Consider the following 115,343-nt stretch of genomic DNA (forward strand, 5'->3'; position numbering starts at 1 on the left):
TACTAATAATGTAAATAGAATTGCAGATGATATTATTAGTGATGTAAATAAGAAAAGATTCTAGGAGTCTTTTCTTATTACCCAAATATCTTTGAAAGGCTTAGTTTTATAATTTCATATTAATTTTTCAAGCAAGATTTTGCAATTTACAAAACTATGTTAATTGCTTGAATTTATTATAAGTCAATTTTTATTTTGTGGTTTATTTGCATGGATTTTTATTGAGAGAAGATTTAATCTCTATTTGTAGTATTATACTTTTAGGCTTTCTATTTTTTGATTGTAATTTCCGCTAAATACATAGCTACCAGCCACAACAATATCCACTCCTGCTTTTTTTAGTTCCTCTACATTTTGATTATTTACGCCACCATCTACTTCGATTAAACATTGCGGATTTATTCTTTCTATTAAATCTTTTAATTCTTTTATTTTATCAATTGTATTTGGTATAAATCTTTGTCCTCCAAATCCTGGATTTACGCTCATTACAAGCACCATATCAATATATTCTATTAGATATTTTATGCTATCTATGTTTGTGTGTGGATTTAGAACTATTGCAGGGGAGATTCCATAGTTTCGTATTTTTTGCACTAGAGAGTTTGCGTGTTTTTCTTCTTCTATGTGGAATGATATGTATTTTGGTTTATATTTTGCAAATAAATCAACAAAAAAGCTATTATTTTGCACCATCAAATGTATATCTAGTGGTTTTGTGGCTACTTTTGCTACTGATTCTATTACTATAGGACCTATTGTAAGGTTTGGGACAAAGTGTCCATCCATAACATCTATATGTACTAAATCACAATTTTTGCAAATAATCTCTATATCTCTTTGTAGATTTCCAAAATCAGCCGATAGAATACTTGGTGCCACTAGCATAGCTTGTCCTTATGGTGTTTATGCGGATTTTAGCAAAAAATATAGAATTTACAAAATACCCTAAATTCGCTATAATGGTGTTATTTTATAAAATTTTGGTGCTGTTATGGAAAATAACTTTAAATATGATATTGAAATTATATTTGATACAATAAAACTTGCTAGTGTTGAAATTTTTGATTTATTAAAAAATAGCATGGGAGAATACACTAGCACACAGAATTCTACTGGCGATATGCAACTTAAAGTCGATGTTCTATCTGATGAAGTAATAATTAAGCATTTTAAGAATTTAAGCATTGTTAAGCAAATATGTAGCGAAGAGCAAGAAAGTATTATTAGTATAAGTCAAAATGGAAAATATAGCATAGCTTATGATCCTTTAGATGGCTCTTCTTTAATGGGTGCCAATTTAAGTGTTGGAAGTATTTTTGGTGTTTATGATGGAGATTTTCTGCCAGAAAATATAGTAGCAAGTGCATATGTGGTGTATGGTATGGTTATTGGAATAGGGTTTGCTTCTAATGCTTGTGATGGCGTTAGCTACCATGTATATAATGGCAAAGAATTTGTGTATAAAAAAACACTGAGTTTAAATAATAGTGGCAAAATAAACGCAACAGGTGGCACTCAAAAAAATTGGAGCACATCGCATAAAGAAAAGATCGAATCTTTGTTTAATCGTGGATATAGATTAAGGTATAGTGGAGGAATGGTACCTGATTTACATCATATATTAGTTAAAGGCGGAGGATTATTTTCATATCCTGCTACAAGCGATGCTCCAAATGGTAAGCTTAGAATGCTATTTGAGGTTTTTCCATTTGCATATATATTTGATAAAGCAGGTGGGGATTCTACTAATGGCAAAGATTCTATTTTGTCATTAAAGCCAAGGAATCTGCATGATACAACACCTTGCTTTTTTGGTAGCAAAGAGGAGATAGAATTTGTTAGAGAAAAATAAAATTGACATTTATTTAAGAGATCTAAAAGATTGTCAAAGTAGTCATGCAACTACTAGTTGCGACTTTTGTCAGCTTGCAAATAATTGTCAAAAAAAGAAAGACTTCGAAAGTCTGGTAGTGCAGAATCTGAATGAGCAAAGTAGTGTAATTGTAGAATGTCAAAAGTCAAATGGAGTTAGTAGTTGCTTTGTGTGTAAAATGGTTTTGGAATGCAATACTAGAAATAATTATGTAAATTCTGTTTATTTAAGCATGAATCGAGGCAATGGAGGTAGTTTTGAATTCTAAGTTTTATGTTACAACACCTATTTATTATGTCAATGATAAGCCTCATATAGGACATGCTTATACTACTATCATTAGCGATACACTAGCTAGGTATCATAGTCTATGTGGAGATGAAGTATTTTTCTTAACTGGGACAGATGAGCATGGGCAAAAAATTGAGCAATCGGCTAAGAAAAACAATGAAAATCCTAGTGAATATGTAGATAAGGTGGCTTCTAAATTTAAAGATATGTGGGATAGTTTTAATATAAGCTATGATAAGTTTATAAGAACTAGCGAAGTTGAGCATAAAAATAGTGTTAAAAACGCATTTATAAAAATGTTTAACAAGGGTGATATTTATAAAGGAGAATATGAAGGTAATTATTGTATTTCTTGTGAATCTTTTGTTATGAATGCTATCTTATGCCCTGATTGTGGTAAGGAATTAGTAAAATTAAAAGAAGAGAGCTATTTCTTTAAGCTTAGTGCGTATGAAGATAGACTTTTAAAGTTCTATGATGAGAATCCTAATTTTATCTTGCCAACTTATCGTAAAAAAGAAGTTATCAATTTTATAAAAAATGGTTTAGAAGATTTATCAATTACTAGAACTAGCTTTAAGTGGGGTGTAGAGATTCCTAATGAAGTGGCTCAAATGAGTGATAAAGAGCATGTTGTCTATGTGTGGCTAGATGCATTGATGAACTATTTAAGTGCACTTGGATATGAAAATAACTTGGAATCTAAAATGGAATTTTTCCCACCTGATATACAACTTGTAGGTAAGGATATTCTAAAGTTCCATGCAATTTATTGGCCTGCATTTTTGATGAGTCTTGATTTGCCTCTACCAAAGCATATAGCAGCACATGGCTGGTGGACTAAAGATGGTGCTAAGATGAGTAAAAGTATAGGTAATGTGGTGAATCCTAGCGAAGTGGTTAGCGAATTTGGATTAGATGTATTTAGATATTTCTTGCTTAGAGAAGTGCCATTTGGGCAAGATGGAGACTTTTCTCAAAGGGCAATTGTTGAGAGGAGTAATGCAGATTTAAGTAATGTGCTTGGTAATCTGCTAAATAGACTTTTGGGAATGGGTGAGAAATATTTTGATAATAATTTAGATTCTTTATCTTTTGCCAGTGCTTATGAGGTAGAGTTAAAAGAGGTAGAAGATTCAATTAATATAGCTAGAGAATATATTTTTAAAGTTGAATTACATAATTATTTAGAAAGCATTTGGAGAATCTTTGATCTAGCAAATTTGACAATCACAAAAAAAGAGCCGTGGAAACTCATAAAAGAGAACAAGTATAATGAGGTAGCAGAATTGTTGGTTTTTATATCAAATACATTAATTAAAGGTGCTTACATGCTATATCCTTGTATGCCTGCTTCTGCTAAGAAAATTTTGTCAGTTTTTTCATTAGGTGATGATGGATTTGGTAGATTTGTTGTTAATAAAGAGATTCTAACTTCTGTAAAATTAAATCATATACCACCACTATTCCCAAGACTAGAGGTAAAAGAAGAAATAAAACAAGAGATAAAGTCAGAAGCAAAATTAGAGCCATTAAGTATAGAAAATGTCATAGATAGAGATTATTTTATGAATATTGATATTAAAGTTGGCACTATAATAGAGGTTGAAGTATTGCCAAAAAGTGAGAAGCTACTAAAACTTAGAGTTGATTTAGGAGAAACAAGACCAAGACAGATTATTGCTGGAATCAAGCTTTACTATGAGCCACAAGAATTAATCGGTATGCAAGTATGTGTGCTAGCAAATCTAAAACCAGCTAAGCTAATGGGAGAGATTAGTGAAGGAATGATACTAGCAGTTAAAGATGATAGCGGATTATCTGTGATTACTCCGCATAAAGTGGCACAAAATGGAAGCAAGATAAGCTAAGGATAGGTTATGAAAAAGGGAAATATACAAATTGGCGTTAATGAAGTTGTTGAAATTACTTTTGGAACATTATTAAATAAGCCCAGTATATCCTTTTTTAACCGAATCTGTGATGATGTAGAGCAAGTAACAAGAGGCGATTTGTTTGTAGCGTTTAATGCAAATGATATAAATTTAGCAATAGAGCGTGGTGCATTTGGTATCTTATTTAGTGAGGATATTGCCATTACTGATAATGAGGTAGCATGGATTTGTGTAGCAAATATAGAACAAGCTATAACCAAATTATTGCGACATTATTTGATTGTTAAGAGTAAGATTTTATTTTTATTAAGTAGTGATGAGTATGATATTGCTAGTTGTATTTTAAATCAAAATAAGAAAATTGCATACTTCAATGGTGGTTTTGTGCAATTATTACAATTTGTGATAGAGACAGAGAGTGCGTATGTGATGTATAGGTATAATGGGGACTTTTTATTAAATGAAATAGAACAAGAAGCAAAAATTCTAGATGATACAAAAATAGATGATGATAAGTTGCCATTTTCTATTAATTCATTCTCGCTTTTTGGCATTAAGATATTTTATAAGTCATTAGACTATTCGTTGCAGATTCCAAAGCTTTTTATACAACCACTATCAAGGATTATAAAGTTGGCTGATGAATATTGCTTTTCTGTGAAGCTTGATAATTTAAATGGAATCTCTAGTTTTAGGCCATTGTATTTAGATGAAAGAGGTTATATCTCTCAACCGGGCACTACTAATAAGGTAGTCCTATCATGCGAAGATGTAAAGCTTTATGAGCAATATTTGGCTTATTTTGCCATGTATGCTAAATGGGCTAAACTTATATTGTTTGTGCCAAAAATATATCATGAGTTATATACTCCATATGCTGATGTGATATGCTATGAAGATAATGACAGGCTTTTTGATGAGTTAATACATCAAAAATATAACTTTGCACTTATTTTAGGAATTAGTTCAGATATGCTTGAGAAGCGTTTTACAAAAGAAGATAAAGAAATTAGTTTATTTGATTTATAAGGAATATTTATGAAAATTGCAATACCAGTATATGACGATAGTCTAAGAATCTTTACAAACACGGGGCATACACCATTTTTTGCCATTTTTGAGCAAGTTGGTTCTGGAATGTTTAAAAAGATTGATTTCGTTGAATTAAGGCATAACCCTAGAGGTAATGTAGAGGCTAGTGAAGGTTGTTCTCATAATGATTCAGATATGAGCGAAGAAGAGCAAATAGCGCATAAACTAGAACATAATATCTTAGGTGAGATAATTAAAGATTGTCAAGTTGTGCTTGTAAAGAAGGCTTGTAAAAACACAGCAAAAGTATTTAATGAATATGGCATTAAAATATGTAAAATAGAAACTAATTGTTTGAATGCAAAAGATTCGTTTGTGTATATAAAATAATTTATTTTTGAAGGAGAATGTGGTTGTTAAAAGGTAATACAAAAAATAATATTTGTTGTGGGGGGGGGGGGTAATTATTTATTAGTATTAATGGCACCCTTGTATAAAGTGAGGGTAGCATGAAGATAAATACTCACAATTATGCACCATATGAAGGTAGGTTTGTAAATTTAAGAGAAGCAGAAATAGAAGATTCTAGCTTCATTCTTTCTCTACGGACAGACGTTAAAAAATCTAGATATCTACACAAAACACAAAATAGCCTAGATAATCAAGCACAATATATGCAAAGATATAAAACATTGAACAATGAATGGTATTTTATAGTTATTTCTAAAGAACAAAAGAGGCTTGGGACAATTAGTATATATCCACATGAAATACTTATTCCGCATTGGAATAATCAAAAAAATATAGATTCTGACAATCTAAAAGCAATAGGAATTGGACGATGGATTATGAGTGATGAGGCTTCATATGTGGAAGTTTTAGAGAGTGTATGTATTGCAAAGAGAATATTATTTATGGACTTTTTGGTGGATTTTGAGCCGTTTATTGCGCATAAAGATAATTTAAAAGTATTGCAATTTCACAAAAGATGGGGTGCTAGGATAGTTGGGAGTAGTGGAGATTTACAGCTTTTAGAGCTACATAGAGATGATTATTTGAAGAATAAAGTTAAGTTTGAAAATATGTTAAAAGAAGGAGAATAAATGAAAGATGAGCAATTAGAGAAAATAATTTTTGAGATTTTAAAGAATCTAGCAGACGAATTAGATGTAAGAGAGTTAGAAAATCCAACATTAGACACCAAGTTATATGGTGTTGGAGGCAACTTAGATTCTTTGGCTCTAGTTAGTTTTATATCTGATTTAGAAGATAGAATGAGTGATGAATTTGGTTTTAATGTTATATTAGCAAATGACAAAACAATGAGTGCTAAGCATTCCCCGTTTAGAAATGTAAAAGCACTAAAAGAGTATATATTGGGAATGCAATAATGCGTGTTGTTGTAATTACTGGCACAAGAAAGGGTATTGGTAGAAATCTATCAGAGTATTATCTTAATTGTGGTTATATAGTATGTGGTTGCTCTAGGAGCAAGAGTGATTTGGTGCATGAGAATTATAGGCATTTTTGTTTGGATATTAGCGATGAGAGTGCTGTTATAGATATGATTTTAGCCATAAAATTAGAGTTTGGCAAAATTGATATTTTACTAAATAATGCAGGTATTGCCTCCATGAATCATGTTATAACAACACCATACAAAAGTGTCAAAAATATTTTTGAGACAAATTTTTTTGGCAGTTTTTTATTTATTAGAGAAGTTTCAAAAGTTATGATAAATTTATATAGAAAGCAATATAAAAATAGCAATTTATCTCCATTTAGAATAGTAAATTTTGCAACAATAGCAGTTCCATTACAATTAGAAGGTGAAGCAATATATGCAGCTAGTAAGGCTGCAATTATTAATTTTACTAAGGTTTGTGCAAAAGAGCTTGCAAGTTTTGGCATTACTATTAATGCAATAGGACCAACACCAATAAAGACGGATTTGATAAAAAATGTACCAAAAGACAAAATAGAACTTCTATTAAATGCTCAATCCATAAAAAGATTCGGAACTTTTGATGATATTTGTAGAGTAATCGATTTTTTTATAGATTCTAAGAATGACTTTATAACAGGTCAAGTTATATACTTAGGCGGGATTAATGATTGATTTTAAAAGTCCATATTTAAATAAAATATCACAACATAAAAAAGATTCCATTGCTTTAATTTTTAACGATACTTGTATTAGCTATGGAGAGCTATTATCTTTAGTTGCTAATAATATTAAGCTATTAGAGTCTTATAGTGATAATGTTGTGGCTATTATTGGGGATTTTGACATACAAACTATAAGCTTTTTTTTAGCTTGCATAGAAACCAAAAAAGTTATTGTGCCTCTTTTTAGTGGTTTAAACAAATCGGATGTAGATAGCAAACTATATGAGAGCAATGCTAGTTTGATTTATAAAAATGGCAATTTAAAATCAATATCGTCAAATTGCAAAAATCATAAAAGTATAGATATGTTATTGAAATTAGGACATGGTGGATTAGTGTTGTTCTCTAGTGGTTCAACTGGTAAACCAAAGGCAATTTTGCATAATTTAGATAATTTGCTAGATAGTTATTTAGATAAGAAAAACAAAAATATTAATATTTTATTGTTTTTGATGTTTGATCACATAGGAGGATTGAATACATTGTTTAACGCTCTAGCAATAGGGGCTTCAGGGATAGCTATACAAGATAGAAAAAATATTGAAAAAATAGTAGAGTCGATTTGCAAATATCAAATTTCCATGCTTCCCGCTTCTCCTAGTTTTTTGAATTTGCTTTTATTAAGTGGGGTTCTCTTAAAGTTTGATGTGTCTTCTTTAAAAATTATTACTTATGGCACTGAAAAGATGCCAACAGCTTTGTTGGATAGGCTTAAAAAATCTATGCCAAGAGTTAGGTTTCATCAGACATTTGGGACTAGTGAAGTTGGAATCTTACAAACAAAAAGCTATCAAAATGCAATCAAGCTAGAAGGTGTTGATTATAAAATTTTAAATAACAGGTTGTATTTGAAATCAAAAACACAAGCTTTAGGGTATCTAAATGTCGATGATCATAGTTTTGATGAAGATGGATATTTTGATAGTGGAGATATGGTAGAGACGGAAGTAATTAATGGAGAAGAGTATATAAGGATTCTAGGTAGGGCAAAAGAAGTTATAAATGTAGGTGGAGAAAAGGTATTACCACAAGAAATTGAAGGGGTGATTATGCAAATAGATGAAATACAGGATTGTTTAGTATATGGTGAATCTAATGCAATAACTGGTCAGAGAGTTAGTGTAAAGGTCGTATTAGAAAGTGGCAAAAATCTAAGTAATATAGAGTTAAAACAAAAAATAAGAAATTTTTGTAAAGATAAACTTGACAGATATAAAATCCCAACAAAAGTCGAAATAGTAAGCAATCTTAATATAACCAACAGATATAAAAAGGAAAGACTGTAAAGAAAAATACATGAATTCGTGGATTCTAAATTTTAATATATTTTGGAACACCTTTTGCTTTTTACTACTTTGAATATTTTTATAAAGGGTAGTAAATGCAAGGCGGATATTATAGTTCTGTTGGCGGAATGGTAACGCAGATAAATCGTCTAGATGTTATTTCAAATAACATTGCAAATGCTAATACAACTGGATTTAAAAGAGATGATGTTGTAGTTGGTGATTTTTTGCGACTTTATGAACAAAGTAAAGATTTTTTGCCAATAGATGATCAAACTAAAGATGCAGCCAAGTTTTACAATAGATCCTTAAATCGTGTTCCTCAAATCGTAGAAGAATTTACAGATAGAAGTCTTGGCGGAATGATTAAAACTGATAATACATTTGATTTTGCTCTATCTAGAGAGAATGCGTATTTTATGATTGAAACTCCAAATGGAATTAGATTTACAAGAGATGGATCTTTTGTTTTAAATGAGGAGGGCAGGTTGGTAAATAAGGAAGGATTCCCAGTTTTACCAAGAGAATACCTAGATGCTCCACAATATATAGAATTTATCGATGGCTATCAAGTTGAAGTTGATACTAACGGGAATATCTATACTAGATCATTAAACAATGAAGAAATAAATGAAGCTATAATGATTTCAAATTTAGCGGTTGCTTCATTTGAGAATCCAAAATACTTAAAAAAAGTTGGTGATAACTTATATGAGTATCCACAAGCTAAATTAAATCAGCTTGAAATGCTAGAGCAAAGTGGAGCAGTAAGGCAAGGATTCCTAGAAAAAAGCAATATAAATGTTGTTTATGAGATGACAGGGTTGATTGAGACAAATAGGTTGGTTGAAGCTTATTCAAAAGTTCTAAAAACACATATGGATGAGCTAAATACTGAAGCAATTACAAAATTAGCAGCTAAAGCATAATAAAAGGATTTAATATGATGAGAGCACTTTATACAGCAACAACAGGTATGTTAGGACAACAATTACAAATAGATGTAACTTCAAATAATATCTCAAATGTAAATACTCATGGATACAGAAAAGAAAGGGCAGAGTTTTCAGATTTGTTTCATCAAGTTTTACAATACGCTGGATCTAGCACTAGCGAGACTACTACATCTCCAACTGGAATTGAAGTTGGTCTTGGTGTGCGTCCTACTTCTGTGCAAAAATTATTTGGTCAAGGTAATTTTAAAGAAACAGAGAATAACTATGATATAGCAATTGAAGGGAATGGATTCTTTCAAATAGAGCTTCCAGATGGAACTATTGCCTATACTAGAGATGGTGCTTTCAAAAGAGATAATGAAGGAAATGTTGTTAATTCGCAAGGGTACTTGTTGGTTCCTAATATAACAGTGCCTGATGATGCTACGCAATTTAGTGTTGGGACAGATGGAACTGTAACGGTTGTGCAAGGCAATGAAACAACCGAACTGGGTCAAATAGAAACAGTGAATTTCATTAATCCTGCTGGTTTGCATGCACTTGGGGATAATTTATATTTAAATACAAATGCTTCTGGTGATCCTATTGTTGGAACTCCTGGGCTAAATGGATTTGGAACTCTAAGACAAGGGTTTATAGAGACAAGCAATGTAAAATTGGTTGAAGAAATGACTGACTTGATTGTTGGACAAAGGGCTTATGAGGCAAACTCAAAATCGATTCAAACAGCAGATTCAATGTTACAAGTTGTAAATCAATTGAAGCGTAATTAATAACTATCGAATCTTTTTAAGATTCGCATTCTTTGCAGATTCCAAGTAGGGCAATCGAGCTATCTTGAATCTTATAGCCTGTTTCTTTTTCGCAACTTTGCTTTAGATTGTCTATTGCTTCTTCTAAGTGTATATCTTTTATCATTCCGCACCTTTCACATACCAAATGTATATGTGGCCTTTTTGTTAGCTCATATCTTGGTTTTTGGTTTGGTAGTTTTACTTCGTCAATTATTTTTACTTCTTGCATTGATGTTAGATTCTTATAAATTGTAGCTAAAGACATTGATGGGTGATTTTTTTTGATATTTTCATATATCTCATCTATACTTATATGTCCTTTGGTATTTATTTCTTGTAGAATTGCCATTCTTTGTGGAGTAACTTTTAAATTTCCGTTTTTTAAAATTTGTTCAAACATTCTATGCCCCTTAAACAAATAATTAATAGTGTTTTAAATTTTTGTAATTGCGATTATATATTATAGGATTGTTAGTTGTCAATAAAAATTATTCTTTAGATTTTAAAAATTTAGATGTAAAATTTTTACTTTTATTATTTGTTTTAAATATATTTTTTGCTAGAATCACCGCTATTATTTTTTTATTTTTAAGGTGTGAAAGTTTGTTTAGTGCTATACAAGATGGTTTTCAAAACGCTATAAATAAGATTAGATTCCATGATGATGAAAAGGCATTAAAAAAGGCTTTAGATGAGCTTAAAAAGGCATTGTTAAAGTCAGATGTGCATTATAAAGTTTTAAAAGAATTGCTAAGTGATGTTGAGCAAAAAACTAAAAGTGCTGGAATTGGCAAGAAGTCTTTTTTAGATTCTTTACAATCATCTTTAACAAATATACTAAATGCACCGGGCAATTATGGATTTATCTTTGCTTCTAAACCACCAACTATCATACTTATGTCAGGTCTTCAAGGAAGCGGTAAGACAACTACAACGATAAAATTAGCCAATTATTTAAAGCTAAAAGGAAAGAAGGTTTTAGTTGCCGCTTGTGATTTGCAAAGACTAGCAGCAGTTGAGCAGCTAAGGCAGTTAAGCTCTCAAGCTGAAGTTGATTTTTTTTATATCGAAAATACAACTGCAGTTGATATTGCAAAAGAGGCTAAAAAGAAAGCAGAACAAGGTTTGTATGACGTCTTGCTTGTAGATACTGCCGGTAGATTGGCTATTGATGAAGCATTGATGAATGAGTTAGAAGATATAAAAAATAGTATAAATCCTAATGAAATATTTTATGTAGTGGATAGTTTAAGTGGTCAAGATGGTGTAAAGAGTGCTGGTTTATTCCATGAGAAAATCAAACTAGATGGAGTAATTTTAAGCAAGTTTGATGGAGATAGCAAGGGTGGCATTGCACTATCAATCGCTCATCAATTAGGAATCCCTCTTAGATTTATAGGTGTTGGGGAGAAGATTCCTGATTTAGAAGTCTTTATCCCAGATAGGATTGTAAGTAGGCTAATGGGAGCAGGTGATATTCAGTCTCTTGCTGAAAAAACTGCATCTATTATAAGCGAGAAAGAAGCAAAGAATCTTAGTAAAAAAATAAAAAAAGGAAAATTTACCTTTAATGATTTTCTAGCACAGCTTGAGAATCTAAAAAAATTAGGCTCTATGCAATCTATATTATCTATGGTTCCGGGATTGTCAAATATGTCTAGTGCTTTAAAAGATGTTGATTTAGATAATTCTAAAGAGATAAATCAAATAAAGGCTATGATCTTCTCTATGACGCCTAAGGAGAGGGAGAATCCAGAACTACTAAATGGAAGTAGAAAAAAAAGAATTGCAGCTGGAGCGGGCATTGATGTTAGTGATGTAAATAGATTTCTAAAGCAGTTTGAAAACGCTGCTAAGATGGCAAAAAAATTCTCAAAAGGTGGTATGGGAGATTTTATGAATCTTATGAAAGAAGCTAGAATGGGGCAGCTTAGACGATAAAGTTTGTCCAAAGTAGAATTTTTCTATTTTTGACAGATTTTATTCTGTATTTTAATTTTAGGAGTTTTTATGGCAACAGTTATTCGTTTAACTAAAATGGGACGCAAGAAAAAGCCTTTTTATAGAATTGTAGTTACAGATAGTAGAAAAAAAAGAGATGGTGGTTGGATAGAATCTATTGGTTATTACAATCCTCTAACAGAGCCTTCTACTGTTAAGTTTGATGCTGATAGATTGAAATATTGGGTTAGTGTTGGCGCTAAAATGAGTGAAAGAGTTAAAACAATTACAAAATAAACATGATAGACAAATTTATTTTATCTTATGTTCAAAAGATAGTCTTAGAACCAGAAAAAGTAAAAATTGTAAAGCGTGTCATAGAAGATAATTTTTACGAAATTGAGATTCTAGCCTCTAGCGTTGATGCTGGGCGCTTGATCGGTAAAGATGGTAAAATGATAGGTGCTATGAAGACATTTATCTCTGGGCTAAAGGCTAAAGATGGTAGCTCATATAGAATAGTAGTAAAGCCAGTATAAGTGAAAAAACTAGATGATAAAATAGTTGTAGCCAAGATTGGCAAGGTTTTTGGCGTTAGGGGAGAGTTGCTATTGCATGTGCTTAGTGATTTTCCGCAGTCAATTAAAAGTGGTTCTACATATTTCTATGAAAGAGGAGAACTAGTTATCAAGTCATTTGATAGGTCAAAATCCATAGTTAGCTTTGAAAAAATAGATAATAGAGAAGAAGCTAGACTTCTTACAAACTGCCATTTATATACCACAAAGGATGATACGGCTAATACTTGCTTGTTGGGTAAAGATGAGTATTTTTGGTTTGATATTGTCGGCTCTAGTGTTTATGAGAATAATATACTTTTAGGTATTGTAGATGATATAGATAGGTTTGGTGGTGGTGATTTTTTGTGTGTTAAGACCGATATAAATCTAGTAACACAAGGAATGCCAAAACAATTTCTAATACCATATACTGATAGATATATTTTAAATGTAAAAAATACGAAACCAAAAAGTATATTTGTTCAATTTTGTAAAGATATTTTGGAAAATAGCTAGATGAAGTTTTCGTTTGTTAGCTTATTTCCGAATTTAATTGAGCACTACTTTTGCGATTCAATATTAAAAAGAGCAATAGATTCCAAACTTATTGAAGTTGATTTTTATAATCCTAGAGATTTTAGTGATAATCGGTATTTGAAGGTAGATTCATATCAGGTTGGTGGTGGAGCTGGTTTATTATTAGATGTGTATTCTTTGGGTAATGCACTTGAATTTTTGACACAAAGATATCCTAGAGCACATATTATATTTTTAACCCCATGTGCGAAATTATTTCATCAAAATGATTCAAAAAGATTAAGTAGATTAGAACATATAATATTTGTCTGTGGCAGATATGAGGGGTTTGATGAAAGGATTTTAGAGTTTTATGCTAATGAAGTTTTTAGTATTGGTGATTTTATCCTAACTGGTGGCGAACTTGGTGCATTATGTCTTTGTGATAGTATTGCAAGACATATTGATGGTGTATTGGGAAATTCTGATTCTTTGCTTGGAGAGAGCTATGAAGATAATTTGCTTGAAGCACCAAATTTTGCCAAACCTTATAAATTTAAAAATTTAAGTATCCCTTCAGAATATTCAAAGGGAAACCATGTTAGAATCCGAACCTTAAAAATGAAAGCGTCAGAGGCTAAGACAAAATATCATAGACCAGATTTATACTGGCAACATAAACATAAGGGCAGATAATGAGAAATAAATACATAGAGCATTTTGAAAATGCACAAATTAAAGACAAGAACATTCCACAATTTAAAGCTGGTGATACTCTAAGAGTTAGTATTAGGATTTCAGAGGGGGATAAAACTAGGATTCAAAACTTTGAAGGTATATGTATATCTCTAAGAGGCACAGGTGTTGGCAAGACTTTTACTATTAGAAAAATTGGTGCTAATGGTGTTGGCGTTGAGAGAATCTTGCCTATTTACTCTGATAGTATCGAGGAGATTAAGGTATTAAAAATAGGTCGTGTAAGAAGAGCGAAATTATATTATCTACGCACTAGAAGTGGAAAATCAGCAAGAATTAAAGAGATTAGAAAATAATCCTTTTGATTCTGTAGCTAATCCTTTGTGATTTTTCGCACACTATATTTCTTTAGTAAAATTAAATACTTTTACAATCTTTAAGCAATTTTTCATTACAATAGCAGGTTTTATTTTGTCATAGAGGTATTTTTATAATGATGAGTTTGTTTAAAGTGTTAATAGCATCTTTGTTTTCCATTTTATTCTTTTCTTCTTTGGCTTATTCTTCTCCGTTTGGCAATAAATTAATTGTTCCTATTGTTGAGATGGATAAGGATTCTGAACATTATGCTTATGTGCCCGCATTTGATTTGCGTGTTGGTGAGAGTGGAGAGATTATTAGATGGTTTGATAAAGATCACTCGGGGATTGTCGCAAAAGCTGCGATTGTAGAGGTTAAGGATAATTTAGCCAAGATTGCTTTTGAGCCTTTTGAAGGCTTGGAACAAAAGGCGTTTCCAACGCCAACACTTTTGCCTCAAAAGAATGATGAAGTAATATTTCGTGCATTCAATGATAGAGCATTTTTGATAGCACCATCACAAGACATATATGAGAAAATAAAGGACGCTTACCCAGATGTTACTTGGATGCACCCTGATTTGTTTGCTGCATATCTAATGGATGTAGGTCATACTGCACCTGTTAAATCTGACTTTAGAAAGGTATGCACACAATATGCAACAGGTATTGTATATATTGTTAATTTGAATGAGGGTCAAGCCCTAGATTGTCAGACATTTTCGGTTGTCAAGAAGGATTATATTACAGGAAGAGCACCGATAGAAGATAGAATGTTGCCATTTTTCTCTCGCATAGGAAATAATAATCAAGAGTGGTTTGAGTATTTTATTAATGATGTTAAAACACAAGATTATTACTTGTATTTTGATTCTTTGTTAAAAGGTGAGATTAAAGATGAAGATGCTACTTTCTTTGGTCGTATAAATAGATATTTTTCAAATACAATAAAGAATATTTTTTAGAGTTTGATATGCGTGATTCTCACTTTGAATACTTTAAAACAATAGTTGGCGATAATGATTGCTTTAATGATGAAGCACATATTCAAGCATATTGCTATGATGCAACAAGAGAGAGGGCATATCCTAAGTATGTTGTTTTTCCACATAATGAAGATGAAGTATCTAAGATATTAAGATATTGTAATGATAATCTAATCTCAGTTGTGCCTAGAGGTGCTGGAAGCGGTTTTACTGGAGGAGCATTACCAGTCAATGGTGGAGTTGTATTAGCATTAGAAAAACATATGAATAAGATTCTAGAAATAGATATGGAAAATATGGTTGCTAGGGTAGAGCCGGGTGTCATAAATGCTCATTTACAAAAGGAAGTTGAATCTCTTGGATTATTTTATCCACCAGACCCAGCAAGTGAGCAATATTCTACAATAGGTGGTAATGTCAGCGAAAATGCTGGTGGTATGAGAGCTGCAAAGTATGGAATCACAAAAGATTTTGTAATGGCTTTAAGGGCAGTATTGCCAAATGGAGATATTATAAGAGCCGGTAAAAAAACAATCAAAGATGTAGCAGGATACAATATTGCTGGTATTTTAATAGCAAGTGAAGGGACACTTGGTGTAATTACTGAAATTACATTAAAATTACTTGCTAAGCCAAAATTTTCTCAAAGTGCAATGGGAATCTTTCCTAGTATAGATAGTGCTATGAATGCAGTTTATAAAACTATGGCAAGCGGGGTAACACCTGTTGCTATGGAATTTTTAGATAACCTTAGCATAAGGGCAGTTGAGAGCAAGTTTCACAAGGGATTGCCTGTTGATGCTGGGGCGATTTTGATTACTGAAGTTGATGGTAGTTTGCAAGAGGATATTGATTATCAAATCAAAAAAATAGAAGAAAAATTCTATGAAAATGGTGCTATTAATTTTATAAAGGCACAAAATTCTGAAGAAGCAGAGAATCTATGGTTTGCAAGAAAGAATGCTTCTCAAAGTATTACAATATATGGAAGTAAAAAATTAAATGAAGATATAACTGTGCCTAGAGCCAGTCTACCAAAGCTATTATCAAAAATACAAGAAGTATCAGATAAATATGGAGTTATTATACCTTGCTTTGGTCATACTGGCGATGGCAATGTGCATACAAATGTAATCGTTAATGGTGGCGATGAAAATGAACTTAAAAAAGGTCATCAAGCAATAGAAGAAATATTTAAAATCACAATAGAGTTAGGAGGCACACTAAGCGGAGAGCATGGAATAGGAATTTCAAAAGCACCATTTATGAAGTTAGCTTTTAATGAGTGTGAGATGAATCTATTTAGAAGTATAAAAAAGGCATTTGATCCAAACAATATTTTAAATCCGGGTAAAATGGCATTATAAAGGACAAACATGATAGATATTCAAAAAATAAAAGATATTTTACCTCATAGATACCCATTGTTATTGGTTGATAGAATCGTTGATATAAAGGTTAATGAAAGTCTTAGTGCATATAAAAATGTAACAATAAATGAAGATATATTTAATGGTCATTTTCCAGGACAAGCAGTGTATCCGGGAGTGTATATAATTGAAGGTATGGCTCAAGCTGGTGGCGTATTGGCTTTCATTAGTATGTTTGGCGAAGATTCTGCTAATAATGGGGATAAAATAGTTTATTTTATGAGTATAGATAATGCAAAGTTTAGAAAGCCAGTTGTTCCGGGAGATAGGCTTGATTATAAGCTTGAAGTCTTAAAGCATAAAGGCGATATTTGGGTTTTGCAAGGGTATTGCTATGTAGATGATAAAATGGTAGCTCAAGCAGAGTTAAAAGCTATGATTGTAGATAAAAAGGCTGAAAGATGAGCAAAATCGCTAGTAGTGCAGTAGTAGAAGAAGGTGCTATTTTAGGCGAGAATGTCGAAATAGGGCATTTTTGTTTTATAGGTAAAGATGTAAAAATAGGTGATAACTGCAAAATACACAATAATGTAACGATTGTTGGTAATACAACTTTGGGGATTGGAAATGAAGTATTCCAAAATTCTGTCTTAGGCACTAAGCCACAAGATTTAAAATATAACGATGAACCAAATGAGCTAATTTTTGGTAATTTTAATAAGATTCGTGAATTTACAATGATAAATCCAGGAACAGAAGGTGGTGGAAGTATCACTAAAATTGGAGATTCAAATTTGCTAATGGCTTATGTGCATGTAGCACATGATTGTATTATAGGCAATAATTGTATTTTGGCAAATGGTGTTACTCTTGGTGGTCATGTAATACTTGGGAATCACATAAACATAGGAGGCTTAACCCCAGTTCATCAGTTTGTAAAAATTGGGGATTATGCTATGGTGGCTGGTGCTAGTGCATTATCACAAGATATTCCTCCGTTTTGTATGGCAGAAGGAAATAGAGCTGTAATTAGAGGATTAAATCTTCATAGGTTACGCAAAAATTTTGAACACCACGAAGTTGATAAGATTAATAGTGCTTATAAGCGGTTATTTGTGGCTAATAAACCCATAAAAGAAATAGCAAGCGATATTTTAGCTGAAGATTGTGATTTAAATGTTTCAAATTTATGTAATTTTATAATTCAATCAACTAGAGGCATACCTTTTGTGAGGAAGAATAATGAGTGAACGAGTATGTAATTTTTGTAAATCAAAAGAAACAAATAAGAATCCATTAATTACAGGAAATGATGTATGTATATGTAAAAATTGCGTTATTGCATCTTATAAAATAATTTTTGGTGTGGAAGATGAGTATGACTATAAAAATAGTGAAGAAGATAGCAGTATAGATGACAATTTGATTCCACTAATACCACCAAAAGAATTAAAGGTTACACTTGATGAATATGTAATAGGACAAGAAGAAGCAAAAAAGGTATTTAGCGTAGCTGTATATAATCATTACAAAAGAATATCTCAAAATGTTGGCGATGATGATGTAGAAATTGCAAAATCAAATATCTTGCTTATAGGTCCAACTGGTAGTGGCAAGACATTAATGGCACAGACTTTAGCAAGATTTTTAAATGTCCCAATTGCAATTTGCGATGCTACAAGTCTTACAGAAGCTGGATATGTTGGAGAAGATGTAGAAAATATATTAACTAGATTGCTACAAGAAGCAGATGGTGATGTAAAAAAGGCAGAGAGAGGAATTATATTTATAGATGAGATTGATAAAATATCTCGTCTATCAGAAAATAGATCTATAACAAGAGATGTATCAGGTGAGGGAGTTCAACAAGCATTGCTAAAGATAATAGAAGGAAGTGTTGTAAATGTTCCTCCAAAAGGTGGTAGAAAGCACCCTAATCAAGAATTTACTCAAGTAAATACAAAAGATATATTATTTATTTGTGGTGGTGCATTTGATGGGCTAAAAGATATTATCCAAAGACGCACAAGTGGAAATACTCTTGGATTCCATAATGTTAAATTAGAGCAAACTTTAAAAGATGATTTGCTAAGCAAAGTTGAACCAGATGATTTGGTATCTTTTGGGCTTATACCAGAGTTAATAGGTAGATTGCATATGATAGCTACTTTGGGAGAAATCACAAAAGAAGCAATGATTTCAATACTTAAAACACCTAAAAATTCTTTAGTTAAACAATATAAAAAACTTTTTGAAATGGACGGGGTTAATTTAATTTTTGAAGATGATGCACTAGAAGGGATAGCCAATTTAGCAATAGAGCGTAAAACAGGTGCTAGAGGTCTTAGATCTATTATGGAAGAAGTTATGCTGGATATTATGTATGAGTTACCGGAGCTAAAGGGATATGATGTGATTATTACAAAAGATTCTGTACTAAAAGCTTCAAAACCAATATTGGTAAAACAAAAAAAGAATAAAAAAAGTGCTTAAGGAGAGAAAGATATGCTAATAGATAAGATAATTGGTTGGTTTTCGCATGATATTTCTATTGACTTAGGAACAGCAAACACAATAGTAATAGTAAAAGGGCAGGGTGTAATAATAAATGAGCCATCAGTAGTAGCAGTCCAAAATGATAGGTTTGGTAAAAATAAAATACTAAGCGTAGGACAAGAAGCAAAGGAAATGGTAGGCAAAACCCCCGGAAGCATAACTGCAGTTAGACCAATGAAAGATGGAGTTATCGCTGATTTTGATATGACAGAGAAAATGATACGCCACTTTATAGAAAAGGCACATAAGAGAAAAGCATTAATGAGACCACGAATTATAGTGTGTGTGCCATATGGACTAACTGGAGTTGAAAGAAAAGCAGTAAAAGAATCTGCAATGAGTGCTGGAGCAAGAGAGGTGTTTTTAATTGAAGAACCCATGGCAGCAGCTATTGGTGCTGGGCTTCCAGTAAAAGAGCCTAAAGGTAGTTTGGTGGTTGATATTGGTGGTGGAACTACTGAAATTGGTGTTATTTCTCTTGGTGGTTTGGTTATTTCAAAGTCTTTAAGAGTTGCTGGTGATAAGCTCGATTGTGCGGTAGTTGAGTATGTAAGGAGAAAATATAGTCTTCTAATAGGAGAGAGAACTGGAGAGGAGATTAAAATTGGAATTGGTTCTGCAATTAGCTTACCTGAACCTTTAAGTATGCAGGTTAAAGGTAGAGACCAAGTAAGCGGTCTTTTAAATACAATAGAGCTTACAAGCGAAGATGTAAGAGAAGCTATGAAAGAACCGCTAAAAGAAATATCAAATGCCCTAAAAGATGTGCTAGAGCAAATGCCACCTGATCTAGCAGGAGATATAGTAGAAAATGGGATTGTCTTAACTGGAGGTGGAGCTTTAATTAGAGGGCTAGATAAATATCTATCAGAGATAGTGAAATTACCTGTATATGTTGGAGAAGAGCCATTATTGTGTGTAGCAAAGGGAACGGGTAAAGCATTAGAAGAAATTGATGTATTACAGCAATTATCCTATGAGTAATGTATGAGAAAACTTGCTCTTTGGGTTCTTTTTTTATCAATTGTATTGTTTTTATCCATTAGGCTTTCTAAGGAGATTCATGCACAAGTGTTGTATTTTTCTGATTTAGTGAAAGTTGGGGTTTTAAACTTAAACAATAATGTCGTCAATACAATTACAAGGCATTTTGACCAAGCAAAACAGATTAAACATTTAAATAATGACTTAAAAGACAAGGAAAAGATAGCTTATGAGTTGGAGTTTCTAAAATCAGAATATAATGCCCTGCTATCTTCGGTTAATTCTACATTTGGTATGGAAATGCCAAATATGCAACTAGCAAGAACACTATCTTATGTGAATATAAATGACTATACAAAGGTATGGCTAGAATCTCATACTGGTAGAAATGTTGATCATTCGGTAATTTATGGGTTGGTGGTAGATGATAAAGTAGCAGGTATTGCAAGATATGAAAATGAAAGACTAATAGGCTACCTAAATGGTGATGAGAAGTGTAGTTATGGTGTTGTTGTGGGTGAGAATAAATTAGGTGGGGTTGCCAAATATGATTTAACAAAAGGATTCATTGTTGATTATATACCTTTGTTTCCTGCCATTGAAGTTGGTGATTTGGTTTATACAAGTGGTTATGATGGAATCTTTTATTCTAATATTTTTGTAGGAGAAGTTACTGGAATAGAAAAGAGACAAGGTTATCAAATCGCTACTTTAAAAGTTGCCATAGATGATGTATCGCGCTTATATTGGTTGATTGATATAGGTAATGAACATGTATTAAATAATATTCACCTAAATGACAACAACTCTACTGATTCAAATGAAACTAATTTTAAAGATTTGATAAATATAAATTAAAATATAAAATATTGTGATAGAATTAGGTTAATTTAAAGTTAAACTTAAGGGGGTTTTATGGACATAATAGAAGAATCTTTGTTTAGTAAGGCAGAAGCTAGATTAAATCAGCTAAAAAAACTGCCCGCTCTAAAAAAGGATAGAAGCATTACAAAGGCTTTAAAAGAGCATGGAATATCAAGAAGAGATTTTATGAAATGGGCTGGTGCTATGACTGCTATGCTATCTTTGCCGGCTAGTTTTGCACCATTGACTGCTAGAGCTGCTGAAGTAGCTGATAGATTACCTGTGATTTGGTTACATATGGCAGAATGTACCGGCTGTAGTGAGAGCTTGTTAAGAAGTGATGGTCCTGGCATTGATAGTCTTATATTTGATTATATTTCTTTAGAATATCACGAAACATTAATGGCTGCTTCTGGATATCAAGCAGAGCAAAACTTAGAAGACGCTATTGAAAAATACAAAGGAAGATATGTTCTAATGGTAGAAGGTGGTGTCCCAACGGCATTAGAAGGGCAGTATTTGACTATTGGCGCACATGGTATGACTGGTTTAGAGAGTGCTAGAAAAGCTAGTGAGAATGCAGCTGCTATTTTTGCTATTGGAACTTGTTCTAGCTTTGGTGGGATTCAAGCAGCAAACCCAAATCCAACTGCATCAAAGCCTCTAAGTGCCGTTACAAATAAGCCTGTAATTAATGTTCCCGGCTGTCCTCCTAGCGAGAAAAATATAGTTGGAAATGTATTGCATTTTATTTTATTTGGCACATTACCTAGCGTTGATGCGTTTAATCGTCCAAAATGGGCATATGGTTTAAGAATCCACGATTTATGTGAGAGAAGAGGGCATTTTGACGCAGGTGAGTTTGTGCAAACTTTTGGCGATGAAGGTGCTAAGAATGGGTATTGTCTATATAAAGTAGGCTGTAAAGGACCATATACATTTAATAACTGCTCTAAACTTAGATTCAACTCTCATACTAGTTGGCCTATACAAGCAGGACATGGTTGCATAGGCTGTAGTGAGCCAAACTTCTGGGATACAATGGGACCATTTGAAGAACCTATGGCAAATAGATTGTTTAATACTCCTATGTTTGGTGGTGCTGATAAAACAGCAGATAACATAGGAATCGCACTCTTAGGAGCAGCAGCTATTGGTATGGCAGCACATGCAGTATTATCAAACATTAAAAAAGATAAGGAGCAATAATGACAAAGAGAATTATTGTAGATCCAATTACTAGAATTGAGGGGCATTTAAGAATTGAGGTTATTGTAGATGAGAACAATATAATACAAGAGGCGTATTCTAGCTCTACACTATGGAGAGGATTGGAAGTAATAGTTAAAAATAGAGATCCTAGAGATGTTGGATTTATGGTGCAAAGAATCTGTGGTGTTTGCACATATTCGCATTATAAAGCCGGTATTACAGCAGTAGAAGATGCACTTGGTATTGAAGTGCCATTTAACGCACAAATGGTTAGGGCGTTAATGAATGTTTCTTTGGTATTGCATGATCATTTAGTGCATTTTTATCATTTGCATGGGCTTGATTGGTGTGATATTACTTCTGCACTAAAAGCAGATCCAAAAAAAGCTTCAGAATTAGCATTTAAATATTCCAAAAATCCTATTGCAACTGGTGCTGATGAGCTAAAAGCAGTGCAAGAGAGGGTAAAAAAGTTTGCAAGTGGAAAACAAGGCTTAGGACCTTTTGCGAATGCGTATTGGGGACATGGGACATATAAATTCACACCAGAGCAGAATCTAATAGTATTATCACATTATCTTAAAGCATTAGAGATTCAAAGAGTAGCCGCACAGCTTATGGCTATTTTTGGTGCAAAGCAACCACACCCTCAATCTTTAAGCGTTGGTGGTGTAACTTGTGTTATGGATATATTAGATCCTTCAAGACTTGGTGATTGGCTTACAAAATATAAAGAAGTAGCCGATTTTGTGAATCGTGCTTATTATGCTGATGTTGTAATGGCTGCTGAAATGTATAAAAATGAACCTAGCGTGTTAAAGGGTTGTGGAGTTAAGAATTTTATCAGTTATGAGGAGATTCCTGTAAATAAAAGCGAATTTTTATATAGCACTGGTATTGTGAGAAATGGTGATATATCAAAACTTCTGCCACTTGAAGAAGATCTAATAACTGAAGAGGCAACTCATTCATGGTATAAAGAAGATAAACCTCTTCACCCATATGATGGAGAGACAGAGCCAAATTATACTGGATTTGTAGATGCAGATACTATTGGACCTGATGGGAAGCCAATTCATACTAAAGCATTGCAATTAGATGGAAAATATAGCTGGATTAAATCTCCTAGATATAATGGTGAGCCTATGGAGGTTGGACCATTGGCTGCTATTGTTGTTGGATTAGCAGCAAAGAATCCTAGAATCACAAAAATTGCTACACAATTTTTAGAAGATACTGGATTACCTGTTGAGGCATTATTTACAACGCTTGGAAGAACGGCAGCTAGAGTGTTAGAATGTAAACTTTCTGCTGATTATGGTATTGAAGCATTTAACTCTTTGGTTGAAAATCTAAAAACCGGCGATCAAGCTACATGTGCTCCTTATAAAATAGATAACAATAAAGAGTATAAAGGTAGATATATAGGCAATGTTCCTAGAGGAATGCTTAGCCATTGGATAAGAATTAAAAATGGTGTTGTGCAAAATTATCAATGCGTAGTGCCTAGCACATGGAATGCTGGACCAAAAGATTCAAAAGAACAAATGGGACCTTATGAGGCTTCATTGGTTGGGACAAAAATACAGGATTTAACACAGCCTTTAGAGATAATAAGGACTATACATTCATTTGATCCTTGCATTGCTTGTTCTGTGCATGTGATGGATACAAAAGGGCATGAGCTTGGAGAGTATAAGATAGATCCAATAGCAATTGGTTGTAATATCTAAGGAGATTCCTATGGAGAAGAAATATAAAGCAGTCTATGAGTTCTCAAAACTCACTAGAATCCTCCATTGGGTTAGGGCTATTTGTATAGTTATACTTACAATAACTGGATTTTATATTGCATATCCGTTTATAGCACCTGATAATCACACTGGTGAGCCTACTGGATTTTTATATGCATTAATGAGGAGTTGGCACTTGATACTTGGATTTGTATTGATTGCTATTTCTATATTTAGAATCTACTTGTTTGCATTTACTAAAGAGTGTTCTTTTGAGAGAAGATCATTTTTAGATGTGGTAAATCCAATTGTGTGGTTTAAAGTTTTGAAAGCTTATTTGCTAGTTGGTGGGCATCCTCATTTAAAGGGTGCGTATAATCCTTTGCAAATGGTTACATATATAGGTGTTATGTTGCTTATTATTGGCATTAGTGTTACTGGATTAATATTATATGCACATGTGTATCATAATGGTCTTGGTGGTGCTATCATGCCATTTACTAGAGAGCTTGAAGTGCTTTTTGGTGGATTAGCAAATGTTAGGTTTATACATCATATATTAACTTGGGCGTTTATTATATTCTTACCTATCCACATATACATGGCTTCTTGGAATGCTACTAGATATCCCGGTGCTGGTATTGATACTATAATTAGTGGATATAAATTCGAAAAAGAAGAGCAACATTAATTGAAGATTCTAGTTTTAGGTATTGGAAATATACTATTTGGAGATGAAGGCATAGGCGTTCATCTATCGAATTTGTTAAAGCTTAATTATACTTTTAATGGTGAGCATGAAGTTGTGATATTAGATGGTGGCACTATGGCACAACATCTAATCCCTATCATTACTGAATATGATAATGTGCTAGTTATAGATTCAGTGGATGCAAACGACGCTAAAATAGGAGATGTTTATTTCTTTGATTTTAGCGTTATACCTGATAATATCACTTGGGCTGGTAGTGCTCATGAAGTAGAAATGCTCCAAACTTTAAAAATGATAGAGATGTTAGGCGACTTGCCTCCTACTAAGATTTTGGGTGTTAAGCCATTTATAATAGGTGAAGATCCAACCTTTAGCCTATCTCCAAAAATATTAGAATCTGCAAAAACAATGGAAGCACAAGCAGTAAAGCACCTAGAATCTCTTGGTGTGGTTGTTACAAAAACTGATAATAGAGATTTGCAAGAAATTGCACATCATTCTTATAGAGGGTATTAAGTGATAGCTTCTTTTGTCTTTAGCAAGATAGATGATTTTGGGTTTTGCGATGAGGTTTTGTATTTTTTTGTAGAAACTTTAGATAAAGCATGTGATGATTATAAGCTTGAGCATAGATTTTTAATAAATACAGATTCATTTTGCCTAGAAGTATGTGGAGATGATACAGATATTTTAGAGTTTGCAAACCATATCTCTCGTGTTATACCTCTATCTTTGCAATGGTGCTTTAGAGAGCTAAAAGTTATTTTAGAATTTAGTGCAGATTCAACAACAAAGATTCAGCACAATTTTGATGTAAGTAGATTTATAAATCCACTAGAAATCTCTAAAATAACCAATATAGATAGTGAATATTTTTGTGATTTATGGGGCGATTTTGTGTGTTTTAAACAAAGTAAAATGCAACTTTTTAACAATAATGCAAAACTAGAAATACACAACAAAGAATCTTTAAAAGAAAAATTGCAAGAAATATCACGATCTTTAATTAATGGTGATAGTGTATTTGTTAAGACTATTTTTGGCAAAAAAGAGATAATTTTATTCAAAGAAGATTCAAGCAAAGTAGATGGGGATTATATTTTTATGCCATTTTGTCTAAATTCATTACAGACAATATTTAGAGTAAAACAAGAAGAGCTTCAAGCATTAGCCACAATAGAAAAACCAATAATAACGCTAAAGCCAAAGTCTGTATTTAAGAATCTCTTAGGCGATGATACAAAATGTATTTTGCCTTTTGAGCCTTTATTAATTCTATTAGTTAAGTTTTTGCCAGATTATAGTGGGCTTTATTTAAGAGATATTGGAGATTCTAAGAAGTCTTTTGGTGTGTGCTATTTTGTGCCACAAGATTTTAAAGAAGCAGAAATTAGTGTTGGTAGTAATTCTTTAATTTTAAAGCATAATTTTTGTGATTCTTCTTTTGCTAATGAAGCTAAGAGAGTTATTGTAAAAAATAATCTACTAAAGACTTGTGCTATATATCTTGGGAGAGATAAGAGTAGTGTTTTTGTGTATTTTGATGCTTCTTTTAAAGAGCCAATTAAGTTTGCATATGAGACAAATTTGAATCTTATATTTAATGAATTAAAGATTCAAAGTGAGACTACAAGCAAACTTTATAATAACTTTAAAAAAGAAAATGAAAGTTTGTGTAATGCTATAGATGGGATTCCTAGTGTTAGTAAGTATTCATCAAATTTACTTCATTTAGTTGGTGTATGTGGTGTTTTGCTCAATTTAGGAGAGTGTGATGAAGACTTGTATGAAGTCTCACAAAGAGTGTTTACATGTGCTAGTGAGTTTATGGGGGAAAAAGGTCCTAGAATTGATTTTAAGCTAGTTAGGGATTTGGATAATAAAATACATCTTGATACTTTTAAGACAATTAGGTCTGTAATGAGCTTCAAGCTTGCTGGTGTTGAGAGGGAATTACTTTGCTTTGGGATAGTGGATTCTTTGGCTGAATTTTTTGCAAACTTCGCTAGAGATATGAATGAAAATTATCAATTAAAAGATGTGATTATTTGTGGTGAAATGTTTTTAAATAAGCAATTTTTGGATAAGTTTATACACTACTATGCGAAAAATAATGAGATTTTTCCATGTGAAGTTATGGAGTTTAAGGAGTGATTATGAATAGCGTTGAGATTCTCTCTGCGGGGGGGGGGGCTAATTTAGAGCCTTCTTTAGCTTCAACTATTAGCTCTTTGAAGCTTGAGAAGATTTGTGAGTTTATAACTTTAACTATCTCCCAAGAGACACTTAGTTTTATAAACAACAATATAGATTTAATATATTCTTGGATTACTTCTTTAGAATTTGAAGTCAAATATAAAAATACAAAATTCCCTCCGCTCATGAAACCCAGCGTTATTGATTATAAACAGCTTCCAGCAAATATTGCTTGGGAGCTTAATATTCCTCTGCCAAAATGCAGATTCATATATGCTACTGGACATGGTAGTGGTGGGACAGCAATGCTTCATTTTTTAAGAGCATTATATGATGAGAGTGGTTATTTTTTAAATGTAAGTTATAGTGAATCTTTGGCAAAAGACAGATATATTTATCATTATAAGAATCTTGTAGATAATGCTGATAAAACAAATGCCATAGCGATTTTAGATTATGGGCTTAGCAAATATGGGAGCAGACTTGATAGGGATAAGTTTTTTGCACTTTTACCAAGAGATGTGCCATTAATTATGCAAGTTAGAGATCCTATTTCTGTTATAAAGCATGGATTTCATAAAAGTGGTGGTGTTGGAACTAGGGTTACTTTAGGCTTAAATAGTGATTTTAATACACTATCTTCATATATTTCGTGGGATGGGTACACAAGAGAGTTGGTGCCAGTTTATGATAGCTTTAAGATCCAAAGTTTTATTTATCATTCTTTGCTTAAGAGTATTGCTAGTCCTTGTGTTTATTATGTTGATTTTGATGATATTGCTAAGGAAAATGTTTTAAAAACAATGGAAAATATTGCTAATGCATTTTCTTTATATGCACCAACTAAAACAGAGCATTGCAAAAAGATTTTTTGTGCAAAAATGTTTAGAGGTGCATTGCATAATCTATGGCATACATATCCGCTAACGCTTATTGCAAGAGCTAGAGATATAGGATTGGATAGCGATTTAGAAGTTCAGCTTTATATCTCAAAACCAGCTACACATTTTGGTGGGTGCTTGGATATTATTTCTTTATTTGCTTGTGAGTTTAGCGATGATATATGTGTGTATATTACAGAGGATTCTTTTGGAATTTTAAAGAGCAATGAGGTTTTATATAAGGCTACTTTTGATTATGTAGAGAGACTTTTGTCATTTTTGTGTGATAAATCAAAAGAATATGATTCACAAATCACACTTACAATACAAGATGTATTAGAATATTTTAGAGGTAACAAAGGCGCTAGGGAGAATCTAAAAGAGATTTTAGATTATGAATTAGCACATATTAAAAAGCATAGAGAGGATATTGTCAATAATTGGCAATATTATTTGGAGTTTGATAGAATCTAATAAAAACTTTTAGGGTTCTTGCTTGTTAGAGATTATTATTGGTTGTTGTTTAGTATTATGTGTGATTGTTGGTTGGCTTTTTATAAGACAAAGAGTTCTTTATAGCAGCCTAAAGGTGCAGTTAGCATTAAAAGAAGAGCTATTAAAAGAAAAGGAGCTTCAACTAAAGAATATAAAAGAAGAAGCAATGCTGCAAAAATCACAGCTAGAAGAGCATTATCAAAGACTATTAGAAAACCAACAAAAGTTTGCTAAAGAATCTTTAGAATCATTAGAAGGTAAATTTGATAAAAACCTAAAAGAAACTCAACAAAACTTTCTAAATCAAAATAAACTCCAAATAAGCGAGGATTCAAAAAAGATATTAGATTCTATCTTTACACCTATAAAGCAGAGTATTGATGATTATTCAAAGCAACTAATCAAAAATGAAGAATCTCTAAAAGTAAATATAGACCATATTTTTAAATATACACAAAACATAGGAGATAAGGCTGATAAATTAGCTAGTGTACTAAAGGGCGATAAGAAGATTCGAGGGAATTTTGGTGAGTTGCAACTAAAAAATGTCTTAGAGCAAAGTGGGCTTAAAGAGGGTGAGCAATATAAATTGCAAGAAAGCTTACGAGATGAAAATAACAATAGATATGCTCCTGATGCGATAATTTATTTAAGCAAAGATAGGAGTATTGTTGTAGATTCTAAGTTTTCTTTGCCCAGTTTTGATGAGAGTAGTGATTATGAATTACTCTCAAAAGAAATAGCAAAAAATATAAAAGCAAGAATTGATGAGCTAAGCAAAAAACCTTATGCCTATATTGCTAATGCACATGAATTTACGCTTTTATTTTTGCCATATCAGAATCTGCTTGATTTAGCATTGGATAGTGATTCATCAATCTATCAATATGCTTATTTAAAAAAGGTCTATCTAACCACACCAAATACACTCTTTATTGCATTAAAGACAATAGATGCAACATGGATTAAGATAAATAGTAATACAAATGTTCTAAAGGCTTTTAAAGAAATTGAGAATTTTTATGATAAGTTTTCTAGTATTTTAGATGATTTTGATAAGGTTAAAAAGACTATAAATACTTTAGTAAATGCAAGTGAAGATATGGATAAGAAGCTAAGCAGTGGCAAGGGGAATTTGGCAAATAGATTTGATAATCTAAAGGCTTTAGGTCTAAAGGTGCAAAAGGAAATTAAGCAAGACTACTTAAAGGAATAGTAAAATTATTTTAGTTTATAATCCAAAATCTAGTTTTAAGGTAGAGTATGTTTTCTCAACTAAAAATAATTCTAAGCAAACGCGATAGAGCTTTTATATATTTTTTGCTTTTGTTTTCTTTGCTTGTATCTTTAATAGAGCTTATTGGAATCTCTGCTATTGCTCCATTTATATCTATAGCAAGTGATTTTACTCTAATAGAAAATAAACCATATTTTGCTTATTTTTATCATGGTCTAAATTTTACATCTTATTATGATTTTGTCGTGTTTTTCGGTATTTTCTTGCTTTGTTTTTATGTCTTTAGAAGCATTATAAACTTAGCATATCAGCATTTTTTGGCCAAATTCACATTTGGTAGATATCATTTGATAGTTGGCAGATTGTTTGTAAATTATCTGGGTATGAATTATGAGGAATTTATTACTAAAAATACTAGTTATCTAACCAAGACAATCACAACCGAAGCACATAATTTTACTATTTTGTTATCTGCTACACTTTTTATGATTTCTGAAATTTTTGTTGTATTGCTAATTTATATTACGCTTTTATTCGTAAATTTTGAAATCACATTTAGTATTACTATTTTATTAGGTATTTTTGGTTTTTTGATGACAAAATTTGTATCTAAAAAAATAAAAGGTCAAGGAAAGCAAAAAGAACAATTTCAAAAAAGCTTTTTTCAGAGTATTGCAAATAGTTTTGGTAATTATAAAATAATTAAGCTAAATAGTGATGATAGTTCGATTTTAGAGAATTTTAGCAAGTCTTCTTGGGGTTATTCTCTATCAAATATTAAAAATCAAACTTTCTTTCATATCCCTAGATTGCTTTTAGAGGCTATTGGATTTTGTTTGATGATTTTTGTTGTGTTGTATTTATTTATAACAGATGGAGATAATATTGCTAGTTATTTACCATTATTATCAATGTATGTTTTAGCATTATACAGACTGCTTCCTTCAATTAATAGAATCTTAGATTCATATAATAAAATATTATTTAATTTTAGATCTTTAGAAATAATATACAATGATATAAACATACAAACCAAGAATCTTGGAAATGGTGAAATAAGCTTCAAAGATAGTATAAAGCTTAATAACATAAGCTTTGGCTATGGTGATAAAAATGTCTTAGAAAATATAAATATGCTAATAAAAAAGGGAGAAAAAATAGCATTTATAGGAGAATCTGGGAGTGGTAAAAGCACATTAGTTGATTTAATTATCAGTCTTTTAACTCCAAAGAGTGGTGAGATATATATAGATTCCACTAAGCTTAGTGATGCAAATATAAAAAGTTGGCGTAAGAAAATAGGATATATACCACAACAGGTTTATTTGTTTGATGGAAGTGTGGCTGATAATGTGGTCTTTGGCAGAATCTACAATGAAGAGAAGATTAAGTATTGTCTAAAATTGGCAAATATTTATGAGTTTTTAGAGGGTAAAGATGGATTAGATACCAAAGTTGGAGATAGTGGTGTAGCACTTAGTGGTGGGCAAAGACAAAGAATTGCAATTGCAAGGGCATTGTATGGAGAGCCTGAAGTATTAGTGTTAGATGAGGCTACAAGTGCATTGGATAATGCAACAGAGCAAAGAATAATGGAAGAGATATATCAAATCTCACAAGGAAAAACTCTCCTAATAATAGCACATAGGCTAAGTACGATAGAAAAATGCGATGTGATATATAAAATACAAAATGGGATTCCAACAAAAATAAACTATAAGGATATAGGATAATGGATTTAAGTCATTATTCAAAATTACCAAAAGTTAGTATAGTCCTTACTACCTGTAATAGAGAATATTTTTTTACTGAAGCAATTTTAAGTATATTAGACCAAGACTATCCAAACTTAGAGATAATAATTAGCGATGATAAATCAAGCGATAATACCTTTGTCTTTGCCCAAGAATATGCAATGGAGCATTCAAATATAAAGGTTGTGCAAAATACTAGAAGTAGTGGTTCAGCTGGTAATCGAAATAATGGTTTAGATTATGCAAATGGTGAGCTTGTATTATTGCTTGATGATGATGATGTGCTTTTTAAAGAGGCTATTTCAAATTTGGTAAATATATATTTGCAACATGATAAAAGATATGGAATCATTATTGCAAATTGCACTAGAAGTGATGATGGCTCATTATCTGGCAGAGGAGTAGATGAATCTGGTGAAATTAGTTTTAAGGATGTCTTAAGCGGTAGGCTTCAAGGAGAGTTTGTAACTTTATTTGAGAGGAATTTGCTTGGAAGAAGGAGATTTAGCGAAGAGAGGGGTAATATGGGCTTACTTTGGCTTAGAATGCATAAACAAAGTCAGAGCTATTATTATCATAAGCCTTTGAAATTTTATAGAATTCATGCAGATTCTCTAAGTCATACTCTAAAATATAATCCGCTTTTAATGGCAAAGAACTATGAACAAAATATTTTGTTATTCTATAAAGAAAGAAAAGAAGTATGTCCAAGGTATCTATCAGAGTTATGTGCTACTGCTGCACTTTTGTATCATCAAGGCGGAAATAGAAATATGGCTTTTAAAAAGATTCTGCAAAGCTTTACAATATACCCTAGCTTACAAGCATTAAAGGCATTGTTTTATATATGTCTTCCAAAAACATTTATCCCAAGAATAATTACAAAGCAAATAGTAGAAAAATGAAAATATTACTAACTATACGATCTTTAAATTTTGGTGGGGCGGAGAGACAATGGGTAAATCTTGCTAAAGGGCTTTATGCTAGAGATGATATTGAGTTGTTGTTATGCACATTTTATAGTGGTGGTGATTTGTATGATGAAGTCTCTCATTTGCCTTATGTGTGTGTAGATAAAAAAGGCAAGAGTGATTTTTTATTTTTATGTAGATATAGAAAAATAATCAAAGACTTTAAGCCAGATGTTATCTATGCTTTTATGCCAGATTCTAATCTTTTTAGTCTGTTTGCTTCTGCTTTTTTAAATATACCAGTTGTTTTTGGATTTAGATCTAGTGCTATTAATGTAACAAAGCTACCATTTTTTTCAAAAGCATATTTTTATGCACAGAAGTATTGCAGTAAATATGCAAAAGCGATAGTTTGTAACTCTAATGATGCAATTAGTTTCTATAAAGAGTATGGATATTTTATGGATAGGGCTTGTGTTGTGTATAATGGGATTGATACTGCATGTGTTAAAGATAGAGACAATATCCTAAAAGAAAGGCTAAACCTACCTAAAGAATCTATTATATTTGGAATTGCAGCTAGAATGAATAAAGTGAAAGATTATCCGCTTTTTGCCAAAGCTGCTAGATATTTGTGTGGCAAGAATAGTAATGTATATTTTATATCTATTGGCAAAATAGATGATGTAATTTTAAGAGAATGCTTAGATGTATTGGGAGATTTTAAAGATAGAGTATTGTTTTTAGGGGCTAAAGATAATGTATGGTACTATTATTCTATCTTTGATTTTATACTATCTACTTCATATACGGAGAGTTTTTCTAATTCTATTGCAGAAGGCATGGCATGTGGGGCTTTACCTATTGTTAGTGATGTTGGAGAGAGTGCTGTAATAGCAAATTTTGGACAAGACTATAAATTTTGCTTCAACAAGCGTGATGAAAGGGGCTTGTATAAGTGTTTAGATTCTGTAATATCATTAAGCAATGATGAAAAAATAAGACTAAGTTTTGAATCTAAAAAGCATATTATTGATAGATTTTCAATATCTAAAATGGTAGATAATACTTGTGAGGTTTTAGGTAAATGCATATAGTAATACTTATTTATTCATTTGGTGCTGGTGGTGCAGAGAGGGTTACTTCATTGCTTCTAGAAGAGCTAATAAAGGAATATAAAATTACCCTTGTATTGCTTGAAGATGTTTGTCATTATGAGATACCAAATGGTGTAGAGAAGATAATCTTAGGTAAAAATAGCAATAATGAAAATGGGGTGATAAAGCTTTTAAAATTACCATTCCTTGCTTATAAATACTCAAAAATTATTAAAGATTCTACACATTCTCTATCATTGATGACACGCCCAAATTATATAAATATACTTGCGTCATTTTTTGTGAGACAACCAAGAATCTTTATATCAGAGAGATGTTATCCATCAGAGCAATATGGCTATAATAATCTAGCCTCTAAGATTAATAGATTTTTAATTAAGGCTTTGTATAACAAAGCGCATAAAATCTCTGCTAATTCAGAGCAAAATGCAGATGACTTAGTAGAAAATTTTGGTATAGCAAGAGAGAAGGTTACATTTTTACCTAATGTATTTTGTATAGATAAGATACGAAATTTATCACAAGATGAAACAGAACTAAAGCAAATAATAAAGCGACATAAAAGCAATGGTGAAATAATTTTTGTAAGTGTAGGGCGACTTGATGTTGGGAAGAATCATATTTTACTAATTAATGCATTTAATGAAATTTTGTCTTTAGGTTATAAGGTGCATTTATTTATTATAGGATCTGGTGAGCTAGAATCCTACCTTAAAGAAGCAATAGGAGATATTAAGAATATTACATTACTTGGCAAGACAAAGAATCCTTATGCGCCTTTGAGTGTGGCTGATTTTTTTGTGTTTGGTTCAAATCATGAAGGATTTCCAAATGTGTTAGTAGAATCTATCTCTTTAGGTGTGCCTATAATCACTACAGATTGTGCTCCTAGAATAATTTTGGGAAAAAAGAGACGAGATATAGATTCTATACCTTTATTTAAGTGCGGGATAGTAACCCCTATAAATAATCTAAATAGCATGGTTGTAGCTATAAAATTGGCTCTTGATAATCCAAATATGTTTCATAAAGATGAGCTCTTAGAGTATTCTATGGAGTTTGATATATCTAAAAAAATAGGAGAATATAAGCAGTGGCTGGAGATATAGCTTTTAAACTTTCAAATCTAAATTAGTTTTTTTATTATTTTTATTTTCTACATTATTTTTATTCATTTCAGATATTATCTCCATAGAATCATCATTTATATTATTGGTATTTGTTCCAAATAAAATATCAAGCATTTTTTCTTTGTTAAATTTGCTTTCTAATAATGTTTGTAATGCTTTATTTATATTTTCATCTACATATGTTTCATTATTGTCTGATTTACCTTGTATAGGTTTTCTTTTAGTTGGTTTGTCTTCGTTGTTGGTATTGTCTTGTGTTGCTAGCTTTTTTTTGTATTCTTTTAGTGCATCAAGCCATTTTTCTTTAAACTTTTCCTTGTCTGTTAAGCTCAATAGTTCCAATGATGTGTTAATATCATGCGACATAATGCCACTTAACACATTATCGCCTTCAATCATATAAACGCTATTTTTTCTAATAAAATTTCTTAATTCACTATCATATTCTACTTGTTTTCTTATAGAGTGAGTACCAATTATATTTTCATTTAAAGACGCTATTCTGTTAAAAAGTAAGAAAAATTCACCACTTTCATTAATATTTCCATTTTCATCTAAAAATTCGTCTCTAAATGAGAAAAAATCGCCATATACATCTTCTCTATATTCTAACTCTTCTTTTGCTAATATAGCCCTTTGTTCACTTGGAATTTTAGAAAAATCATTATATATATTAGACAGAGTAGCTACTATATCTATATGACCATAATCTCTAATGTTTGAGTTTGCAGAAATTTGATAAAATTCATTTATATGATTAGCATCAATTTTAATATTATCTGGTATATTTGTTGCTTTATTAAAATTGCTATCAAAAAATCCATCTTGATCAACTTTATAACCAAATGACCTATTTGTATTATTTTGATTGATTTGAATCTGCATGTTCATATAACTAAGATCAAAGCGTACCATATCAACTCCATTGCTTATAAAGTCTTGACTTTAATTAACGCTTAAACCACCAAGCTTAAACTCTAAAAACGATTTATATTTACTAGATAGTTCCTTTACTATCATATTGTTATTCAGAAGTTGGCTAGAGTTTGTTCTATATGCTGTACCTGTTGAAGCATTGTAAATAGATGCGGAATATGTGAAATAAGCGTATTTTCCATATTTGGAATAGCCTATATTTTTCTTAACAGAATATCCAAGCCACTGATTTTTATTACCACCAACTGCACTTAGCCATTCTTTGCCTCTATATGAGCTAGGATTTGAACATGTCTGATCTATCCCGCATAATTGACCAAGCTCATATTCCTTCTGAGTTGGCATCATTATTACATGTAATTCATTATTGTATAAATTCCTGTCATATAGCCCAACCATATACCCACCTACAATTTCTTTTTCTTCATCTTTATTAAGGATTCTTACTTCATTAGAACTATCACTTAAGATTCCATTGCTTACTTTTGCTAATAAATCATTTGCAAAAGAATTATTAATAAATAAACTAGTAACAATAATACATATAAATATTTTATTCATGTATAGTCCCTTGCAATTTCAATTACACTAAATTTACGATTTCGTATCGATTTATAAATCATATCTGTAACTTTTTAAAAAATTATTAATATAAAATTGTAATAATATATACTTTAAATTTGAGTATAAAGGTAACATAGTTCATGGTAAGAATTTTATTTTGATTTCATGTTTTCTTGTTGGAGAGCTTTTTACAAGTGATAGGTTAAGTATAGATTCGTTATTTAAAAAACAAATATGTTTGAGAAGCATCACTATCTTATCTATTCTAAGCATTGGCAACTATAATTCATATTATTTATATCCAGATATTTCAATAAGTGGCGATCCAACAATTTGGAATGATACAAAAGGATTGTTTTAAATCAGACATTTATCTATACATTGAATCCTGAGATTGATTTATTAGTATCTGGTGGCGGTAGCTATATGAGAAAAGAATATACAAATGGAGAAAGTTTTAATATCATTATTCCTAATTGACATGTATTATCAATGCTGAGTTTGTAGTTAGATCTTATATTGATATAAAAAATTAAAAAGTAATAGGGCGGACATATTAAGAAACATGCGGTGCTTCTTCATTGACTACATTGATTAATATGATTGATGATAAAAGGCTAAGTGAATTAGATGTATTAAAGATTATTAGTGGCGATGAGTTAAATACTAATTCTTTTAGCTTTGCGTCTTTAAGTGAGGTCATTTTAGAAATGGGTTATGAGATTAGAGCTTATCAGATTGGTAGAAATGCATTAAATAAGCTTATAAATTTACCCATGATAGTTAAGATAGAAAATGATCCGCGATATCCACACTTTGTTGTAATTATCAACTATTATGGAGATTACATTAAGATATTAGATCCAAGCCATGGAGAGTATATCAGCTCTAAAAAGGATTTTTTAGTATATGGGATAATAATGGAGCTGGTGGTTATATATTGGTGGTTGCGCCAAAGAGTAGAGTTGATAATAAATTAGAGATTCCAACTAGTTTGGTATTTGATTTTCAATCATTTAGATTATATTAAATTGTTATATAAGATATAAATAATGGTAATCTTATGCTAAAATTCGCACGACCCTTTCATCTAGTGGCCAAGGATAATGCTCTTTCACGGCATAAACGGAAGTTCAAATCTTCCAAGGGTCGCCAATATCATATGCAGTCTTCTATATGCTCATCTAAGAAATATATATTTGTATATCCAGAATTAACTAAATCGCTACCAATTACTGATACGGTATGCCCAGAGTAGCAGTTTAGAAGTATATTTTTTCCACTATCTAAGATACTTTGTAGTTCCTCTTGTGTTGTTATATTTTTTGCACCATTTATATGACCTCTTCTAAAATCATCTGGCATTCTAATATCAACTATTTCCCATTCTTTATTGTCTATAATATCTTGTAAATCTTCTTTAAATATTGCTTTTGCTAGACTTTTGTTATTTCTTCCATAGTATTGCATTATATTTCCTTATAGTAACTAAGTGTGCTATTGCCAAATTTTTTACTTTTTATTAGTGTGAAATTCCCGATATTTTGTGGAGTTTGTATGTTTGATATATGTTCTATTATTACATATATGAATACCTTTGAATCTAAGCTTTTTATAATATTAAAAGTTTTGTCATATACATTATCCATTCCATCTCGTATGCAAAATGGAGGATCAAAGTATGCTATGCTTGGTTCTTCTGGTTTTAATTCTTTATATTTAGAAAATGTATCTCCAAATATTATTTTATACTCACAATCATTGCATATTGTTTGAAGATTTTCTTTTAGCACTTCATATGAATCTTTGTCCTTTTCAAAGAAGATTCCACATTTTGCACCACGACTTAGAGCCTCACAGCCTATGCTACCAGTGCCTGCGAAAAATTCTACAAAATTCACCCCAACAACATCTGTATATAGCGTATTAAATAGAGATTCTTTTAAAATTGCCTTACTTGATCTAGTTGTAGATAGATTTGCCATTTTTAGCTTTCTTCCTTTGAATCTACCTCCGATTATTTGTATGGTTTGTTTATTTTTCATTTTTTATATGTTCTTTTATTGTTTCTTCTATTTCTTTTGCGTATCTTCTAAGAATTTCTTCTAGTTTATCTTGCAATGTTAAATTCGTGTTGTTATTTTCTATTTTTGTGGAGTGTTGAACTATTTCTTGCCATTTTTGATTATTTATTGGTTCTATATTTTGTGTGTTTGGACCTTGTTTTTGTAGTTTTAGAAAAAAAGATTCTAATTTTTCTAGTAGTATTTCTTTTGTAAATGGCTTTTTTAGGTTTGAATTTTCATAATCACCTATCAAAAATACTGGCTTATCTGATTGTTCTATTTTCTCTGTGGATACTACAAAGTCGCATTGTTTGTAGCTTGTAATGTAGTCTTTTAAGTATATTTCCAAACTTCTATCAAGCAATAGCGAGTTGCTAATTAATGCGATTTTCATATCTGCTCCAAAATTTTTGGAAATTATACAAAAACTAACAAGAGATTCTAAGAATCTCTTGTTTTACTTTATAACTCCGCAAATCATTCTAGCACCACCGCCACCTAATGCTGCTGGGTGATCATGATAGTTGTCACCACCAACATGAATCATTAGTGCATGATTTTTAATTTCATTGAGAGATTTTAATTTTGGTGTTAATACGGGAGTTGTAACTTCCTTGTTTGAATCAGAATATATAGCTGGCAAATCACCCTTGTGTCCATTATCGCTCCAAGGATATGAGTGTCCCCCATTTTTTTCTGGGTCCCAATGTCCACCTGCTTTCATGCCAAGTCCTTTATCAGTTGCTCCACAATCTGCATTTTCATGGATATGGAATCCGTGAATCCCGCTTTCTACACCTTTTAGATTCGGATAAAATGCTACTCCATATTTTGTTTCAACAGCTACTATTTCTCCTGCATTTTTATTGCCATTTTTATCCAAAATTTCCATATTTATAACTACATGGTTTTTTTCTGATTTTGGATCATATAATTTTGTCTCGTCTTTTGCCATTGCTATGTTTGATAGCATTCCAGCCACAATTGCACTTACAAGTATTTTTTTCATATTTTCTCCTTTAATAATTTGTTTCATTTAATTGTAGCATAAATACAGAGATAATATTAAATTTTGTATTTTTTAAAATTTGGCTACAATTTCCTCATGGATACGAGAATATCGAAATTCATAGCAAACAATAAACTGCTTACCCTTAGTGTCATTGATGATACATATGATGACATTTGTGTATATACTGCTAGTTGCTATTATGTTTTTTGTGTTGAAACTTTGAAGCTTATTTTTAAAAGTAGTGTTGATTCAAAGCATATAAAACTGGCAAAGAAGTTTCCAAAGTGTGGTGTGAATATAGCCAAAGATGGAGCATTAAAAACATTGCAAGGTGTGCAAATTAAGGCACATTTTAAACATGCCACAACAGAGCAGAAAGCTTTGTATTATAAAACATTTCCTTATGCTAAATTAGGCGAAGGAGAGGTATTTTCTTTGGAGATTTTGTGGGCGAAATATACTGATAATTCATTATTTTTGGGTAAAAAATTAGAGTATACAAAGGAATAATTATGAAAAAAGTATTATTGTTAATGAGTGGCGGAGTTGATTCTAGCTATTGTGCATATTTGTTACAAAAGGCTGGATATGTAGTTCATGGTGTTTATTTGAAATTACATGATAAAGAAGAAAAACATAACTATTATATAAGAAATATAGAAAAATGCGCAGAGGCTCTAGGAATCTCGTATGATATTGTAGATGAGAGAGGGTTATTTAAAGAAGCAGTCTATGACTACTTTGTGGAATCTTATAAAAAGGGATTAACTCCCAATCCATGTGCCATGTGTAATCCAAAGGTAAAGTTTAGTATAGCTTTTAATATGGCAGATAAACTTGGTTATGATTTTGTTGCTACTGGTCATTACGCACAGATTATAGATTCTAAAATTGCTCAAGCAGTTGATACTTATAAAGATCAGAGTTATTTTTTGTTTGGTTTAAGACAAGAATGGATAGAGAGAATTATATTTCCATTAGGAGATAAGATAAAAAAAGATGTAAAACCAATTGCACTAAATGAGCTTCCATGGCTTGGGACATTGGAGACTTATAAAGATTCACAAGAAATATGTTTTGTTGAGAATACTTATGTAGATGTGCTAGAAAAGCACTTTAATACAAATAATGAAGGCGATGTTCTTGATACAAAAGGTAACAAAATAGGAAAGCATAAAGGCTATATGCAATATACAATAGGTAAGCGAAAAGGATTTACTATAAATGGTGCATTAACACCACATTATGTAGTAAAAATCAATCCTGATAATAATACTATTGTTGTTGGAGATAAAGAAGAATTAGCTATAAATGAAGTTAGGGCTATAAATGTATCTTTGCCGATTGATTTGTTTGCTAATAATGCAAAGTTAGAATGTGATGTAAAGATTCGTTACAAGAGTCATAAAGTTAAGGCAGAAGTAGAATTAGAGCGAGAAGGCAATAAAGAAATTATAGTAGCACGACTAAGTGAGAGTGCATATGGTGTAGCACAAGGTCAAGCATTAGTATTATATGAAGAGAATAAAGTATTAGGTGGTGGATTTATTGTGTAAAAATTAAACAATGTAAAAATAAATTTTATCAAAAGTTTAATAATTCTTTGAAATTGGAAAATAAATAACTAAAATGATAGATGTAAATTTAACAATAAGGGTTTGATATGGAATTAATTGGTGAAATCAATACTTTCTTGTATACCTATTTTTTGGTATTTTTGTTACTTTTTAGTGGTATATATTTTTCTATAAGAACTAGATTTATACAATTTAGATTTTTGCCTCAAGTTTTTAAGATTCTAAGAGAGAAATCACATGAAGAGCATGTAAGCCCATTTGGTGCATTGATGATTTCTACTGCTTCTAGGGTTGGGATTGGTAATATAGTTGGTGTTGCAGTTGCTATGAGTGCTGGTGGTGTTGGTGCATTATTTTGGATGTGGGTTACTGCTATTTTGGGTGGTGCAAGTGCATTTGTTGAAAGTACTCTAGCTCAAGTGTATAAAAGGAGAGATGGAGAATATAACTATAAAGGTGGTCCTGCTTATTATATAGAGAGTGCACTTGGTTCTAGGACTTTTGGTATTATTTTTGCAATTTCTCTTATTCTGTGCTTTACATATGGGTTTAATGGTCTTCAAGCATATACTCTAACTTCTGTGTTTGAGGTGTATGTTGGTAGTGAATCTTTTAATGGTGGTAATTTTAAAATATTTTTAGGTGCGATTTTAGCTATATTAGTTATTGGGTTTTTCTATGGCAAAAACAAAGCTTCAGCCATTGTAACTTCAGTGTTAGTTCCTGTTATGGCAATTGGCTATTTTATAGTTGCATTTATTGTTATTGTTAGTAATTTTGAGCAAATCCCTGTTGTATTCTCTCATGTATTAGAACAAGCTTTTGATTTTGAGGCTATTTTTGGTGGTTTTGCTGGTAGTGCTATGGTGATAGGTATAAAGAGAGGACTATTCTCAAATGAGGCAGGTATGGGTTCAGCTCCAAATGCAGCAGCAGCGGCACATACAACCCACCCAGCAAAACAAGGTATGGTTCAGACATTATCTGTATTTATTGATACTCTAGTGATTTGTAGTGCTACTGCATTTATCGTGCTTTGCTCACAAGAAAATGTGGGGAATCTTCAAGGTATGGCAATTATGCAAAAGGCTATGGAAGGATATTTTGGTAGCTTTGGTATGCATTTTGTTAGTATTGCTGTTGTGTTATTTGCCTTTACATCGCTTATTGGTAATTTCTTTTATTCTCAAATGAATTTTAGATTTATTACAGAAAATAAAATGGCGTTAAATGTCTTTAGGGCAACTGCTGTTATTATGGTGTTTGTTGGAGCACAGATTAACTTCTCTCTTGCATGGGATTTGGCAGATGTTCTTATGGGCTTTATGGCAATTATTAATATTATTGCAATTATTAAGCTTGGTGGAATAGCTATCAAGGTTCTAAAAGATTATGAAAAACAAAGAGCAGAAGGAAAAGAGCCTCATTTTAAAGCTTCAGATGTTGGTATAGAAAATACAGAGTGCTGGAAATAATCCAGCCCTCTAATCTTCAATGTTTCAAATATAGCTAAACACGATTCGTATTTAATTTATGTAATAAAAATATACATGTATTTCAAATTGTTATTGGAATAGAGTTTAGCTGCAATAAAACAAGATTGTATGCATAGAGATTTTATAAAAAGAGAATCTTTAACTCACTTTCAAACTAAAATGCAAATCCAATACAATTTATAAATCGCATTCTGTTTAAATCAAATTAGTTTGTATTGTATTGGTATTTGTATTGTTACATTATTTTTTGGTTGCGGGAAATATGCTCTCGCGTCCAAAATTGTCTTATGAGCTGACTTATCTAAGATACCATGACCTGATGAATCTATAATTTTTATATTTTGGACTCTGCCATCTTTTAATAATTCAAATTTTATATTTACAATGCCTGATAATTTCATCATTCTAGCTTTTCTTGGATAGTGCAGATTTTTATCTATTGCTTGTTTTATTGATATTAAAAATGGGTCATTTGTTTTGCCAAATACTAGTATCTGTGGTTCTTGTGTTGCGGTTGTAGTATTGGTGCTTGGCTGTGTTTTGGATTCTGTTTGTGCTATATTTTGTGGTGTTGGTATTGGTTCTTTTTTTCTTTTTTCTTTTTTCTTTTTGATTGGTTTTTGTATTTCTTTGATTTCTTCTATGGGTTTTATTTCTTGTGGTGTTGGTGTTGTTTGTGCTACAAATTGTGTGAGTGCGATGGATATACTTTGTGGTTGCACACCCACATTTTGTGGTAGCTTTGTATTGGCGTATAAAAGACTAAAAATAGCAATAGAATATATACCAAATGCTATGAAGAATGCTTTTAGTGTTCTATTTTTCTGTGGCGATGCTGAAGTTTTCATGTCCTTTTTCCTTTAGAATATCTATTATTTGTATAAAAGTTTGAAACTTTGCTTCCTTATCGCTTCTTAGCTCTATTAGCATTTTTCTATCGATTTGATTTATAGAATCTCTTAGCGAAATTATTGATATTTCTTTGTCGTCAAGATATATTTTATTTTCTTTATCTACTAGAATTTTTACTTTTTTCTCATCGTTTTGAGATTCGCTATTTGCACTTTGTGGTAGATCTATTTTTATCTTTCCTTGTGCGATAAATGTTGATATACTAAGGACTATTGCTAGTAAAACCAGCATAACATCTATAAATGGAACTATGTTTAGAGATTCGTTTTTTGGTATTTTTATCATTTTAGATTCTTATTTTTATATGTATTGCTAAGCAGTGTTATCTTGCGATATAGTGCATTGTATGCAATTAGCGTTGGTATAGCTACTGCTAAGCCTAGTGCTGTGGCTTTTAATGCTAAAGATAGTCCAGTCATTATCTCTTTTGTATCTATCGTTCCGCTAAGTCCCATATCATAAAATGTGATCATAATCCCAATTACCGTGCCTAGAAGTCCGACATATGGAGCATTTGAATAGATTATATATAGTGTTGTTAGATGTTTGGTAATAGAATCTTCAAAGGATTCTTGAGTGTCATAGTCATTTAAATTTATCTTCGAAAAAAACATAACTCTCTCAATAGTGAGCCATAAAGCTATAAAGCCCATAATCCCTAAAATACTGAATATTGCGTAGTCTATTGTTTCTTTTAGAAATTCCATATTTTCACCTAGTCAAAATTAAAAATTATTCTTATAATTGTATCAAGTGAAACTAAAAAATTTCTTTTATTATTTTTATTTTTTCTTGCAGTATGTGTTCTTTGATTTGTGTTGCATTTGGTGGAATTTCTTTGGATTCTATCCATTGTTTTGGGGAGTATTTTATTTTCTTAAATGCTTCTATTAGTTTATCTGTGTCTATTTTTTTTATGCTACGATATGCTTTTCTAGCTTTTAAATCTGCATTAAATAGTTTGATTTGTGAATTGAGTAGCTCTAAATTACCTTTATAAGATTCTAATAATCTAACTATGTTAGATGCTTTTAGATTTTCTATTTCTTGTATTTTTATGTGGTTTTGTATTAGAAGTAGTATATCTTTTTTTAGTCTGTTTGGGATTTGCATGTCTATTAGAGATTCTACTAGTTTTATATCATCATGTCCGTTGGAGTTTCCATAGAATCTATATATATGTGGTTTTGCTATATCATGGTATAGTGCAGATAGTTTTAGGCATAAGTTTTCATATTTTAGATTTTTTATTGTATTTATGGTGTGCAAGAATGCAGAAGCTTTCATGTGATATAGGCTACTTTCTTTTAGCGTTGTTAACTTGTAGATATTTGGAAAGATATATTCTAACACTCCAAGTTCAAATAGGCTTTCAAAGAATAAATGAGCATTTTTGTAGCTAAGTGCTGTTTCTGCTTCCTTATATACTCTGTTTGGTTCTAAGTATTTTAGTTCGTCTTTCATGTTATAGATTAGAGCTTTTGTATCTTTATGTATTTTCCACAATTGTCCAAGTTTTGCTTTGAATCTTGCTATGCGTAGCACTCTAAGTGGATCTTCTATAAATGCACTACTTGTATGTCGTAAAATTTTATTTTTTATATCATTTGCTCCACCAAAAGGATCTATTATCTCGCCACTATCTTCATCTAATGCTATAGAGTTTATTGTGAGATCCCTTCTTTTTAAATCTTCAAGCAAAGTTACATTTTCTGTATCGTATGAAAAGCCATTGTATCCATGCCCTAGCTTTGTTTCTTTTCGTGCTAGTGCAATTTGTGAGTTGTTATCTAGTAAAAATACAGGGAAACTTTTGCCAACCTTTTGTAAGTGTGAAAAATCAGATTCCTTATATCCTACTGCTACATAGTCTTTATCTTTTGATTTTATATGTAGCAGTTTATCTCTTACATATCCGCCAACTAGGTATATTTTTTTAGTAGAGTCCATATTTTCCATCTATTCTTTTATAAATAACTCTCATTTTTAAATCCTTATCATTAAATACAAAAAATTGTTGTGAGCTGCTTTTTAATCTTTCTAGTGCTTCATCTATATCAAGTGGCTTGTGTAAATCTAAATCCATTGGTACAATCTCATCTTCTTTTAGGCTTAATGCTTCATCTCTTAAAATATCAGCTGATATTATTTCTTCGCTAGGTGTAGCGTGTTTATTGTTTATTTTATCATGATATCTTCTTAGTATTTTGTGCATTCTAGAGAAGGCTAAATCGCAAGCAGCATATAAATCTTTATCTTTTTGGCTTATTACTATAGTATTTGATTTTGCAACATTGATTGTTAAATCTATTTCAAAGATTCTTTTTTTCTTCTCTTTGCCCTTTTTATCTTGATATGATATTACAACTCTATTACTTATGATGTCTAAACTATACTTCTCCAAGCTATCACTTAGTTTGTATATATAGTCTTTAATTGAATCTGTTAGCTCAAAATGTTTTGAAGTGATTGTTGTATTCATGTGTTCCTCCTAACTTCAACTTTGATTCATTGTATCATAAGTGTTACAAAAATAAATATTTTCTATCTTTATTTTAAAAATAAGCTAAAAATATTTGTAAAAATTGAATTTCAAATATTATTATTTACATAAAGTTATACTAAAAATTTACTTTTTGGGAGTTTTTATATGGAATTAGATTTAATTGATGAATCATTAAAATTCGCAGAAGAATTGCAAGGCAAGATTGAGACAAATATGCAACAAAGTGAAAAAATATTTCACAACAAAATGCAAAAATTGCTAAATAATCCAAAAAATAAAATAATGCTAATAGAGCTATTAGATCGTGCATTTAGATGTAAAGACAAATCATCGACCTTTGAGTTTATAGAGACTATTTTAAGAAAGTATGGTATTGCTGATTTTTTCACTAGCAGTGAGAAGTTTTTGCTATTTTGTTTTTTGAGTTTTGGCGGTGTAGCACCAAAACTTAGCGTGCCATTTTTTGTTAAGCATTTAAGAGATGATACAAAAGGTATGGTGTTAGATGAAAATCCAACATTTTTAGAATCTCACATAGATAAGAGAGCTAGTGAAAACATAACTTTAAATATAAATCTAATAGGCGAGGAAGTCTTAGGTGAAGATGAGAGTAATCATAGAATTGAAAAATACAAAAAAGCATTGCAGAGTAAATTTGTAACATATATTTCAATTAAAATTACAACTATCTTCTCGCAGATAAATATAATTGATTTTGAATACTCTAAAGATGAGATAGTAAAGAGGTTGAATCTTTTATACAAAATAGCACAAGAAGAGCAAGAAAGACAAGGGATCAGCAAATTTATAAACTTGGATATGGAAGAATTTAGAGATTTAGAGCTTACAGTTAGTAGTTTTATGGAGAGTATTTCAAACTTTGATATTGAAGCCGGAATCGTTCTTCAAGCATATATCCCTGATTCATTTGATTATCTACAAAAGTTATTTGCATTTTCAAAAGAGAGAGTATTAAATGGTAAAAAACCAATTAAGATAAGGTTTGTTAAGGGTGCAAATATGGAAAGTGAGGAGACTATAGCTTCTCAAAGAGGTTGGGAGCTACCTACATTTTCTAAAAAAGTAGATACAGATTCAAACTACAATAAAATGCTTGATTTTATACTAAGTGGTGATAATTACAAATACATAAACATAGGTATTGCAAGTCATAATATTTTTGAGATTTCATATGCTTATACAAAAATAAAGCACAAAAATGCATTCTCTTCATTTACTTTTGAAATGTTAGAGGGTATGAGTATGCAGTGTGCTAAGGAGATTTCCCAACTACATAAACTAATATTGTATGCACCTGTATGTGATGAATCTCATTTTAATAACGCTATTGCATATCTTGTGAGAAGGCTTGATGAGAATACTAGTGTAGATAATTTTATGAGATATTTCTTTAACCTAAAAGTAGGCGATAATGCGTGGGAAACACAAAAGAAATTGTTTTTAGAATCTTTAGATGGAATTTCCAAAATAGATTCGAAAACTCATAGGATTCAAAATAGATTACTACCACAAAAGGCTCAAAGTTCATATGATACTAAGAGCTTTTATAATGAACCTGATACTGACTTTATACTGCCACAAAATAGGCAATGGGCGAAAAATATACGACAAAAATACGAAAATATGCCATTTATGGAAGTGTTCGCAGTAGCTAAAGAAGAGCTAAAAACTAGCACAGAATCAATAACTATAAAAGAAAGAATAAATAATAAAGATATAGGCAAAATTCACCTAGCAAGCAAAGAAGATATACAAGAAGCTTTAAAAATTGCAAAAGATTCTAAATTTAGTGAAACTAACTTTAGTGAGATTCATAAGATATTGGCTAAGACCGCACAAATAATGCGAGATAGAAGGGGTGATTTAATAGGTATTTCAGCGCTTGAAGTTGGAAAGACATTTATAGAAATAGACGCTGAAGTTAGTGAGGCTATTGACTTTTTAGAATTTTATCCTCATTCTTTAGAATCTCTAATGGCACAAAATGAAAATACTACTCTTTCGCCAAAGGGTATAGGAGTTGTGGTTGCTCCTTGGAATTTCCCTATTGGAATATCAGTTGGAACTATTGCAGCACCACTAGCAGCTGGAAATAGAGTAATATATAAACCATCAAGTCTATCTTCATTAAGTGGCTATATGATATGTGAATGTTTTTGGGAGGCTGGAATCCCAAAAGATGCGTTAATTTTCATGCCAACTAAAGGTTCTTATATTTCAGAATATTTATTAAAAGATTCTTCTATTTGTTTTGCTGTGCTAACTGGAGGAGAAGAGACGGCTTATGCTATGTTAGATAGTAATCCTACTTTAATGTTAAGTGCAGAGACTGGTGGGAAAAATGCAACAATTGTTAGTAGGTTTGCCGATAGAGATCAAGCAATCAAAAATGTCATTCATTCTGCCTTTTCAAATTCTGGGCAAAAGTGTTCTGCTACTTCACTTTTGATACTAGAAGATGAGGTGTATGATGATTTGGATTTTAGAGCTACTTTAGTTGATGCAGCAAAGTCATTAAATGTTGGCAATCCTTTTGAGTTTAAAAATAAGTTAGGTGCATTAGCAAACTCCAATGATAAAAAGGCTATAAAAGCTATTAATGAGTTAGAGGGTGAGCAAGAGTGGGCATTAAAACCTAGTTTTGTCAATGATAATCCATATTTAATGACACCTTGTATTAAATATGGAGTTAGAGTTGGTGAGTTTATGCACAAAGAAGAGTTATTCTCACCTATATTATCGGTTATGAGAGCTAGAGATTTAGAAGATGCAATAGCTATTGCAAACTCTACAGGATATGGACTAACTGCAGCATTAGAGAGTCTAGATGAGCGAGAATGGGAAATTTTTACTTCTAAAATAGAAGCTGGGAATATTTATATAAATAAGCCTAGCACTGGTGCAATTGTATTAAGACAGCCATTTGGTGGGGTGAAAAAATCAGCAATAGGGTTTGGCAGAAAAGTTGGTATTTATAATTACATAACCCAATTTTTAAATGTTTCACAACACAAAACAGAAAAGAATTTGATAGATAGTAATATTTCTGAAATTTTAGAAAAATTAATGCAAACAAATCCAAATAAAGATGATTTGCGAGATTCAATTATAATGGCAAAGAGCTATGCTTATCATAAGTTAAATGAATTTTCTGTCAAAAGAGACTATGTAAATATAAGAGGTGAGGAGAATTGGTTTTATTATGAGAGTGTAAAGAATGTCGGATACTATGTGTGCAGTGAAGATTCCCTAAAAGATATGCTAGGAGTTTTGATAGCTACTCATACTTTGGGGATTCCGCTTTTTGTGTGCTATAAGGATAACAAGCATATAGAATTTTTAAAAGAAATATCATCATTAATTGGAGCTAGTGTTGGATTTGTAGAACAAAGCAAAGAGGAATTTGCACAAAATGTATCAAAATATGAGCGAATTAGGTATTTTGCAAAGCCTTGTATTGATGATGTTATCTATAAGTCATGTGCGAAGTTAGCTAAAATTATCGCTTCAAGTAAGCCACTTATTAATGGTAGATTCGAGTTGCTTTATTATGTAATTGAAAAATCACTTAGTATTTCGTATCACAGATATGGAAATCTTGGCATAAGAGGAGAGAAAAATGGTTCAAATTAATTTTGAAATTGCAACAACATTTATAGCATATTCATTGCTTATGCTTTTTATTGGATTTTATTTTTATAACAAAAATAAAAATACAGAAGACTATTTTTTAGGTAATCGTTCTATGGGACCTGTTGTATCAGCACTATCTGCTGGTGCATCTGATATGAGTGGGTGGTTGCTTTTGGGATTGCCGGGAGCTTTGTATGTTACTGGATTTAGTGAAATTTACATTGCAATAGGTTTATCAATTGGGGCATTATTAAATTGGAGCTTTGTTGCAAAGAGGCTTAGAATCTACACAAGCGTAATTGCAAATTCTATTACAATACCTGATTATTTTGAGACTAGATTCTCCGATGATAAGCATATTTTGCGTGTGTTATGTGCTATTGTTATTTTGATATTTTTTACATTTTATGTATCTGCTGGACTTGTTAGTGGTGCAAAGCTATTTGAAGCTACTTTTGGTATAGCATATGAGTATGCACTAACAACTGGAACAATCATTATCGTAGCATATACATTTCTTGGTGGATATAAGGCTGTTTGTTGGACTGATCTTATACAAGGCTTATTAATGATGGGTGCTTTAATTGTTGTGCCTTGTGCGATGATATATCATTTAGGCGGTATTGATGAGAGTATAAAAATAGTATCTGAAATTAAACCTCAAGCTTTATCCATGGGTGAGGGAGTTAGTGCTATTGCTATTATTTCAAGTTTAGCTTGGGGTCTTGGATATTTTGGGCAACCTCATATTTTAGTTAGATTCATGTCTATTCGTTCTACAAATGATATTAAAGCAGCTACTATTGTTGGAATCTCTTGGATGGTTATTTCTTTGATTGGTGCTTGTTTAATTGGTGTAATTGGGATTGCTTATGTGTATAAATTTGAGCTATCACTACAAGATCCTGAAAAGATATTTATTGTAATGAGTCAAGTATTGTTTAATCCTTGGGTTAGCGGAATCTTACTTTCTGCTATTTTGGCTGCTGTTATGAGCACGGCAAGTTCTCAACTGCTTGTATCAAGCTCTACTATTGCAGAGGATTTTTATAGAAGAATTTTTAAAACAGATGCATCAGATAAATCAATCTTAAACATAGGTAAGCTTGGCGTATTGTGCGTTGCTTGTATTGCTTTTGTGATTTCTTTTGATGAGGATTCTAGTGTTTTATCTATCGTTGCTTATGCGTGGGCTGGGTTTGGTGCTAGTTTTGGTAGTGTTATGTTGTTTTCTTTATTTTGGGAGAGAATGACTAGAGTTGGTGCAATAGGTGGTATGGTTGTAGGCGCTATTACTGTGGTGCTTTATAAAAATTATCTAGGGACTTATTTTAATTTCCCTATTTATGAGATTGTTCCGGGATTTTTAGCAGCTAGTATTACAATTATAATCTTAAGCCTACTTACAAATGTAAGAGAGGGGACAAAAGTAGCGTATGAAACAATGCTTAAGCACTTATAAAATGTATGATTAAATAATATCTTAATGTCTTGCCTAGAGTTACAAAGATAATCATTTTGGCTAGATTGCATCTTGTAATCCCTAAGGCTAGGGCGAAAATATCTCCAATAATTGGCAAGAAAGTAAAAAACGCACATAAACTTCCGAATTTTTTTGTAATATTTACATATTTTATGGCTTTTTTGATATTTTCTTTAAATCTACTATGAAGAATAAGGTTAGTACCAAAATAGCCTATGGCATATGTGCTTAGCGTTCCTAGTGTATTTCCTAATGTTGCCACTAGTAAGACTAGATATTTGTCGTATCCTAACTTTATAAACATAGCTACAAATACTTCAGAGCCTAGTGGATATAAAGAACTAGCTATAAATGATATTAAAAATAGCCCCAAGATTCCTAGATTTTCTATCATATAGGTGTTATTAGATTCGTATTTCTATGCCATTTTCTTTTAGGTATTTCTTTAGAATTTTTATATTTATTAGATCAAAGTGAAACACAGAAGCGGCTAATGCACCACTTGCACCAACTTTAAATACATCATAAAAGTCAGAATCTCTCCCAGCACCGCCACTTGCTATTATTGGTATTGTTACTATTTCATGTAGTTTTGATATTTGTTCTAAGTCATATCCATTTTGCAATCCATCGCAATCCATGCTTGTAATAAGTAGCTCTCCTGCACCTCTATCTTGTGCTTCTTGTGCCCATGAAAGTAGCTCTTTATTGGTCTTTCTTGTGCCACCATGTGTGTATATTTCCCATTTATTATTTTGATATTTTGTATCAATAGCTACAACAATACATTGAGAGCCGAATCTTTTTGCGCTTTGTTCTATTAGATTTGGATTTATTATTGCTGAAGAATTTATGCTTATCTTATCACATCCAGCATTCAATAGCTCATATATATCATCTAGTGAGCTTATGCCACCACCTATTGTTAGAGGTATAAAGATTTCTTGTGCTACTTTTTTTATTAGTTCAATTCTTGTTTTTTTACCTTCACTTGATGCACTAATGTCTAAAAAAACTATCTCATCTGCTCCATCATCATTATATTTTTTTGCCATTTCTACCGGACAGCCTGTCTCTTGCAATCCTTTAAAATTTATTCCTTTTACAACTTTGTCATTTTTTATATCTAAGCATGGTATGATCCTACTTGCTAGTGCCATATATATATCCTTGTGTTTTATTGTTATAATTCATTATATACAAAATATAAAATAAACAAAAGGAAAGATATGCAATTAAAACGAGTTTTCTCTGGGATTCAGCCCACTGGAGATATACACTTGGGGAATTATCTAGGAGCGGTTAAAAATTGGGTTGATAGAGAAAAGGAATATGATAATGTTTTTTGTGTTGTTAATTCTCATGCTATAACAATTCCACAAGACCCGAAAGTATTAAGAGAAAAAACTTACGAATTATGTGCTATGCTTCTAGCTTGTGGCTTAAAAGATTCTACTTTATTTATACAATCAGAGGTGCAAGAACACACTTCTCTTGGTTGGTTGCTTACTTGCATTACTCCTATGGGAGATTTAAATCGTATGACGCAATTTAAAGATAAAAGTCAAAAAAATCCCAAAAATATACTAGCAGGACTTTTTAATTATCCAAATTTGATGAGTGCTGATATTTTGCTTTATAAAAGTCATTATGTTCCAGTTGGTGAGGATCAAAAGCAACATATAGAATTAGCAAGAGATACTGCAATTAGGTTTAATAGGGACTTTGGAGAGACATTTATTGTGCCAGAACCACTAATACAAAAAGAAGGTGCAAGAATAATGGGACTAGATGATCCAACAAAGAAAATGAGCAAATCAAGTGGAGTTGATAAGCCAAATCACTTAATAGCCTTGCTTGACACGCCAGAGGTGATTTTAAAAAAATGCAAAAAAGCAACTACAGATTCTGAAAATAAAATACTCTTTGATAAAGATAGAGCAGGAATTTATAATCTGCTTACTATATATCAATGCCTAAGTGGAGATAGTAAAGAAAATATAGAATCAGAATTTGCAAATAAGGGCTATGGGGAGTTTAAAGTTGCATTAGCAGATTTGATTATAGAGAAGTTAAAACCAATTAGAGAATCTTATCTCAAACTTATAGATGATAAATCGCATTTAGAATCTATACTAAAAAGCGGTGCAAACAAGGCTAGAGAAATTGCAGAAAAAACCTATAAAGAAGCAAAGGAGAAAATGGGGCTAATCTAGCCTCAAAAATTCCTTTATATTGTCCAAGATTCCTTTAATTAGCTTTTTCTTGCTGTTTTCATATCCCCATGCATTATGTGGAGTTAGTAGGAGTTGGTTTGCTATTTCTTTAGAGAAAAGTGGATTATCTTCCTTTGGTGGCTCACTCTCAAATACATCTAAACCTGCGTAAAATTTCTTAACCTTTAGTGTTTCTGCTAGGTCATTTTCATTTATAATCCCGCCTCTACCGACATTTATTAGAATTGCACCTTCATGTATTAGATCTAAATTATCTTTATTTAGTAGATTTTTTGTTTTTTCGTTTAATGGAGCATGTATTGAAATTATCGAGCTTTCTTTTAATAAAGTATCTAGGTCTTTTTGTTGAAAGTCAGGATTGTTGTTATTTCCACTTGTTGAATAGTAGCTTATATATGCACCAAATGCATTTGCTAATCTTGCTACTTCTAAGCCTATTGTCCCTAAGCCTATGATTCCCCAGTTTTTACCATTTATTAATTCTAATTTTTCATCAAGGTTTGTAAAAAGTGGGTTTTGTGCGTATTTTTTACTTTTGCAATAATCATCATAATAAGGAATCTTTGCACTTAAAGCTAAAGCCATCATAAGAGTGTGTTGTGCTACACTTTTAGTGGAGTATCCAACTACATTTTTAACCTCGATTCCTAGTTTTTGTGCTGTTTGTAAATCTACATTATTTGTCCCTGTTGCTGTTATGCAGATTAATTTTAAAGAATCTTTTAGAGATTCTAAAATGTTGCTATCTAATATGACTTTATTTGTGATAATTATTGTTGCATCATTGCATCTTTGTAGTGTCTCATTTGGAGATGTTATTTCATATTCTGTATATTCTCCAAATTCACTTAGATATTGCCCAAGATTGTTATTTCCTAGGCTTTTTGCATCGAGGAATACGATTTTATGTTGCATAAACAATCCTTTAGATATAATTTATACATTCTACAACAAAAAGAGTTTAAAATGAATAATCACAAAAAAGTAGTTTCAATCCTGCTAGGCGCACTTACATATATAAAGCTTTTTCGTGGTTCTAAGATAGTTATAAAATATGGCGGTGCAGCACAGATAAATCCAGAGTTAAAAGAGCAGTTCGCACTTGATATTGTAATGCTATATATGCTTGGTATTAAGCCTGTGATAGTGCATGGCGGAGGGAAGAGGATAAATGAGCTTTTAGACTTATTAAATATAACAAGCGAATTTGTAAATGGGATTAGAAAGACAAGCATAGATGCACTAAAAATAGTAGAAATGGTTCTAAGCGGGGAGATAAACAAGGAGATTACTGCATTTTTGAACTTCCATGGAGTAAATGCAATAGGTATTAGCGGTAAAGATTCGTCGCTATTTTCTGCTGTTCCAAAGGATAATGGGAAATATGGTTACACTGGAGAGATAGTTGAGACCAAAGGAGAGGTGATAGATAAGTTATTATCAGAAGATTTAATACCAGTTATCGCTCCAATTGCATGTGGTAATGAATCTGGACATCCGGGATTTAATATAAATGCAGATAGTGCAGCTAGTGCTATTGCAGTTGCTATTAAAGCTAAGAGAGCTATTTTTCTAACAGATACAAGTGGAGTGCTTAATAAAGATGGAAAAATATATGAATCTCTTAATGCCTCAACAACTATGAAATTAGTAGAAAATGGCACTATTAGTGGAGGTATGATACCTAAAGTTGAATCTTGTCTTGCTTGTGTAAAGGGTGGAGTTGAAAAAGCACACATAATAGATGGCAGAATCCCACACTCAATATTATTAGAACTTCTAACTAGTGGTGGAATTGGCACTGAATTTATGCTTGATTGATTTTGTTGCTTAAGGCGTTTTTCGTTATTATAAATCAAAACAAAATGGGTGGAATGAATGAGTAAGAATATTCAAAAAATGCAAAATGTAAAAAGTGTAAGAGAAGTAGAAATCAAAGATAAAAGGGTGTTAATTAGAGTTGATTTTAATGTGCCTTTAGATGATGAGCTAAATATCAGCGATGATACAAGAATACGAGAAGCAATACCTACTATTAATTATTGTATCGATGCTGGAGCAAAGTCTATTATTCTTGTAAGTCATCTTGGGCGACCAAAGGGCAAGAGTGACGAGTTTTCTTTAAAAGTAATATTAAAAAGATTAGAGAGATTATTGAATAAAAATGTTGTTTTTGCTGATTTGGACAATGCTCAAGTAACGCTAAATACTCTTGTTGATGGCAGTATTATTTTGCTTGAGAATATTAGATTCTATGAAGGTGAAGAAAAAAATGATGATAATCTATCTAAAAAATTAGCAAGTTTATGCGATGTGTATGTAAATGATGCGTTTGGAACTTCTCATAGAAAGCACTCTTCCACATATGGAGTGGCAAAATATGCTAATGTAAAAGTTGCTGGATTATTGTTAAAAAAAGAAATAGATTCTTTTGCAGTTGCTTTATCGAATCCTATTAGACCTTTGCTATTAATTGTTGGTGGTTCTAAAGTGTCTTCTAAATTAACGCTTCTTACTTCAATACTTGATGTGGTAGATAAAATAGTAATCGGCGGTGCTATGAGTAATACATTTTTAAAAGCAGTAGGTTATGACATGAAAGATTCATTAGTTGAGGATAATTTACTAGAAGAGGCAAAAAACATTCTAAGAATTGCAAAAGAAAAGCATGTAAAGATATATTTGCCTGTAGATGTTGTAACTACAACAAAAGATAAAAAAGACATAAAAATTGTCCCTGCACAAGATGTTCCTGATGAGCGTATGGCAGTAGATATAGGACCTGCAACTGTTAGGTTGTTTAATGAGGTTATTAGAGATTGTGAGACTATTATTTGGAATGGTCCATTAGGTATGTATGAAGATCAAAAGTTCTCGCGTGGGACATTTAGCATATCTCATACAATAGCAGATACATACGCATATAGTGTAATAGGTGGTGGAGATACTGCAGATGCGGTAAATAGAGCAGGAGATAAAGATAGTATAAGCTTTACTTCAACAGGTGGTGGAGCATCTTTGGAGCTATTAGAAGGTGTTGTGTTACCTGCATTTGAGGTGTTAGATACTAGAGAATAGAGGCTTTTTATGCTGAATCTTTTTATAAAGCGTAATGGACTTGTTGTTAGAGAGAGCATAGCTTCTGTTAGTGCTATTAATTCTAGTGATGATATTTTGTGGATTGATCTTTTGCATCCGACTACAGAAGAGATAGCGTATATTTCTAAGACATATATGCTTGAGATGCCAACCAAAGAAGAAAGAGAAGAGATAGAAGAATCTGCTAGATATTGGGAAGATAGCGATACTATTACTATTAATACTTACTTTCTAACAAAACCAAATGAAGAAAATGTCTTTCATAATGAAACAATCACATTTCTTCTAACACATGGTATCTTATTTACTCTCAGATATAGTGAGTTTAGGATATTTGATGAGATTCAACAAAGGGTTCTTGCAAGTCCGAAATATTTTGAAGATGGATTTGACTTGATTACAAATATTTTTGAGCTAAGGGTTGAGAAAGACGCTGATATGCTAGAGAGTATAGCTAAACAAACTAGAATGCTAAGAAGGTCATTGTTTGATAAAGAATTAAGCGATGAGATACTTAGCACATTATCTCTTTTGGAGGAAATGCACTTGAGTTTGAGAGATAGTTTGTTTGATAAAAGATTGGCTATTACAGCACTTTTGAGAACCGATAAGGTAGATAGTGATTCTAAAAAGTCATTAGGAATCGTACTAAAAGATATAAACTCTCTTGTAGAGTTTGCAAATGTAAATATGAATATCCTTGATAATATACAAACATTATTTGCAAGTCATATAAATATAGAACAAAATAAAATTATTAAAATTTTCACCGTTGTTACTGTAGCTATGATGCCACCAACACTTATAGCTACTATATATGGTATGAACTTTAAACATATGCCAGAGTTAGAGTGGGCTTATTCTTATCCTGTTGTGTTGTGCACTATGATTGTTTCTACTATTTTGCCTATTTTGTATTTCAAAAAGAAAAAATGGCTCTAAACTATAAATCAAACAAATCTTGATTTTGCATACTCCCTTCTAGGAGGCTATTGAAGTGGAGTATCTTGCAGCTATTTTCTAATATGGCAACTAGTTTTGATAGTATCCGTAAATCCCTATGATATACATATACACCATAACCCTTTATTACCATTATTTTTCCGCTGTGCTCTTTGAAGTATCTGTTTATCTCTACATCAGCTCTCTCATACCATGTATCATAATCTTTTGGGTCATATACATTAAGGCTTCCTAGTAGTTTATAGCCAAAATAATCCTTTGGCAGAATCTTGTCATGGCTCAATGTATATGAGGTGGTAAATGGCGGTGTTGTGTAAGCTATATATTTTGCATTTGGTAGATTTTGGTATAGGAGAGAATGAATCTGTGCATCTATACTTGCTTCATTCCATCTATAATCCTTTTTGTGATATAGAGTTATAAAAGAATCATCTGTTAGATTGTCAAATATTGCTTCTTTTTTGTTTATTAGAAAATGACCTTCTTCTAACTTTGTGGATATTGAGCCATGAAAGATTCCTAAAAAGCCTTTTCTGAACATTGATAAAGATACAGTTTTTATTTTTTCTAAATTGTCTTTCGCCATTATTTGTCCATAAATAGTGTATTTATCTTTTGTATAAAATCTATTGGATCAACTTGTGCTCCTCTAGCTAGAATCCCAAAGTGCAAATGAGGTCCGCTGACTCTTCCACTGTTTCCACTAAGTGCTATTAAATCGCCTTTATTTACAATATCTCCTAGTTTTACTTTGATTTCACTGCAATGATAATACATGCTAAAAATTCCTTCTCCATGATCAATTACGATTGATTTTCCTGCCAAGAATCTGTCTTTTGCAATCACAACTTTGCCACTATTTGCTGCATATATTGGTGTGCCAATTTTTGCCCTAAAGTCAGTCCCACTATGATAGCTATTTACCTCACCATTAAAGATTCTAGCACTCCCATATGGACTTGTAATCACGCTCTCCATTGGGTTTATAAATGGTGAATCCCAAAATCTAGAATTAGTATAAGTTGCATAAATTTTATTTGCTTCATCTCTTTCTTTTTTTATTCTTTGTTGATTTTCCTTATTTGGTTTTGCTTTACTTTGTGCGACTACTATTTGTTCTTTTTTGTAATTTCCCTCTATTACCTTTATGCTTATATCTCCATTATTGGATATTTCTGGTTTTGTCCTATATGGTATTGTGATTATTAGAATCTTTTCATTGCTATTTTTTGGATGTTGTAGCCATTTGTATGTTCTATTGTTTATTTTTATGTTTTCTGCTTTTGTGTCTTTTGTAGTTAGGATTAGAGTTTTGCCATTTTCTACTTCGTATTCTTTTGAGATAACGAAGCTTACTAGTATTAGCATTAGTAATGTTTTTTTCATAAATTATTCCGAATCTTCATTTATTATTGCAAAGTTATCAGATTCTAGCTTAAAACTAATAGTTACACATCGATTGATTCATTAGTTGAATATTTATTTTTAGAAAAGTTTAGTTTATTTTATTAATTTAACTTGACAATAATAGACTAAAGTTATATAATTTGCTTTGTAATTTAAGTTTCATACCAATATTAAGGAGTGGAATAGAATGCAAGAACTTAATGAAGAACATTCCGAAAACAAGGAAGTGCAAGAACTTAAAACTGATGAAGCAAATAATGAGACTTCTAGTGAAGAAACAGAAGAAACCATAGAATCTTTACAGGCTAAAGTTAAAGAATTGCAAGATCAGTATTTGCGCGTTTATGCTGATTTTGAAAATACCAAAAAAAGAATGCTAAGAGAAAAAGACCAAAGCTTAGAGTATGCTTATGAGAGATTTGCAAGAGATTTATTGCCTGTTATTGATACTTTGGAGAGTGCATTAAAGAGTGTAGAAGATTCAAATAATGATGATGAAGTGGTAAAAAAGATAGGAGAAGGCGTGTCTTTAACGCTTGATAACTTATTAAAGATTCTAGTAAAGCATGGTATTGAGCCTATTGATACTCAAGGTGAGTTTGATCCAAACTTTCATGATGCAATCATGCAAGTGCCAAGCGAAGCGCATGAAGATGGGCAAATTGTAGCAGAGTTGCAAAAGGGTTATAAATATAAAGAGAGAGTTTTGCGACCATCAATGGTTAGCATTGCAAAAAATTAAACTAAAAGAAAGGATAAATTATGGCAAAAGTATTAGGAATCGACTTAGGAACAACAAATTCAGCAATGGCTGTATTTGAAGGAAATGAAGGAAAAATTATTGCAAACAAAGAAGGTAAAAATACTACTCCATCAGTAGTTGCTTTTACAGATAAAGGTGAGATTTTAGTAGGTGATCCAGCTAAAAGACAGGCAATTACAAATCCAGAAAAGACAATTTATTCTATAAAGAGAATCATGGGTTTAATGAGTAATGAAGAAAAGGCAGAAGAAGCTAAAAAAAGACTTCCTTATAAGATTGTAGATAGAAATGGTGCTTGTGCGATTGAGATTGCAGGGAAGGTTTATACCCCACAAGAAATTTCAGCAAAGATTCTAATGAAACTAAAAGAAGATGCAGAAAGCTATCTTGGAGAAGAGGTAACAGAAGCAGTTATCACTGTTCCAGCGTATTTTAACGACGCACAAAGAAAGGCTACAAAAGAAGCAGGAACTATCGCGGGACTTAATGTATTAAGAATCATTAATGAGCCTACAAGTGCAGCTCTAGCTTATGGACTAGATAAAAAGCAAGCAGAAAAGATAGTTGTTTATGACCTTGGTGGTGGGACATTTGACGTTACTGTGCTAGAGACTGGTGATAATGTTGTAGAAGTTTTAGCCACTGGTGGAGATGCGTTCTTGGGTGGAGATGATTTTGATAATGCAATTATTGATTATCTTGCAAAATCTTTTGAGGATTCAAATGGTATCAATCTAAAAAATGATGTTATGGCACTTCAAAGACTAAAAGAAGCAGCAGAAAACGCTAAAAAAGAGTTAAGTAGTGCTGCAGAGACTGAAGTAAATCTACCATTTATCACAGCAGATGCAAGTGGCCCAAAACACTTAGTAGAGAAAATTAGCAGAGCAAAATTTGAAGGATTAATTGAAAAGTATATTGATCAAACCATTGACAAGATTGATAGTGTTATTAAAGATGCAGATTTAAGCAAGAGTGATATTGCAGAAGTTGTTATGGTGGGTGGTTCTACTAGAATTCCAAAAGTGCAAGATAGAGTAAAAGACTTTATTGGCAAAGAGCTTAACAAATCAGTTAATCCAGATGAAGTTGTAGCAATCGGTGCTGCTATACAAGGTGGTGTATTAAAAGGTGATGTAAAAGATGTACTTTTACTTGATGTTACTCCGTTATCTTTAGGAATTGAAACTTTAGGTGGTGTAATGACTAAGATTATTGAGAGGGGCACTACAATTCCAGTTAAGAAAAACCAAGTATTCTCAACTGCAGAAGATAATCAACCAGCAGTTACGATTCAAGTACTTCAAGGAGAAAGGGAACTTGCAAGAGATAATAAAGTGCTAGGCAATTTTGAGCTAAGTGGAATCCCAGCAGCTCCAAGAGGTGTGCCACAAATTGAAGTTACATTTGATATTGACGCTAATGGTATTTTAACCGTTAGTGCAAAAGATAAGGCAACAGGTAAAGCTCAAGAAATAAAAATTACAGGTTCAAGCGGACTATCAGATTCAGAGATTGAAAAAATGGTAAAAGACGCTGATTTGCACAAAGAAGAAGATAGAAAGAAGAAAGAAATAATAGAAATTAGAAATCAAGCAGATAGTCTAGTGTATCAAAGTCAAAAGAGCCTAGATGAGATGAAAGATAAGATTGATTCTGCTGAAGCAGAAAAGATTCAAAATGCAATTAACGCATTACAAGAAACTCTAAAAAATGAAAATGCTTCCAAAGAAGAAATTGAAGCAAAAGTAAAAGAGCTAACAGAAGCAAGTCATAAACTAGCAGAAGCAATGTATAAAAATAATGAGCAAGGAGCAGCAAATGGCGGTGCAAATGCTCAAAATAACAAAAAAGATGATGATATAATTGATGCAGAAGTGGAGTAATCCACCTGCATATATATTTTTACTTTTAACTTCTTAACCAAATTTATATATAATCATACCTCACATTTTACAACTAGGCACACAATGATCACAAAAGAGAATTTAAAAGAAGTTTTAGAATCTTTAGGGTTTGAAAATAAAGAAGAAATTTATAGTAAGACTATAAATGAATACACGCTAAAGATTAATTTTAAAGCCAAAACTCTTCACTATCCTAAATGGGTTACAATCCACGATACAACTACTTCTAACTTCTCTCACCCTGAAAATTTTGTTGTCTTTGAATGTGTGCATAGACTTTTGGAAAAAGGCTATAAGGCAGAGCATTTAGAGCTAGAGCCAAAATGGAATCTTGGCAGAGATAAAAAAGGTGGCAAGGCTGATATTTTGGTGCGAGATAATGAAAATAATCCTTACTTAATTATTGAGTGCAAAACTACAGATTCTAAAAATAGTGAATTTGTCAAAGAATGGACTAGAATGCAAGAAGATGGCGGACAACTTTTTTCTTATCTGCAACAAGAAAGAAGTGTAAAATATCTTTGTCTTTATACGAGTGATTTTAACTCACACCTTACATATACAAGCTATATCATACAAACTTTTGATAATGAAGAATATTTAAAAGAAAAAGATATAGAGAATAAGTCTTATACAAAGGCTACAAATAACATCGAGCTTTTTACAACTTGGAAAGAAAGTTATGACTTTTACCACGAAAAGCAAGGTATTTTTGAAAGCAATATCAATGCCTATAAAATCTTAGAAACAACGCCAACTTTTGAAAATCTCAAAGAGCTTAAAGAAGAGGGAAAATATCACGAATTTGCCAAGATTTTACGCAAGCACAATATTTCAGGTAAAGAAAATGCCTTTGATAAGCTTATAAATATCTTTCTTTGCAAAATTTATGATGAAACTTTTAATAAAGATAATCTAAAGTTTGGTTATCGTGGAGTTATGGCAGATACTTATACAAGTATGCAAGATAGATTGATGTTACTTTATAAGGAGGCTATGAGTGAGTTTTTAGGCGAAAAAATTACTTTTGTTTCTAATGATGATATAGAAAAAGATTTTAAAAAGCTAAAAATAAAAGCCATAAAAGAAGCAATGCAAAATTACATCAAAGAGCTAAAATTCTACTCAAATAACGATTTTGCTTTTTTAGAAGTGCATAATAAAGAATTGTTTTTAAAAAATGCACTTGTATTGGTAGAAATTATAGAGCTTTTTGCCCCTTATAAACTCACACAAAATTCTACTAACTAATTTTTAGGCAATCTTTTTGAATTGTTTTTACAAAAAGGTATGAAGCAAGATGAAGGGCAGTTTTTTACCCCGATACAAATTTGTGAATTTATTATGTATTCTTTGCCACTAGATTCTATGTTAAAAGAAAGCACTAAGCCTCTAAAAGTTATTGACTATGCGTGTGGTGCAGGACATTTTCTAAATACTTATGCAAATGAGCTTAAACGCTATGTGAAAGAAGAAAATTTAAAAGAATATTACAAGAATATTTATGGAATTGAAAAAGAATATCGACTTTCTAAAGTATCAAAAGTTTCAAGTGCTATGTATGGACAAAATGAAATTAATATTTTATATGCAGATGCACTCTCTTCATTTGAGCTGGTAAATACCAAAAACTTTGAAGGAGAAAAGCCAAAGCCACAAGTTGAATCTCACAGCTTTGATTTGCTGATTGCTAATCCACCTTATAGCGTCAAAGGTTTTTTAGAAACTCTAAGTGCTAAGTCTAAAAAGATTTATAGTCTTTTTAGTAATGATATAAATATAGAATCAAATAATGCTATTGAATGCTTTTTTGTGGAAAGAGCAAATCAAATTTTAAAGGATAACGCCAAAGCTGCGATTATTTTACCAAGCTCTATTTTAAATAAAGACTCTATTTACAAAGCCACGAGAGAGATTCTTTTTCAAAACTTTGATTTTATTTCTATTGTCGAGCTAGGAAGCCAAACATTTGGTGCGACAGGCACAAATACGATTATTTTATTTTTACGCAAAAAAGAGACTTTTAGACAAGAAAATAGTTTTATCTCGCAAGATTATAGCTTGATTAAAGAACGTATAGAGGGTGAAAATCTAAAAGACAATGAGCACTTTTATCAAAATTATTTAAGCGCATATTGTGATTTTAGAGGATTTGATAAAGAACTTTATGAGAGTTTTTTAAATGGTAATTTAGATTCTAATCTTTTCAATTTAGATATTTTTAAAGATTATTACAATGCTTTTAAACAAACAAGTGATTATAAAAAACTAAAAGAATCTAGAGCTTATAAGGATTCCAAGGATAAAGATTTGTTAGAAAATAAAGCATTTTTAGACTATGCTTTAAATATAGAAAAAGACAAATTGCTATATTTTTCCTAAGTCTTAATCAAGAAGTGCTAATCATCAAAGCTCCAAGTGATATAAAAGAGCAAAAGAAATTTTTAGGATATGAATGGAGTAATCGCAAAGGCGATGAAGGACTAAAAGAGTTATATAGCCCCTACCTTAGCCCACTTTTTGAAAGGGATAATCCAAAAAATGAGACCAAACTTAATGCGTTAATCTACAAATCTTTTTTAAATACGCTTAATTTTATCCCAGAAGAGCTAAGAGCTTATGCCACAAAAGCAAAGCTTATTGATATGATAGACTTTGAAAAGGTGGAATTTAATAAGGCAATTAGTTTAAATCCAAAAACACAGCGACGAGAAATAAAATCTAAATATCCATTAGTTAAATTAGAGACTTGTGGGGATTTTTTTATGGGTGGAACTCCTTCAAGAAAAAATTCAAGTTATTGGAATGGGGAAATTAAGTGGCTAACAATTGGTGATTATTCTAATCATCAAGTTATTACAGATACTAAAGAAAAAATCACTCAGCAAGGCTTTAAAGATTCTAATGCAAAAATGATACAAAAAGGTGCTGTTGTTGTTTCAATCTATGCAACAATTGGAAGGGTTGGAATACTAGGTGAAAGCATGACTACCAATCAGGCGATAGTATCCATTGTTCCAAATGAGTGGTTTATTAATAAGTATCTTATGTATGCTATTGATTATTTTAAATTTCAATTATTTAACGAAACTATCACTACTTCACAAAAAAATATTAATCTAGGAATTTTACAAAATATGATTATTCCAAAACCACCGCTTGAAATTCAAAAGCAAATCGTGGCAGAGTGTGAAAAAATTGAAGAGCAGTATCATACAATCAAGACAAGTATAGAAGAGTATCAAAAATTAATTCAAGCGATTTTGTTTTATTGTGGAATTATAGATTCTATCAATCAATCACACGAAGTGCAAACCGCTAAAGGCGTCGTCGGAGTGGGGGGAGAGGTTGAGAGGGGGAAGGGAGCGACTTCGCAATTTAAGTCCCTCCATCCTCTCACAAAAGAAAGTGGCTTAGAATCTATTTTGCAAAATTTGCAAAAATTAGAATCTCAACTTGATTTTAATCTTTTGCTTGTGCTGATTGAAGAGCAAGTCAGTTATTCTAATATTTTCTTTTCTCGTCATTCTGAGGGAAGCGAAGCGACCGAAGAATCTCATAATAAAGAAAAGCAAGATTTTAACACCTTTAAAGATTTTTCTAAAACCATACAAGAGCTTTTGCAAACTCTCCCAACTCCGCCACAAAATGGCTGGGAGAGAATTTCTTTAAAGAATGAAAAATACATAGAACTTAATCCGAGTAAAAAAGAAATATCAGAGCTTGATGAAAATATGCTTGTTTCTTTTATAGAAATGGCAAGCATTTCAGATAAGGGTTATATTGAAAGCAAGGTAGATAAGCCATTAAAGGAAGTGAGAAAAGGTTATACATATTTTGTAGAAAATGATATTTTGATTGCAAAAATTACGCCTTGTATGGAAAATGGCAAATGTGCCATTGCAAAAAATCTCACAAATCATATAGGTTTTGGTAGCACAGAATTTCATATTTTTAGAGCAAAAACAGGTCTTGATAGCAGTTTCTTATTCTATAATCTAAATCAACAAAATATAAGAGAAAAAGCAGCTCTTGCTATGACTGGAGCAAGTGGACACAAAAGAGTTCCTATAAGTTTTTATGAAAATCTTACAATCCCACTCCCACCGCTAGAAGTGCAAGAAAAAATTGTTCAAACTATTGAAGCAGTGGAGAATCAAATTTCTTTTGTGGATTCTAAACTTGCTCGCCTAGAATCTCAAAAAGAAGTTATTCTTAAAAAATATTTAGAGGCAGATAACGAGAGAGAGAACAGGTAGAGATTAAAGAAATCTTAAATCTTATCTCTCTTCTTCAGGCTTATAGAATCTTATTGCAATACTACACTACGAATATTTTGCGGGTGTGTGGAATAGATCCTAAAAGTGATAATTTTATGGATAACTTACCAAGTTTGGAACAAAATAGCCTTAAAACTTACAGCCTAAACGATACACAAAATTTTAGCCTTAGCATTGGCAAAAGAGTGCTAGATAGTGAGCTAGATATAAATGGAGCTATCCCAGTATTTAGTGTAAATGTGAAAAAAGCATTTGGATTTATTAATAAAGAAATTTTACAAGATTATAGCAATGATTGTGTGTTATGGGGGATTGATGGAGATTTTATGGTAGGATTTATGCCAAAAGGTAAGAAATTCTACCCCACAGATCATTGTGGAATTTTAAGCGTAAATGAAGCGGTATTAAATACTAAGATTGTTAGCTTTGCATTAGAGCAAGAAGGAGAAAAAAGAGAATTTTCTCGTACTTTAAGAGCCTCTATTGATAGGATTAGGGATCTTAAAATCACTCTTCCACCGCTAGAGATACAAAACACAATCGCAAAAGAAGTGCAAATTTTAGAAGACAAGATTCAAAGCTTTAAATCTCTTTTGCCACTTTTAGAAAAAAGTAAATCAAAGATTCTAGGACAACCATTAAAAAGTAGCTAATTGCTACTTCTATATCTAAATTGACCCTTTTTTGCGACCATTTTTATCCCACCTATGCTAAAGAGCCATTTATTTTCTATGGTATTTTTCATAAATGCAGCTATTTCACCATTTACATTTTTATGATATACAACGCCAACGCCATCAGTATGCCCTATGGAGCATACTGTGCCTCTGTGGTTGAATTTAAAGGCATGGTTAAATGGTTTGTTCTCTAGTTTTGCACACAATAATTCTGCTACATAGTCTCCCATTTGTGCTGATAGTTGTGCGGTTGGTGCGTGTATTACATCTTTGCTAGTTGCTAATGCACAATCACCAACTACATAGATATTCTCATATTCTTTGCATTGTAAGAATTCATTTACAGGGATTCTGCCTTTTTTGTTTGGTATTATGGAGTTTTCTATTATATCGCTTCCCTTTACACCTGCACTCCATAGAATTGTATTGCCGATTATTTCTTCTAGCTTTCCATTTTTTTCTATTATTACTTTGTGTTTTTGGATTTCTTTTACTTCAGCACTAGATATTATATCTACCCCTAGTGCTTTTAGTTTGGATTCTGCTTTATTTGAGAGTGATTTGCTAAAGACTGGTAGTATTTGTTTTGACCTTCCTATACAGGTTATTTTAGGAATCTTTCTATCAATGCCACATATTAGACATAGCTCATCAAGTTGAGTTGCAAGTTCTGCAGCAAATTCTATCCCAGTAAATCCAGTGCCACATACTATTACATGCAAGTCATCTGGATTTTTTGTGTGGATAAATTCCTTAAATTTATTTTCTATGTTTTTGGTTAGTTTTAGTGCGGTATTTAGTGAAGTAAGCACATAAGTATGCTCATATACGCCTTCTATCCCAAAGCTATCAAGCTTGAATCCTAGACCAATTACTAAATAATCATACTCATATCTTCCGCCATTGCCTATTACTGCATTTTCTGTTGGCAGGATTTCTTTTATTTTGTCCTTTATAAATGTTACTTTGTTTTTATCCAAGATTTTTCTGTAATAGATTCTAGCTTTTCTATCGCTTAGAGTGCCTATGGCAACTTTATGCAGTAGGGTTGTTTGATAGTGATAGTCGTGTTTGCTAATTAGCGTTATATCAGCCTTTACTTTTAGTTTCCTTTGTAGTCCTAGTGCGACTTTAAGCCCCCCATATCCACCACCTATTATTAGAATCTTTTTTTTATCCATTTTATGCCCCTTACCCAATTTTATAATATGAGTATAAAAAATAATAGTTAAAAAATTTTTTAATTTTTTGTGTGATTATTTTTTGGATATAATCTTGCATTTTGTTGTTGGGGGAGATTGTGTATAAAAGATATTTGCTATTAGTATTAATTGCACTTCTTGTTTATTTTTTAATTGTTTTTCCAGAGCTTGGCATGATATTGGCAGGTGTTGCTATATTGCTTGTTGGAATGTCAAATTTAGGCAATGGGTTTAAGTCTTTTAGTGGTGGTCTTTTAGAAAAAATCTTAAAAAAATCAACAGATACTAGGGTAAAGAGTATAGCATTTGGAACAATAACCACAATTCTTATGCAAAGCTCTACTTTAGTATCTGTTATTTCTATATCATTTTTAGGTGCTGGTCTTATCACTCTAGCACAAGGTATAGGGATTGTCTTTGGTGCGAATTTAGGAAATAGTGCTGGTTCGTGGTTAATTGTAGGGCTTACAAAGATAAATATATCAACTCTAGCTATACCTTTGGTTGTAAGTGGTGCTTTATTGGGTTTTCAAAAAGATTCAGTGCTAAAGGGCTTAGGAAGTGTATTTATAGGGATTGGATTTTTCTTTTTGGGGGTTGATTATATTAAAAGTGGCTTTGAATCTTACAAAGAAATAATGGATTTATCGAAGTTTAACTTTACAGGCATGAAAGGAGTGCTAATCTTTGTCGCGCTTGGTGCGATAACTACGGGTATAGTGCAGTCAAGCCACGCTACAATAGCAATTATTATATCAGCATTAATAAGTAATCAAATAACTTACGAAAATGCACTTGCTGCAACATTGGGAACTAGTGTAGGTGGTGTAGTAACTGCCGTTGTAGCATCTCTTAGCACGAATCTTGATGGCAAGAAACTTGCAGTTGCAAATTGTATTTTTAACTTTACTATTGCGCTAATTGTTATTGTTTTGTTTCCGTTTTTTGTTAATTTAGTAAATCTTGTAGCGGATATTTTAGGGATAGAAAACATAGCATTAAAGACTGCATTATTCCATACTCTCTTCAACCTTGTAGCTGTTATTTTGATATCTATGTTTGTAGGGCAGATTGTTGCATTTTTGGACAGAGTGATAAAAGAACCTAAAAATAGGGACACTGATAGACCACTATATCTTAATAATAATATTTTAGAATACCCAGATACTGCCATTGAAGCACTGCAAAAGGAGAGTGAGCATTTATATAATAACGCCTATGCAATGATTGCTCATACAATAGGATTCAATCGTAGTGATATAAGAAGCAAGGAGAGTTTTGACTTTATAGTTGAGAACAAAAAGTGGTTTAGCGGTAGTGTTGATTTGGATTATTTATATAGACAAAAGATAAAGGTCTTATTTGACGCTATTATGGAGTTTTCTACAAAGGCACAATTATATGCAGATGATGAAGCAAAAGTGCATAGAATCTTTTCTTTCAAACTTGCATCAAGAAATATCACTGAAGCCACAAAGAATCTTAAAATAATACAAGGCAATATGAAAGTCTATGCAAATTCAACAAACAAATATCTAGCAGATGAATATAATGAAATGAGAAAAGATATGGGGGAACTCTTGCGTAGCATAGAAAAGCTAAAGCTAATGAAAGATGAAAGTGTTCATTTAATATTGCAGAATCTAAAAGGTGCAGAAAAACTCTTAAAAGAGAAAGATTATAGTGCATTTCATAGAGTAGAAACTCTAATAACAGAAAATAAAATAAGTGTAACTAATGGAACTTCTATATTGAACGATAGTGCGTTTATGGCACAAATTGCTATAAATTTAATTGAAGCAGTTGTTATAATATTTGCAAAAGATGAATATAGTGAGGAGATAAAGCAAGACTAATTTTGTCTATGCTTTTTTTGATAGTAGATGTATATTGAAATGCCAATTGCAACTAATATAACTAGTGATAGTGTTATTATGTGTAGATATTCTCTTAAAAGCCCTTCATTCTGTCCTAAAAAGTATCCAAGTGCAGTTAGTATAACAACCCAAATACCAGCCCCAAGAGATGTGTAAAGACAAAATAAAAATAAATTCATCTTGCCAATTCCAGCAGGTAGAGAAATGTATTGTCTAATTACAGGTATCAATCTTCCACTAAAAGTTGAGATATGTCCGTGTTTATTGAAGAATTGTTCCATTTTATTCATTGTTTCAGGTTTGAAAAATACATACTTGCCATACTTTATAAGAATCTCTCTTCCTAAATATAATGCTAGATAATAATTAATTAATGCACCAGCTAGTGAGCCAGCAATCCCGCATAAAATAGCAATGAAAAAATTCATCTCTCCTTTATGTGCTAAGTATCCAGCAGGTATCATTACTATTTCGCTTGGGAATGGTATAAAGCTACTTTCAAGCAACATCATAATAAAGATTCCCAAATATCCAAATGCACTAACGCTATCTACAATAAAGTTAATAATCTCTTCCAAAATACGCTCTTTTTAAGTTTGATTTTGTAATTATAAGTGATTTTTTATATAATACAAAACATAAATAAAGAAAGGTAAATTGTGGCAAAAGAAAAATTAAGATGTCCTCCGTGTGATTGTCCCAAAGGTGTTCCGTTATGGCTTGGGACTTATGGAGATATGGTTACTCTTATTCTTACATTTTTTATTCTTTTGCTATCTATGGCTTCATTTGATAAAGAGAGAATCGCACAAGCGATAGGTTCGGTAGAAGGTGCGTTGTCTATTTTAGAAAAAGGCTCTCAATCCCAAATAAATCCTCCACAACCAATAAAAGCTACTCCTATGGAAACAGAAGTTGAGATGGATAATGTGGTTAATATCTTTGCTTCTTTAATTACAGAATATAATGAAGTAAATAGAATCTCAAATGGTCCAAGCGTAGAGTTAGAAGAAGCGGAGAAAGGGATAGTTATAAGAATCCCAAATGAATTATTATTTGATAATGGAAGTGCTATTTTAAGCAACTCAAGTGGGATAGCCTTCTTAAAGCGTTTATCACTAGAGTTTAGAAAAATGCCAAATGCAGTGCTAATAAAGAGCATAGGACATACTGATAATACTCCTATTATGAGAGATTCTGTGTTTGCTGATAATTTTGAATTATCAATTGCAAGAGGCGTTAATGTAGCAGACCTTATAATAAATGAGGGTGTTGATAACTCTAGGATAACAGGCGGTGGAGAAGGAGAGTATTCTCCTATTGCAAGTAATGATATACCAAGTCTTAGAGCTAAAAATAGACGTGTTGATTTGTATGTTTATAGTATAGGACAGGATTTATCTGCAGCTGCTCAATCTATAAACAAAGTAACTCCATAAAGAGAAATAATGCAAGAACAAGAAACGTCAATAGACACTTTATTTAAGGGTGTCATTAAGTTTAAAGAAGAAAATTTTTCACATTATAAAGAATTATTTAGAGATTTAAAAGAGGGGCAAAATCCGCACACATTGTTTGTTGGGTGTTCGGATTCTAGAGTTGTGCCAAATTTAATTACAAATACTTTGCCGGGTGAGTTGTTTGTCGTTAGAAATATTGCAAACATTGTGCCTCCATATAGAAAGGTAGATGAAAGTTTGGCTACCACTTCTGCTATTGAGTATGCATTATGTGAGCTAAATGTAGAAAATATAATAATTTGCGGTCATTCTCATTGTGGAGGTTGTGCTGCTTTGTATGATGAGGAGCATTATAATGCAATGCCAAATGTTAAAAATTGGCTAAAATTAATTGAAGATATAAAGATAAAAGTGCTTGATTTAAAACCAGAAAATGAGGCTTTGAGAGCATTTTATACAGAACAAATGAATATAGAAAAGCAAATAAGGAATCTCTTTACATATCCGGAAGTAAAGGAAAAATATCTAGCAAGAACGTTGCATATTTATGGTTGGCACTATATTATAGAAAGTGGCGAAGTGTATAGCTATGATTTTAAAAAACAAGAATTTAATTTATTAAAGGCGGAGAAATGATTATTGTTGCTGGACCTTGTGTTATAGAGAATGATGAGATTTTAGAAGAAATTGCAGAGAGTTTAAAAGATATAGCAAATAATCCAAAAGTTACATTTTATTTCAAATCTAGTTTTGATAAGGCAAATAGAACTAGTTTGGATTCTTATCGAGGACCTGGTTTGGAGAAAGGCTTGGAATCTTTAGCAAAAATCAAGCAAAAATTTGGATATAAACTGCTAACAGACATACATGAGACATATCAAGCAAGGTTGGCAGCAGAGATTGTAGATGTATTACAGATTCCTGCGTTTCTATGTAGGCAGACAGATTTAATAGTAGAGAGTGCGAAGAGCAAAGCTATTGTTAATATTAAAAAGGGTCAATTTATGAATCCAAAAGATATGCAATATTCTGTTTTAAAGGCATTAAAGATTCGTGGTGGAGAGAATGCAACTTATGATGAATCTAAAAAGCATGGTATATATCTAACAGAACGAGGAAGTAGTTTTGGCTATGGTAATTTGGTTGTAGATATGAGATCATTATCTATTATGAGAGAGTTTGCACCAGTTATCTTTGATGCTACTCATGCGGTGCAGATGCCAGGTGGTGCTAATGGTAAGAGTGGTGGAGATTCTAAATTCGCCCCACTTTTAGCTAGGGCTGCTAGTGCTGTTGGTATTGATGGGTTATTTGCTGAAGTGCATGTAAATCCAAAAAAAGCATTAAGCGATGGTCCAAATATGTTAAAACCAAATGAGCTTATAAGTCTTTGTGATACTATTTTAGAGATTGATAAATTAATAAAAGGATAGAATATGCAAGTGATCGAAGGAAAATTATCTCTTTTGGGAGATGAAAAAATTGCAATTATTTCAAGTAGGTTTAATCACATAATTACTGATAGGCTTGTAGAGGGTGCTAAAGATTGCTTTCTAAGGCATGGTGGCAGGGAAGATAATTTATTTCATATATTGGTTCCTGGTGCATTTGAAATACCATTTGCATTAGAGAAAATATTATCTCAAGGTGATTATGATGGAGTATGTTGTCTTGGTGCAATAATTAGAGGAAGCACACCTCATTTTGATTATGTAAGTGCTGAATCTACAAAAGGAATAGCAAATGTAACCATACGATATGGTGCTGCTGTAACTTTTGGTGTCCTAACTACTGATACAATAGAACAAGCAATTGAAAGAGCTGGAAGTAAAAGTGGAAACAAGGGTTTTGAATCTATGTCTAATCTTATAGAGCTTATAAACTTATATAGAAAAATTGGTGCATAATGGCTACTAGAGGACAGGCAAGAGAAGCTGTTGTGCAGTTGATGTATGCTTATGGTAGCGGAAATAGTGGTATTGTAAAGTTTGTAGATGAAATATTAGAAGAGAAAAAAATTAAAAATCAACAACGAGAGTTTGCATTAGGATTGTTTAATGGGATTTTGGAGCATTTAGAAGAAATAGATTTAAGAATCACCCATCAGTTAAAGAACTGGGATTTCTCTAGGATTGGAGATATGGAGAGGGCAATTTTGAGGCTTGGTGCATATGAGATAATATTTAGCGATACTGATAAAGCAGTTGCTATTAATGAAGCATTAGAAATAGCAAAAATATTTGGAAATGATAATTCAACTAGATTTATAAATGGGATCTTAGATGGTGTAAGCAAGAATCTGAAAATAAAATTACAAGACATACAAGAGGCACTTAAGGATAATAAATGAAACTTTGTGTTGCATTAGATATGGATAGTAAGCATGATAATCTATCTCTTTTGGAGAGCTTAAAAGAATATGATGACTTGTATGTAAAAGTTGGGTTAAGGAGTTTTATTAGAGATGGATATTTATTTTTAGATGAGATTCGTAAAATTGCTAATTTTAAAATATTTTTGGACTTAAAGCTATATGATATACCAAATACTATGTGTGATAGTATTGATGAGATAATAAAATTGGGAATCGATATGGTAACAATTCACGCAAGCAGTGGAAGAGAGGCTATGAATAGCATAGCTACAAAATTATCAAAAGTGCAAAATCCACCTATTATTCTTGCAGTAACAGCACTTACTAGTTTTGATGATTCTAATTTATTTGAGATATATAATGATAGTTTAGAATCTTGTGTGTTGAAGTTTGCAAAATTATCATATGAATGTGGAATAAATGGTGTTGTATGCTCATGCTTTGAATCTAAAATGATAAAAACAAATATAGGAAATGATTTTTTAACCCTTACGCCGGGGATTCGTCCATTTGGCGAGAGTGTAGGAGACCAAAAGCGTGTAGCAAATATTAAAGAAGCTTTCGATTCCAAGAGTGATTTTATCGTTGTTGGGCGTCCAATATATAAAGCACAAAACCCAAAAGAAGCTGTAAAGAGAATATTAAACGAGATAAAAAGAGTTAGCAATGAAATATGATGTAATCGTTATTGGTGGTGGTCATGCGGGTATTGAATCTGCAATAGTATCTGCTAAGATGGGTTGTAAGACACTGCTTTTAACAATGCTAGTAGAACAAATTGGAGCTGCTAGTTGTAATCCTGCAGTAGGTGGGCTTGGTAAGGGACATTTGGTAAAGGAAGTAGATGCATTAGGTGGTGTAATGGGATATATCACTGATAAGTGTGGGATTCAATTTAGAACACTAAATGCCTCAAAAGGTCCTGCTGTTCGAGGCACAAGAGCCCAAATAGATATGGATAGATATAAAATAGTAGCTAGAGATATATGCTATAACACGCAAAACTTGGAAGTCTCACAACAATTAGTTGAATCTTTAATTGTAAAAAACAATGAGGTAGAGGGCGTTAAAACAAGTATAGGCAAAATATATAAGGCAAAGAAAGTTGTCTTAACTACGGGGACATTTTTAAGAGGGAAGATTCATATAGGTGAGAATACCTCTAACAATGGTAGAGCAGGTGAGCAGCCAGCACAAGCTTTAGGAGAGTATTTAGAATCTTTAGGGCTTGAGGTAGGTAGGCTAAAGACTGGGACATGTGCTAGAATAAAAGCTAGTAGTATAAATTTTAGTAATTTAGAAAAACATCATGGTGATATACCAGCTCCTTATTTTAGCAATAAAACAAAAAAAGAGTTAAATGGCAATGAGTTTAACCCAGTGCAATTACCATGCTATGTAACATATACAAATGAAAAAACACACAAAATAATAAGTGATAATTTTCATAGAGCACCTATGTTTACTGGACAAATAGAAGGTGTTGGTCCTAGATATTGTCCAAGTATAGAAGATAAAATAAATAGATTTAAAGATAAAGAAAGACATCAGTTGTTCTTAGAACCACAAACGCTAGAGGCAAATGAATATTATATAAATGGACTTACAACTTCCTTGCCATATGATGTTCAAGAAGAATTAATACGAAGTATAGAAGGTTTAGAGAATGCAGAGATTGTGCGATATGGATATGCTATTGAGTATGATTATATAAATCCTACGGAATTAAAGCATACATTAGAGACAAAAAAAATAAAGAATCTTTATTGTGCAGGACAGATAAATGGCACTACTGGGTATGAAGAAGCAGCAGCACAAGGGATATTTGCTGGGATTAATGCTGCACTTAGTGCTAAGGGAAAAGATGAGGTTTATTTAAGAAGAAATGAATCTTATATTGGTGTTATGGTTGATGATTTGGTAACTAAGGGCACAAAAGAGCCTTATAGAATGTTTAGTTCAAGGGCAGAGTATAGGCTTTTATTGCGTGAAGGCAATGCGATTTTTAGGCTTGGTAAATTATCTTTTGAGCTTGGGCTTATGAGTGAGTGTGATTATAAGGAATTGCAAAAGGATTTAGAAGATATACAAATTGGTCTAAATTGGTTAAATGGTTCTGTTACGCCTACGGCATCTGTTTTGCAGTTTTTAGAGAGTATAGATGAAGATAAAATAAGCGATAAGACTACATGGCAAACGATAGTTTCAAGAAGGACATTTGATATGCCAAAACTCCTAGAGTTAATAAAGTTTGCTAATGCACCTTTTGGTTCATTTTCTCAAAGGTCATTAGAGGAGATATTAGTAGAATCTAAATATATGACCTATATACAAAAACAACAAGCAATGATTGATAATATGGATAAAATGCTAAGTATTAAGATTCCAGATGGGTTTGTTTATAAAAATATATCTGGTTTGAGTTTAGAAGTGATAGAAAAGCTAGAAAAGAATCAGCCAAAAAGTCTATTTGAAGCAAGTCAAATAAGTGGAGTTACACCTGCTAGTTTGGAAGTTCTACAATTATATATACATTTGGAAGATAAAAAGAATAAAAGTAAGTGAGAAATTAAAATTGGTAGCGGGGGGCGGATTTGAACCACCGACCTTTGGGTTATGAGCCCAACGAGCTACCGGGCTGCTCTACCCCGCGATAAATATAACTAAAAATGTTAAAAATCATTTTGATTGTGGCTGGGGTACAAGGATTCGAACCTCGGAATGGCTGGACCAAAACCAGCTGCCTTACCGCTTGGCGATACCCCAATGTTTTAAGAAATCGGATTATATATAAAAAAGGCTCGTTTGTCAAGAATTAGTAAAGGCAAAAATTATATATCTAATTTTTTTGCCAATGCTGTTCTAATTGCTTCTTCTTTTGAAGATTTTTCCTGTATTTTTCTTTCTATTACGCTTTTATCAGCTTCAAGTTTTGCTATCTGCTTTCTTATGTTTGTTAAAAACGAAACTAACTTTCTCTCATTATATACCTCAAAATTTTGTTGTGTTGTCATTAGAATTCCTTATTGTATTCGTAACTAATAATGCTAAAAATTTGCTTTATATTTCTTTAAATAAAATTTTATTTTTATTAAACTTTTTATCTTATAAATTTTATTATAAAATAATTAATAATTTTTGATTAATATTGACTTTTTGGGTTAATTATCAATTAAAGAGAGTATTTATAAAATTTTTAATTTTTAGTTTATATAAAGTTGTTTTGGCAAGGAAATTATATGAGTAAAAATGAAGCTATTTTAAGGGTAGAGCAATCCATAGAAGCTATCAAAAATGGTGAAATGATAATAATAATGGATGATGAAGATAGGGAAAATGAGGGTGATTTGGTTATGGCTGGAATCTTTAGCACACCAGATAAGATAAACTTCATGGCTCAATATGCAAGGGGTTTAATTTGTGTCTCTATCACTGAAAAGATAGCAAATGATTTAGATTTGCCACCTATGGTGGCATCAAATAGCTCAAATCATAATACAGCATTTACTATATCAATAGATGCAAAAGAGGCAAAAACAGGAATCTCTGCTTATGAGAGAAGTTTGACGATAGAGCTTATGTGTAGAGCCAATGCTAAGCCAGATGATTTTGTAAGACCTGGACATATCTTTCCACTTGTAGCAAAAGAGGGTGGAGTATTAGAAAGGACGGGACACACTGAAGCTAGTATTGATATTTGTAAATTAGCTGGACTTAAGCCAGTTAGCGTGATTTGTGAGATAATGAAAGAAGATGGGCTTATGGCTAGAAGAGATGATAAATTTTTAATTGATTTTGCTTCTAAACATTCTTTAAAGATTCTATATGTATCAGACTTAATAGAATATAGAATGCAGTCTGAAAACCTAGTTAGCATACAAAGTGAAGAATCTTCTAGTTTTTTTGATTTTGATGTTACTAAGACTTCTTTTAAAGATCATATAGGAAGGATTCATATTGCATACAAGTTTGGAGATACTAGCAAGATTCCTTATGTGAAATTCCACATTGTAGATGAGGATATATTATTGCTAGAAGATTTTTCTAGATTCAATGAACTTGTAAAATCAATAGATATATTAAAAGAGCATGTAGGCTATCTTGTGTTTTTAAGAACTAGTAAAAATTCCGATATAAAAGAGCTTGGGATAGGTGCGCAGATTCTAAAGTTACTTGGCATTTTGGACTTTAAACTAATTAGTTCTACAAAAAATGAAGATAGTTTTATGGTGCTAAATGGATTTAATTTAAAGATAGTTGAGGTAATTAAACCTTAAGTTTCGGAGTAGCGGGATTTGAACCCACGACCTCACCCACCCCAAGGGTGTGCGCTAGCCAGACTGCGCTATACTCCGATGTGTTGCGTATTGTAGCATATTGATAGTTGGAATGCAATTTGCTTATTTTTGCTAATAAATATAGCAAAAGGATTTGAAATATGAACATGTTTAAAGGGATTTTAACAATAACTTTGTTTTTTACGCTACCAATGTATGCTGCAAAGGTTAGCGATTTAGCAAATATCGTCGGCGTTAGGGATAATCAACTAATAGGTTATGGTTTGGTTGTGGGTCTAAATGGGACTGGCGATAAGACTACCTCTACTTTTACAATGCAATCAATGTCAAACATGCTAGAGAGTGTAAATGTAAAAATAGATCCAAATGATATACAATCAAAGAATGTTGCTGCTGTAATGGTTACTGCTAAGCTTCCTCCATTTGCAAGACAAGGTGATAAGCTTGATATTTTAGTCTCAAGTATTGGTGATGCGAAGTCTTTAGAAGGTGGGACATTGTTGTTAACTCCTCTTAGTGGTTTAGATGGGAGAATCTATGCTGTCGCTCAAGGTGCTGTAGGTATAGGTGGTAAAAGCGAAAGAGGCGGTGCAGCAAACCACCCACTAGTTGCCACATTACCAAATGGCGGTATTGTTGAGAGAGAAGTTGTATATGATTTGTATAGCAAAACAAATGCAACTCTTAGTTTAAAAGAATCTAATTTTCAAAATGTAGTTAGAATCCAAACTAGGATTAATGAGACATTTGCTCCTGCTACAAATAGTGATTCAAATGCAACAAATTCTGTTGCAGTTGCCGTAGATCCAAGAACAATAAGATTACAAAAGCCAGAAAATATAAGCATGGTTGAATTTCTAGCTAGGGTTCAAAATATTGATGTTGATTATGTAAAAGAAGATAGAATAATAATAAATGAAAGAACAGGAACGGTTATAGCAGGGCTTGGCGTTGAGGTATCTCCTATTGTTGTAACTCATAACAATATAACAATAAAAGTATCAAATGAGCCTATAAATGACCCAGAAGCGGTTGATATGGGCAGTGGTGCGTCATTTAGCCCTCAACAAGCAATGGTAGCAAGTGCGAATAATCCTACTATCTCTAGCGTCACAAGAGCATTGCAAAGAATGGGTGCTACTCCAAAAGATATGATAGCTATAATTGAGACAATGAAAAAAGCCGGTGCTTTTAATGCTGATTTGGAAATAATTTAAGGAGGATTCATGGCAATTGATTTTAATGGCATTAGCGGATATAGCAAAGATTTGTTAGATGTTGCTAAAAAAGCACCAGAAATTACAAAAACAGATGATGATTCAAGGCTAAGAGAACAAACAGATGCCTTTGAGGCGTTGATTTTAAAGACTATACTTGATACATCTTTAAAACTAGAAGATCCTCTATATCCAAAAGCACCCGGACATGACATATATGAATCCATGTATAAAGATACACTATCACAATCTCTTAGCGGTAGTTTTGGATATAGTGATTTGCTATATGGTTATTTAAAAGATTTACAAAAACAACAAGGCTTATAGTGATAGATCAAAATTTATTGGAATCTTTAAGTAGTAGCGATAAGGAATCTTTTGCAAAAGGGCTAAAAGAGTTAATCACACAAACATATGAAGTAGAAAAAGAATTTGTTGAATTAAGGGCTCTCTTTGAAGAGGTATTGGATATTTTGCCAACTGCTGTATGGGTACTAGAAGAGGGTGGGGAAATATTTTATCAAAATTCTTTTGCAAGCGAGATTTCAAATCTTTTGGAATTTTTGGATATACGCAATTTGCAACGACAAGAAATTGAGCTTGAATCTAGTGTGTATTTGGTTCAAATAAATAAAAAGCTAAACAAATTTATAATTACTGCTACTGATATTACAAGTGAAAAAAGGCGTGAAAGACTAGCATCTATGGGGCAAATATCAGCACATTTAGCACATGAGATAAGGAATCCTGTAGGCTCTGTTGCACTTTTAGCCTCTACACTTATAAATAAAGTTGATTTAAAAAACAAGCCTCTAGTTTTAGAGATAAAAAAATCAATTTGGCGTGTGGAGAGGATTGTTAAGGCTACATTGCTGTTTTCAAAAGGTGTGCATGTAAATAAAAGCACAATAAACCCTGAAAACATAAAAGAAGAATTAGAAGAATCTCTAGGGTATTACACATATTCTAAAGATATAGATTTGAAGCTAAAGTTTGATAGCTCACAAATAGAAGCTGATTTTGATTTATTGTGTATAGTTTTGCAGAACTTTTTGTTTAATGCTGTTGATGCAATTGAAGAGAGTGATAATGATAGTGGTTTAATAGAGATATTTTATAGTATCGTTAATGATAAAGCAGAATTTAAAATTTATGATAGTGGCAAACAAATTGAGAATCCTCAAATATTATTTGAACCATTTAAAAGCACAAAATTAAAGGGTAATGGGCTTGGATTAGCATTGTCATTACAGATTATTGAAGCACATGGCGGAAGTATAGAATTACTAGATGAAGATAAAAAAGGTTTTAGAATAATTATCCCTACAAAATAGTTTTTTATTAAGTTTTATCTTTAATTTTGCAATAATCTTTTAAAAATTCTTGCAAGGTTATTTTATGGTAATTAAGGGTGCTATGATATGTGATGCCCTCTTGGAGCAAAAGGGTGATATAAGAATAGAAGGTGATAGGATAGTAAAAGTAGAACGAAGCATTATGCCAAGTGCTGGAGAGGAGGTCTTTCATGCAGATGGATTTACTCTTTTGCCTAGTGCTATTGACTTAAATACTAGACTTCATAATGATGTATTAACCAAAGAAAATATATTGAATCTTTCACAAAAAGCAGCAGTTGGTGGAGTAGGAATGCTTGCGTTAATGCCTGATTGCAAACCATCTTTAAGCACTGAACTTGGCATGGAGTTATTATCTGTTTTACAACATGAACTAAGTGTCAAAATAATTGGTATAACTTCTAATTTAACAGATGAAGAGAGCGGGATTCCGCCAATATCATCTTTACACAAAAAAGGTGCTAGAGGTATTTTTAGCAAATCTAGCATAAGTGGAAATTTGTTGCGTAGGACTTGTGAGTTTGCTACAATGCTTGATTTGCCAATGTTTTTTGATTGTGATGATGAATCTTTGAGTAAAGATGGAGTTATGAATGATGGTGAGCTTAGTGCATCTTTAGGGCTTAGTGGGATTTTATCTCTAAGTGAGACAAAAGAAGTTGCTATGATGTGTGAGGTTGCTTCATTTATGGGCGTTAGAGCTATATTTAATGCTATTTCTTCTGATAGGAGTGTAGAAATTTTAAAAGAAGCAAAAAAGAAAAATCCAAATATTTTCATACAAACTTCGATACATCATCTAATTTTAACCGAAGATTTGTGCAACAATTACAACACTGCAGCAAAAATTAAACCACCTCTAAAATCAGAATCTACTCGTTCTAAATTGACAAAAAGAGCCAAAAAGCTAGAAATAGACTTGCTAACTTCTCTGCAATCATCACAATCTCTATCTAAAAAAGACCTAGCCTTTGATGAGGCGGCATTTGGCATAGATATGATAGAGTATTTTATCCCTATGTGTTATAGTCTGCTTGTGAAAAATGAGCATATGAGGTTTAGCGATTTAAGCAAGATTCTATCATTCAATCCAGCACAGATATTAAAGCTAGATGATGTTGGGCTGATAAAGGAAGGTTATTTGGCTAATTTTTGTTTGCTTGATACAAAAGAGACGCAAATGATAGGTGCTAAAGATTCACCTTATTATGATTGGATATTTAGTGGCAAGGTTAAACATCATTTTATAGGTGGCAAGCAAATTTTTTAAGGATTTTTTATGTATTTAGTTGGTGCTGATTTTTTGCTTTTGTGCGATGATTCTTTTAGCATAATAGAAAAAGGTGGAATCTATTTTGATGACAATGAAATAATTGCAGTTGATAAATATGAAAAGTTAGAATCTTTAAGAATTAGAGAGAAGAAATATTATGAAAATTGTGTCATTACACCATCTTTTGCTAATTTGCATACACATTTAGAATTTAGCAAAAATAATGGCAAGTTGCATTATGGTAACTTTGGCAAATGGCTTGATAGTGTAATTGTAAATAGGGATTCTCTAATGGATAGCACACTAGAAGAAGCAATGCAAAGAGAAATTACAAAAATGCTAAAAAGCGGAATTTCGTGTATTGGTGCTATTTCTAGCTATGGATATGATGTGGAAGTTTTGGCTAATTCTCCTTTAAGAGTGCTATTTTTTAATGAAGTAATTGGTTCAAAAGAAGAAGCAGTGCCATTTTTAGAACAAAGTCTAAATGCAAGAATCAAAGAGTGTGCACAATATCAATCAAAAAGATTCTTCCCAGCAATCGCTATTCATTCGCCATATTCTGTGCATGAAACATTACTAAATAAAGCATTAGAGATTGCAAAAGTAGAAGAGTTGCCATTAAGTGTGCATTTTTTAGAATCTAAAGAGGAAAGAGAATGGCTAGATAATGGCAGTGGTTATTTTAAAGATTTCTTTAAACGATTTTTTAATTCTGATATGACGCCATTTTTTAGCATAGAATCTTTTTTGGATAAATTAGAGGGTTTGAATCCTTATTTTGTTCATACTCTCTTTGCAAATGATAATGAATTAGAAAGAATTAAAAAATTAAATGGCAAGATAATTTCATGTCCTCGTTCTAATAGGCTTTTAAACAATGCTTTATTGCCACTTTCTAAAATGTATAACAATGGCTTTGATGTTATTTTTGCAACTGATGGGCTTAGCTCAAATGATAGCTTAAGTCTTTTAGATGAGTTAAAAATGGCACTTTATGCTTATAGTGAATATGATGTTGAATATTTAGCACAAAAATTATTACTTGGCGTTACAAACTATGCTTTTAAAGACAATAAAATAGGGCTAAAAGCTGGAATCTTAAAGCAAGGCTATGTGCCTGATTTTGCTGTTTTTAAACTTGAATGCAAAGAGCAAATAGCATTAAATTTGATTTTAAATTCTAAAGAAGCGTTGGCACTTTATATCGGAGGGATAAAGGTAGAGCATGAATAAGCTTTCAATTTTTAGAGAATATGATATTAGAGGCATTTTTAATAAGGATTTAACAGAAGAAAATGTCTTAAAGATAGGCTATTTATTAGGATTAGAGATACTAAAAAGAGGTGGAAGCAATATTGGCGTTGGCTATGATGCTAGAGTTCATTCTTTGAGCATTTTTGAATGGTTATGTAGTGGCTTGGAGATAGCAGGGATTAAGACTTATAACTTAGGAGAGATTCCAACCCCTGTTGGATATTTTGCACTTTTTACTGATTTTGATGATGTGGTTTTGGATTCTAGTATTGTAATTACTGGTTCTCATAATCCACCGCAATATAATGGGTTTAAAATCACGCTTTTAAAAGAGCCGTTTTTTGGTGAGATGATTTATGCTTTAGAAAGAGAGTTTTATAATTCTTCATTCCCTAAGCTACAAACAAGCGCTAAAGAGAGAGGGAGACTTGATGTATTAAGTAAGTATATTGATTTTTTATCTAAAAAATTTGAGAAATTAAGAGGCTTTAATATACCGCTTAGTATTGATTGTGGAAATGGTGTTGCAGCACTTGGAATCTGTCCTATATTAGATAGGCTTGGGATTAAATATAATGGTCTTTTTTTAGAGCCTAATGGGAATTTTCCAAATCATCATCCAGATCCTAGTGAGGTAGAAAATTTAAAATTCATTATTGATTCTATGTCTAAAGTAGATGGTATTGGGATTGCCTTTGATGGTGATGGAGATAGATTGGCAGTATTAAAGAGCAAAGATTTGAAGTGCAGAATTTACAAAGGCGATGAATTAGCCATAATATATGCAAATGAGGTAAAAAATCCATTTGTAATAGGTGAAGTTAAGTGTTCTTTGAATATGTATGAATCTATAAACAAAATTGGCAAAACATTAATGCATAAAACGGGACATAGTAATTTAAAAGTGAAACTAAAAGAAACAAATGCACATATGGCGTTTGAAGTTAGTGGGCATATGTTTTTTAATGATGATTATTTTGGATTTGATGATGCAACTTATGCTGCTTTGAGACTTCTTGATATAGTGCATAATAAAGGGCTTAAGTTTGATGAAGCATTAGAATCTCTGCCCAAACTTTACTCTACTGATGAGATAAAAATACAAAGTAGTGAAGAAACCAAGTTTGTAATTATTGAAAAACTAAAAGAGATTCTAAAAAATCCACCAAAAGACTTTCCAAAAATACTTGATATTATAACTATCGATGGTGTTAGAGTTGTGTTTCAAAATGGTTGGGGGCTAATTAGAGCTAGTAATACAACTCCAGTGCTTGTTGTTAGATTTGAGGCAAAAAGTAAAGAAGATATGGAGCTTTATAGAGATTGTATGTTATCTTTATTAGAAATAAAGGATTAAAAATGAAACTAGAAATACAAAGTCCATTTGATATGCATTTGCACTTAAGAGATGGAGAGATTTTAAGAGATGTTGTAAATTATACTTCTTCTCAATTTTGTGGTGCTGTTGTTATGCCAAACCTAAACCCACCTATAACAAGTGTAAAACTAGCATTGGAATATAAAACTAGAATCCTAAATTCTTCTAAGTATGACTTTAGCCCTTTTGTTAGTTTGTATTTAACAGAAGAGTTAGATAAAGAAGAATTGCAAAAAGCAAAAGATAATGGACTTTTTATGCTAAAGCTATATCCAAAAGGTGCAACCACAGGTAGTGAAAATGGTGTAAAAGAAATATTAAGCGATAAAGTCTTAGAGATTTTAGAAGTTGCAGAGAATTTGGGATTCATACTTAGCATACATGGCGAGACAAATGGCTTTGTCTTAGATAGGGAATTTGAATTTTTACCTATTTTTGAATCTTTAGCCAAGACATTTCCTAAGTTAAAAATCATCTTTGAGCATTTAAGCGATAGAAGATCCATAGAACTTGTAGAGAGATATGATAATTTATATGCAACTTTAACCTTGCACCATATGCTTCTTAGCTTAGATGATGTGCTAGGTGGAATGCTAAATCCGCATTATTTTTGTAAGCCAATTTTAAAGACACCAAAGGATAAAGAAACATTGTTAAATATCGCACTAAACGCACACGATAAGTTTTCTTTTGGTAGCGATTCAGCGCCGCATTTAATTAGTAAAAAAGAATGTAATAATGGTGCAGCTGGAATCTTTAGTGCTCCTATTTTGCTACCAAAATTAGCTGAAGTATTTGAGAAACATGATTCTTTAGAAAATTTAGAAAAATTTGTAAGTCTAAATGCAACTAAAATATATAATTTAAATAGAAGCAATAGAAAAATAACGCTAATAAAACAAGAGCTAAAAGTGTCTAAGATATACAATGATATTGTGCCACTTTTTGCAGGAGATAGCATGTCTTGGAGCTTAGAGCAATGAGGATAGCAATTTATCCCGGGACATTTGATCCTATTACAAATGGTCATGTAGATATAGTAAATCGTGCGTGTAAAATCTTTGATAAAATAATAGTAGCAGTTGCAAAAAGCGAGAGTAAAAAGCCATTATTTTCGCAAGAATTACGAGTAGAAATGGCGAAAATGGCTTTTTTAAACAAACCATGTGTTAGCGTTGTTGGATTTTGTAATTTGGTTGCTGATTTTTCAAACGAAGTTGGTGCAAATGTTCTTCTTAGAGGGCTTAGGGCGGTTAGTGATTTTGAGTATGAATTACAAATGGGATATGCAAATGCATCATTGAATAGTAATTTAGAAACTATTTATCTAATGCCTTCTTTAAAAAATGCTTTTATAAGCTCTAGTGTTGTTAGGTCTATTTTATTGCATGATGGTGATATTAGCCATTTGGTGCCAAGTTGTGTTTCTAATTTTATAAGGAACAATAAATGTATATAGCATTAGAGGGTATTGATACATGCGGTAAAAGCACACAAATAAAATCTCTAAAGTTACATTATAAAGATGCAATTTTTACAAAAGAGCCAGGTGGCAGTAAAATAGGTGAGAAGTTAAGAGAGATTCTGCTTTATGATTGTGAATCTCTATCAAAAGAAGCAGAGATTTTATTATTTCTAGCAGATAGAGCACAACATATAAAGGAAATAATAAAGCCAAATAAGGAGAAATTGATAATTTCTGATAGAAGTCTAGTTAGCGGTATTGCATATGCAACAGATTTTGATTTTGAGATTTTGCAAACTTTGAATCTTTTTGCTACTAGTGGGGTTGTGCCTGATTATGTAGTGTTTTTGGAAATTTCTGAAAATGAGCTTATAACTAGATTGGGTAAAAAAGAAATGGATAATATAGAAAAAAGAGGTGTAGAGTATCTATTGTCATTGCAAAGCAGAATCTTGGATACAATTAGGCTTTTAGGAATTCCATATTGCATAATTAATGCTTCAGATGAAGTTGGTGCTATAACAAATGAGATTATAAGTTTTATAGATAGTAAATGAGATGTATTGTTTGCTATAAATTATCTATTTTTACAATATGTAAAAATTGTCTAAATATAATTAAAATTACTCCTAGAAGTAGGGAGCTAGATGGCTTTAAGGTTTATAGTTTTTATGATTTTTCTGAAGTTTCTTTCTTGTTATCTTTGAAATATGATTATATAGGTAGCAAAGTGTATTCTATACTCTCAAAAAAAGTATTATCTTATGTGCAAAATATTTTAAATAATAATATTAGATTCTATGGAGTTGCAGTTGATGATAGGATAAATAATAAGGGATATTCTCATAGTGCGATACTTCTATCACATCTAAAAAAATGCAATATAACCCCAATGTATCACACTCTAATATCCACAAATAATGTAAATTATGCTGGTAAAAGCTTGGAGTTTAGAGAGAAGAATCCTAGAAATTTTGTGCTAAAGAGAAGTGTTTATAATAAAGATATAGTCTTATTTGATGATATTATAACAACAGGATTGACGATAAAAGAGGCTAGAGATTCTATAAATAATGCTGGTGGCAATGCACACTTTGCATTTGTGCTAAGTGATGCAAAATACTAGGCTACATTAGTTGTTCTATTCTGTCTTTTTTTGGTGCTATTTCGGTTATTTGAATCCCAAAGTTACCATCTACAATTACAACTTCACCTTTTGCAATTACTTTGTCATCAACTAGCACTTCTAGTGGGTCGTTTGCTAGTTGGTTTAGCTCCACTACACTTCCTATATCCATGGCAATAACATCTTTTAAGAGCATTTTCTTTTGCCCGATTCTTACCTTTACTTGCAATCTTACATCAAGTAACATTGCCATGTTTTTCATTTCATTATTGTTTAGCTCCACTTTAGATGAATTGCTTCCGCTGTTTGCTGGGCTAGATTCTACTGGAGCTTCTTCTGCTTGTGGGCTAAATAACTTCTCAAATGTGCTAGAAAATGCAAAATATATGGAATCTTTTACATCGCCTATGCTAAATGAGAATGTATAAAAGCCACTATAATCATCTAATGCTAAATCTCCACCATCGCCTATAAAGGCTATGTTTCCTATGTTAAAGCTAAGTTTTGGTAGCTCCTTTTGCCCTCCAAGAGAAGTAGATACCGCCCCTAGTATGTTTGATGCTATTTCTTTTGTTGCATCTAAGTCATCATCTTCCATGGAATCTTTTGTCGCACTTCCATCACCACCTAGCATCATATCAGCTAGTGCTGTTCCTAGCTTTGCAGAGATAAACATAGCCATTCTTGTAGAATTATCAGAATCTATATCTATCTTTGTCATAGGTGCTACTATGCTATCTTTTTTGCCATTTTCACTTTCTATTAGACTTACTTCAGGGGCTTGTCCTAGCAGTCCTTCTATTGTTGAAATTGTTTCTTTTGTAATTAGTTGTAAAAAGTCATTAAGCATATAATCTCCCTATTTAAGCTTATTCTTCTTCTATTTCATTTGCTCTTGATTTTCTTTGCATTTCTAGCATTTCTAGTATTTCTTTTACTTGGTCTTTTTCGGTTTTTATCATTTCTTTTACTTCAATTGTTTTTCTATATCTGTGAAGTCCTATACTTGCTAGGAATTTCTCTCTTCCATCTACATTTATAATAACTGTGTCATCAGCAGGTCTATCAAGTCTTACTATATCGCCAACTTCTAAATCTAAAATTTCCCTCATAGTAAGTTTCGTCTCACCTAAGACTGCAGCGACATTTACCTTCGCTCCACCAAGAAGTGCTTGAAGCTCTTTGTTTCTAGACTTTTTAGAGTTAGTTTCACTTAGCATAATATCTCTACTTGCAAGACGAGAAAGCACAGATTCTAAAGAGATAACAGGATAGCAAAGATTCATCATACCGCTACTATGTCCGATAATTATCTCCATAACAACCATGATTACAATTTCATTTTGTGCAACGATTTGCACAACATTTGGGCTTGATTCTTTTACATCAACGGTTGGGAATATTTCTGTAACAGGTGCCCACGCTTCTTTTAGATTCTGCATCATTTGACGCAAAATTGTATCTAGCAAGTTTAGCTCAATATCACTAAATTCGCGCGTAGATTCATAAGGGTCGCCTTTTCCTCCCAAAAGTCTGTCAATCATAGGAAATGCAATGCTTGGATTTATCTCCAAAACCCCTGTCCCATCAAGTGGCTTCATTGAGAAAACATTGAAGCTTGTAGGACTTGGTAAGGACATTAAAAACTCACCATAAGTCATCTGATCCACGCTATGAAGCTGAATCTCAACAATAGAACGCATGATTGCAGAAATTTGACTTGATAGGCTTCTAGCCATTTTGTCATGAATCCCTCTAAAAGCCCTTAATTGCTCTTTGCTTACACGATTTGGTCGCTTGAAGTCATATAGAGTTATTTGCCTTTGTTGTGTCGGGGCTGGTTTGTCTATGATTTCTGTCTCTGAACCATCATCATCAACCACTTCTAATAGTGCATCAATTTCTTCTTGACTTAGAATATCAGCCATTTATCCCCCTTTGCAAAAGATTTAATTTTAGTTTTCTAATAATTGTTTTATGTATTTGCGATACTCTAGATTCACTTATTTCTAATACTTCACTTATTTCTTTTAAGCTTAATTCTTCATAGTAATATAGTTGGATTACTAATTGTTCGTTTTTGGTTGATTTCTCCAAAATGTCTTGTATGATATTTACTAATTCTTCTTTTTCTATTGCATTATAAGTTTTATCATCTAAAGAAGCACTAAGTTGCTCATCAAGTGGCATTACGGCATATATTTCGCTAGCATTTCTTGCATCTTTTATCTTTTCTATATCTTCGCCTAAAACCTTACTTAGATACTCATTATCAGGCTCTTCTTGGTGGATATTATAGTATTTTACTATTTCATTATCTATTTTTTTAATTAGTGTTCTTGTGTTTCTGCTTACGCAATCTAGGCTTCTTAGATAATCAAGCATTGCACCTTGCACCCTTGATCTAGCATATCCCCAAAATGAATCATTTATGCTTGCATCATATTTTCTAGCTAACTTTATAAGCTCTTCTGTGCCTATTGATACTAAATCAGCAAAATCAACACTAGCAGGCAATCTTTCTTTAAGCTTGGCAGCTAGACTTTTTAATGCCGGCAAATAAGCTACTGCTAGTTCGTCTTGGTTTTGTTTGATTACGCTTTGGTAGCCATTAGAAAATGTCTTCATTTGCTAACTCTAAAAGTTTATCTTTATTGCTTTTATAGACTCTTTCTTCTTTTTCTTCCTCTCTCATTGTTTTTTCCATAGTTCTCAAGAAACCTCTTATTTTGTTTGTTGCTTTTTCTCGTTTATCAAATTCTTCGATATATTCTTCTAGTAAATTATTATAAGATGGTTTTTTTATAGAACTTTCTTTTTGGGTTAGGAATTTTATAAAGAAAGATACGCTAACTAGCGTTATTAGATAAAAGCCAATAGTTGATAGAAGTGTGCCAGCAACTATCATTTCAGGATCGTCAAATTTTAAAAAAGATAATAATAAGCCTATAAAGAATCCATTAACAATGGCAAAGCTTAAAAAATTATCCATTTTTAACATCATTTATAATCCTTTATTAAAAGTGTCCTAATATTTTTTTGATGAACTTACCAAACCTTTTGTCTTCTTTTACTAGCACATTTCGTTCCAATTTTTTAGCAAGCGTTCTTGCTATTTCTTCTAGCTCCATTGCACTATCAGAATTCGGTTCTTCTTTTACGAAGATCCCCCTATTTTTACTATAATAATTTATTAGTGTGTTTTTGGTTATCTTTCCTATTAATTCTAAATTTATATTTTGTATATTCATTCCTGCTATTTTTTGTATTTTGTCAAAAATCATACTAGCTTCAGCATTATTTTTTGCCATGTTTATAAGCATGAAGATTCTATCTTTAAAGTTTGAAGTTAGCTTAATTGTTGCATAAGCATCAGTTATTGCTGCTGGATCTGGTATTGTTAGAACAATTACATCATCGCTATTTTTTAGAAATGTCTGTGTGTATTCTCCAATTCCCGCACCTGTATCAATAAGCACAAAATCAAGCCCATCTAAAAACTTTGAATCTTCAACTAAAGATTCAAACATAAATTCACTCTTATATCTAAAGATATCACTTCCAGAATCTCCGGGAATTAGATATAGCCCATGTTCTATTGGGACTATTATATCTTTTAGCGAGGCTTGGTTTTTAAGCACATGAAGTAGATTTTTCTCGCATCTAACACCAAAGATAATGTCTAAATTAGCCAATCCAATATCTGCATCAAAGATTCCAATTTTAAATCCAAGTTGCCAAAGTTTATAGGCTAAATTAGCACAAAATGTGCTTTTGCCAACACCACCTTTACCGCTTGTTATAGCTATGAATCTAGTGGCTAATTTTTTGTCGTTTTGAACTAGTGATTCTAGAGCTGCTGCTTGATTTTTCACTTCTATGCCTTAATTAATCCATCTAATAAGCAATCTATTAAAAAGTCGCTAGTTGCGACATTTAAATCATTTGGCACTTCTTGACCTATTGATAGATAGCTTGTCGGTTTTTTGGTTTCATAGATTAGCGAGAATATATTGCCATAGCTATGCGTTTCATCTAACTTGGTAAAAATTAAAGTATCAATCCCTAGGGTTGAGAAAGTATGATAGATATCTTTTAAATCTTCATATTTTGTTGTTGCACTCATTACCAAGCTTACATCTATTTTTGTATTTGGGTCTGCATTTATGAAGCTTTTTAGGGATTCCAGCTTTGCTCTATCGTGCTGTGAGCTTCCAACGGTGTCTATTAGAATATAATCGCAGTATTTTAGAGAATCTAGTGCATTTACAAATTCTTCTGTATCAACAACCGTATCTATGCTTAGCTTCATTTTTTTAGCATAAAACATTAGTTGATCTACTGCTCCTATTCTATATGTATCAAGTGTGATTATTCCTACTTTATAGTTTTTATTTAGCATTCTTGAATATCTTGCTGCAAGTTTGGCTAAAGTAGTGGTTTTTCCAACTCCTGTTGGACCTACTAGCATCATAATATTTTTTGAATTTGAGCTTAGATTTTCGGCTCTTGCATATACCATTTTTCGCAATACTTCTCTAAAGTATCTTTTTATTAGCACGGAGTTTTCTCGCATTTTAATAGGCATTAACTCTAATGTTAATTGCATTATTTTTTCTAAATGCTCCTTTGCCATTCCGCTTGCTTTTGTGATTCTATAAATTTCTGCAAATTCATGTGGGATTATTAGACCATCTTTTTTAGGGCCTCTCTCTTCCCAAAACATGTTCTGTATTAGCTTTAGTTTGTCATTTAGTCTATCTATTTCTCCCTTTAGGACTTTAAAATCACTTGAATCTTTTGTTTCTTTTTTTGGCTTTTCCTTTGGTTCTTGTGGTTTTTCTTCTAGTTGTTTATATGGAGATCGTCTTTGTGGCATTGTAGAATTCACTCCAGCAATTTGTGCTATTTGCCTAACCGTGTCTGATAGTTGGAGAGATACTTCTTCTGGTAGATTGCTTTGTGGGAATGTATTTTGTGCTAGATTTGCTGCTCGTTTTTTTTCTAATTCTTTTTGTGCGATGATTTCTAATCGTTCAGCTATTTTGTTGTTTTTGGTTGCAAATAGTTCATCTTTTGCTTTTTGCTCTTCTTCTTTGCTTTTTATTTTTTTATAGTCCTCTTCACTTATGGCTACAGAGATTTCATATTTTCCATCACCTGTTTTCTTCTGTGAGATAATAGAGAACTCATCTCCAAGCTCCTTTTTTGCTTCTGCTAATGCTAGGGTTGAAGTCTCAGCAGTGTAAGTAAATAATTTCATTTAATTCCTTTTAGGGGGATTAAAACACTTTCTCTTTTAAACCATTCTTTATGCGGAATCTGCAAATGTGCCAAGTTTATAAAAATATTTTTAAACCCCAAAACATCAATATCTAAGCTTCTAGGTGCATTTTTAAAAGGACGCTTCCTAGCTCTCCCAAAGATTCTCTCCAAATACATACAATAGCTAAAAAAATCAGCATAGCACATACTAGTTTTAATTACTATTACGCCATTGTAAAAATCATCTTGCTCTATATAACCAAAGGCAGGATTCTTTACAAAAGGAGAATACGCAATTATAGCATTTTTATAACTCAAGCGTTTTGTAAGCTTTCTAAAAGTTGATAACACATTGCCAACATTGCCACCTATACCGAGAAGGACATATTTTCTTAGATTTTTGTTTTTGTATCTATTGTATGGATTTTTTATTCTTATGTGTTCATATCTTTTGATTTTATGTGAGAAGCTGAATCTGTCTTTTTTAGGATAATCATGGGGAATAAAGCATATACAATCTTTATTTATTTGTAGTTTTTTGTATGATTTTATATCCCAGTAGCTAGTTTTCATAACAACAGAATTTAGTTCTGTTGTTGAGTTTGTTGAGTTTGTGCTTGAGCTCTTGCGTTTTTTATTGCTTCAATTTCACTTAGAATCTGTGATAATCCTTGTAATGCCAAATGATAGCCAATAGGACCAAATCCAGCAATCACACCAGAACAAGCAGCAGCAGTTAAGCTTTTGTGCCTGAATTCTTCTCTTGCGTGAATGTTGCTAATATGAACTTCTATTGTGGGTAGATTAACAGCAGCTATTGCATCTCTTATAGCCACTGAAGTGTGTGCATATGCAGCAGGATTTATTATTATTCCATCATATTGTCCTAAGCATTCTTGAATCTTATCTACAATTTCGCCTTCAAAATTGCTTTGAAAAAATCCAACTTCAACCCCCATTTGTTCTGCGTGTTTTTTGATGTTTTCATGTATTGTATCTAGCTTTACAGGACCATAGATTCTTGGATCTCTTATTCCTAGCATATTTAAATTTGGTCCTTGAATAATCATAGCCTTCATTGATGAACTCCTTAAGTTTTAGCTTCAAAGTATTGATTATAACAAAAAGCTTTATAAAATTTGTAATTTATGGAAGTTTTTTGTTTCTCAATATATAAAAAATTATATAAATGACATATATTGAATTAATTTGGTTTTATATAAGAATTTTTGAATCTACCTTTGGTAGTTAAATTATTTATAGGGGGATTTATGTTTAGCATACATATGAAAGTTGTTAAGTTTGCATTGATTGCTTTGTGTTTTCATCTGCCTTAGTTGCTGATAGTATAAACATTGAAAAAGGCGATATTTTATATGCAGCTAAAGTTAAGAATCTATTTTTAGAGGAAAATAAGGCAATAGGAAGATTGCTTTCAACTGCTCAAATTGAAGTTTTAAATGTAGATTCTAAGAATATTGAACTAAAGGTAAAGGATATGTGCAAGAGGGTGCAGAAAATGCCATTTATTATGCACCAAACCGCAGAATCTTAAATGTTGCACTAGGTAGAACTTCAGGTGTGAAACCAAAGTTAGGCAAACAAGTAGAAAGCGATTCCGATAAGAAATGGTATGAAGCAGAGTTAATAATTAAAACCACAAAAAACAATCTAACAAATGATGTAAAGCCACTTTATAAAGCCGCCAATGATATGTAGCAAACTGCTCTATATGTCATAGCTTGTATAGCTCTACTAAATTTAAGGCAAATCAGTGGCCTAGTATAGTTAAATCAATTGGTATGAGAAGTGGTATGGATAATGAAAGTGTGTATTTGCTAACACAATTCTTGCAAAAAAAATGCAAGCGATATGCCAAAATAAAAATAAGGAGGAGATGATGAGTATAAAAATGCAGACAATAATATAACTAGAAGAGGTGTGCTTAAAGCTATGGCACTTTTTGTAGCTGGCATTAAAGGCTTTAATAGCAAATTAGTTTTAGATGGTGATGTTATAACTGGTGCTCATTGGGGAATCTTAAAGGCTACTATTAAAGATGGCAAATTACTCTCTACTACAAATGCTCTAAATTCCGATATTATAAATCCATTTCATTCTATAACGCCTTATTTGATTTATACAAAATCAAGAATAAAATACCCTGTTGTAAGAAAGAGTTATTTGGAAAATCCAAAAAATCCAAAGCCTGAACTTAGAGGTGCTGATGAGTGGGTTAGGGTAAGTTATAAGGAAGCTATAAAATTAATATCAAAAGAATTAAAAGCAACTTATAAAGAGAAAGGAAATACTGCTGTGTTTGCTGGAAGTTATGGTTGGAAAAGTAGCGGAAATGTGCATAATGCTAGAATCTTGTTGCATATATTTATGGGTATGGCAGGAGGATATGTAGGTAGCACTGGAGATTATTCTACTGGAGCTTCACAAGTTATTATGCCTCATGTAATGTGGGGGTTTGGAAGTTTATGATCAACAAACTTCATGGGATGTTGTGCTAGAAGATTCAAAGGTAATTGTAATTTGGGGTGCTGATCCGTTTGTTACTCTAAGAATCGCATGGACTATAAACGAATGTAAGGGCTTAGAATATTTAGAGAAGCTAAAAAATTCTGGTAAAAAATTATATGTATAGATCCTATAAGAAATGATACTTGTCAGTATCTAGGTGCAGAGTGGTTATCACCAGTGCTAAATACTGATGTTGCATTAATGCTTGGAATCATACACACTATGCTTAGCACAGGCAAATATGATAAAGATTTATAGAAAATTATACTACTGGATTTGATGAGTTTAGTGCTTATGTATTGGGCAAAAAAAAGATGGCGTAGTAAAGAATGCAAAATGGGCTAGTAGAATCTGCGGTATAAAAGAAGGAACTATTAAACAACTTGCAAAAACATTCTTTGAAAATAGAACCATGTTTATATTTGGCTGGGGTATGCAAAGAGCTCATCATGGTTAGCAGCCACATTGGATACTTGTAGCACTTTCTTGCATGGTTGGTCAAATAGGGCTTCCGGGTGGTGGATTTGGTTTGAGTTATCATTATAGTAATGGTGGATCTCCAACTGCAACGGCTGGAATTATTGGTGGTATGAGTATAGGCGCTGGAGGCGAAGCAGGTGCTGAATGGCTAATGCAAGGCTCTAAGATAAATTTCCCAGTAGCAAGAATTGCTGATGCGTTATTAAATCCGGGCAAAACAATTGATGATAATGGCAAGAAAATAACATACCCAGATATTGACTTTATTTGTTGGGTTGATGGGAATCCTATGGTGCATCACCAAGATACAAACACAATGGTAAAAGCATGGAGAAAACCAAGAACAATAGTTGTGCATGAACCTTATTGGACTCCTACTGCTAAATTTGCTGATATTGTTATGTCTATTACTACTCCTTATGAAAGAAATGATATTTCAATGAGTGGGGTTATTCTAATTTGCATATCGTTCCTATGAAAGCACTTGTAAAGCGAGAGTTTGAATTTGTAGATGATTATGATGTTTTTAGTGATTTGGCAAAGGAATTTGGAATTTACAAAAAATACACAGAGGGTAAAAATGAAATGCAAAGATAAACCAGCAGAGTTTGCACTCCTTACAAATCACCCACAAAATAGACTTCATTCTCAACTTGCTAATACTTCTTTAAGGGATATGACTGCTATATCTGGTAGAGAACCTGTGTGGATAAATACAAAAGATGTCAAGAAAAAGGGTATCAAAAATGGTGATATAGTAAGAATTTATAATAAAAGAGGGCAGGTCTTAGCAGGTGCATATGTAACTGATAATATTAAAGAGGGTGTATTAAAGCTATCTGAAGGTTCTTGGTATGATCCGATAAATCCTTTAGAAAAAAATTCACTTTGTAAGAATGGTTGTGCAAATGTCCTAACAATAGATATTCCAACTTCAAAGTTAGCAAATGGAAATATTTCTCATACTGGCTTGGTAAATATAGAAAAATATACTGGTAAGCTAGAAGAGGTAACTGCATTTAATCCTCCAAAAGGTGCTAACTAATACTAAAGAATCCCAACTTGTGTGGGATTCTTTTAAAAAAATAAAAATCTGTATTTTAGACAGATATATCAAGGTGGGTTATATCACCATGTGAATCTCGCACTATTTCGTCTTTTTCTTGTTCTTTTTTTTGCTTTTTTTTGTTTTTCTTTTCTTTTTTTTCTTGTTCTTGCTTACTACCTTTAGCATCTTCATCTGTTTTTTTTATGTCTTCTGCAGGGCGGACTTCCGCGATTTCGTTTTGTTTGTTTTCCATTTCTTGTATATTTACTAATGCTTGGAAATCTAGTTTTGCTTGGGCATTAGCATGTTGTGTCGAGCTAACTTGTGAGTTTTGGTTTATAAAAGTTGTATTTCCAACCGGGCTAACTGCCATTTTAATCCTTCAAAATTACTATTGTGCTTTCCTTGCCGTAATTTACATTTGCACCTTGCACTATTTTAACAAACTTTCGTTTTGTATAATCAACTTCATACCTACCACTATAACCTTTATAATAGGATACCAAAAGTTCGGCTGCTTTTTTAATTATTATTTCTGGAATCTTATTTTTGCCAGAGTGTATTATTAGATGTGAGCTTGGTATATTTTTAATATGCATCCACAAATCATCTGCTTTAGCGTTTTCTAAAAGCTCTATATTTTCTTTAGAATTTTTGCCTATTGATATTTTAAAGCCTTCTATAAAGAAACTTTCATTTGTTTTTGTTTCTTTTTTACTCTTATGTTTGTAGCTTAGGTTTGAATCTATTATGTCCAAGTTCCCTATGTTATGCGTATTTTCTATTAGCTCCAATAGGTTTTTATAAAACTCTTTTTTTGATAGCAAGTTTTCAGATTCTATGTGCAAATTCTGCGCTTTTTTGTTTTCTTTTTTTGAGGTTTTGAAAAATATTTGTGCTGCTAGACTTAAGTTGTTGCAATTATTTGGGAGTGTTATTTTTAGACCATCTAGCACAATATAGCTCCCTTTAAAGTTTGAAAAATTATGCAAATGCTCTAATATTTTATGTCCATATAGTGCGTGTTTTTTGGCGTTTTTTTCTAAGTCATCTTTGTTTTTTAGTGATGAGAGATTCTTATTTATTTGAGATATTTTTTGTGATATTTTGTTTTTTAGCTTTAGTTTTTTAGCACTTAGTAGATTTTGTTGTAATTTCTCAAAGTTATTTTTTAATGCATAAAATAATTCTCCTTCGTCTTTATCTTTAAATTCCTTTAGCGGTGAGAGTTCTGCTAGGGGCTTATTTATCTTTACTTCTCTAAATGATGTTTCGTTTGATATATGATGGAGTGCATCTTGGACTATGTTATCTTGCAGTATTATTAGGTTTGTATTTTTTCCTGTGAATTCCACTTGCATTAGTATTTCTTGGCTTTTGTAACTATTTTGTATCTGTAAGTATAGCTTTAAGATTCTGTTATTTGGTTCTGCAATAGCTTTTATTATTGTTGAGTTTGATAGTTTTAGCAGAGTTTTGTCAAATGGTGCATTATAGCTCTTTGATGATATTAGAGATTCTTGTGTTATAAAAATTAGGCTCTTGCCCCTACTTAGGTCAAAATAAAAAATCTCTCCATTAATATTTACATAAAATAAATTATCCCCTATTCTTTTTATTAGCCTTAATTTGGAGTTAGAATTTATGTAAGAGGCGAATTTTTTTAGAGTGTGTATATTCATTTGATTTTATTTTTGGCAAATTCTATTGCCTCTTTTGTTATATTTTTTCCGCTTATCATTCTTGCTATTTCTTGGATTCTGCCATCTTTGTCTAGTTCTTTTATTGTAGAGCTTTTATCTCCCTTTTCTACTAAGAAGTGCTTTGTTGCAAAGCTTGGCATATGTGGTTGGTGAGAGATTGCAAAGACTTGATATTTTTTTGATAGTTGATGTAATACTTCCGCTACTCCTTCAGATTCTTCTCCGCTTAAGTTTGCATCTAGTTCATCTAGTATTATTATTGCATTATCTTTATTTGTGCTTTGTGCTAGTAGCAGTGTTAGTCTTAGTCTATTAAACTCTCCAGAGCTTAGATTTTTTATATTTGTTTTTTCAAAATTTAACTCTAGCGTTGAATCTCCTAGTGCATTTATTTGGCTATTTTGTAGATTTACTTTTAAGCTTGGCATTTTTAGTAGTGTTAATGTGCTATTTAGAGTATCTTCGAATTCTTTTAAATGCTTGTCTCTTGATTTATGCAGAGTTTTTGCACTTTTTTGCAGTTCTTGTTCTGTGCTATTAAAGCTATCTTGTGTGTTTTTTAATATTAGTTCTATATTTTCGTATTTTTCCAGCTCTTGTTGCTTTAAGCTTAAATGCTCTAATGCTTCAGAGATTCCACCATATCTATGGTTTAATGCACTTAGAGATTCTATTCTTTCTAGTATTTTTTCGATATTTTCGCTATCTAGCTCTTCTAATCTTTGCTCTTCTCTTTGACATATTGTATCTAGCTCATTTAAAGATTCTATAATATGACTATTTTCTATTTCTAGGAGTTTAAATAGATTTGATACTACATGAGAGTTTTTTAGAAATTCTTGCACTTCATATATGTGTTTTAGAATCTTTTCTTTTTTTGATAACTCTTTTTTTAATTGCAATAGCTCTTCGTATTCGCCTTCTTTTGGGTTTAGGTCTTGTATTTTTTGTATTTCAAATTTTATAAATTCTTTTAGGTCATTTATTTTTAGAGATTCTTCTTTTAGTTTTTCTAGTTCTTTTTTTTGTGTTGTGTATTTTTCATAGATATTTTTATAGTCTTGTAGAATCCCATTGTGTGCTTTATCTTTGGTGCTACAATAGCAATCTAGTGCTAGAAATAAATTCTCTTGAGATAGTGCATCGTTTGATTTTGTGCTTAAATGTTGCAAGTAATGCGAGAATAATTCGCTGATCCTTTTTTTGGGTATGTTTTGAGAATTTATAAAATATCTTATTTTATCTTTTTTAGTGATGGTTAAAATCACTTCTCCATCATCGATTAATCCTTTAAAATCATCACTTATAAATGGTAGATTTATTGTTGCTTCTATTATTTCTGCATTTATATCTCTAAGTCCAAAAATTGCTAAGACACTCTCCATAAGCACGGATTTACCAGCACCACTAGCACCGCTTATTACATTGAAGTTTTGACTTGGGGTTAGCTCTATGTTTGTAAAGGTTGGCGAGTTTTTAATCATTATTTTTTGTATCATTCATAATCTCCCCAGTAGAACTTTTCTTTTAGAATCTTAAAATAATCCCATTCTTTGTTGTGTATGAGTTTTACACCTTCTTTTAGTGATTTTATGCTTAAAGTATCATTTACCTCTAAAGTTACACTCTCTTGTCCGTCAAATGTTATGTTGCAAGTCTCTTTAGTGCTTATTGATACATTGAATTCTGATGGCAGTATCAATGGGCGTTGAGTTAGTGAGTGTGGGCATATTGGTGTTAGTAATAAATTATCAGAAAATGGATATACAACAGCTCCACCAGCACTTATGTTATATGCAGTTGAGCCAGTTGGGGTTGAAATTATTAGCCCATCTCCATAATAGGAGTTAAAATATTTAGAATCTATATATGCTTGTAAAGTTAGCATGCCCTTGCCACATCTTGCAAGGACTATGTCGTTTAATGAATAGAATTTTTGTTCCTTTAGATTTCCTTCTAAAATCATGTGATTTGCAATGTTGTAGTTACCATTTTTTAAGTTTGGTAAAAAGGAGGACACTTCTTCTTTTTGGAGGTCTGTTAGGAATCCTAATCTGCCCATGTTTATACCTAAAATTGGTTTTTGATATGGATATGAGATTCTAGCAGTTGATATTAATGTGCCATCTCCACCTATTGAGATTAGGAAGTTAGATTTAGTGCATATTTGGTGTATGTCTAATCCATTTTCTCCTAGCATTTTTGCACTAGAATCTTCTAATAATACTTCAAAACCAAGAGATAGTGCCAAGCTCTTAAATTCCAAGAAGTATTCTTTAAGCTGTGGAGTTTGTGGGCGTAAAAATACACCTAAAGTTAGTTTTGTCATTCTACGAAATACGCCTTTATGCTGTATCCTCTTTTATTAGGCAGTTGCATACTTGGGCCTTCAAAGGCTACTGCATTTGGTATTTTTTTGTTTATTTCTCTTATTGCTTCTCTAGCTCTAAAAGAAGCTAAGCCTTCTTGCTTTAACTCTGGTGATAATCCTCTATATGGATTTGTATCTACCACTCCTTGAACTTCAAAGGCAACAACTCTAATATCATCTTTAAGTTCTTTATTTACATTTGTAGCAATAGATAGCATACAATTTGCAGGAATCTGCCATTTACCAATTTCCATAGCGAAACATTCTGTAATTATTTGTTTTTTTGGTTTTATTACATATCTTATATTGGTTAGTGTGTTTGTGTTTGCTTGAGCATTTTGTTGGTTTAGAGGATTTATAGAGTTCGATAGTTTTGCTAACTCCATTTCTTTTTTAGCTAATGCTTCTTTTAGTCTTGTAATTTCATCATCTTGTGCAATTTGAGTAACCTCTATATCTACAACTTCATTTAGATTCTCATTTGCATTTGGCTGACTAAATCCAAGTGCTATTTTTGCGTCATGTAGCAATTCTTTTCCTAATGGTTGTTTTAACAGGTAGAATCCAGCACCAAATATAATAAGCACTACAATTGTTAAAATAAGCAACATAGGAATAAAGCTTTTTTTAGGCTCTTTTTCAAATTCTACTTCTATTTCTGTATTAGACATGATTCCTCCTTATGCTATGCGTTTGAAATTTGACTTTATATTTTCATAAGCTTCATTTATGATTCTAAATTTCTCTGCATATCCGTCTATTATTTTTTTATCTTGACCATACACATTATCTGGGTGATATATTTTTACTAGCTCTATATATCTAGTTTTTATATTTTCAAAGTCATCATTATAGCTACAACCTAATATTTTATAGCTTTTTTTGAGTATTTTTTCTTCTTTTGTGAGAAATTCATCAAAGCACTCAAATGTGTTATGTGCTTTAAATGTAGCATAATCAAAGTCTAAAACTATGTTGTGTATTACCTTTTGAGATAGCATTCCTATTATCTTTTCCCAAAAATACGGACTTGAAGAATCTAAAAATATCTCCTCTTTTGTGTAGCTTATTAAATAATGACTAAAAAGAGAACATAAATACCTTCTAGCTAGGCGACTTTGACGGCTTAATTTTAGGCATACTTGCGAGTTTGTAGGTGTGCTTTGGATTATTTGTAATGATACAACTACATGCTCTAATAGCCCTCTTTGTTCTACCATCTTTATCCTAATTGGTAGATGACTACTATCAAGTATTACTTGGAAGTTTTCACTTTCTTTTTTGTTTTCTTCTTGCATTGCTACATGATAAGCCCAATTTAAAAAGTAGTCTTTTTTATATCTTTCGCCATCATCTAGTATCAGCACAGAACTTGATAGTCTATATGCTTTTGAAAAATGCTTATAGGCAAAATTTATTGCACGAGTTAGAAATTTTGATTCTTTTTCGATACTAATTTGAATGTATGGGTCTAAAAGCTCAACTTTCACTAGCATTCCTTTGCATAAACATTTCTTTGTTTAATTTTGCATATATTAAAGCAACTTTAGTTCCATATTTTGAAATTCCATAATTTCCTTAAGATTCCCCTTTATTGTATCTATTTGTTTGTTTATATTTTCTTTATTAACGCTAATTATTTGCATATTTTGTTTTGTTATTACTTCAAGCTGTGATATAAATTTTGAATTTGTTTTTTTAAGCAGATTCATAGGTCCAAATAGTCTAGCTTGAAATTGTTCAAAACAGAATCCTTCATTAAGTGTATCTCTTATATTTTCTAATGTCGGAGTAAATAGTGCAAACTCACTTTGGTTTTCTTTGTGCTTATCTATCGAGTTTGTTATTTTTAAGTCTATTTTACTTAGGCTTAGAGTTATTATGTTGTTGTAGTTTATTGATATAAAATTACTAAGAAATGTTAGCTCACTATTTAGATATGAGATTATTTCCAAGTCGTTTTTGAAGTATGGCGTTAGTAGATTTTTATAATATGCCATGCTAAATTCTTCTAAATCTTTTAGTGTTTTATTGTCTTTTGCTATTGCGTATATTTCTTGTCTTTTTATTTCATTATTTTTCCATTGTTCTATATTTTTTTGAAGCTCTTTAGAATAATTGTTTATGCTTTTAGAAAATAACTCACAGAAATTTTTAATTTGCAAACTTAGCGATTTGAAGTTTTTATAAAGTTGGGAATCCTCATTTGTTAGAGTGATTTGTAATTGTTCTTTTGGAAGGATTGTTACTTCTTTGATTTGTATTTGTATTTTATTTGAGATTATTCCTTTTTGTATTGTTTGTATTTCTATATTTTTGGTTGTTAGTGAGTTGTATATCTTTTGTGCTAGTAGGTCTAAGAGTGCATCAAGCCCTATGTATAAGTCATTAAATATTTTTTGTTCTTTTTCTTGTGTGATATTTATGTTTTCTTTTGTGTTTTGCATGTGTTCTTTTAGTATTTTTTCTAAATTTATATAGCACATTTTTAACTTGTGATATTGCAAGTTTAATAGCACATGCATTTCTTTGAATTTCTTTATAGCGCTATATTCTTTTGATATGCTTGCCTTTGGCTTTATATAAGTATCTAAGAAGTCGAAAATTAGGGGCATTCCTGATTGCTCCATTAGGTTTTCATTGTCTTGTAGTTTCTTTAGTGCTTCATTTATTTTTGTTTCTTCTTGGGTTAGAAGTTCTCTTATTTGTTCTATTGATTCTTGTGTTGGATTTATTGTTTGAATCTTTTGTGTCATCGTAATTAGTGATGTTTGATAGATTTTTGTATCGCTATTAAGCCTTGCGTCAAGTGCCATTTTTGCTGATATTGGAATTATTTTTTTAAAAATATCTCCAAATGTGCCAATTGCATACTCTACGCTAGTGTCTATATCTTTTTGTGAATGCAGTCTGTCTTTTTGGTTTAGGACACACAGGCTTTTTTGTGCATAATTTTTTATTGTATTTTTTAGTAATATTTTTTCGCTATTTTTACCAGCATTGTCAATTAGGGTTAGCCAAATTATCCCATCTATATTTTCTAAAATCTTGCTTGTAGTTTGTGTGTCATCTATATTTTGTGAGTTAAATCCGGGTGTATCAAGGAAGTTTATTTCTTTTAAAAACAAAATTGGTGCATATAAACAAAAGTGATCGATTTCTTTGCTTTCTTCTCTTGTTTGTTTTTGCAAGAAATCAACATGTTGTAATACTTTTCTACCATCTTTATATATTACTTCTAGTATGTATTCTTCTCCGTAGCATATTTTGCATACTTTAGATGTAATTGGTGTTATTCCTGTTGGGAGTATCTTTTGCCCTAAAAGAGAGTTCAAAAATGTGCTTTTGCCACTTGAGAATTGTCCTATGATTGCTATTTGCATTGGTTCTTTACTTTTGTTTTGTAGGCTGTTTATGAAGCTTAAAGAATAGTCATTTGTATCTAGGTTGTTAGATAGATTCATTATTAGTTTTTGAGTTGGTGATTTTTCTTTAAGTTTATTTAGTATTTCGTTGCATTCTTGTATGTATTGTTCTAGCATATTTTACTCTTTTGTAGTGTATTGTTGTAGTGTTGTGCATAGCTTTAGTGCGTCTTTTATGCACTTTTGTGAAGAATCTATCTTAATCATTCTTTGTTCTTTTTCTTGGTTGTTATTGTGGCTATTTTGTATTATTTTTTGTAGTGTTCTTTGTTTTTCTTCTTCATCTTTTTTATGTGTGTTTATTATGTTTTCTAGTGCTTGTGTGAAGTCTTGCGTGATTTTAGATTCAAAGTTTTTGCTCTGCTTAATAATTTCATCTTCAAAGCTTAAAAATCCACTATCAAAGCACCTACCAAGCTCTATAAACATCGAATCTTTGCTATTTTTATTGTGCTTTTTTGTGATTTTTTGTATTTCGTTTAGAAGTTGTATTTTGCATTTTGTAATTAGATTTTTATCCAAGTTTATATTGCTACTTTCATTGATGGCTATTTCAGAGAATGAGAGTTTTATTTGATCTATTTTTTTACTTAATTCTTTTTTGCTATCTCTTAGAATGTCAATTAAAAAATCACTAAGTCCAAGTTCTAAGATTCTATCTAGTCTATTATTTTGTATTGTTTGGTTTTTCTCCATATCATATAATATATCATCGTAGATTCTTTTTATTAGTATGGTTTTTGCATTTTTTAGTTTTTGGTTTAGCGAGTTTTTTGCACTTTGTAAGAATATTTCTAGTTCTTCTTTGGCGTTTTTAAGCTTTAGTTGCAGGGCATTTATTTCTTCGGTTTTTTGAGTTGCTTGGGATTTTATTATTTCTATTTCTTCTTGTATTTTTGATTCTGAAGCAAAGAGTAGCTTGGATTCCAAGTTTAGATTTTCTTGTAGTTTTAGCAATATTTTTTCAAATTGTCTTAGAGCTATAAATATTATATCTTTGGCTTTTGTGCTGTTGCTTCCTAGCAGTGTTGAGTTAAGATAGTTTTCTAGTGTTTGTAGGTTTGAATCTTTTAGTGTATATCCCTTTTCTTGTGCTTTTTTTGGATTTGTATTACAAAGTAGTGCAGGATAACTTGCTAGATATATAAAATCAAGTCTTTCTATCATTAGCATAGCTTTTGTATGTGGTATTTTGTCTAAGAGTTGTTTTTGTATGCTACTTTTTGTGTATGCAAAGGCTAAGTCTAGCTCCCTTTTTTCTAATAAGTCAGCATGTGTTAGGATAATTAAGATTCTAGATATATTTGTGTTTTCTAGCACATAAATAATAAAGTCAATATCAAGTTGTGTAGCACTTTGGGAGGCATTCATCGCATATAGCAATAAATCACACTGCTTAATGTATTCTTTTGTGATTATTTCTCTTTGGATTATTGGATCATCAAGTCCGGGCGTGTCTATTAGTTCTACATTATTTTTTAGAATCTCTAGTGGTGTGTATAGCGTTGTTTGTTTGACTAGATTGCATAATTTATCACTTGTATTTGCTGAAGTGTAGTTTTTTAGCTCATCTATTTTTACTTCTATTGTTTTTGTTGTATCTTGTATGTAGCTTTGTATTTTTTCTTTAAAAGATTCTGTATCTAGTAGCTCTAGTGTTTCATTGCTTATTGTTTTTTGCAGTTCTTTGAATTCTTGTGTATTCCAAAATGTTATTTCTGCTTTTTTATTATCGCTATACCTTAGGATAGTTAGACTTGCAGTCTCTGGGATTGTGCTACTGCCTAGTACTTCTTCTTTTAGTAGAGCATTTATTAGTGTGCTTTTTCCTGCACTTAAAATTCCTGCTATACCGATTTTAAAATGTTGATTTTTGGCTTTGTTGATTATTTCTATAAAATCATTCTTTGTTATATCATTTACTTCACATTTATTTTGTATCGTGTCTATTTGCTCTTTTATAAGCTCTAAAGATTCATCAAAAAAATTTACAAATTTTATTGTGCTTTCTTTTATGTCCTGTGTTTGTTGTAGTTTGTGTAGTTTTATTTTTTCTAAGAGTCGTATTAGTGTATCATGTCGTTTATTTGACAATAAATTATTGTTTTTTAGGGTTAGTAGATTGTTTGTTACTTCTTCTATTAGTTTAATATCTATAGAGTCTTTTTGTAAGTCTAGCAAGATTCCATATTGCATTTGCTCTATTAATTTGTAGTTTAGCTCACCTTTTAGGTATTTGTTAGAAATATCACTTATTGTGTTTGTCTCCCAAAATATATTAAATGAATCTACATCTAAACTTAAAATAATAGATGCAAGATTAGAAGCATTGCTAGAATCTAAGATTTTTAAGTTATGCAATGGAAAAACATCGCCAAAAAATTCCTTCAAACTATCCATGATTATTACCCAAACTAAAGATTTATTAATTTATCCAAAATAAATTTTATATTTGCTTATTCTCTTAAGAATCCATATTCATAAATCTTTGGTTCTAGTTTTTTAGCTAGGGTGTTTATGGATTCTGTAAGGGTGGCAATTAGGGATTTGTAGTGAGGATCTTCTGCTTTGCTTGGTGGATTCATCACTCCTTTTGCATTTCTTCCTTGAAAAAACTCTTTGATGTCATAGAGTGAGGCATTTACATTATAAGGCTTAGCTCTAAAGTCTTGTGCGTGATAGTAAGCATAAACTTCTCTTCCTGCTTCAAAAACTACCTTTGCTTCAGGGCTAAACTCTAGCTTTTCGCTCATTTTAGATTCTGTAAATAAGCTGTTTATATCATCTAGCTTTATTTTGCCATTTATAAACTCTGTCATAAAGTTACTCTCAAACGCACTCTTTGCTCCTACTTCGGATTCTGTAAAGGGGATAAAGTGGTTTATGCCATTTGTGCTTGTGATGCGGTTTTGTCCGTGAAACAGAGCAAAAGCCAAGCAATCGCTTTGAAACTCTTTGTCTTCTTCCCATAGTGAGTTTGGAGCATAGAATTGATCTCTATCATTGAGCCAAGTTGCTGGAATTGCTTGACGGATTGTAAAGTAAATTCCTCCAAAAATAAGGGAAGTTTTGCTTAAAGCATAATAGTTATTGTGTCTTGTGCCAATTTTGTTGATGATACATAAGAATTTTGTATTTTGAAAATCAGGCGTGGGATTTTCCATATATCCCAAAACTTCTTTTGCTTTCTTATCATCATATCTCTTGATCCACTGATTTATACTCTTAACTCTTTCACCACAAAAACCCTTTTGTCCTAAAAAGCGTCCATTTTTGTCAAAAATATCAAGTCTTACATTTTTGATTGTTTCTTTTTGTTTTGTATCCCAAATCAAAAATCCAATAGGGAATTGCCCTCTAACATTATCAAAAGTATCTGCTGGAACGATAAAACCTTCTAAAAAATGAGCTTTAAAAGTTTCTCTAAATTTGATGAAGTTTTGCGAGTTGAGATATTTAAGTGTAGAAAAACACCCCAAAATACAACCACTGATTTCAGTATAGATTCTTATAAAAAATTGAGCAAAAAGCTCATTGTTTGCCTTACCTAGTATTTCCTTGTATCTTTGGCAAATTTTATTGCCTCTTGCAACGAGATCTTTGTTTTTTCCTGTTCTTGTAACCTGTGAGGCTGTTGTTGCCTCCGCATAAGGTGGATTGATATAGATCACAAGCTTTTGACGCTTTTTCTCATCTTTTAAAATCTCTTGGAGTTTTTTGGGGACTTTTGATTCTGTAAGGACATTGCCCTTTTCATCGACTTTATCAAAAAACTCATCATTGAGAAAATCAAACTGAAAAATATGATTTTCAAAGAGATTTGCTCCATTTTTAATCCGCTCTTTGATGACATCAACATCGGGCTTATCAAGCGTGGAGCAAAAGATATTTCTAGGATTGCTAAGCCCTGAGAGGAGATTACCCGTCCCTCCCGCACAATCCCATATATAATACTCCTCTTGCCAATCCTCACCCAAAGCTTTGGCTAGATATTCTTGGGATTTTTGCACCCAAATTGAAGGAGTGAAAAACGCTCCTTTGCGTTCTCTCACATCTTGAGCGACAAGCAAATCCCTCCGCTCTATAATGTATTCCCAAAACTCCTCTCTTGGAGGGCGTTTATACACACTCCAAAACTTTTGATGAGCTTTTTGGGAATCTTTGAAATTTGCGATTTCATTGGTTTGTGTGCCTAGGAATGTAAGCTTTTTGTTGAACTCATAGTAAGAGCCTCTAAGGATTGTATAGAGTTTATCAGTGATGGTTGAGTTATCCAGTGAAAGCAAATCTGCAAGGTAAAAATCAGCATCAAGGATTCCTACTTGCTTGGCTCTCTCCCAATCAATGCTAATGCTATTCTTAACAACCTCTACCCATTTAAAATACACACTGACAAAGTTGTTTTTGTCTATCTCGTATTTATTGATTTCATCGGTAGTGAGGTTTTGGGTGATGAAGTTTATAAGTTCTTTACTTTGGTTTTCATAGGAGAATAGAATTATCTCGTTTTTTAATGTTAGCTTTAGACTTTCTAGGAGGGTTTGGAATTGCTCTGTTTTGTGATTGCTTGGGGTGATACTCCAATTGATGTCATTTTGATAAAAAACCTCTTGGATACACGAAAAGGGTAGAAATGCAAACTTCTCTGCGTCAAATGCACCTAAGAATTTTGGGGTTTGCTGTGTGTTGTAGCGATATTTTCCGATAGTGAGAATAAGCTGGATAAATGACTTATATATACAAGAGTCTTTGCCATTTTTTGCCTCTGCCCATAGCAGATTGATTTCACCTAAGATTCCGAGATTTTGTGTGATGGTAAAGTCAATCTTGTCCCCGAAATAATTGAAATCTTCAAAATACAAATCTTTTATCTTGCTTTTTAATTTTTCTTCTGTAAGATTTGAAAGATTCATTACCACTCCAAAGCACTGATTTTATACATTGAAGTTAATTTATCCAAAATAGATTTTATATTTGCTTTAAGAATGATATATTAATGGGTATAACTTTAAGGGGTGATTATGAAGTTTGTAAGCTACAAATATCAAAGTAAAGTGTATTGCGGAATCTTAGTAGATGATATGTGCTATTCTTTTTGTGATTTTCTTTTAGAATTTACAACCATGAATGAGTTTTTGCAAAATTATTCACAAGAGGTTCTAGTTAGACTAAAGAGTGGTTCAAACAAGGCAGGGATCAGTATAGATAGTGTAGAGATTCTCTCTCCAATTATCTCTCCATTGCAAGATGTCCTATGTGTTGGGGTAAATTATTTAGAACATGCAAAAGAATCTGCAACTTTTAAAGGAGAGAAATTTGAGACAAGAGACTATCCTGTGTATTTTTCAAAGCGTGTAGATGAGATGGTATCTCCATTTGGTGAGATTCCTCTTAATGGCGATATTACAAATATGCTTGATTATGAAGTGGAATTAGGCGTTATTTTATGCAAGGATATTTATAAACCAAGCAGAGATGAGGTTTTAGATAGTATTTTTGGCTATACGATTATTAATGATATTTCTGCTAGGGATTTACAAAAGAGATATAAGCAATTTTATTTTGGCAAAAGTCTAAAAGGTAGTTGTGTTATGGGACCTTGTATCGTTAGTAAGGATGAATTTAATAATGAGATTCCGTCTTTGGATATACAATGCTATGTAAATGGTGAGCTAAGGCAAAATAGTAATACAAGAAATATGATTTTTAAAATAGATTTCATGCTTTATGAGCTATCACATGCTATGAAGCTAAAGAGTGGGACAATATTATCAACTGGCACACCAAGCGGGGTTGGTATGGGATTTAATCCGCCAAGATTTCTAAAAGGTGGTGATTTAGTAGAGTGCAAAATAGAAAAAATAGGAAGTTTGAAAAATTTTGTATCAAGTATATAAAGTTTTAAAAAATATATCCGATATAATCACATAACCACACAAGAAGGTTGTAAAACTTAACTTGTAAGGTTAAATTTAAAATATGCTAAGCCAAGGAAGGTAAGGCACAAATAAAAAGGAGTTTAAAATGGCTTTCCAAGTCAATACCAATGTTAATGCGTTAAACGCACATGCTCAAAGCACATTCACACAAACAAACCTAGCAAGTTCTTTGCAAAAGTTAAGTTCAGGTTTAAGAATTAACTCTGCTAAAGATGACGCTTCAGGTATGGCTATTGCTGATAGTTTGAGATCTCAAGCAAATGCTCTAGGTCAAGCAATCAGAAATGGTAATGATGGTATGGGTATTATCCAAATTGCAGATAAGGCAATGGATGAGCAAATAAAGATTCTAGATACAATTAAGACTAAGGCTACTCAAGCAGCTCAAGACGGTCAAACAACTCAAACTAGAATTGCGATCCAAGCGGATATCAATAGGCTAATTGAATCGCTAGATAACATCGCTGGTACAACATCATACAATGGTCTTAACCTACTAGCTGGTGGATTTACAAACAAAGAATTCCAAGTTGGTGCTTATTCTAACCAAACAATTAGAGCAAGTATTGGTGCTACAAGTTCTGATAAGATTGGACATGTTAGAAGTGAGACACTGAAATTTAGTGCTACTGGAACTTCAAGTATGACTTTCCAACAAGCTAAAGGCGGAAAAGATGTAGCTTTGGAGTCAGTTATTATCTCTACATCTGCTGGAACAGGTTTGGGTGCATTAGCAGAGGTAATTAATAAAAACTCTGATAACTTAGGTGGAGTGCGAGCTGAAGCTAAGGTTCAAGTTCAAGGGACAGCTATTGGTGGTGGTGATATTACTTCACTTACTATTAATGGTGTTAAAATTGGTGATATTAAAGAAATTTCTGGTGCTGATAGAGATGGAAGACTTGTTCAAGCTATCAATGCTAAGAAAGAAGAAACAGGTGTTGAAGCATCAATTGCTGAAGATGGATCATTGGTTCTAAGATCTACAGATGGTAGAGCTATTAACATAGGAGGTCAAGGCGTATCTGCTGCTGGTATTTCAGTTGGAACGACAGTTGGATCTCTAACACTTACTAGATTAGGTTCAAATGATATTAACTATTCACTTACAGGTAATGTTGCTGCAGTTTCTGGTGCCGCTGAAGCTACAACCACATTAAGGGATTCAAAAGGAATCTTCGATGCTAATGTAAAATCTGCTATCGGTGCAAATGTAGGTATAAATAGTGGAAACGCAAGTTTTGGTGGAGATCTAGGTGCTGGTGTTACAACTTTAAATGGAGCAATGTTAATGATGGATATCGCAGAATCAGCTATTAAGCAATTAGACCAAATTAGATCAGACTTAGGTTCTGTTCAACAACAAATGCAATCAACAATCAACAATATTACAATCACTCAAGTGAATGTAAAATCTGCTGAATCTGGAATTAGAGAAGTGGATTTCGCTCAAGAGTCAGCTAATTTCTCTAACCTAAACATTCTAGCTCAAGCTGGTAGCTATGCAATGAGTCAGTCAAATGCTGCACAGCAAAATATCTTAAGATTACTTCAGTAGTCTTTTTGGCCTCCTTTGGAGGTCATATCTTCTTTTACTCAAACTTTACAAATCTGCTTTTTAAACTTTACAATTTTTTTCTATACTTCATAGACTTAAATTTTTAGGAGTTCTTATGAAGAAAATACTTTTAGGTTTTGTTTCTTTGTCATTGTGTGCAAGTGCATTAATGGCAGAAAATATATATCCTATTTCAAGAGAAATGGGTTCAGGAACTAGAGGGGCTTTTGTAGAAATATTTGAAGTTCATAGAGAAGTAAAGGGTAAGAAAATTGATGCAACTTCAAAAAGTGCAGAGGTTACAAACTCAACAGGAGTAATGATAACAAGTGTATCAAACTCTAAAAATTCAATAGGCTATATTTCTCTTGGATCTTTAAATGATAAAGTAAAGGCAGTAAGTATAGATGGTAAAGCACCAAGTGTAGAAAACATACAAAATAAAAGCTATGTTATTTCACGACCATTCCATATTGTAACTAAGGGTGATAGGAATCCACTTTTGAGTGATTTTATTTCCTACATACTATCAACTGACGCAAAGGCTGTTGTAGAAAAAGCTGGATATATTTCTAATGCAAGTGCTCCATATACAGGAAATAAACCAAGTGGCAAGGTAGTAATAGCAGGCTCAAGCTCTGTAACGCCTCTAATGGAGAAACTAAAAGAATCTTATGCAAAGATTAATCCAAATGCAACAATAGAGATTCAGCAATCAGATTCTACAACAGGGGTGAATTCTGTGGTTGAAGGAATTGCTGATTTAGGAATGGTATCAAGAGAAATAAAAGAAAGCGAATCTAAAAAAGGAATTAGTTATGAGATTTTAGCTATTGATGGTTTGGCAATTATTGTAAATAAAGAAAATCCTATCTCTTCTTTGAGTAAAGAGCAAGTTAGAGATATATTTTTGGGAAATATTACTACTTGGGATAAAGTTAAGTAATGTATTTTAAAGAGATTTTTTTTAAAGGTATTTTTGCCTTTTGTGCCATAGTATCCACATTAGCATTAGCAATGATATGTATATTTTTGTTTGCTAATGCTATTCCTACACTTTTTTCTATTGGTGTTTTGGAATTTATATTTGGGTTTGATTGGTATCCTCTAGATGAAATATTTGGTATTTTTCCTATGATTATAGGCAGTATTTATGTTACTGCATTAGCTATTTTTATAGGTGTGCCTTTGGGAGTTTTGAGTGCGGTTTATCTTTCTCAATTCTGCCCAAAAAGTTTGTCTAAATTTATAATTCCTACAGTTGAGCTATTAGGTGCTATACCTAGTGTTGTGTATGGGTTTTTTGGGCTTGTTGTTATTGTGCCATTCTTAGCAGATGTATTTAGTGGGGTATCTGGTAAGAGTATTTTGGCAGCTTCCTTAGTGCTATCAATAATGATATTGCCAACTATAATTTTAGTGTCAAAAGCTGCTATAGATTCAGTGCCTAAGAGTTATTGCGAAGGTGCATTAGCATTAGGTGCAACAAAAGAGAGAAGCGTATTCTTTGTAACTTTAAAAGCAGCAAAAAGTGGAATCTTATCTTCTGTGATTTTAGGTGTGGGGCGTGCCATTGGTGAGGCAATGGCCGTAATAATGGTAGCAGGCAATCAAGTGCAATTACCGCATAGCGTCTTAGATGGGGTAAGAACGCTAACTACAAACATTGTTCTTGAGATGGGCTATGCCACTGATTTACACAAAGAAGTGCTGATTGTAAATGCAGTTACTTTATTTGTATTTATTTTGCTTATAAATGCTAGTTTTGGTCTTTTAAGCAAGGATAGACGATGAACGAATTAAGAACTGATCTTGTATCACTTATTTTATCATTAGCAATGAAGTTTTCAATGGCTACGGTGCTTTTAGTGTTTTTATTGCTTATTGGATTTATTTTTTATAATGGTTTGGCTTATATTTCTTGGGATTTGTTTGCTTGGGAATATAATAGCGAGAATGTATCAATGATGCCTGCTATTATTAATACTTTGCATATGATTGTTATTGCATTGTCTATTTCACTTCCTTTAGGGCTTTTTGGTGCGATATTTTTGAGTGAATATGGAAATAAAAGGAGTAAAATATTAGCAGTAGTTAGAATAGGTTCTGATGCATTAGTGGGGATTCCAAGTATTGTATATGGATTATTTGGATATTTAGCATTTGTTATTTATTTTGGCTTTAAGACTAGTATTATTGCTGGGGCTTTAACTTTGGCAATTATGATTTTACCACTTATATTAAGAAGCTCTGAAGAAGCATTAAGGGCAATACCTATGAGCTTTAGAGAAGCAAGTTTTGCACTTGGAGCTGGGAAGCTTAGGACGATTTTTGCTATTGTGGTTCCTGCTGCTATTCCGGGTATTTTAGCTGGAGTTATTCTTAGTATTGGCAGGATAGTTGGTGAGAGTGCTGCATTGCTATACACATCAGGCAGTGTTGCTAAGGTGGCATCAGCTATGGATTCTGGTAGAACTTTAAGTGTGCATATGTATGCGATATCTAGCGAAGGATTGCATGTAAATGAAGCATATAGCACGGCTATGGTGTTAATTATAATCGTATTTTTTATAAATTTGCTATCAAATTTCATAGCAAAAAAACTAACTAAGGCTTAATATGGATAAGAAATATTGTTTCAGCATTAAAGATATGAATCTTTATTATGGTAAGTTTCATGCATTGAAAAATATAAATATGCAGATTCTAAAAGGCAAGGTAACAGCCTTTATAGGTCCTAGTGGTTGTGGCAAATCCACATTTATAAAGACTTTAAATAGAATGAATGATTTGGTTGATAATTGTGTTGTTCAAGGTAAAATTTCTTATTGTGGTAAAAATATTTATAAAGATTGTAATGTAATTACTTTAAGAAAAAAGGTCGGAATGGTATTTCAAAAACCAAACCCATTTCCTATGAGTGTGTATGACAATATTGCCTTTGGACCTAGAACGCATGGCATTAAAGACAAAAGCAAATTAGATGATATTGTGGAGAAATCATTAAAAGATGCTGCTTTGTGGGACGACTTAAAAGATAGGTTAAAAGAAAGTGCATTAGGGCTTAGTGGGGGGCAACAACAAAGGCTGTGTATCGCAAGAACTCTAGCTATAAAACCACAAGTAATATTAATGGACGAGCCTACAAGCGCCTTAGATCCTATATCTACTCTAAAAATCGAAGAGTTAATTACTAGATTAAAAAAAGACTACACTATAATAATAGTTACACACAATATGCAACAAGCTGCGAGAATCTCTGATAAAACAGCATTTTTTTGGCTTGGTGAAGTTGTGGAATATGATGATACGGATAAAATATTTAATAAACCAAAATTCAAAAAAACACAAGATTATGTAAATGGAAGATTTGGATAAAGGAAGCTAGTGATTTATATATTAGAAGATGATAAGTCAATTTTAGAGCTTATATTATATGCACTAAAATCTCAAAACATAGAAGCCAAAGGATTTGGCGAACCAAAAGCATTAAAAGAATCTCTAAAAAGCGAAATACCAAATGTGTTAATACTAGATATTATGTTACCAGAACAAAGTGGGTTTAAGATTTTAGAGGATATTAAAAAAAGTGAGAAAACAAAAGATATCCCAGTGCTATTACTTAGTGCTTTAAATAGCGAGTTTGATAAGGTCAAGGGACTTGATTTGGGGGCTGATGATTATATTACAAAGCCTTTTGGAGTAATGGAGCTACTAGCTAGAATTAGGGCTATGCTTAGAAGAAGTGCTAAAAATAAACCAACAAAAGATGATATAGTCTTTAAAAATTTAAGCTACTCTAGTATAAATCATAGCGTAAAGATAGATAACCAAAAAATAGAACTAACACTAAAAGAGTTTGAGATTCTTGGATTATTTTTGCAAAATATGGAGAGGGCATTTAGCAGAGATGAGTTATTAGAGTTATTGTGGGATAATTATAATAGTGAGAGTAGAACGGTTGATATACATATAAAGACACTCCGTCAAAAGCTTGGTTCATTTGGTGAGCATATAAAAACGATTCGTGGTGTTGGCTATAAGTTCTCAAAAGTTCTATAATGCAACAGAAAATTTTTTATTCTATTTTTAGTGCATGTTTTTTATTGTTGCTTATTGTTAATATTTTTTTGATTTTTTCTTTTGAAGCTTTTTTGGAAAGAGAGTTGTTTTTAAAGTTAGAATCCAGTGCTAAACAAGTAAAAGATTCTGCTAATAAATACATAAATGGCGAGTTAAAATATATAAGTCATCATAGATTGACTATTATTAACAATGATGGCGAGGTTTTGTATGATAACTTTGCAGATATATCTAAATTAGACAATCATATATTAAGGCATGAGGTGCAAGAAGCGTTTAAAAATGGGGTTGCTAAGAGCATTAGGTATTCAGATACATTACAAGAAAAAACCCTATATTATGCACTAATGCATGATAATTTAATTATCCGTCTATCAAATACTCACGATTATCTTTTTGGCTCCATAGTAAGATTTATGCCATATTTTATTGTTGAATTTTTTGCATTTTTGTTTCTATCACTCTTACTTGCAAAAGTCCTTACAAGAAAAATTCTAAAGCCAATTATTGAATGCGATATTGATAGTTTGAGCAAGGATAGCTCATATAAAGAATTGCATAGTTTTGTAAAAAAAATAAAATTTCAAAATAAAGTAATAAAGCAAAAGCAA

Annotated in this window: 114 protein-coding genes, 4 tRNA genes and 4 pseudogenes (1 of these 122 running past the window's edge); 81 read left to right on the forward strand and 41 right to left on the reverse strand. The window is 31.9% G+C overall.

Translation table 11 applies throughout. The features are described 5' to 3' along the window. Positions 1 to 252: 252 nt before the first annotated feature. Positions 253 to 888, reverse strand: coding sequence for a ribulose-phosphate 3-epimerase (gene rpe, locus PF021_RS00005; protein ID WP_271020291.1), 636 nt, complete (start codon positions 886 to 888; stop codon positions 253 to 255). Between the two features lie 106 nt (positions 889 to 994). On the opposite strand from rpe, the gene PF021_RS00010 reads away from it, so the two are divergent. The 11 genes from PF021_RS00010 to flgG all read left to right on the forward strand — a co-directional run bounded on the left by PF021_RS00010 (position 995) and on the right by flgG (position 10,278). Next, the gene (locus PF021_RS00010; RefSeq protein ID WP_271020292.1) at positions 995 to 1,855 is read left to right on the forward strand and encodes a class 1 fructose-bisphosphatase; all 861 of its coding nucleotides are present in this window, start codon (positions 995 to 997) and stop codon (positions 1,853 to 1,855) included. Continuing rightward, on the forward strand, positions 1,839 to 2,144 hold the full coding sequence (locus tag PF021_RS00015) for a hypothetical protein (protein WP_271020294.1): 306 nt from the start codon (positions 1,839 to 1,841) through the stop codon (positions 2,142 to 2,144). Before PF021_RS00010 ends, PF021_RS00015 begins: the two co-directional genes overlap by 17 nt. Beyond that, the gene (gene metG, locus PF021_RS00020; RefSeq protein WP_271020297.1) at positions 2,122 to 4,038 is read left to right on the forward strand and encodes a methionine--tRNA ligase; all 1,917 of its coding nucleotides are present in this window, start codon (positions 2,122 to 2,124) and stop codon (positions 4,036 to 4,038) included. Before PF021_RS00015 ends, metG begins: the two co-directional genes overlap by 23 nt. A 9-nt stretch (positions 4,039 to 4,047) precedes the next feature. Beyond that, on the forward strand, positions 4,048 to 5,091 hold the full coding sequence (locus PF021_RS00025; protein WP_271020299.1) for a hypothetical protein: 1,044 nt from the start codon (positions 4,048 to 4,050) through the stop codon (positions 5,089 to 5,091). Positions 5,092 to 5,100: 9 nt separating this feature from the next. Then, positions 5,101 to 5,484: a NifB/NifX family molybdenum-iron cluster-binding protein gene (locus PF021_RS00030; RefSeq protein WP_271020301.1), complete on the forward strand. Its 384-nt coding sequence runs from the start codon at positions 5,101 to 5,103 to the stop codon at positions 5,482 to 5,484. A gap of 119 nt (positions 5,485 to 5,603) precedes the next feature. Continuing rightward, on the forward strand, positions 5,604 to 6,197 hold the full coding sequence (locus PF021_RS00035) for a GNAT family protein (protein ID WP_271020303.1): 594 nt from the start codon (positions 5,604 to 5,606) through the stop codon (positions 6,195 to 6,197). Beyond that, positions 6,198 to 6,485 carry a hypothetical protein gene (locus tag PF021_RS00040; protein WP_271020305.1) on the forward strand — a complete coding sequence of 96 codons (288 nt, stop codon included), beginning with the start codon at positions 6,198 to 6,200 and terminating at the stop codon, positions 6,483 to 6,485. Beyond that, positions 6,485 to 7,213, forward strand: a complete 729-nt coding sequence (locus tag PF021_RS00045; RefSeq protein ID WP_407081395.1) for an SDR family NAD(P)-dependent oxidoreductase — start codon at positions 6,485 to 6,487, stop codon at positions 7,211 to 7,213. Before PF021_RS00040 ends, PF021_RS00045 begins: the two co-directional genes overlap by 1 nt. Beyond that, a complete protein-coding gene (locus PF021_RS00050) occupies positions 7,206 to 8,549 on the forward strand; it encodes an ANL family adenylate-forming protein (protein ID WP_271020306.1) in 1,344 nt (447 codons plus the stop codon). Before PF021_RS00045 ends, PF021_RS00050 begins: the two co-directional genes overlap by 8 nt. Before the next feature lie 95 nt (positions 8,550 to 8,644). After that, positions 8,645 to 9,478 (forward strand): flagellar hook-basal body protein, encoded by an 834-nt coding sequence (locus PF021_RS00055; protein WP_271020308.1) that lies wholly within the window; start codon positions 8,645 to 8,647, stop codon positions 9,476 to 9,478. 14 nt (positions 9,479 to 9,492) lie between these two features. Then, the gene (flgG, locus tag PF021_RS00060) at positions 9,493 to 10,278 is read left to right on the forward strand and encodes a flagellar basal-body rod protein FlgG (RefSeq protein WP_271020310.1); all 786 of its coding nucleotides are present in this window, start codon (positions 9,493 to 9,495) and stop codon (positions 10,276 to 10,278) included. A gap of 16 nt (positions 10,279 to 10,294) precedes the next feature. Here the strand turns inward: flgG and PF021_RS00065 are convergent, their stop codons facing one another. Next, positions 10,295 to 10,699: a Fur family transcriptional regulator gene (locus PF021_RS00065; protein WP_271020312.1), complete on the reverse strand. Its 405-nt coding sequence runs from the start codon at positions 10,697 to 10,699 to the stop codon at positions 10,295 to 10,297. A 203-nt stretch (positions 10,700 to 10,902) separates the two neighbouring features. On the opposite strand from PF021_RS00065, the gene ffh reads away from it, so the two are divergent. The 24 genes from ffh to PF021_RS00185 all read left to right on the forward strand — a co-directional run bounded on the left by ffh (position 10,903) and on the right by PF021_RS00185 (position 34,489). Then, positions 10,903 to 12,240: a signal recognition particle protein gene (gene ffh / locus PF021_RS00070; protein ID WP_271020314.1), complete on the forward strand. Its 1,338-nt coding sequence runs from the start codon at positions 10,903 to 10,905 to the stop codon at positions 12,238 to 12,240. Between the two features lie 69 nt (positions 12,241 to 12,309). After that, complete coding sequence (rpsP, locus tag PF021_RS00075) at positions 12,310 to 12,537, forward strand: 30S ribosomal protein S16 (protein WP_271020316.1); 228 nt, start codon at positions 12,310 to 12,312, stop codon at positions 12,535 to 12,537. Between the two features lie 2 nt (positions 12,538 to 12,539). Then, a complete protein-coding gene (locus PF021_RS00080) occupies positions 12,540 to 12,779 on the forward strand; it encodes a KH domain-containing protein (protein WP_271020318.1) in 240 nt (79 codons plus the stop codon). Beyond that, positions 12,780 to 13,316: a ribosome maturation factor RimM gene (gene rimM / locus PF021_RS00085; protein WP_271020320.1), complete on the forward strand. Its 537-nt coding sequence runs from the start codon at positions 12,780 to 12,782 to the stop codon at positions 13,314 to 13,316. Further along, positions 13,317 to 14,012 carry a tRNA (guanosine(37)-N1)-methyltransferase TrmD gene (trmD, locus tag PF021_RS00090; RefSeq protein ID WP_271020322.1) on the forward strand — a complete coding sequence of 232 codons (696 nt, stop codon included), beginning with the start codon at positions 13,317 to 13,319 and terminating at the stop codon, positions 14,010 to 14,012. Continuing rightward, on the forward strand, positions 14,012 to 14,368 hold the full coding sequence (gene rplS, locus PF021_RS00095; RefSeq protein WP_271020323.1) for a 50S ribosomal protein L19: 357 nt from the start codon (positions 14,012 to 14,014) through the stop codon (positions 14,366 to 14,368). The genes trmD and rplS overlap by 1 nt, the downstream gene beginning before the upstream one ends. Before the next feature lie 140 nt (positions 14,369 to 14,508). Then, the gene (locus PF021_RS00100) at positions 14,509 to 15,336 is read left to right on the forward strand and encodes a plasminogen-binding N-terminal domain-containing protein (RefSeq protein ID WP_271020325.1); all 828 of its coding nucleotides are present in this window, start codon (positions 14,509 to 14,511) and stop codon (positions 15,334 to 15,336) included. A gap of 8 nt (positions 15,337 to 15,344) precedes the next feature. Further along, entirely contained in the window at positions 15,345 to 16,724 is a 1,380-nt protein-coding gene (gene glcD, locus PF021_RS00105; RefSeq protein ID WP_271020327.1) for a glycolate oxidase subunit GlcD, read from the forward strand. 9 nt (positions 16,725 to 16,733) lie between these two features. Next, positions 16,734 to 17,192 carry a 3-hydroxyacyl-ACP dehydratase FabZ gene (fabZ, locus tag PF021_RS00110; RefSeq protein WP_271020328.1) on the forward strand — a complete coding sequence of 153 codons (459 nt, stop codon included), beginning with the start codon at positions 16,734 to 16,736 and terminating at the stop codon, positions 17,190 to 17,192. Continuing rightward, positions 17,189 to 17,977, forward strand: a complete 789-nt coding sequence (gene lpxA / locus PF021_RS00115; RefSeq protein WP_271020329.1) for an acyl-ACP--UDP-N-acetylglucosamine O-acyltransferase — start codon at positions 17,189 to 17,191, stop codon at positions 17,975 to 17,977. Before fabZ ends, lpxA begins: the two co-directional genes overlap by 4 nt. Next, positions 17,970 to 19,220 (forward strand): ATP-dependent Clp protease ATP-binding subunit ClpX, encoded by a 1,251-nt coding sequence (gene clpX, locus PF021_RS00120; protein ID WP_271020331.1) that lies wholly within the window; start codon positions 17,970 to 17,972, stop codon positions 19,218 to 19,220. The genes lpxA and clpX overlap by 8 nt, the downstream gene beginning before the upstream one ends. Before the next feature lie 12 nt (positions 19,221 to 19,232). After that, entirely contained in the window at positions 19,233 to 20,267 is a 1,035-nt protein-coding gene (locus tag PF021_RS00125) for a rod shape-determining protein (protein WP_271020333.1), read from the forward strand. A gap of 3 nt (positions 20,268 to 20,270) precedes the next feature. Next, positions 20,271 to 21,125, forward strand: a complete 855-nt coding sequence (locus tag PF021_RS00130; RefSeq protein ID WP_271020335.1) for a rod shape-determining protein MreC — start codon at positions 20,271 to 20,273, stop codon at positions 21,123 to 21,125. Between the two features lie 57 nt (positions 21,126 to 21,182). Continuing rightward, a complete protein-coding gene (locus PF021_RS00135) occupies positions 21,183 to 22,340 on the forward strand; it encodes a hydrogenase small subunit (RefSeq protein WP_271020336.1) in 1,158 nt (385 codons plus the stop codon). Beyond that, positions 22,340 to 24,076 carry a nickel-dependent hydrogenase large subunit gene (locus PF021_RS00140; protein WP_271020337.1) on the forward strand — a complete coding sequence of 579 codons (1,737 nt, stop codon included), beginning with the start codon at positions 22,340 to 22,342 and terminating at the stop codon, positions 24,074 to 24,076. The genes PF021_RS00135 and PF021_RS00140 overlap by 1 nt, the downstream gene beginning before the upstream one ends. A gap of 10 nt (positions 24,077 to 24,086) precedes the next feature. After that, a complete protein-coding gene (cybH, locus tag PF021_RS00145; protein WP_271020339.1) occupies positions 24,087 to 24,767 on the forward strand; it encodes a Ni/Fe-hydrogenase, b-type cytochrome subunit in 681 nt (226 codons plus the stop codon). Further along, positions 24,768 to 25,304, forward strand: coding sequence for a HyaD/HybD family hydrogenase maturation endopeptidase (locus PF021_RS00150; protein WP_271020342.1), 537 nt, complete (start codon positions 24,768 to 24,770; stop codon positions 25,302 to 25,304). Further along, positions 25,305 to 26,942 (forward strand): protein hydE, encoded by a 1,638-nt coding sequence (locus tag PF021_RS00155; protein ID WP_271020344.1) that lies wholly within the window; start codon positions 25,305 to 25,307, stop codon positions 26,940 to 26,942. It begins immediately after the preceding gene. A 2-nt stretch (positions 26,943 to 26,944) separates the two neighbouring features. Further along, a complete protein-coding gene (locus PF021_RS00160) occupies positions 26,945 to 28,339 on the forward strand; it encodes a DUF2972 domain-containing protein (protein ID WP_271020345.1) in 1,395 nt (464 codons plus the stop codon). Between the two features lie 22 nt (positions 28,340 to 28,361). Continuing rightward, entirely contained in the window at positions 28,362 to 29,576 is a 1,215-nt protein-coding gene (locus PF021_RS00165; RefSeq protein ID WP_271020347.1) for a DNA recombination protein RmuC, read from the forward strand. 47 nt (positions 29,577 to 29,623) lie between these two features. After that, on the forward strand, positions 29,624 to 31,330 hold the full coding sequence (locus PF021_RS00170; protein WP_271020348.1) for an ABC transporter ATP-binding protein/permease: 1,707 nt from the start codon (positions 29,624 to 29,626) through the stop codon (positions 31,328 to 31,330). Then, entirely contained in the window at positions 31,330 to 32,256 is a 927-nt protein-coding gene (locus tag PF021_RS00175) for a glycosyltransferase family 2 protein (RefSeq protein WP_271020351.1), read from the forward strand. Before PF021_RS00170 ends, PF021_RS00175 begins: the two co-directional genes overlap by 1 nt. Further along, a complete protein-coding gene (locus PF021_RS00180) occupies positions 32,253 to 33,359 on the forward strand; it encodes a glycosyltransferase (protein WP_271020353.1) in 1,107 nt (368 codons plus the stop codon). Before PF021_RS00175 ends, PF021_RS00180 begins: the two co-directional genes overlap by 4 nt. After that, positions 33,350 to 34,489 carry a glycosyltransferase gene (locus PF021_RS00185; protein ID WP_271020354.1) on the forward strand — a complete coding sequence of 380 codons (1,140 nt, stop codon included), beginning with the start codon at positions 33,350 to 33,352 and terminating at the stop codon, positions 34,487 to 34,489. Before PF021_RS00180 ends, PF021_RS00185 begins: the two co-directional genes overlap by 10 nt. Positions 34,490 to 34,492: 3 nt before the next feature. On the opposite strand, the gene PF021_RS00190 is transcribed toward PF021_RS00185, so the two are convergent. Together PF021_RS00190 and PF021_RS00195 are read right to left on the reverse strand one after the other, a co-directional pair. Further along, a complete protein-coding gene (locus tag PF021_RS00190; RefSeq protein ID WP_271020356.1) occupies positions 34,493 to 35,425 on the reverse strand; it encodes a hypothetical protein in 933 nt (310 codons plus the stop codon). Positions 35,426 to 35,455: 30 nt separating this feature from the next. Further along, a complete protein-coding gene (locus PF021_RS00195; RefSeq protein WP_271020358.1) occupies positions 35,456 to 36,007 on the reverse strand; it encodes a hypothetical protein in 552 nt (183 codons plus the stop codon). A gap of 157 nt (positions 36,008 to 36,164) precedes the next feature. On the opposite strand from PF021_RS00195, the pseudogene PF021_RS00200 reads away from it, so the two are divergent. The 3 genes and pseudogenes from PF021_RS00200 to PF021_RS00210 form a co-directional block, all read left to right on the forward strand. Then, a pseudogene (locus PF021_RS00200) lies at positions 36,165 to 36,457 on the forward strand (hypothetical protein); the annotation flags it as partial. Positions 36,458 to 36,486: 29 nt separating this feature from the next. Further along, a pseudogene (locus PF021_RS00205) lies at positions 36,487 to 37,040 on the forward strand (cysteine peptidase family C39 domain-containing protein). Between the two features lie 49 nt (positions 37,041 to 37,089). Further along, positions 37,090 to 37,165, forward strand: a tRNA-Glu gene (locus tag PF021_RS00210). Between the two features lie 3 nt (positions 37,166 to 37,168). Here PF021_RS00210 and PF021_RS00215 read toward each other — a convergent pair. The 4 genes from PF021_RS00215 to PF021_RS00230 form a co-directional block, all read right to left on the reverse strand. Next, entirely contained in the window at positions 37,169 to 37,480 is a 312-nt protein-coding gene (locus tag PF021_RS00215; protein ID WP_271020362.1) for a rhodanese-like domain-containing protein, read from the reverse strand. Then, the gene (gene rsmD / locus PF021_RS00220; RefSeq protein ID WP_271020364.1) at positions 37,480 to 38,055 is read right to left on the reverse strand and encodes a 16S rRNA (guanine(966)-N(2))-methyltransferase RsmD; all 576 of its coding nucleotides are present in this window, start codon (positions 38,053 to 38,055) and stop codon (positions 37,480 to 37,482) included. Before rsmD ends, PF021_RS00215 begins: the two co-directional genes overlap by 1 nt. Then, positions 38,045 to 38,470: a hypothetical protein gene (locus PF021_RS00225; RefSeq protein WP_271020366.1), complete on the reverse strand. Its 426-nt coding sequence runs from the start codon at positions 38,468 to 38,470 to the stop codon at positions 38,045 to 38,047. The genes rsmD and PF021_RS00225 overlap by 11 nt, the downstream gene beginning before the upstream one ends. Positions 38,471 to 38,533: 63 nt before the next feature. Beyond that, a complete protein-coding gene (locus PF021_RS00230; RefSeq protein ID WP_271020369.1) occupies positions 38,534 to 39,085 on the reverse strand; it encodes a superoxide dismutase family protein in 552 nt (183 codons plus the stop codon). Positions 39,086 to 39,181: 96 nt separating this feature from the next. Here PF021_RS00230 and PF021_RS00235 point away from each other — a divergent pair, with 96 nt between their 5' ends. The 3 genes from PF021_RS00235 to PF021_RS00245 all read left to right on the forward strand — a co-directional run bounded on the left by PF021_RS00235 (position 39,182) and on the right by PF021_RS00245 (position 42,140). Continuing rightward, complete coding sequence (locus PF021_RS00235) at positions 39,182 to 39,598, forward strand: hypothetical protein (protein WP_271020371.1); 417 nt, start codon at positions 39,182 to 39,184, stop codon at positions 39,596 to 39,598. A gap of 2 nt (positions 39,599 to 39,600) precedes the next feature. Continuing rightward, positions 39,601 to 40,644 (forward strand): tRNA 2-thiouridine(34) synthase MnmA, encoded by a 1,044-nt coding sequence (gene mnmA / locus PF021_RS00240; RefSeq protein ID WP_271020373.1) that lies wholly within the window; start codon positions 39,601 to 39,603, stop codon positions 40,642 to 40,644. 107 nt (positions 40,645 to 40,751) lie between these two features. Then, the gene (locus tag PF021_RS00245) at positions 40,752 to 42,140 is read left to right on the forward strand and encodes an alanine/glycine:cation symporter family protein (protein ID WP_271020375.1); all 1,389 of its coding nucleotides are present in this window, start codon (positions 40,752 to 40,754) and stop codon (positions 42,138 to 42,140) included. A 221-nt stretch (positions 42,141 to 42,361) separates the two neighbouring features. Here the strand turns inward: PF021_RS00245 and PF021_RS00250 are convergent, their stop codons facing one another. The 5 genes from PF021_RS00250 to hpf are packed head-to-tail and all read right to left on the reverse strand — an operon-like array spanning position 42,362 to position 45,555. Next, complete coding sequence (locus PF021_RS00250; protein ID WP_271020377.1) at positions 42,362 to 43,009, reverse strand: energy transducer TonB; 648 nt, start codon at positions 43,007 to 43,009, stop codon at positions 42,362 to 42,364. Further along, positions 42,978 to 43,358 (reverse strand): TonB system transport protein ExbD, encoded by a 381-nt coding sequence (gene exbD / locus PF021_RS00255; protein ID WP_271020379.1) that lies wholly within the window; start codon positions 43,356 to 43,358, stop codon positions 42,978 to 42,980. The genes PF021_RS00250 and exbD overlap by 32 nt, the downstream gene beginning before the upstream one ends. Further along, complete coding sequence (exbB, locus tag PF021_RS00260) at positions 43,355 to 43,780, reverse strand: TonB-system energizer ExbB (protein WP_271020380.1); 426 nt, start codon at positions 43,778 to 43,780, stop codon at positions 43,355 to 43,357. Before exbB ends, exbD begins: the two co-directional genes overlap by 4 nt. Positions 43,781 to 43,832: 52 nt before the next feature. Then, a complete protein-coding gene (locus tag PF021_RS00265; RefSeq protein ID WP_271020382.1) occupies positions 43,833 to 45,023 on the reverse strand; it encodes a polynucleotide adenylyltransferase in 1,191 nt (396 codons plus the stop codon). Continuing rightward, entirely contained in the window at positions 45,010 to 45,555 is a 546-nt protein-coding gene (gene hpf / locus PF021_RS00270) for a ribosome hibernation-promoting factor, HPF/YfiA family (RefSeq protein WP_271020383.1), read from the reverse strand. Before hpf ends, PF021_RS00265 begins: the two co-directional genes overlap by 14 nt. Before the next feature lie 168 nt (positions 45,556 to 45,723). Here hpf and PF021_RS00275 point away from each other — a divergent pair, with 168 nt between their 5' ends. Then, positions 45,724 to 49,233, forward strand: a complete 3,510-nt coding sequence (locus PF021_RS00275) for a bifunctional proline dehydrogenase/L-glutamate gamma-semialdehyde dehydrogenase (RefSeq protein ID WP_271020386.1) — start codon at positions 45,724 to 45,726, stop codon at positions 49,231 to 49,233. Then, a complete protein-coding gene (gene putP / locus PF021_RS00280; RefSeq protein ID WP_271020388.1) occupies positions 49,220 to 50,695 on the forward strand; it encodes a sodium/proline symporter PutP in 1,476 nt (491 codons plus the stop codon). Before PF021_RS00275 ends, putP begins: the two co-directional genes overlap by 14 nt. Here putP and PF021_RS00285 read toward each other — a convergent pair. Further along, complete coding sequence (locus PF021_RS00285; RefSeq protein ID WP_271020389.1) at positions 50,682 to 51,110, reverse strand: YqaA family protein; 429 nt, start codon at positions 51,108 to 51,110, stop codon at positions 50,682 to 50,684. The genes putP and PF021_RS00285 overlap by 14 nt on opposite strands. Before the next feature lie 10 nt (positions 51,111 to 51,120). After that, positions 51,121 to 51,876, reverse strand: coding sequence for an imidazole glycerol phosphate synthase subunit HisF (hisF, locus tag PF021_RS00290; RefSeq protein WP_271020390.1), 756 nt, complete (start codon positions 51,874 to 51,876; stop codon positions 51,121 to 51,123). Between the two features lie 69 nt (positions 51,877 to 51,945). Between hisF and trpS the strand changes: the two genes are divergently transcribed. Continuing rightward, on the forward strand, positions 51,946 to 52,932 hold the full coding sequence (gene trpS, locus PF021_RS00295; RefSeq protein WP_271020391.1) for a tryptophan--tRNA ligase: 987 nt from the start codon (positions 51,946 to 51,948) through the stop codon (positions 52,930 to 52,932). On the opposite strand, the gene PF021_RS00300 is transcribed toward trpS, so the two are convergent. Next, complete coding sequence (locus PF021_RS00300) at positions 52,924 to 53,868, reverse strand: D-2-hydroxyacid dehydrogenase (RefSeq protein ID WP_271020393.1); 945 nt, start codon at positions 53,866 to 53,868, stop codon at positions 52,924 to 52,926. The two genes, trpS and PF021_RS00300, sit on opposite strands and share 9 nt — an antisense overlap. A gap of 51 nt (positions 53,869 to 53,919) precedes the next feature. Between PF021_RS00300 and argB the strand changes: the two genes are divergently transcribed. From argB to corA, 3 genes are read left to right on the forward strand one after another with little or no spacing between them, the layout of a single operon-like run. Then, positions 53,920 to 54,774 carry an acetylglutamate kinase gene (argB, locus tag PF021_RS00305; RefSeq protein ID WP_271020395.1) on the forward strand — a complete coding sequence of 285 codons (855 nt, stop codon included), beginning with the start codon at positions 53,920 to 53,922 and terminating at the stop codon, positions 54,772 to 54,774. 57 nt (positions 54,775 to 54,831) lie between these two features. After that, positions 54,832 to 56,031 (forward strand): phosphoglycerate kinase, encoded by a 1,200-nt coding sequence (locus PF021_RS00310; protein ID WP_271020397.1) that lies wholly within the window; start codon positions 54,832 to 54,834, stop codon positions 56,029 to 56,031. A gap of 9 nt (positions 56,032 to 56,040) precedes the next feature. Next, on the forward strand, positions 56,041 to 56,994 hold the full coding sequence (gene corA, locus PF021_RS00315) for a magnesium/cobalt transporter CorA (RefSeq protein ID WP_271020399.1): 954 nt from the start codon (positions 56,041 to 56,043) through the stop codon (positions 56,992 to 56,994). A gap of 1 nt (position 56,995) precedes the next feature. On the opposite strand, the gene PF021_RS00320 is transcribed toward corA, so the two are convergent. Together PF021_RS00320 and PF021_RS00325 are read right to left on the reverse strand one after the other, a co-directional pair. Further along, a complete protein-coding gene (locus PF021_RS00320; RefSeq protein ID WP_271020401.1) occupies positions 56,996 to 57,601 on the reverse strand; it encodes a class II aldolase and adducin N-terminal domain-containing protein in 606 nt (201 codons plus the stop codon). Beyond that, on the reverse strand, positions 57,601 to 58,401 hold the full coding sequence (locus PF021_RS00325) for a M23 family metallopeptidase (RefSeq protein ID WP_271020403.1): 801 nt from the start codon (positions 58,399 to 58,401) through the stop codon (positions 57,601 to 57,603). Before PF021_RS00325 ends, PF021_RS00320 begins: the two co-directional genes overlap by 1 nt. Before the next feature lie 190 nt (positions 58,402 to 58,591). Between PF021_RS00325 and grpE the strand changes: the two genes are divergently transcribed. The 4 genes and pseudogenes from grpE to PF021_RS00345 all read left to right on the forward strand — a co-directional run bounded on the left by grpE (position 58,592) and on the right by PF021_RS00345 (position 66,025). Continuing rightward, on the forward strand, positions 58,592 to 59,164 hold the full coding sequence (gene grpE / locus PF021_RS00330; protein ID WP_271020983.1) for a nucleotide exchange factor GrpE: 573 nt from the start codon (positions 58,592 to 58,594) through the stop codon (positions 59,162 to 59,164). 20 nt (positions 59,165 to 59,184) lie between these two features. After that, the gene (gene dnaK / locus PF021_RS00335; RefSeq protein WP_271020404.1) at positions 59,185 to 61,071 is read left to right on the forward strand and encodes a molecular chaperone DnaK; all 1,887 of its coding nucleotides are present in this window, start codon (positions 59,185 to 59,187) and stop codon (positions 61,069 to 61,071) included. A gap of 84 nt (positions 61,072 to 61,155) precedes the next feature. After that, positions 61,156 to 65,351, forward strand: a pseudogene (locus PF021_RS00340) (restriction endonuclease subunit S). Positions 65,352 to 65,467: 116 nt separating this feature from the next. Beyond that, positions 65,468 to 66,025, forward strand: a complete 558-nt coding sequence (locus PF021_RS00345) for a restriction endonuclease subunit S (protein ID WP_271020406.1) — start codon at positions 65,468 to 65,470, stop codon at positions 66,023 to 66,025. On the opposite strand, the gene PF021_RS00350 is transcribed toward PF021_RS00345, so the two are convergent. Continuing rightward, positions 66,022 to 67,230 (reverse strand): NAD(P)/FAD-dependent oxidoreductase, encoded by a 1,209-nt coding sequence (locus PF021_RS00350; RefSeq protein WP_271020407.1) that lies wholly within the window; start codon positions 67,228 to 67,230, stop codon positions 66,022 to 66,024. The genes PF021_RS00345 and PF021_RS00350 overlap by 4 nt on opposite strands. Before the next feature lie 194 nt (positions 67,231 to 67,424). On the opposite strand from PF021_RS00350, the gene PF021_RS00355 reads away from it, so the two are divergent. After that, a complete protein-coding gene (locus PF021_RS00355; RefSeq protein WP_271020984.1) occupies positions 67,425 to 69,107 on the forward strand; it encodes a Na/Pi cotransporter family protein in 1,683 nt (560 codons plus the stop codon). Here the strand turns inward: PF021_RS00355 and PF021_RS00360 are convergent. After that, the gene (locus PF021_RS00360; RefSeq protein ID WP_271020409.1) at positions 69,104 to 69,706 is read right to left on the reverse strand and encodes a DedA family protein; all 603 of its coding nucleotides are present in this window, start codon (positions 69,704 to 69,706) and stop codon (positions 69,104 to 69,106) included. The two genes, PF021_RS00355 and PF021_RS00360, sit on opposite strands and share 4 nt — an antisense overlap. An 81-nt stretch (positions 69,707 to 69,787) precedes the next feature. On the opposite strand from PF021_RS00360, the gene PF021_RS00365 reads away from it, so the two are divergent. Genes PF021_RS00365 through mnmG form a run of 7 tightly spaced genes read left to right on the forward strand, consistent with a single transcriptional unit; the run spans position 69,788 to position 75,527 of the window. Continuing rightward, on the forward strand, positions 69,788 to 70,567 hold the full coding sequence (locus PF021_RS00365) for an OmpA/MotB family protein (RefSeq protein WP_271020411.1): 780 nt from the start codon (positions 69,788 to 69,790) through the stop codon (positions 70,565 to 70,567). 30 nt (positions 70,568 to 70,597) lie between these two features. Continuing rightward, positions 70,598 to 71,224, forward strand: a complete 627-nt coding sequence (locus PF021_RS00370; protein WP_271020985.1) for a carbonic anhydrase — start codon at positions 70,598 to 70,600, stop codon at positions 71,222 to 71,224. Beyond that, positions 71,221 to 72,021, forward strand: a complete 801-nt coding sequence (gene kdsA, locus PF021_RS00375) for a 3-deoxy-8-phosphooctulonate synthase (RefSeq protein WP_271020413.1) — start codon at positions 71,221 to 71,223, stop codon at positions 72,019 to 72,021. The genes PF021_RS00370 and kdsA overlap by 4 nt, the downstream gene beginning before the upstream one ends. Positions 72,022 to 72,024: 3 nt before the next feature. After that, positions 72,025 to 72,495 carry a 6,7-dimethyl-8-ribityllumazine synthase gene (ribH, locus tag PF021_RS00380; protein ID WP_271020415.1) on the forward strand — a complete coding sequence of 157 codons (471 nt, stop codon included), beginning with the start codon at positions 72,025 to 72,027 and terminating at the stop codon, positions 72,493 to 72,495. Beyond that, on the forward strand, positions 72,495 to 72,938 hold the full coding sequence (gene nusB, locus PF021_RS00385; protein ID WP_271020416.1) for a transcription antitermination factor NusB: 444 nt from the start codon (positions 72,495 to 72,497) through the stop codon (positions 72,936 to 72,938). The genes ribH and nusB overlap by 1 nt, the downstream gene beginning before the upstream one ends. Then, positions 72,935 to 73,639, forward strand: coding sequence for an orotidine-5'-phosphate decarboxylase (gene pyrF, locus PF021_RS00390; RefSeq protein WP_271020418.1), 705 nt, complete (start codon positions 72,935 to 72,937; stop codon positions 73,637 to 73,639). The genes nusB and pyrF overlap by 4 nt, the downstream gene beginning before the upstream one ends. Further along, on the forward strand, positions 73,629 to 75,527 hold the full coding sequence (gene mnmG, locus PF021_RS00395; protein WP_271020419.1) for a tRNA uridine-5-carboxymethylaminomethyl(34) synthesis enzyme MnmG: 1,899 nt from the start codon (positions 73,629 to 73,631) through the stop codon (positions 75,525 to 75,527). The genes pyrF and mnmG overlap by 11 nt, the downstream gene beginning before the upstream one ends. Before the next feature lie 11 nt (positions 75,528 to 75,538). On the opposite strand, the gene PF021_RS00400 is transcribed toward mnmG, so the two are convergent. From PF021_RS00400 to PF021_RS00410, 3 genes are all read right to left on the reverse strand, one after another. Then, a tRNA-Met gene (locus tag PF021_RS00400) sits at positions 75,539 to 75,615 on the reverse strand. 38 nt (positions 75,616 to 75,653) lie between these two features. After that, positions 75,654 to 75,728, reverse strand: a tRNA-Gln gene (locus PF021_RS00405). Between the two features lie 65 nt (positions 75,729 to 75,793). Continuing rightward, positions 75,794 to 75,976 (reverse strand): hypothetical protein, encoded by a 183-nt coding sequence (locus PF021_RS00410; protein ID WP_271020420.1) that lies wholly within the window; start codon positions 75,974 to 75,976, stop codon positions 75,794 to 75,796. 225 nt (positions 75,977 to 76,201) lie between these two features. Here PF021_RS00410 and PF021_RS00415 point away from each other — a divergent pair, with 225 nt between their 5' ends. Then, entirely contained in the window at positions 76,202 to 77,239 is a 1,038-nt protein-coding gene (locus PF021_RS00415) for a bifunctional 3,4-dihydroxy-2-butanone 4-phosphate synthase/GTP cyclohydrolase II (protein ID WP_271020422.1), read from the forward strand. 3 nt (positions 77,240 to 77,242) lie between these two features. Here the strand turns inward: PF021_RS00415 and PF021_RS00420 are convergent. Beyond that, positions 77,243 to 77,317 (reverse strand) — tRNA-Pro (locus PF021_RS00420). 83 nt (positions 77,318 to 77,400) lie between these two features. Here PF021_RS00420 and PF021_RS00425 point away from each other — a divergent pair. From PF021_RS00425 to PF021_RS00470, 10 genes are all read left to right on the forward strand, one after another. Further along, positions 77,401 to 78,477 carry a flagellar basal body P-ring protein FlgI gene (locus PF021_RS00425; protein ID WP_407081396.1) on the forward strand — a complete coding sequence of 359 codons (1,077 nt, stop codon included), beginning with the start codon at positions 77,401 to 77,403 and terminating at the stop codon, positions 78,475 to 78,477. 9 nt (positions 78,478 to 78,486) lie between these two features. Next, on the forward strand, positions 78,487 to 78,804 hold the full coding sequence (locus tag PF021_RS00430) for a rod-binding protein (protein ID WP_271020423.1): 318 nt from the start codon (positions 78,487 to 78,489) through the stop codon (positions 78,802 to 78,804). Then, entirely contained in the window at positions 78,804 to 79,811 is a 1,008-nt protein-coding gene (locus PF021_RS00435) for a sensor histidine kinase (protein WP_271020424.1), read from the forward strand. The genes PF021_RS00430 and PF021_RS00435 overlap by 1 nt, the downstream gene beginning before the upstream one ends. Before the next feature lie 64 nt (positions 79,812 to 79,875). Next, positions 79,876 to 81,102, forward strand: a complete 1,227-nt coding sequence (locus PF021_RS00440; RefSeq protein WP_271020425.1) for an amidohydrolase family protein — start codon at positions 79,876 to 79,878, stop codon at positions 81,100 to 81,102. A 9-nt stretch (positions 81,103 to 81,111) separates the two neighbouring features. Further along, the gene (gene mqnF, locus PF021_RS00445) at positions 81,112 to 82,341 is read left to right on the forward strand and encodes an aminofutalosine deaminase family hydrolase (RefSeq protein WP_271020427.1); all 1,230 of its coding nucleotides are present in this window, start codon (positions 81,112 to 81,114) and stop codon (positions 82,339 to 82,341) included. Continuing rightward, the gene (locus PF021_RS00450) at positions 82,334 to 83,719 is read left to right on the forward strand and encodes a phosphomannomutase/phosphoglucomutase (protein ID WP_271020429.1); all 1,386 of its coding nucleotides are present in this window, start codon (positions 82,334 to 82,336) and stop codon (positions 83,717 to 83,719) included. Before mqnF ends, PF021_RS00450 begins: the two co-directional genes overlap by 8 nt. A gap of 2 nt (positions 83,720 to 83,721) precedes the next feature. Further along, positions 83,722 to 84,723 (forward strand): dihydroorotase, encoded by a 1,002-nt coding sequence (pyrC, locus tag PF021_RS00455; protein ID WP_271020431.1) that lies wholly within the window; start codon positions 83,722 to 83,724, stop codon positions 84,721 to 84,723. Continuing rightward, entirely contained in the window at positions 84,720 to 85,199 is a 480-nt protein-coding gene (gene coaD, locus PF021_RS00460) for a pantetheine-phosphate adenylyltransferase (RefSeq protein ID WP_271020433.1), read from the forward strand. Before pyrC ends, coaD begins: the two co-directional genes overlap by 4 nt. Further along, a complete protein-coding gene (gene tmk / locus PF021_RS00465; protein WP_271020434.1) occupies positions 85,190 to 85,762 on the forward strand; it encodes a dTMP kinase in 573 nt (190 codons plus the stop codon). Before coaD ends, tmk begins: the two co-directional genes overlap by 10 nt. Continuing rightward, the gene (locus tag PF021_RS00470) at positions 85,759 to 86,331 is read left to right on the forward strand and encodes a ComF family protein (protein ID WP_271020436.1); all 573 of its coding nucleotides are present in this window, start codon (positions 85,759 to 85,761) and stop codon (positions 86,329 to 86,331) included. Before tmk ends, PF021_RS00470 begins: the two co-directional genes overlap by 4 nt. 1 nt (position 86,332) lies before the next feature. On the opposite strand, the gene fliY is transcribed toward PF021_RS00470, so the two are convergent. Genes fliY through aroQ form a run of 8 tightly spaced genes read right to left on the reverse strand, consistent with a single transcriptional unit; the run spans position 86,333 to position 92,675 of the window. Next, positions 86,333 to 87,181: a flagellar motor switch protein FliY gene (gene fliY, locus PF021_RS00475; RefSeq protein ID WP_271020438.1), complete on the reverse strand. Its 849-nt coding sequence runs from the start codon at positions 87,179 to 87,181 to the stop codon at positions 86,333 to 86,335. A gap of 19 nt (positions 87,182 to 87,200) precedes the next feature. Then, positions 87,201 to 88,259, reverse strand: coding sequence for a flagellar motor switch protein FliM (fliM, locus tag PF021_RS00480; protein WP_271020440.1), 1,059 nt, complete (start codon positions 88,257 to 88,259; stop codon positions 87,201 to 87,203). Further along, positions 88,252 to 88,959, reverse strand: coding sequence for an RNA polymerase sigma factor FliA (locus PF021_RS00485; protein WP_271020442.1), 708 nt, complete (start codon positions 88,957 to 88,959; stop codon positions 88,252 to 88,254). The genes fliM and PF021_RS00485 overlap by 8 nt, the downstream gene beginning before the upstream one ends. After that, on the reverse strand, positions 88,943 to 89,335 hold the full coding sequence (locus tag PF021_RS00490) for a hypothetical protein (protein WP_271020444.1): 393 nt from the start codon (positions 89,333 to 89,335) through the stop codon (positions 88,943 to 88,945). Before PF021_RS00490 ends, PF021_RS00485 begins: the two co-directional genes overlap by 17 nt. A gap of 13 nt (positions 89,336 to 89,348) precedes the next feature. Next, positions 89,349 to 90,206 (reverse strand): P-loop NTPase, encoded by an 858-nt coding sequence (locus PF021_RS00495; RefSeq protein ID WP_271020446.1) that lies wholly within the window; start codon positions 90,204 to 90,206, stop codon positions 89,349 to 89,351. A 2-nt stretch (positions 90,207 to 90,208) separates the two neighbouring features. Continuing rightward, on the reverse strand, positions 90,209 to 91,594 hold the full coding sequence (flhF, locus tag PF021_RS00500; RefSeq protein WP_271020448.1) for a flagellar biosynthesis protein FlhF: 1,386 nt from the start codon (positions 91,592 to 91,594) through the stop codon (positions 90,209 to 90,211). Then, a complete protein-coding gene (gene folK / locus PF021_RS00505) occupies positions 91,591 to 92,169 on the reverse strand; it encodes a 2-amino-4-hydroxy-6-hydroxymethyldihydropteridine diphosphokinase (protein WP_271020450.1) in 579 nt (192 codons plus the stop codon). Before folK ends, flhF begins: the two co-directional genes overlap by 4 nt. 11 nt (positions 92,170 to 92,180) lie before the next feature. Then, the gene (gene aroQ / locus PF021_RS00510) at positions 92,181 to 92,675 is read right to left on the reverse strand and encodes a type II 3-dehydroquinate dehydratase (RefSeq protein ID WP_271020451.1); all 495 of its coding nucleotides are present in this window, start codon (positions 92,673 to 92,675) and stop codon (positions 92,181 to 92,183) included. Positions 92,676 to 92,914: 239 nt separating this feature from the next. Here aroQ and PF021_RS00515 point away from each other — a divergent pair, with 239 nt between their 5' ends. The 3 genes and pseudogenes from PF021_RS00515 (at position 92,915) to PF021_RS00525 (ending at position 95,650) form a co-directional block, all read left to right on the forward strand. Continuing rightward, positions 92,915 to 93,151, forward strand: a complete 237-nt coding sequence (locus PF021_RS00515; RefSeq protein WP_271020452.1) for a hypothetical protein — start codon at positions 92,915 to 92,917, stop codon at positions 93,149 to 93,151. Then, a complete protein-coding gene (locus PF021_RS00520) occupies positions 93,097 to 93,315 on the forward strand; it encodes a hypothetical protein (protein ID WP_271020453.1) in 219 nt (72 codons plus the stop codon). Before PF021_RS00515 ends, PF021_RS00520 begins: the two co-directional genes overlap by 55 nt. 234 nt (positions 93,316 to 93,549) lie before the next feature. Continuing rightward, positions 93,550 to 95,650, forward strand: a pseudogene (locus PF021_RS00525) (molybdopterin-dependent oxidoreductase). 55 nt (positions 95,651 to 95,705) lie between these two features. On the opposite strand, the gene PF021_RS00530 reads toward PF021_RS00525, so the two are convergent. Genes PF021_RS00530 through PF021_RS00570 form a run of 9 tightly spaced genes read right to left on the reverse strand, consistent with a single transcriptional unit; the run spans position 95,706 to position 108,071 of the window. Then, positions 95,706 to 96,026: a hypothetical protein gene (locus PF021_RS00530; RefSeq protein ID WP_271020454.1), complete on the reverse strand. Its 321-nt coding sequence runs from the start codon at positions 96,024 to 96,026 to the stop codon at positions 95,706 to 95,708. A gap of 1 nt (position 96,027) precedes the next feature. After that, complete coding sequence (locus PF021_RS00535) at positions 96,028 to 97,335, reverse strand: hypothetical protein (protein ID WP_271020455.1); 1,308 nt, start codon at positions 97,333 to 97,335, stop codon at positions 96,028 to 96,030. Then, on the reverse strand, positions 97,332 to 98,855 hold the full coding sequence (locus tag PF021_RS00540; protein ID WP_271020456.1) for a DNA repair protein RecN: 1,524 nt from the start codon (positions 98,853 to 98,855) through the stop codon (positions 97,332 to 97,334). The genes PF021_RS00535 and PF021_RS00540 overlap by 4 nt, the downstream gene beginning before the upstream one ends. Continuing rightward, positions 98,852 to 99,685 (reverse strand): NAD(+)/NADH kinase, encoded by an 834-nt coding sequence (locus PF021_RS00545; RefSeq protein ID WP_271020457.1) that lies wholly within the window; start codon positions 99,683 to 99,685, stop codon positions 98,852 to 98,854. The genes PF021_RS00540 and PF021_RS00545 overlap by 4 nt, the downstream gene beginning before the upstream one ends. After that, entirely contained in the window at positions 99,682 to 100,398 is a 717-nt protein-coding gene (locus tag PF021_RS00550) for a hypothetical protein (protein WP_271020458.1), read from the reverse strand. The genes PF021_RS00545 and PF021_RS00550 overlap by 4 nt, the downstream gene beginning before the upstream one ends. Before the next feature lie 9 nt (positions 100,399 to 100,407). Continuing rightward, positions 100,408 to 101,217 (reverse strand): J domain-containing protein, encoded by an 810-nt coding sequence (locus tag PF021_RS00555; protein WP_271020459.1) that lies wholly within the window; start codon positions 101,215 to 101,217, stop codon positions 100,408 to 100,410. Positions 101,218 to 101,262: 45 nt separating this feature from the next. Continuing rightward, a complete protein-coding gene (locus PF021_RS00560; RefSeq protein WP_271020460.1) occupies positions 101,263 to 103,269 on the reverse strand; it encodes a dynamin family protein in 2,007 nt (668 codons plus the stop codon). A gap of 3 nt (positions 103,270 to 103,272) precedes the next feature. Continuing rightward, positions 103,273 to 105,552, reverse strand: a complete 2,280-nt coding sequence (locus PF021_RS00565) for a dynamin family protein (protein WP_271020461.1) — start codon at positions 105,550 to 105,552, stop codon at positions 103,273 to 103,275. Positions 105,553 to 105,608: 56 nt separating this feature from the next. Then, positions 105,609 to 108,071: a hypothetical protein gene (locus PF021_RS00570; RefSeq protein ID WP_407081397.1), complete on the reverse strand. Its 2,463-nt coding sequence runs from the start codon at positions 108,069 to 108,071 to the stop codon at positions 105,609 to 105,611. A 102-nt stretch (positions 108,072 to 108,173) separates the two neighbouring features. Between PF021_RS00570 and PF021_RS00575 the strand changes: the two genes are divergently transcribed. The 8 genes from PF021_RS00575 to PF021_RS00610 form a co-directional block, all read left to right on the forward strand. Continuing rightward, the gene (locus PF021_RS00575; protein WP_271020463.1) at positions 108,174 to 109,049 is read left to right on the forward strand and encodes a fumarylacetoacetate hydrolase family protein; all 876 of its coding nucleotides are present in this window, start codon (positions 108,174 to 108,176) and stop codon (positions 109,047 to 109,049) included. A 127-nt stretch (positions 109,050 to 109,176) separates the two neighbouring features. After that, complete coding sequence (locus PF021_RS00580; RefSeq protein ID WP_271020464.1) at positions 109,177 to 110,649, forward strand: flagellin B; 1,473 nt, start codon at positions 109,177 to 109,179, stop codon at positions 110,647 to 110,649. Between the two features lie 115 nt (positions 110,650 to 110,764). After that, on the forward strand, positions 110,765 to 111,595 hold the full coding sequence (locus PF021_RS00585) for a substrate-binding domain-containing protein (RefSeq protein ID WP_271020465.1): 831 nt from the start codon (positions 110,765 to 110,767) through the stop codon (positions 111,593 to 111,595). After that, a complete protein-coding gene (pstC, locus tag PF021_RS00590) occupies positions 111,595 to 112,443 on the forward strand; it encodes a phosphate ABC transporter permease subunit PstC (RefSeq protein ID WP_271020466.1) in 849 nt (282 codons plus the stop codon). Before PF021_RS00585 ends, pstC begins: the two co-directional genes overlap by 1 nt. Beyond that, positions 112,440 to 113,267 carry a phosphate ABC transporter permease PstA gene (pstA, locus tag PF021_RS00595; RefSeq protein ID WP_271020467.1) on the forward strand — a complete coding sequence of 276 codons (828 nt, stop codon included), beginning with the start codon at positions 112,440 to 112,442 and terminating at the stop codon, positions 113,265 to 113,267. The genes pstC and pstA overlap by 4 nt, the downstream gene beginning before the upstream one ends. Before the next feature lies 1 nt (position 113,268). Further along, complete coding sequence (pstB, locus tag PF021_RS00600; protein ID WP_271020468.1) at positions 113,269 to 114,027, forward strand: phosphate ABC transporter ATP-binding protein PstB; 759 nt, start codon at positions 113,269 to 113,271, stop codon at positions 114,025 to 114,027. 9 nt (positions 114,028 to 114,036) lie between these two features. Then, positions 114,037 to 114,711 carry a response regulator transcription factor gene (locus PF021_RS00605; RefSeq protein ID WP_271020469.1) on the forward strand — a complete coding sequence of 225 codons (675 nt, stop codon included), beginning with the start codon at positions 114,037 to 114,039 and terminating at the stop codon, positions 114,709 to 114,711. Continuing rightward, positions 114,711 to 115,343 carry the beginning of an ATP-binding protein gene (locus PF021_RS00610; RefSeq protein WP_271020470.1) on the forward strand. 1,017 nt of this gene lie beyond the right edge of the window, so only the first 633 of its 1,650 coding nucleotides appear in the window; its start codon is at positions 114,711 to 114,713; its stop codon lies beyond the right edge, outside the window. The genes PF021_RS00605 and PF021_RS00610 overlap by 1 nt, the downstream gene beginning before the upstream one ends.

The organism is Helicobacter ibis, assembly GCF_027859255.1.
Taxonomy (GTDB): domain Bacteria; phylum Campylobacterota; class Campylobacteria; order Campylobacterales; family Helicobacteraceae; genus Helicobacter_D; species Helicobacter_D ibis.

Excerpts from the sequence above, each read along its gene's own strand:
- rpe (WP_271020291.1), bottom strand. The coding sequence starts at position 888 with ATGCTAGTGGCACCAAGTATTCTATCGGCTGATTTTGGAAATCTACAA.
- PF021_RS00010 (WP_271020292.1), top strand. The coding sequence starts at position 995 with ATGGAAAATAACTTTAAATATGATATTGAAATTATATTTGATACAATA.
- metG (WP_271020297.1), top strand. The coding sequence starts at position 2,122 with ATGGAGGTAGTTTTGAATTCTAAGTTTTATGTTACAACACCTATTTAT.
- PF021_RS00025 (WP_271020299.1), top strand. The coding sequence starts at position 4,048 with ATGAAAAAGGGAAATATACAAATTGGCGTTAATGAAGTTGTTGAAATT.
- PF021_RS00030 (WP_271020301.1), top strand. The coding sequence starts at position 5,101 with ATGAAAATTGCAATACCAGTATATGACGATAGTCTAAGAATCTTTACA.
- PF021_RS00035 (WP_271020303.1), top strand. The coding sequence starts at position 5,604 with ATGAAGATAAATACTCACAATTATGCACCATATGAAGGTAGGTTTGTA.
- PF021_RS00040 (WP_271020305.1), top strand. The coding sequence starts at position 6,198 with ATGAAAGATGAGCAATTAGAGAAAATAATTTTTGAGATTTTAAAGAAT.
- PF021_RS00045 (WP_407081395.1), top strand. The coding sequence starts at position 6,485 with ATGCGTGTTGTTGTAATTACTGGCACAAGAAAGGGTATTGGTAGAAAT.
- PF021_RS00050 (WP_271020306.1), top strand. The coding sequence starts at position 7,206 with ATGATTGATTTTAAAAGTCCATATTTAAATAAAATATCACAACATAAA.
- PF021_RS00055 (WP_271020308.1), top strand. The coding sequence starts at position 8,645 with ATGCAAGGCGGATATTATAGTTCTGTTGGCGGAATGGTAACGCAGATA.
- flgG (WP_271020310.1), top strand. The coding sequence starts at position 9,493 with ATGATGAGAGCACTTTATACAGCAACAACAGGTATGTTAGGACAACAA.
- PF021_RS00065 (WP_271020312.1), bottom strand. The coding sequence starts at position 10,699 with ATGTTTGAACAAATTTTAAAAAACGGAAATTTAAAAGTTACTCCACAA.
- rpsP (WP_271020316.1), top strand. The coding sequence starts at position 12,310 with ATGGCAACAGTTATTCGTTTAACTAAAATGGGACGCAAGAAAAAGCCT.
- PF021_RS00080 (WP_271020318.1), top strand. The coding sequence starts at position 12,540 with ATGATAGACAAATTTATTTTATCTTATGTTCAAAAGATAGTCTTAGAA.
- trmD (WP_271020322.1), top strand. The coding sequence starts at position 13,317 with ATGAAGTTTTCGTTTGTTAGCTTATTTCCGAATTTAATTGAGCACTAC.
- rplS (WP_271020323.1), top strand. The coding sequence starts at position 14,012 with ATGAGAAATAAATACATAGAGCATTTTGAAAATGCACAAATTAAAGAC.
- PF021_RS00100 (WP_271020325.1), top strand. The coding sequence starts at position 14,509 with ATGAGTTTGTTTAAAGTGTTAATAGCATCTTTGTTTTCCATTTTATTC.
- glcD (WP_271020327.1), top strand. The coding sequence starts at position 15,345 with ATGCGTGATTCTCACTTTGAATACTTTAAAACAATAGTTGGCGATAAT.
- fabZ (WP_271020328.1), top strand. The coding sequence starts at position 16,734 with ATGATAGATATTCAAAAAATAAAAGATATTTTACCTCATAGATACCCA.
- lpxA (WP_271020329.1), top strand. The coding sequence starts at position 17,189 with ATGAGCAAAATCGCTAGTAGTGCAGTAGTAGAAGAAGGTGCTATTTTA.
- clpX (WP_271020331.1), top strand. The coding sequence starts at position 17,970 with ATGAGTGAACGAGTATGTAATTTTTGTAAATCAAAAGAAACAAATAAG.
- PF021_RS00125 (WP_271020333.1), top strand. The coding sequence starts at position 19,233 with ATGCTAATAGATAAGATAATTGGTTGGTTTTCGCATGATATTTCTATT.
- PF021_RS00130 (WP_271020335.1), top strand. The coding sequence starts at position 20,271 with ATGAGAAAACTTGCTCTTTGGGTTCTTTTTTTATCAATTGTATTGTTT.
- PF021_RS00135 (WP_271020336.1), top strand. The coding sequence starts at position 21,183 with ATGGACATAATAGAAGAATCTTTGTTTAGTAAGGCAGAAGCTAGATTA.
- PF021_RS00140 (WP_271020337.1), top strand. The coding sequence starts at position 22,340 with ATGACAAAGAGAATTATTGTAGATCCAATTACTAGAATTGAGGGGCAT.
- cybH (WP_271020339.1), top strand. The coding sequence starts at position 24,087 with ATGGAGAAGAAATATAAAGCAGTCTATGAGTTCTCAAAACTCACTAGA.
- PF021_RS00160 (WP_271020345.1), top strand. The coding sequence starts at position 26,945 with ATGAATAGCGTTGAGATTCTCTCTGCGGGGGGGGGGGCTAATTTAGAG.
- PF021_RS00170 (WP_271020348.1), top strand. The coding sequence starts at position 29,624 with ATGTTTTCTCAACTAAAAATAATTCTAAGCAAACGCGATAGAGCTTTT.
- PF021_RS00175 (WP_271020351.1), top strand. The coding sequence starts at position 31,330 with ATGGATTTAAGTCATTATTCAAAATTACCAAAAGTTAGTATAGTCCTT.
- PF021_RS00180 (WP_271020353.1), top strand. The coding sequence starts at position 32,253 with ATGAAAATATTACTAACTATACGATCTTTAAATTTTGGTGGGGCGGAG.
- PF021_RS00185 (WP_271020354.1), top strand. The coding sequence starts at position 33,350 with ATGCATATAGTAATACTTATTTATTCATTTGGTGCTGGTGGTGCAGAG.
- PF021_RS00190 (WP_271020356.1), bottom strand. The coding sequence starts at position 35,425 with ATGGTACGCTTTGATCTTAGTTATATGAACATGCAGATTCAAATCAAT.
- PF021_RS00195 (WP_271020358.1), bottom strand. The coding sequence starts at position 36,007 with ATGAATAAAATATTTATATGTATTATTGTTACTAGTTTATTTATTAAT.
- PF021_RS00215 (WP_271020362.1), bottom strand. The coding sequence starts at position 37,480 with ATGCAATACTATGGAAGAAATAACAAAAGTCTAGCAAAAGCAATATTT.
- rsmD (WP_271020364.1), bottom strand. The coding sequence starts at position 38,055 with ATGAAAAATAAACAAACCATACAAATAATCGGAGGTAGATTCAAAGGA.
- PF021_RS00225 (WP_271020366.1), bottom strand. The coding sequence starts at position 38,470 with ATGAAAATCGCATTAATTAGCAACTCGCTATTGCTTGATAGAAGTTTG.
- PF021_RS00230 (WP_271020369.1), bottom strand. The coding sequence starts at position 39,085 with ATGAAAAAAATACTTGTAAGTGCAATTGTGGCTGGAATGCTATCAAAC.
- PF021_RS00235 (WP_271020371.1), top strand. The coding sequence starts at position 39,182 with ATGGATACGAGAATATCGAAATTCATAGCAAACAATAAACTGCTTACC.
- mnmA (WP_271020373.1), top strand. The coding sequence starts at position 39,601 with ATGAAAAAAGTATTATTGTTAATGAGTGGCGGAGTTGATTCTAGCTAT.
- PF021_RS00245 (WP_271020375.1), top strand. The coding sequence starts at position 40,752 with ATGGAATTAATTGGTGAAATCAATACTTTCTTGTATACCTATTTTTTG.
- PF021_RS00250 (WP_271020377.1), bottom strand. The coding sequence starts at position 43,009 with ATGAAAACTTCAGCATCGCCACAGAAAAATAGAACACTAAAAGCATTC.
- exbD (WP_271020379.1), bottom strand. The coding sequence starts at position 43,358 with ATGATAAAAATACCAAAAAACGAATCTCTAAACATAGTTCCATTTATA.
- exbB (WP_271020380.1), bottom strand. The coding sequence starts at position 43,780 with ATGGAATTTCTAAAAGAAACAATAGACTACGCAATATTCAGTATTTTA.
- PF021_RS00265 (WP_271020382.1), bottom strand. The coding sequence starts at position 45,023 with ATGGACTCTACTAAAAAAATATACCTAGTTGGCGGATATGTAAGAGAT.
- hpf (WP_271020383.1), bottom strand. The coding sequence starts at position 45,555 with ATGAATACAACAATCACTTCAAAACATTTTGAGCTAACAGATTCAATT.
- PF021_RS00275 (WP_271020386.1), top strand. The coding sequence starts at position 45,724 with ATGGAATTAGATTTAATTGATGAATCATTAAAATTCGCAGAAGAATTG.
- putP (WP_271020388.1), top strand. The coding sequence starts at position 49,220 with ATGGTTCAAATTAATTTTGAAATTGCAACAACATTTATAGCATATTCA.
- PF021_RS00285 (WP_271020389.1), bottom strand. The coding sequence starts at position 51,110 with ATGATAGAAAATCTAGGAATCTTGGGGCTATTTTTAATATCATTTATA.
- hisF (WP_271020390.1), bottom strand. The coding sequence starts at position 51,876 with ATGGCACTAGCAAGTAGGATCATACCATGCTTAGATATAAAAAATGAC.
- trpS (WP_271020391.1), top strand. The coding sequence starts at position 51,946 with ATGCAATTAAAACGAGTTTTCTCTGGGATTCAGCCCACTGGAGATATA.
- PF021_RS00300 (WP_271020393.1), bottom strand. The coding sequence starts at position 53,868 with ATGCAACATAAAATCGTATTCCTCGATGCAAAAAGCCTAGGAAATAAC.
- argB (WP_271020395.1), top strand. The coding sequence starts at position 53,920 with ATGAATAATCACAAAAAAGTAGTTTCAATCCTGCTAGGCGCACTTACA.
- PF021_RS00310 (WP_271020397.1), top strand. The coding sequence starts at position 54,832 with ATGAGTAAGAATATTCAAAAAATGCAAAATGTAAAAAGTGTAAGAGAA.
- corA (WP_271020399.1), top strand. The coding sequence starts at position 56,041 with ATGCTGAATCTTTTTATAAAGCGTAATGGACTTGTTGTTAGAGAGAGC.
- PF021_RS00320 (WP_271020401.1), bottom strand. The coding sequence starts at position 57,601 with ATGGCGAAAGACAATTTAGAAAAAATAAAAACTGTATCTTTATCAATG.
- PF021_RS00325 (WP_271020403.1), bottom strand. The coding sequence starts at position 58,401 with ATGAAAAAAACATTACTAATGCTAATACTAGTAAGCTTCGTTATCTCA.
- dnaK (WP_271020404.1), top strand. The coding sequence starts at position 59,185 with ATGGCAAAAGTATTAGGAATCGACTTAGGAACAACAAATTCAGCAATG.
- PF021_RS00345 (WP_271020406.1), top strand. The coding sequence starts at position 65,468 with ATGGATAACTTACCAAGTTTGGAACAAAATAGCCTTAAAACTTACAGC.
- PF021_RS00350 (WP_271020407.1), bottom strand. The coding sequence starts at position 67,230 with ATGGATAAAAAAAAGATTCTAATAATAGGTGGTGGATATGGGGGGCTT.
- PF021_RS00355 (WP_271020984.1), top strand. The coding sequence starts at position 67,425 with ATGATATTGGCAGGTGTTGCTATATTGCTTGTTGGAATGTCAAATTTA.
- kdsA (WP_271020413.1), top strand. The coding sequence starts at position 71,221 with ATGATTATTGTTGCTGGACCTTGTGTTATAGAGAATGATGAGATTTTA.
- ribH (WP_271020415.1), top strand. The coding sequence starts at position 72,025 with ATGCAAGTGATCGAAGGAAAATTATCTCTTTTGGGAGATGAAAAAATT.
- nusB (WP_271020416.1), top strand. The coding sequence starts at position 72,495 with ATGGCTACTAGAGGACAGGCAAGAGAAGCTGTTGTGCAGTTGATGTAT.
- pyrF (WP_271020418.1), top strand. The coding sequence starts at position 72,935 with ATGAAACTTTGTGTTGCATTAGATATGGATAGTAAGCATGATAATCTA.
- mnmG (WP_271020419.1), top strand. The coding sequence starts at position 73,629 with ATGAAATATGATGTAATCGTTATTGGTGGTGGTCATGCGGGTATTGAA.
- PF021_RS00410 (WP_271020420.1), bottom strand. The coding sequence starts at position 75,976 with ATGACAACACAACAAAATTTTGAGGTATATAATGAGAGAAAGTTAGTT.
- PF021_RS00415 (WP_271020422.1), top strand. The coding sequence starts at position 76,202 with ATGAGTAAAAATGAAGCTATTTTAAGGGTAGAGCAATCCATAGAAGCT.
- PF021_RS00425 (WP_407081396.1), top strand. The coding sequence starts at position 77,401 with ATGAACATGTTTAAAGGGATTTTAACAATAACTTTGTTTTTTACGCTA.
- PF021_RS00430 (WP_271020423.1), top strand. The coding sequence starts at position 78,487 with ATGGCAATTGATTTTAATGGCATTAGCGGATATAGCAAAGATTTGTTA.
- PF021_RS00440 (WP_271020425.1), top strand. The coding sequence starts at position 79,876 with ATGGTAATTAAGGGTGCTATGATATGTGATGCCCTCTTGGAGCAAAAG.
- mqnF (WP_271020427.1), top strand. The coding sequence starts at position 81,112 with ATGTATTTAGTTGGTGCTGATTTTTTGCTTTTGTGCGATGATTCTTTT.
- PF021_RS00450 (WP_271020429.1), top strand. The coding sequence starts at position 82,334 with ATGAATAAGCTTTCAATTTTTAGAGAATATGATATTAGAGGCATTTTT.
- pyrC (WP_271020431.1), top strand. The coding sequence starts at position 83,722 with ATGAAACTAGAAATACAAAGTCCATTTGATATGCATTTGCACTTAAGA.
- coaD (WP_271020433.1), top strand. The coding sequence starts at position 84,720 with ATGAGGATAGCAATTTATCCCGGGACATTTGATCCTATTACAAATGGT.
- tmk (WP_271020434.1), top strand. The coding sequence starts at position 85,190 with ATGTATATAGCATTAGAGGGTATTGATACATGCGGTAAAAGCACACAA.
- PF021_RS00470 (WP_271020436.1), top strand. The coding sequence starts at position 85,759 with ATGAGATGTATTGTTTGCTATAAATTATCTATTTTTACAATATGTAAA.
- fliY (WP_271020438.1), bottom strand. The coding sequence starts at position 87,181 with ATGCTTAATGACTTTTTACAACTAATTACAAAAGAAACAATTTCAACA.
- fliM (WP_271020440.1), bottom strand. The coding sequence starts at position 88,259 with ATGGCTGATATTCTAAGTCAAGAAGAAATTGATGCACTATTAGAAGTG.
- PF021_RS00485 (WP_271020442.1), bottom strand. The coding sequence starts at position 88,959 with ATGAAGACATTTTCTAATGGCTACCAAAGCGTAATCAAACAAAACCAA.
- PF021_RS00490 (WP_271020444.1), bottom strand. The coding sequence starts at position 89,335 with ATGATGTTAAAAATGGATAATTTTTTAAGCTTTGCCATTGTTAATGGA.
- flhF (WP_271020448.1), bottom strand. The coding sequence starts at position 91,594 with ATGAAATTATTTACTTACACTGCTGAGACTTCAACCCTAGCATTAGCA.
- folK (WP_271020450.1), bottom strand. The coding sequence starts at position 92,169 with ATGAAAACTAGCTACTGGGATATAAAATCATACAAAAAACTACAAATA.
- aroQ (WP_271020451.1), bottom strand. The coding sequence starts at position 92,675 with ATGAAGGCTATGATTATTCAAGGACCAAATTTAAATATGCTAGGAATA.
- PF021_RS00530 (WP_271020454.1), bottom strand. The coding sequence starts at position 96,026 with ATGGCAGTTAGCCCGGTTGGAAATACAACTTTTATAAACCAAAACTCA.
- PF021_RS00535 (WP_271020455.1), bottom strand. The coding sequence starts at position 97,335 with ATGAATATACACACTCTAAAAAAATTCGCCTCTTACATAAATTCTAAC.
- PF021_RS00540 (WP_271020456.1), bottom strand. The coding sequence starts at position 98,855 with ATGATACAAAAAATAATGATTAAAAACTCGCCAACCTTTACAAACATA.
- PF021_RS00545 (WP_271020457.1), bottom strand. The coding sequence starts at position 99,685 with ATGACAAAACTAACTTTAGGTGTATTTTTACGCCCACAAACTCCACAG.
- PF021_RS00550 (WP_271020458.1), bottom strand. The coding sequence starts at position 100,398 with ATGTCTAATACAGAAATAGAAGTAGAATTTGAAAAAGAGCCTAAAAAA.
- PF021_RS00560 (WP_271020460.1), bottom strand. The coding sequence starts at position 103,269 with ATGCTAGAACAATACATACAAGAATGCAACGAAATACTAAATAAACTT.
- PF021_RS00565 (WP_271020461.1), bottom strand. The coding sequence starts at position 105,552 with ATGGATAGTTTGAAGGAATTTTTTGGCGATGTTTTTCCATTGCATAAC.
- PF021_RS00575 (WP_271020463.1), top strand. The coding sequence starts at position 108,174 with ATGAAGTTTGTAAGCTACAAATATCAAAGTAAAGTGTATTGCGGAATC.
- PF021_RS00580 (WP_271020464.1), top strand. The coding sequence starts at position 109,177 with ATGGCTTTCCAAGTCAATACCAATGTTAATGCGTTAAACGCACATGCT.
- PF021_RS00585 (WP_271020465.1), top strand. The coding sequence starts at position 110,765 with ATGAAGAAAATACTTTTAGGTTTTGTTTCTTTGTCATTGTGTGCAAGT.
- pstC (WP_271020466.1), top strand. The coding sequence starts at position 111,595 with ATGTATTTTAAAGAGATTTTTTTTAAAGGTATTTTTGCCTTTTGTGCC.
- pstA (WP_271020467.1), top strand. The coding sequence starts at position 112,440 with ATGAACGAATTAAGAACTGATCTTGTATCACTTATTTTATCATTAGCA.
- pstB (WP_271020468.1), top strand. The coding sequence starts at position 113,269 with ATGGATAAGAAATATTGTTTCAGCATTAAAGATATGAATCTTTATTAT.